This is a genomic window from Pseudomonas sp. NBRC 111140 (assembly GCF_001320885.1).
GTDB lineage: Bacteria > Pseudomonadota > Gammaproteobacteria > Pseudomonadales > Pseudomonadaceae > Aquipseudomonas > Aquipseudomonas putida_P.
In genome coordinates this window covers 1-114,580 of sequence record NZ_BCBQ01000004.1, presented here as the reverse complement: position 1 = coordinate 114,580, position 114,580 = coordinate 1, and the positions used below count along the sequence as shown (strand labels likewise).

Below are 114,580 nucleotides of genomic sequence, written 5' to 3'. Positions count from 1 at the left end.
CTCGCACACCACCGGATGCGCCTTGGCCAAATGATGGAACACACAATTGTGCGCCACGATCTGCGGCGCCCCCCCCGAGCGGAAGAACACCTGCGCTTCATAGCCGGCATTGTTCATGTGCTCGACGATGCGTGCTTCATCCACCACCTTGTGTTCAAGGTCCGCCGCCAGCTTGCGCCCCAGTTGGCGCATCAGCGCCAGCAGTGCCTCCTGGCCTAGCAACCCTGCCACCTCACCAATCAGCAGATTCGCCAGTAGCGGGTACTGCCGGGGAAACTGCTCGCGGGCAAGATCAGTCAGCTCATGCAACTGCTCCGGGCGCCGCCCGGTAGGCCGGGTGGCGCCGCGCTTGACCAGGCCATCACGCTCCAGCGCGGCCAGGTGCTGGCGTACCGCCGTGCGGGTAATGGCCAGGGCTTGCGCCAGGTCGTCGATGCTCATGCCGGCTGGCTGGTGCAGCAACGCGTGGAGCAGGTCCTGTTGGGTACGGCCCAGTCCCTCGAGCATCAGAACTTGTCCGGGAACTGTTTGACCAGCGCCGCAGCGATGGCATCGGACAGGGTCAGAATATGCTCGCGCATCATCCCCCAGGTGCGCGCTTCGCCCGTATAGTCACCGGCCGCCAACTGATCGATCTGCGTCACATGGTGGCCACCGTGGGCGCTGAGCAATGTAAGCAGGGTCGCCTCGGGCAGGTTTGGGTTGGCCTTGGCCAGGAACGCCGCGATGGCCTTGGCATTGCTGGTCAGCTCGTCGACGCCAGCTTGCTGGCCCTTCTTGTCCTTGGCCACAGTGGCATCGCTGTAGTGCTTGATCGCGCCCCAGTGGCCGGCCAACAGTTTCAGCAACTGGTCGGCAGCGGGCTGGCCGTATAACGGCGCGATGCTGTTGGCGATTCGGGTCGCGTCGCTGACCACCTCATTGGCGGCGACTTCAGCCTGCTTGGCGTTGCCGGCCTGGTTGGCCACGGCGTAGTTGCGAACCCAGAAGATGTGCTCGACCCACAGGTCGCGCAGGGCCATGCGCGTGGTCATTGCAGCGGATTCGGCGGGTTTGGTGGCGGGGGGTGTGCTGGAGTAGGCGTAGCTCTGGCTCCATGCCGGCTGGGCGCACAGGGCCAGCAGCAGTAAGGCGGCAATCTTGGTATTCATGACGGCACCCTCCTGGAGGGGATCGACTGACAAGATTAATTTAAGCATCAAAATATGTTTTTATTGGTCGGCGAACAGGTTTCCGATCAGTGGTTTCCTGCGGACAGGCCCAAACAGACAACAAAAAAGCCACGAGGTCACCCCCGTGGCTTTGGATCACGACAAGGCTGCTGATTACAGCGCCATGTCGTTCTCAGGCTTGCTCTCGACCGGCTGGCCAGCAGCGCCACCGAAGTCGACGCTGGCGTCGATCACCGGCGGTTTCTCCAGCTGCAGCACTTCAGCGGTGTAGTTCCACTCTTTCTGAGTGGCCGCTGCCGAGTCGTTCAGCTTGGTGCCGTAGCTGGGCACGATTTCCTTGATCTTGGCCTGCCACTCTGGGGTAGCGACCTTCTCCTTGAACACGGTTTCCAGCACGTTCAGCATGATCGGCGCAGCAGTCGAAGCACCTGGCGATGCACCCAGCAGGCCCGCGATGGTGCGGTCTTCGGAGGCTACCACTTCAGTGCCCAGCTTCAGTACGCCGCCCTTCTCGGCATCACGCTTGATGATTTGTACACGCTGGCCGGCCTGCCACAGGCGCCAGTCTTCCTTCTTGGCGTTCGGGAAGTAGGTGCGCAGCGCTTCGAAGCGGTCATCGTCAGACAGCATCAGCTGGCCAGCGAGGTACTCGACCAGTGGGTACTGCTCGATACCGACTTTGGTCATCGGCCACACGTTGTGGGTAGTGGTGCTGCTGAGCAGGTCCAGGTACGAGCCGTTCTTCAGGAACTTGGTCGAGAAAGTGGCGAACGGGCCAAACAGGATCACGCGCTTGCCGTCCAGCACGCGGGTGTCCAGGTGCGGTACCGACATGGGTGGCGCACCGGTCGAGGCGATGCCGTAGGCCTTGGCCATGTGCTGCATGGCCACGGTCGGGTTCTCGGTCACCAGGAACGAACCACCCACCGGGAAGCCTGCGTATTCCTTGGCTTCCGGAATGCCCGACTTCTGCAACAGCTTCAGTGCGCCACCGCCAGCACCGATGAACAGGAACTTGGCGTCGGTGGCCGACTCGGTACCGTCCTTCAGGTTCTTGTACTCGACGTGCCAGGAGCCGTCCTTGTTGCGGGTGATGTCCTGCACTTCGCTGGACAGCTTCAGGTCGAAGCCTTTCTGGGTCTGCAGATGGCCAACGAACTGGCGGGTGATCTCGCCGAAGTTGACGTCAGTGCCGATTGGCGTCCAGGTCACGGCCAGCTTCTGGTTCGGGTCGCGGCCTTCCATCATCAGCGGGACCCACTTGGCGATCTGCGCGTGGTCCTCGGAGTACTGCATCGGGCGGAACAGCGGGCTGGCCTGCAGTGCGTCGTAGCGCTTCTTGAGGAACTTGATGTTGTCATCGCCCCAGACGAAGCTCATGTGCGGGGTGGTGTTGATGAACGAGTGCGGGTTCTTCAGCACGCCCTGGCGGACCTGCCACGACCAGAACTGGCGGGAGATCTGGAAGGCTTCGTTGATTTCGATGGCCTTGGTGATGTTGACGTTGCCGTCTTTGTCTTCCGGGGTGTAGTTCAGCTCGGCCAGCGCGGAGTGGCCGGTACCGGCGTTGTTCCAGCCGTTGGAGCTTTCTTCGGCCACGCCGTCCAGGCGCTCGACCATTTCCATCGACCAGCTTGGCTCCAGCTCGTGCAGCCACACGGCCAGGGTGGAGCTCATGATGCCGCCGCCGACCAGCAGCACGTCTACTTTCTTGGTTTCTACGGCGTGCGCTTGCATGACGCTTGCAGCGACAGCCAGACCCAGCAAGGTCTTGCCAGCTTTCTTGAACATTGATCAATTCCAGTCAGGAGAACAGAGTGAGGGCCTGTGGCTGGCCCCGGTAAAGCGTGTTCTTCAGCGCAGGCTTGTTGTTGATCATTGTTCAGCAGCCAGAGAACCAAAAAACGACCCGGGCTTTTGTCGAATTGACCGACAAGGCTGAATCGTTTTTCCGATTGTATCTGAAATGCCAGCACAAACAAATTGCAGGTCCTTGCGTCAAGGCGACGGGTTGCCCCAGCGGCAGAATGCCACGCCAAAAACAAAAACCCCCGGCCATTTGCATGACCGGGGGCCTTGGATCACGCCGCAAGCGTCGCGATCAGGGTACCGCCAAGATTACTGCTGCTGAGGCAGTTTATCGATTGGGCCGCAGCCACCGATGATCTTGGAGATGGAAACCGAAGGGTGGAACAGGTAGTCGTAGGTGCAGTTTTTTGGTTGGTTGTAAACCTGGCCAGTGCAACCCGACAGCAGGGCAACACCCGAAACGACAGCAACGGCTACGGTGGCCTTGAACAGCTTTTTCATTACTCAGTCCTTTAAATGAATCATCTTCGGCCATCGTCTGATGGCGCCGGGATGATACAGAACCTGAGCATTGGATCCAAGTCGCGGGTGGCATTGATGCTTTGCGAAGACGCAACAACCGGTTGTAAAGCACGCCGTTGGCGACGATAGTCATACTCTGCCTTTGCACTGCCCTACAGGAGTTCACCATGCTTGGCGTTACCGACTACGGCGCATTCGTCATCGCCTTCATCATTCTGTTGGCCATTCCCGGCCCGGGCAATTTCGCGCTGATCACCGCCACTGGCAAAGGCGGTATCAAAGCAGGCCTGGCTGCGACCTGTGGGGTGATCGTCGGTGACCAGGTGCTATTGTGGCTGGCAGTAGCCGGCGTCGCCACGTTGCTGGCCACCTACCCGGCAGCCTTCCATGTGGTGCAGTGGGCGGGCGCTGCGTACCTGGCCTATCTCGGCCTGCGCATGCTGCTGAGCAAACCAGGTGACGCGCCACGCACCAGCCGCATGGACAACGGCCAGTACTTGCGCCAGACCATGCTGATCACCCTGCTCAACCCCAAGGCGATCATGTTCTACATGGCATTCTTCCCACTGTTCATCGACCCATTGAAACACCAGGGGCTGGTGACTTTCGGCTTCATGGCGGCGACGGTGGCGGTGATCACGTTCCTGTACGGGTTGATTGCCGTGGTACTGACTCACCGACTGGCCGAACGCATGCGCGCCAACCCAAGGATCAGCAACCTGTTCGAGCGGCTGGCGGGCATTTGTCTGGTGGGGTTTGGCATTAAATTGGCCGCCATGCGCTGAGGCCCCTCGGGCGCGCCCCATGCGGCCCCAAAATTCCAAAGCAAAAAAAAGCCCCCGGCAACTCACAGTTCCCAGGGGCTTGTTCAATCAGCGACTACCCAATCAATTGGTTTCCAGCTGATATGCCTTGCTCACGAACAACGCCGCAAACAGGCTCTTGCCTTCCTTGAACGTGTACTGCTCTTCGAACTTGCCTTCCTCGACCAGCTTCTGCCCAATGGCACATTCCGAATCGCTGTGGTTCTTGCCCTTGGCGCCGAAATCACTGCTCCACGACGACAAGCCAACTTCTTCGCAGAAAGCCGCGAACTTCGCCTTCGGTACACTCTGCTGGAAGTCGCTGTAAGCCTCTTTCAGCGGTTTGAAGCCGCTGTAGCTCACGCTGTAGTTCTCCACCTTCGCCTTGCGCGCAAAGCCACTTACCGCTTCGGCCAAAACGGCCTGGCCGGTGTACGGGCTGTATGCCCCGATCAACATGGCGCTCAAGGCACTCTTGAGCTGGGTTTCGACATCGTCCAGCTCCGGCAGCGACTGGAAGTCGGCCTTGCGTACGATCTCACCCACCTTGGAGCCATCGTTACGGTGGGTTACCACAAACGCCATCGAACCTTCACCATCACTGGAGCGCGTGAGGGTGAAATCCAAGTCGACCGTGGTGCCAAAATCACCCGTGCTGCTGACCAGGAACGCGCCAGTAACCGGCTGGCGTACCGCCATGTTGGCACCCCAATCGAAGCTCGACTCAGTGGCCCGGCCATTGGCGGCCAGCTCGGCGCGCGGCTGGATCTCGTCGCTGACATCAGCCACCAGCACCACTTCGGCGCCCTTGCTGGCAACGAAGGGGTTGGCCATCTGCATGCCCAGCAATTGGATGTGAAGGGTGCCGTCCTTGCTGTCGCCGTCATGGGCCAGTTTCAGCGCATCGGCTTTGAGGTATATGCCGGCGACATTGCGGCTGACATTGAGCTGGTACTTGGCCCAACCTGCCAAGCCCTCCTCCGGCGAACCACCGCGAGCCGATTCCATCAAGCTGGTCAGGCCGCGCATGAACTGCTGGGCGCCATTGGTCTGGGTCGCAGCGACGCGGATTTCGGGGTCGGCGACTGTCAGGTTGCCAGAGAACGCCGAATAGGAAATGTCGCCCTCAGACAGTACATCTTCAAGGAAATAGCGCTCCTTGAAGTCCTCGTAGTAGGCCAGCGCAGCCTTCTTGCCCGAGCTGGAGACCATCGCATAGCCACCACCGAGCACCAGCACCGCCGCGGCTACACCGCCAATCAGCAGCTGCTTCTTGTTCATCTGTTTGATCATGGTGTTTGCCTCACTGGACCATGGCGGAAGCGTTGTTCCAGTCGTTCACGTACTTTTGGGAGACCTCGGGGGTCCAGCTGAAATCGATACCGGCGTTGGGGAATTCCTTGGCCAGCACGGCGCCGAACGACACACGGTCGGCACAGTGGTCCTGCTGGCAGGCCTCGGGCTCACCTGCGCTGTAGGCGCGGTAGGTGGGCACGGCGCGGCCATCGTCCAGCGGGTAGTACGGCGTGGCGTTGGCGACCTGGGTCACGTACCAACCTTCGCTATACTCCTCGTCCGCCACCAAGCGGCCCTTGCTCGGGAAGTCGAGGGTGTAGAAATCGCCCTTCTTGCCGGTAACGTGCACCATCATTGGCGCAACGCGGGCCGAGGTCGCAGGGTCTTGCTGCGCCAGCGGCGAAGCGAAACGCACCTTGATGCCAGCCATTTGCGCCAGCGCCTCGGTTTCGCGCCCCTTGAAGTCGCTCATGCCGTCTTGCAGCTGCTGGTAGCGTTCCAGCACTCGGGTGTGCACGCGGGCCAGCTCCTGTTGACGCTGACGCTCTTCACGCACACGCTGCTGCTCTCGTTGAACCGCCCAGTTGGCACCCTCGCGCACATCGAAGAACAGGCCTTGGCGGGTGATGCCGATGCGGTTGCGAGTGATCTTCTGTGCGTCGTTGCCCCACATGCTGTTCGTAATTGCCGAAATATCTTTGACGATGAACAGGTTGGCCACATCGGTGGTGGTCGGCGAGGTGGCCTTGATCAGGTCGAAGATTTCCAGCGCGGCTTCCTTGTACTTGGCCGCGTCCAGGGCGAACGACTCGTCAGGCGTTACGGCAACGTAGTACGGATCGCTGCTGAACGGGCGGAGCACGCCGTAGCTGGAACGGGTGAAGGTCAGGTACACCTTCATCTGCCGGCTGGGGATCTCGCCCACCAGGAACGCGGCCTGGTCAGCATCCGCCGTGAGGTAGGAAACAGCCTTGTCCTTCACTGCAGATTCGAGGTTCTTGTTGAAGATCAGCCCGCTGGGGTGAGCGTATACGCGGGTCCAGTTGTCGCCACGGTAGGTGCCAACGGCCTTCCAACTGATTTTTTCGAAGCTGCCTTCACCAAAGCCGGAGGCCGGGCACGGCATCACCGGGGTAGTGCCGAACGACAGGGTGTCGCCGTCGCTGATGATCGAGGTGCTAAGCACCCATTTGCAGCCTGTGCCATCCGTTACCTGCATCAGGTTGCGGTTTTGCAGGACCACGGCGCGGCCGAAGTCCGAGGTTGGGGCAGCGGCTACCGCAGCAGCAGGTGCTGGAACAGGCGGTGCGACTGGGGCTGCTACCGGGGTTTCGGCAACGGGGGCTGGCGCGGGTTCTGCAGCAACCACCGGGGCCGGGGCCACCTCTGCTTTTGCAGGCGCTGGTTCAACTACAGCAGGCGCCGGCGCAGCGGCAACGGCTACCGGGGCTTCTGCTGGCGCAGGTACAGCGGGTGCAGCCGGGGCCGGGGCAGCAACGGCCGGAGCAGGTGCTGGTGCTGGTGCTGGTGCAGCTGGTGCCGCGGCAGGCGCGACGGCCAGGGTCACCAGGCCCAGGTTGGTGGCATTGCCCGAACCGCTGGCGTAAAGGTTGCCCTTGGCGTCAACCGCCTTCCAGCTCACCTTGGCGGTCGCGCAGTCCTTGGCGAACACGAACGGCAGCTTGGTCAGCAGCCCCGACAGCAGCTCCTGCTTGTCCCAGGCCGGGCGGGTGATGGTCAGCTCAACCTCGGGTTTGCACCAGGTGGCGGCGTCCCCAGGTACTTCGACCTTGATGTTTTCTTTCTTCGAGAAGGCCAGCTCGTGGGCGAACGCCTGCGGTACCAGACCACAAGCGCCGACCACAGCCAGCGCGAGCGCGTGCTTTTTCATGGAGTTCCTCAGATCAGTTCCCAGGTGCCGTTGGCTTGTTTGCAGAAGGTGTTCTGCTCTTGCTCGGTCTGGCCGCTTTGCGATTTCAGGCTGACCGTGACCGGGCGGCAGGCGGCTTCGGCGGCGACCGTTTCGGTCGGCAGCGACTGCACCGAATCCAGGTCGAAGCCTTGGGTTTCCTTGCTGGCGGCAACGTCCAGCTCGTCCAGGTTCACCGCTGGCGTCACACGCTTGGCCACGGCCTGCGCCTTGGGCTCGACGTAGTTCTTGTGCACGTAACCCACGGTCACGCCCTTGCGCCCGACCAGGATCCAGTCACCAGTGGAGCCGACGGCGGTGAACTCGGTGTGGTTTTTCAGGCTGCCAACTTTCTCGCCACTCTGGTTGGGTGCGGCACGCACGTTCAGGTTGTCGCTGACGGTCACGTAGGGCTCGTTGATCAACTTCATCGACGGCACCGCCTGGATCTTCGGCGCGCGCTTGACCTCGACCTTCTTGGTCTGGGTGTATTCCTTGCCCGGCACGATCTGCGCGGTAGCACCCGAGTGGTCGGACTTCCAGGTAACTGGCTGGGCGCTGGCGGTAGCCTGCTGCTGGCTCAACACTTCCTGGGTGCGCAGCGCCAGTGCCTGCTGGTCCTTCTCGTCCAGCATGTGACCGATGCGGTTGCCCACGTAGGCACCAATGCCACCGGCGATCAGGGCTGCGGCGATCTTGCCGTTGCCACTGCCCATGGTCGAGCCGATGGCCACACCGGCCAGGCCGCCAATCACGGTGCCCGCTTGCTCTTTGCTGATCCCGAGCTGTGCACAGGCCGTGGTAGAGGCGATGGCGACCGCCAGAAGGGACGCGACGAATTTCTTACGCAAGTGGAGCACTCCATTTTCGGTGGGGCGCACAGCCGCGTACCGCAGCCAGGATCTGGCGGCAGCATTCGACGTTGTGCGGTTTTATGAGTGAGCTGGCAGCACTGGACGCGGACGGCAATTTAGCCGTCGAACGAAGGGCGTAGAGGAAGACCAGTACGGCGCGAAGCATCCAACGAATCCATGTCAGGAAGAGGTCATCGCCCAGCGCGCGTAATCATTACGGCGTTTGGCCTGGGCGTGAGTGGCGTATTAGAGGCCCGCATTGTAGCGCAAGGTGCCGTTGACAGTTCAAGACAAAATGTTGCGAGAAACCGCTCTGTCTCAGCTTATTCGACATAGTTGCAGGAGCGGCTCTGTTTCGCGAAAGGACCAAGGCACTGCTGAATGATGCTGAATTTGGAATGATGCAAAACAAGGCACAACGAAAAAGCCCCTGAAAGCTTTCGCTTCCAGGGGCTTCATCTTGTATGGCGGAGAGATAGGGATTTGAACCCTAGGTACTGTTGCCAGTACAACGGATTTCGAATCCGTCCCGTTCGACCACTCCGGCATCTCTCCAATGCCGCGCATCATACCAGCGTTCTTTTAAAACGCAAACCTTTTTTTAAAAAAAATCGCGTGGTATCAGGCGCTTGCGTGAACGCGCCGCTTACAGCGGCACGCCCAGGCGCTTGGCAACTTCTTCGTAGGCTTCGATCACGTCGCCCAGGCCCTGACGGAAGCGGTCTTTGTCCATCTTCTTGCGGGTTTCCTTGTCCCACAGGCGGCAGCCGTCCGGGCTGAACTCGTCGCCCAGCACGATTTGGCCGTGGAATACGCCGAACTCCAGCTTGAAGTCGACCAGCAGCAGGCCGGCGTCATCGAAGAGCTTGCTCAGCACTTCGTTGACCTTCAGCGACAGCTTTTTCATTTCGACCAACTGCTCGGCGGTGCCCCAGCCGAACGCAACAACGTGGGATTCGTTAATGAAGGGGTCGCCCTTCTCGTCGTTCTTCAGGAACAGTTCGAAGGTGGACGGCTCCAGCTTGATGCCCTCCTCCACGCCCAGACGCTTGACCAGGCTGCCGGCGGCGTAGTTGCGCACCACGCACTCGACCGGGATCATGTCCAGTTTCTTCACCAGGCACTCGTTGTCGCCCAGCAGCTTGTCGAACTGGGTCGGCACGCCGGCTTCTTCCAGTTTCTGCATGATGAAGGCGTTGAACTTGTTGTTCACCATGCCTTTGCGGTCGAGTTGTTCGATACGCTTGCCGTCGAACGCCGAAGTGTCGTTACGGAACAGCAGGATCAAGCGGTCGGCGTCGTCGGTCTTGAAAACCGATTTGGCCTTGCCGCGGTAGAGTTCGTCGCGTTTTTCCATGATTGGGCTCCGCTTGCTTGAGGTGTTGGGCTAGGCGATTTCGCGCCAGTCGAGCCCGTGTTCCTGATTCGCCACTTGGAGCCAGTCCGGGTCGCACCCGAGGGTATCGACGAAGCACTGGCGGGCCAAGTGTGGCAGGTTGTTCTTGCTGCTGAGGTGGGCCAGCACCAGGTGTTGCAGGTTGCTCCAGCCCAACTCGTGCACCAGGCGCGCGGCCTGGTGGTTGTTCAAATGCCCTTGCATGCCCCCTACCCGCTGCTTCAAAAAGGCCGGGTAGTGACCGCGCGCCAGCAGGTCGCGGCAGTGGTTGGCCTCGATCAGCAGTGCATCCAGGCCCTGGTAGCGCTCCAGCAGCAATGCGTCGTACGAGCCCAGGTCGGTAAGCATGCCGAAGCGTCGCTGGCCGTCACTGACCACGTACTGCAATGGCTCGTAGGCGTCGTGCTCGACCCGCGCCGCAGTCACTTCCAGGCTGCCGATGCGCAGGCTTTCGCCACAAGCGAGAAAACCGGCCACCTCCACCGGCTTGCGCATGCCGCGCAAAGTCCCTTGGCTGAGGTAGACCGGTACATTGTAGCGCCGTGACAGCAAGCCGACCCCATGTACATGATCAGCATGTTCGTGGGTGACCAGTACTGCACTGAGCTGGGCCGCCGACACACCGAGCAGCGCCAGGCGCCGCTCGGTTTCGCGCAGGGAAAAGCCGCAATCGACCAGGATGAACGTGTCACCACTGGCGATCAGCGTGCCGTTCCCTTGGCTACCGCTTCCGAGTACCGCGAAGCGCACTTAGCCCAGGTGGTCCTGAATGGCGCTCAGCACGCGGCGGGCGACATCGGCCGGAGCCACGGTGTTGATGTTTTTCTCGACCGTGACCTGCACGCTCTCACCCACCTTGCTCAGGCGAACCTGGTAGCGCTCGGCACGGGCTTCACGCTCTTCCTTGGTCGGCTCGCTGCCGAACATGCGGCTGAAGAAGCCAGGCTGGTTCTGCTTGTCGTCAGGCTTTTCGGACAGGTTGATGTAGTACAGGCCCAGGCTCCGGTTGATGTCTTCGACACGCCACTCGCCACCCTGTTCCAGGGCACGGCCCACGCCAGACCAGGCGCGGTCCAGGTCGGAACCCAGGTACAGCACCGGGTTGCCGCTGCCGTCTTCGCTCAGGCTGACGCGGCTTGGCGCGTCGAAATCGCGCGCGGCCAGCAGCGACACCGAACCGCCTTTCTCGGCGCTGCGGTTCATGCTGGCAAGCATTTCGTCGACCAGCAAGGCATCGGCACCGGTGTTGCTGGACGAGGACGGGAACGCAGGGTCGGCCGTGCTGCCAGCCGGGCGCTCGACGCTGACCACGTACACTTCGGAGGTGTTGCGCTGCACGCCAGGCTCCATGCGCACACGTACGCGCACTTCGCTGTCACCGCTGCTGGCAGTGCTGGCCAGACGCTGGCCAAGCGATGCCGACAGTTCATCGAAACGCTGCCAGGTAGTGTTGAACTCACCCGTCTGTGGGCGTTCTTCGGCAATGCGGAAGCCGTTGTCCTCGAAGAACTGGCGCGCTACCGGCCACACTTCGGCTGGCGAATGCTGGGCCAGTACCCAACGGCTGCTGCCACTGCGTTGCAGGCTGTAGTCGGTGACCTGGGCGGCACCGCCGGTCAGCGGTTGCGGGCGCGGCACTTCGAACTCGCCAGCAACATTATCGTCGGCAACGTTACGCGGAATCGGCAGCAGCGGGTCAAGACGCTTGACGTTGCTGGCGTCCGGCGGCAGCTGCATGGGCGCGGTCGGGTGCGCCTGCAGGTAGTCGCTGCCACGGTCGCGGAAATAGCCATCCTCGCCCCACAGCCAACCACACCCACTGGTGCTGGAAATGATCAGGGCAAGGGCGGAAAGACCAGCCAGTCGCTTCATGCGGTGTACTTCCTCTTAAACCAGTACGCCGGACTGGCGCAAGGCAGTACGGACTTTTTCGTGGCAGCCTTCGCTCAGCCAGGTCAGTGGCAGGCGAATGCCTTTGTGCATCAGGCCCATTTCAACGAGCGCCCATTTCACCGGGATCGGGTTGGCTTCGCAGAACAGGTCTTTGTGCAGCGGCATGAGTTTTTCGTTGATTGCGCGGGCCTTCTCGGCATTGCCCTCAAGGGCGGCCTCGCACAGGTCGGCCATTTCGCGCGGGGCGACGTTGGCGGTGACCGAAATGTTGCCCTTGCCGCCCATCAGGATCAGCTCGACGGCCGTCGGGTCGTCGCCGGACATGACGATGAAGTCCTTGCTGACGCCATCGAGGATGGCCTTGGCGCGAACCAGGTCGCCGGTGGCTTCCTTGATGCCGATGATGTTCGGCACGGTCGACAGGCGGATCACGGTCTCGGCCTGCATGTCGCAGGAGGTGCGGCCGGGTACGTTATAGAGGATCTGCGGAATGTCGACGGCTTCGGCAATGTGCTTGAAGTGCTGGTACAGGCCTTCTTGCGTCGGCTTGTTGTAGTACGGCACGACCAGCAGGCAGGCGTCAGCGCCGGCATTCTTGGCGTTCTGGGTCAGGTGCACGGCTTCGGCGGTGGAGTTGGCACCGGTGCCGGCGATGACCGGAATCGGCTTCTTGCTGTGCTTGACGCGCTCGACCACGTGCTTGATGACCAGGATGTGTTCTTCGACATCCAGCGTGGCGGACTCACCGGTGGTGCCGACAGCGACGATCGCATGGGTGCCGTTTTCCAGGTGGAAGTCTACAAGTTTGTCGAGGCTGCCCCAATCAAGACGCCCTTGTGCATCCATGGGTGTGACCAATGCCACCATACTGCCCGCAATCATGTAACTGCTCCTGCCGGAAAAAGAGAGCGGTAATGGTACTGGGGGCATCGGCCTTGCACAAGCGAAGCAGGCGGGCGGAGCATTCCCCTCGGCGCCTTATTTCGCTACCCTTGATCCTTTGATCGGTGCAGCGCGGCCCGCCGGGCCGTCGACCTTGCTCCCCGCCAGCGTCCAAGACCTCGCATGCGAGCCCCGGGCACTGCCGACAGGAGGCTTTTGCCCGTCCTGTGCCGACCGCTCATCGCTTTAGGAATGCTGCATGTCCACCCCCACCGTCCGCGAACAATTCCTTGTCATCAGTGCCTTGGGCCCAAACCCCATGGAGCTGGCCAACGTCCTCAGCCGCGCTGCCTTCGAAAACCGCTGCGCGGTGGTCACCTCGCGCCTGAGCCGCCACGGCGAGACCAGCGCCCTGGTGCTGCAGGTGGGCGGTAGCTGGGACGCCCTGGCGCGCCTGGAATCCACCCTGCCAGGCCTGGGCAAGAAGCACGGCCTGACCCTGGACGTGGTGCGCAGCGCCGACCAGGAAGTGCGCCCACAGGCCCTGCCATACGTGGCCTACGTCAGCGCCGCCTACCGCCCGGACATCATCAATGAGCTGTGCCAGTTCTTCCTCGATCACCGCGTCGAGCTGGAAGCCATGACCTGCGACACCTACCTGGCGCCGCAAACCGGCAGCAGCATGCTCAACGCCCAGTTCACCGTGATTTTGCCGGCCGGCACGCAGATCAGCTGGCTGCGCGACCAGTTCCTGGACTTTGCCGATGCCCTGAACCTCGATGCGTTGATCGAGCCATGGCGTCCACAGAACCCAATGTAAGGAAACCGACCATGGCTGTAGCACTCGACCAACCCGTTGCCGACTTCCAGGCCCAGGCTACCAGCGGGCAAACCGTCAGCCTGGCCGAACTCAAGGGCCAGCAAGTGGTGGTGTACTTCTACCCCAAGGACAGCACCCCAGGCTGCACCACCGAGGGCCAGGGCTTTCGCGACCAGCATGACGCCTTTGCCGCAGCCAACACCGTGGTGTTCGGCGTATCGCGCGATGGCATCAAGTCGCACGAAAACTTCAAAGCCAAGCAAGGCTTCCCCTTCGAGCTGATCAGCGACAAGGACGAGGCCCTGTGCCAGCTGTTCGACGTGATCAAACTGAAGAAGCTGTACGGCAAGGAATACATGGGCGTAGATCGCAGCACCTTCCTGATCGACAAGGACGGTGTGCTGCGCCAGGAATGGCGTGGGGTGAAGGTGCCCGGGCATGTGGATGCCGTGTTGGCCGCTGCCCAAGCCTTGAACAAGGCTTGAAATTGAATGGGGCTGCATTGCAGCCCCATTCACATTCAAAGCATCGGTGACACACTCGGCTCATGTCGCGGCCAGGCATCCAGCACAGCCTTGATCAACGTCGCCAGCGGAATCGCGAAGAAGATCCCCCAGAACCCCCACAACCCGCCAAACAGCAATACCGCGCAAATGATCGCCACCGGGTGCAGGCTCACCGCCTCGGAGAACAGCAGCGGCACCAGCACGTTGCCATCCAGCGCCTGGATGATCGCGTACACCGTCATCAGGTAGATGAACTGGTCGCCCCAACCCCACTGGAACAGCGCGATCAGCGTTACCGGTACGGTCACCACCACCGCCCCCACGTAAGGCACCACCACCGACAGCCCCACCAGCAACGCCAACAGCGCGGCGTAGTTGAGCCCCAGGCTGATGAAGGCGATATAGGTGGCGATGCCGCAGATCAGGATCTCGATACCCTTGCCGCGAATGTAGTTGGCAATCTGCCGGTTCATCTCGCTGCCCACCCGGTTAAGCAGCGCGCGCTGGCTGGGCAGATAGCCGCTGACCCAGCGGCCGATCAGTTCGCGATCCTTGAGGAAGAAGAACACCAGGATCGGCACCAGCACCAGGTAGATCATGGCATTGACCAGCAGCGGCAGGCTGGACAGCGAAAAGGTCAGCGCCCATTGGCCAAACTTGCCGATTTCACCGCGTACCGATTCGATGGCATGCAGCACCTGCTCGTCCGACACCAGATGCGGGTAGCGCTCGGGCAACAGCAGCAACAGCGACTGCCACTTGCCGAGCATGCCCGGCAACTCGTTGAACAGGGTGATCAACTGGTGCCACAGCAGCGGCACCAGCACCAGCATGAATACCGCCAGCGCGCCCATGAACAGGGCGAACACCAGCATCACCGCCAGCCGCGTAGGGACTCGCACACGCTCCAGGGCGTTGACAAGCCCTTGCATCAGGAACGCCAGCACCATGCCGGCCAGCACCGGCGCGAGCATACCGCCCAGGGTCAGTACCGCAGTAAAAGCCAGGAACAACAGGACCGCCAGCACCACCGCTTCTTCATCGGAGAAGTAGCGCTGCATCCAGTCGCGAAGCACTTTGAACATTGACGATCCTTGGAAAAGACTCAGGCCTTGCGCAGCCAGTAAGTGTAGGTGCCGGCCTCGGCCGTTTCCTGCAGCAGGGTATGACCGGCCAACTGGGCGAAAGTGCGGAAGTCGCGCTGCGAGCCTGCGTCAGTGGCGATCACCTTGAGTACCGCACCGCTAGCCAGGCGGTTGAGCTCCATCTTTGCCTTCAACAGTGGCAAAGGGCAATTCAGCCCGCTGGCGTCCAGTTCGGCGTCACAGGTCAGGGTGTCACTCATCGCGGGGTCTCCAAAGGCGTTGCCAGACTGCTTGCTGACAGGGCCGGCTAGAATAGCGCCACTGGTCGCCAACGTGTGAGCCCGCTACAGTAGGTATCTTTGACCGACGCGAGCTTCATGCATGAATCTACTGCGCCCTACCCTGCTGACGCTGGCCTGCCTGATGGCCCTTCCCGGCCATGCTGACGACCTGCCATCACTGGGGGATGCCAGTTCCGCGATCGTTTCGCCGCAACAAGAGCACCAACTGGGCCGCGCCTGGCTGAGCCTGCTGCGCGGCCAGGTCAACCAGCTCAACGACCCACAGCTCAAGGACTACGTCGAAACCAGCGTGTACAAGCTGGCCGAGACCAGCCAGCTGCAGGACCGGCGCCTGGAGTTCATCCTCATCGACAGCCGCGAGCTCAACGCCTTCGCCGCGCCGGGTGGAATCGTCGGGGTCAACGGTGGACTGTTCCTCAACGCTCAGACCGAAGGGGAATACGCCTCGGTTCTGGCCCACGAACTGGCGCACTTGTCGCAACGCCACTTCGCCCGCGGCGTCGAAGCCCAGCAACGCATGCAATTGCCGATGATGGCTGCACTGCTGGCCGGCATCGTGCTGGCCGCCGGTGGCGCTGGCGATGCGGGTATCGGCATGATCGCCGGCACCCAGGCAGCGGCCATCCAGGAACAACGGCGCTTTTCGCGGCAGAACGAACAGGAAGCCGACCGCATCGGCATCCAGAACCTGGAAAAGGCCGGCTACGACCCGCGCAACATGCCGACCATGTTCGAGCGCCTGGCACGCCAGTATCGCTATGACGCCAAGCCGCCGGAGTTCTTGCTGACTCACCCGGTGACTGAATCGCGTATCGCCGACACCCGCAACCGCGCCGACCAGGCGCCCAAGGGCGGCATAGAAGACAGCATGCGCTACCAGCTGATTCGTGCTCGGGTGGCGCTGACCTACGAAGGCACCCCAGGGCTTGCCGCCAAGCGCTTTCGCGCCCAGTTGGACGAAGACCCGAAACTGGACGCCGCGCGCTACGGCCTGGCCCTGGCACAGATCAAGGGCGGCCAGCTGAACGAGGCGCGCGAGTTGCTCAAGCCGCTGCTGGCCAAGGCGCCGAACGACATCACCTACAACCTGGCACAGATCGACCTGGACATTACCAACAATCGCCTGGCCGATGCACAACAGCGGGCCGAGCGAATGCAGGGGCTGTACCCGGGCAACTACCCGCTGAAGCAAGTGCGTGCCGACCTGCTGGTAAAGCAAAACAAGCCTGCCGAGGCGGAGAAGGTGTTGAACGAGCTGGTCAAGAGCCGACCGGACGACCCGGATGTGTGGTACGACATGGCCGAAGTACGCGGTTTGTCGGGCAATACCATTGGTTTGCACCGGGCGCGGGCCGAGTACTTCACCTTGGTTGGGGACTTTGACCAGGCGATTCAGCAGCTGGACTACGCCAAGCGCCGGGCGGGCGGCAACTTCCCACTGGCCTCGCAGATCGATCAGCGCCAGCGCGAGATCATGGAGCAGCAGCGCATGGTTCGGGAAATGATGGGGCGCTGAGAATCCGGGGGCGCTTTGCGCCCCAGCATTTTCAGGCGTTACCAGACAGCTTCAGGCGTGCCGCCTGGGTAAAGTCCAGCATACGGTTCAGCGGCTTGATCGCCTTGGGCACCAGCGCAGGGTCGACGAAAATCTCATCGCCGCCCTTGCGCAGGCAGTCCAGCACCCGCTCCAGGGTGTTCATCGCCATCCACGGGCAGTGCGCGCAGCTGCGGCATGCCGCGCCGTTGCCGGCGGTAGGCGCTTCGACGAACTCTTTATCCGGGCACAGCTGCTGCATCTTGTAGAAGATGCCGCGGTCGGTGGCGACGATGAAGGTCTTGTTCGGCAGCGTCTGAGCAGCCTTGATCAGTTGGCTGGTGGACCCGACCGCGTCGGCCAGCTCGATCACCGCTTCCGGCGACTCGGGGTGCACCAGGATCGCAGCATCCGGGTACAGCGCCTTCATGTCGGCCAACTGACGCGACTTGAACTCCTCGTGAACGATGCAGGCACCGTCCCACAGCAGCATGTCGGCACCGGTCTGCTTCTGGATGTAACGGCCCAGATGCTGGTCCGGCCCCCAGATGATGGTTTCGCCGTTGTCCATCAGGCTTTCGACGATTTCCAGCGCACAGCTCGACGTCACCACCCAGTCGGCACGTGCTTTCACCGCAGCGGACGTGTTGGCGTAGACCACCACGGTGCGCTCAGGGTGCTGGTCGCAGAAAGCCGAGAATTCTTCTACCGGGCAGCCCAGGTCGAGCGAGCAGGTGGCCTCCAGGGTCGGCATCAGCACGCGCTTTTCGGGGGTGAGAATTTTCGCCGTCTCGCCCATGAAACGCACACCGGCCACGATCACGGTTTCGGCCGGGTGGTTCTTGCCAAAACGGGCCATTTCCAGCGAGTCGGACACGCAGCCGCCGGTTTCTTCGGCCAGCGCCTGGATAACCGGGTCGCAGTAATAATGGGCAACCAGCACGGCATTCTGGGCTTTGAGCTCGGCAGCGATGGCCGCACGGTATTCGGCCTCCTGCTCGGCTGTCAGCGGATTGGGCTGCTTGGCGTCGAGGTGGGCCTGAACCAACAGGCGTTCGGAAATCTGGGTCATGATCGCTGGACCTGCAGGCGCGCGTGCGCGTCAAATCGAGTGTATCACCCGGCCCTGGCAGATCGGCTAAGGGTGCCGGACGGCACACTGGCCGCCACGGCCCTCTGCGGGCGCGGATTATTATCGGAGGCCGAAGGCTACAGACAATCCAGCGATTTCTAAAGTGGTTTTTGTTTTGCCTGCACAGGCCTCTTCGCGGGCTCGCCCGCGAAGAGGCCTGTGCAGGTTCAATCGATCACTCCTGCGGCGACAACGCCGCCAGGTGTGCGGCCATGAGCATGGCGAATTCTTCCACAGTCATCTTCTTGCCGTTGAAATCGACCATGCCATCGGCATAGTGCAGGCTGCTCACCACATCGTTGCCTTCGACAGTCGCCATGCCGCTCTGCAGCGCCATCATGCCGACCATCTCCCCCGCCTGGCCCGACTGCATGGCAATCGCCTGGGCGTCGGTCTGGCCGTCCAGCAGTGCCTGCAGGGTCGCCAGGTCACCGATCATCGGCTTGGACAGCGACAGCTTGCTCTTAACCTCGGTGATCATCTGCTTGCTCAACTGGTCCGGCGGCAGGTCGAAGCTGGCCGGGGCGGTGAAGCCCATCGACAGATTGAAGCGGCTCTCGCCATTGGCCGTTTTGAACGACAGGTTTTCTACCGCGACCTTGGGCTTGGCAGCCAGGAGTTTCTGCAAGTCGCCCTGGAACCTGGCTTTTTCGGCGTCGTCCATCTGGATTTGCGGTACTGGCTGGCCGGCTGCGGAGGCGGCCTCGAATTCCGGCAAGTGTGCCTGGTACCACTTCGACAATGCCTGCAGCGCCGGGACGTTGACCGAGGAAGCGCTCACCGCCATCTGCGCCTTGCCTACCGCACGGCCATCCCAGGTGATGTCGCCGACCTTGTACTCCACGCGGCCACCCACGGTGTCCGGGCCATCGAGGCTTTGCACGGCGTTCTGCTCCAGACCCTTGATCAACAGCCCCTGCTGTTTCGGCCCCAGGGTCACCTTGGTTTCGGCCAGCGCCAGGTCGACGTTACCCACGTAGATGGCGTCGTGCTCGGTGGCGGCAAGGTTGCCACCAACCGTCAGGCCGTTGAGTTCGAATGTGGCAGGCGGCTGATCATCGCGCACAAGTTTCATCACGAAACGGTCGGCCTGCCCGTGGAATTTCGAAGCCTTGCCTTCCTTGTCGCCACTGGCTTCAAACTGCATACCCGAGAAATCGAGGCTATTGCCATCTGCTTCGTCGAGCTTGATCGGTGCCAGTCGGACCTGGCTGACCACATTGCCGTCGTATCCCAGGCTCGTCTGTGCACTGACCGGGGCCTGCTCGCCTGCGGCGGCAAACCACGGCGCGGTGGCATCGTCCTTTTGCAAGGTGCTGTTGCTAACTGCCAGTACAGGCATCAGCTTGAGCGCCTTCACCCGCGACCAGGGGAACGGGCCGTGCTCGATCTGATCGGTCACACCTACGTCGAAATTGATCACCTCGCCCTCACCCACGTTGATGTCGCGGGCCTTGAGCCGGTATTGGGCGGTACTGCTGAAGAAATGCTGCTCCAGCGACACCCGCTCGATGCTCATGCTGCCGCCGGTGCTGACCAGGGCCTTCTTGAGGTCGGCGTTGCTGCGGGCAAGGGCGTTGTCCAGCTCGGCAGGCAGCTGCTTGCCGGTGTACCAGGCGCCAGCAGTGGTTGCGACGGCAATGGCGATCGCCAGGCCGGAAAGGATGCCAACTGATTTCTTCATGAATAGAACCGATTGCTGTCCGTAAGGGCTTCGATGGCGACCAGAGGCCACGCAGAAAGCGAAGAGTACCACTGCGGTAGAAGTCGAGGGCCGGCCCGGATCGAGAAAAACCATTTCCGGAAGCATCTGAGCACTCTGCCAGAAGGGCAACATTCGTTAATTTTTACGAACATTCAAATTGATCAAAACCGCAAAAAACCGCGCAAAAACCGAACAAACACCCTTAAAAATCGATAAATATTTCAATTCAGTAACATCTTGTCATGTTTAACTTGACACCCACCTACCCATCGTTTTTTATTTTCACCACTTTGCGCGTCCCCCCGCGCCTTCCGCCGCTCCAACATAAAAGGTGAACAATATGGAGCCCACCCGCTCGCCCCTGCCGCATGCGCAATACACCGTGCCCGCCGTTTACGCCCAGCACCAGGAGCCATGCCAGCATGCAGCCTGACCACCGCGCTACCGGCAACGGCCAACTCCGCAAAACCCTGCGCCTCTGGCACGTGATCATCATCGGCCTGGCCTACCTGACCCCGATGACCGTGTTCGACACCTTCGGCATCGTCAGCGGGATTACTGCCGGCCACGTACCCAGCGCCTACATTCTGGCACTGGCCGGGATCCTGTTCACCGCCGTGAGCTACGGCACCCTGGTCAAGCGCTTCCCGCAGTCGGGCTCGGCCTACACCTACACCCAAAAGGCGATCAACCCGCACGTGGGCTTCCTGGTCGGCTGGTCGTCGTTGCTGGACTACCTGCTGTTGCCGATGGTCAACGCGCTGCTGGCCAAACTGTACCTTTCAGCGATGTTCCCGGAAGTGCCGGAGTGGATGTGGGTAGCAGGCTTCGTCACCCTGATCAGCCTGATCAACATGCGCAGCGTCAACCTGGTGGCGCACTTCAACCTGCTGTTCGTGGGCGTGCAGGTGGCGATCATTGCCGTATTCATCTACCTGTGCGTACGCGGCCTGGACCACGGTGAAGGGCTGGGTACCGCCTGGAGCCTGATGCCGTTCGCCGACAGCCAGACCCAATTCAGCGCCTTGGCCGCCGGTGCGACCATCCTGTGCTTCTCGTTCCTGGGCTTTGACGCGGTCACCTGCCTTTCCGAAGAAACCCGCGACCCGGCCAAGACCATCCCCCGTGCGATCTTCCTCACCGCACTGATCGGCGGCGTGGTGTTCATCACCGTTTCTTACTTCATCCAGGCCTACTTCCCGACCATGGCTCGCTTCCACGACCAGGAAGCGGCCCTGCCGGAAATCGCCCTGTACGTCGGCGGCAAGCTGTTCCAGTCGATTTTCATCGCCTGCACCGTGATCAACACCATCGCCTCGGGCCTGGCCTCGCAAACCAGCGTGTCGCGCCTGCTGTACGTGATGGGCCGCGACAACGTCATCCCGGCCAGCGTCTTCGCCCGCCTGCATTCACGCTACAAGACGCCAGTGCTGAACATTGCCGTGGTGGGGATCATTTCCCTGTCGGCGATCTTCTTCGACCTGGTGACCGCCACCTCGATCATCAACTTCGGCGCCCTGGTCGCGTTCAGCTTCGTCAACCTGTCGGTGATCAACCACTGCTACCTGCGCGAAGGCAACCGCAAGGGGCTGGCCAACCAGCTGAAGTACCTGGTGCTGCCCACCATCGGCTTCTGCATCATCGTCTCGCTGTGGCTGGACCTGAATGCGCACTCACTGATGTTTGGCGGCATCTGGGCCGCGCTTGGCCTGATCTACCTTGGCTGGCTGACCAAAGCCTTCCGCGCGGCACCGCCCAACTACATCGCCGAATGAACCATGCTGCTGACAACGCCCGCGCCTGATCGCGGGCGTTGTACTTGATCGAAAAGGAAAGCCCTCATGCCGCTGCGTCGCCTCTCCATCCAATGGAAGATCACCTTGCTTGCCGGCCTGTGTCTGCTGGCCATCGTCGCCTTGCTGGTGGCCACCTCGCTGACCCAGGCGCAACGCAGCGCGGCCTTGGTCAACCAGGCCAACACCGCCATGCTCGACAGCAGCGCCCGCCTGCGCCTGCAGGCCCATGCGCAAACCCAGGCCCTGCGAATACAGCGCTACTTCATGGACGCCTACCAATACGGCAATGGCTTTGCCCGCCTGGTACAGGTACTGAAGGCCCGTGGCGGCAGCGACCTGCGCGCCGAACTGACCCGCCAGGCGCGTGCCAGCCTGGCCGGCAACCCGGATGTGATCGGCCTGTACCTGGTATTCCAGCCCGATGCCCTGGACCAGCAAGACAGCCAGTACCTTGGCCAGGACGCCATGGGCAGCAATGAGCGCGGACGCTTTTCGCTTTACTGGTCGCAACCAACCCCCGGCACCCTGGAACTGGAAGCCATGCCGGAAACGATGCTTGGCGATACCAGTATCGGCAGCAACGGCGCAGCGAAAAACCGCTGGCTGACCTGCCCGCAGGACACCGGCAGAACCTGCATGCTCGAGCCGTACCTCGACGAGGTCAACGGCCGCCAAGTACTGATGACCAGCATCGCCTTGCCGCTGCTGGAGCACGGCAAGGTGGTCGGCGTGGTCGGCCTGGACATCGGCCTGGCCAACCTGCAGCAACTGAGCGTGGACGGCCGCCGCGAGCTGTTCGATGGCCAGGGCCAAGTGAGTATCGCCAGCGCCGCCGGCCTGCTGGCCGGTAACAGCCGCGACGACACGACGCTCGGCAAACCCATGGACAACGCAGTAGCCGATGGCCTGCTGCGCGTGGCCCACCCTTTCACACCAATCCCTGACGCAGCCCCATGGCAAGTGTTGCTGGAGCTGCCGGAAAGCGTGCTGCAGGCCCCTGCCGCCGCACTCAACCAGCGCCTGGACGCGCACAACCAACGCGCCAACCTCACCAGCCTGCTGATCGGCCTGGGCGCAGCCGTGGTCGGCTTGCTGCTGGTGTGGCTGACCGCACGCGGCGTTACTCGGCCAATCCTGGCCGTGGCCGCACGCCTGGAAGACATCGCCAGCGGCGAAGGCGACCTGACCCGTCGCCTGGACTACGCCCGCCAGGACGAACTGGGCCAGCTCACCGGCTGGTTCAACCGCTTCCTCGACAAGCTGCAGCCAGTCATCGCCCAAGTCAAAGGCTCACTGCAGGAGGCCCGCGGCACCGCCGACCAGTCGGCCGCCATCGCCAGCCAGACCAGCAACGGCATGCAGCAACAGCATCGCGAAATCGAACAGGTGGCCACGGCGGCCAACGAAATGAGCGCCACTGCCCTGGATGTCGCCCATAACGCCTCGCAGGCGGCCCAGGCCGCACGCGCCGCCGACCAGGCCAGCCAGGAAGGCCTGCAACTGATCGACAGCACGCGTCAAGGCATCGATCGACTGGCCGCCGGCATGAACACAGCCATGGACGAAGCGCGTGCGCTGGAAGGCCGCAGCGGGCAGATCGGCTCGGTGCTGGAGGTGATCCGTACCATTGCCGAGCAGACCAACCTGCTGGCACTGAATGCCGCCATCGAAGCGGCTCGTGCCGGCGAAGCCGGGCGTGGCTTCGCCGTGGTCGCCGACGAGGTGCGCGGCCTGGCTCAACGCACGCAGGTGTCGGTGGAGGAAATTCGCCAGGTCATCGAAGGCCTGCAGCAAGGCACGCAGGATGTCGTCGGTGCCATGCATGAAGGCCAGCGCCAGGCCCAGGACAGCGCCGCGCGCATGGAGCAGGCGCTGCCGGCACTGCAGCGAATTGGCGAGGCGGTGGCGGTCATCAGCGACATGAACTTGCAAATTGCCTCGGCGGCTGAGGAGCAGAGCGCGGTGGCCGAGGAAGTGAACCGCAACGTGGCCGGCATCCGTGATGTGACAGAATCACTGGCTGGCCAGGCTGACGAATCGGCGCGCATCAGCCAGGCGCTGAACCGGCTTGCCAATCAGCAGCAGGCGCTGATGGAGCAATTTCGCGTCTAGCCTGTAGGGTTTCTTGGCGGGTTTGCCCGCCAGCAAGCCCTTACAGGCGCCACAGCACTATCGTTTTTACTGAGCACAACTCATGCAAACCGCAACCAGATCCACCTTTTTTGACATCACCAGCGAACAGGGCCTGTTACGCACCTCGATTGCCGTTACCCTGTTCATCGCCACCATCGGCATCGCTTTCGGCCTGGCCTCCGGCTCGTTCTCCATCGTGTTCGACGGCGTGTACTCGCTGGTCGACGCCAGCATGAGTGGCCTGTCGCTGGTGGTGGTCAAGCTGATCACCTCGCACACCACCAGCGTGCAAATGTCGCGCAAGCTGCGCGAGCGCTTCACCATGGGCTTCTGGCACCTGGAACCGATGGTGCTGGCACTCAACGGCATCCTGCTCAGCGGCGTAGCCATCTACGCACTGATCAACGCCGTCAGCAGCCTGCTGCAAGGCGGCCGTCACCTGGAGTTCGGCATTGCCATGGTCTACGCGGTGTTGACGGTGATCACCTGCGTGACCATCGCCGTCGTCGAGGCGCGCGCCAACCGCAAGCTGCAATCGGACTTCGTGCGCATGGACGTCAAGGGCTGGGTGATGTCGGCCAGCATCACCGCCGCCCTGCTGATCGCCTTCTGCTTTGGCTACGCGGTGCAGGGCACCTCGCTGGAATGGGTGTCGCCGTACATCGACCCGGCGGTGCTGGCGCTGGTGTGCCTGGTGATCGTACCGCTGCCCTTGTCGGTGGTGCGCCAGGCGCTATCGGAAATTTTTCTGGTCACCCCCGGCGACCTCAAGCTGCATGTAGATGAAGTGGCCAAGGCCTTCGTCGCCCGCCACGGGCTGCAGTCTTACCGCGCCTATGTCGCCAAGGTCGGGCGCTCGCGGGAAATCGAGCTGTATTTCATCGTGCCAAAAGGCATGGCTGCGAAGACCATCGAAGAATGGGATGCGTGGCGCAACGAGATTGGCGATGCGGTAGGTGGCGAAGGGCCTGACCGTTGGATTACGGTGGTGTTTACCGGGGACCCGGAATGGGCTGAGTAAGCCAGCTGAACAAGGCCTGTGAAAACGAAAAAGCCCGCGACCATTACTGGTAGCGGGCTTTGACGTATTGCGTGTGGTGGGTCGTGTAGGATTCGAACCTACGACCAATTGGTTAAAAGCCAACTGCTCTACCAACTGAGCTAACGACCCATTTGATGGCGCGTATAATACTGATTTCTAACGAGAAATCAACACCCCATCAAAAAACCTTTGAAAAATACCGCGTTGGGTCTTCGACACCGGCGGCCTTGAAGCCGTCGGCGCGCAGGCGGCAGCTGTCGCATTTGCCACAGGCACGGCCGTCATCATCGGCCTGGTAGCAGGAAACGGTCAGGCTGTAATCCACACCGCGGGCCATACCGGCCTGCACGATCTGCGCCTTGCTCATGTTCTGCAGTGGCGCCTGGATGCGGAAACCCTGCCCCTCTACACCGGCTTTGGTCGCCAGGTTTGCCATGCGCTCGAAGGCTTCGACGAACTCGGGGCGGCAATCCGGGTAGCCGGAGTAATCCACGGCATTGACGCCAATGAAAATATCACGCGCCTCCAACACTTCGGCCCAGCCCAGGGCAAGCGAAAGGAACACGGTGTTGCGCGCTGGCACATAAGTGACCGGGATGCCCTCACTTGGGGCTTCCGGCACATCGATGTTGCTGTCGGTCAACGCCGAACCGCCAATGCCGTCAAGGTTCAGCCCGATCACCTTGTGCTCCACCACTCCCAGGTCACGGGCCACGCGGGCAGCGGCATTCAACTCGGCACGATGGCGCTGGCCGTAATCGAAGCTCATGGTGTAGCAGCTGTAGCCTTCGGCCTTGGCCATGGCAACTACGGTGGCCGAGTCCAGGCCCCCGGACAACAGGATTACTGCGCGTTTATCGGTCATGTGTAGGTGCTCCTCAATCAACGTCCGGGTTCGTCGTTCCACAGCAGCTTGTGCAGCTGCAGCTGGAAGCGTACGGGCAGGTTGTCGGCAACGATCCAGTCCGCCAGGTCGCTGGCTTTCACCTGGTGGTGGCTCGGCGAGAACAACACCTCACCCGCACGCTCGGAAAGGTTGTACTGGATCAGCTTGGAAACCGCCCAGTCGTAGTCCTCGCGGGAACAGATGACGAACTTGACCTGGTCGTTACGGGTCAGCTGCTCGATGTTCTCGTAGCGGTTACGGTGCGATTCTTCGGAACCTGGGGTTTTCAGGTCGACCACACGGCTGACGCGGGTGTCGGTACCGGTAATGTCCAACGCACCGCTGGTTTCCAGCGACACTTCGTACCCGGCATCACACAGCCGCTGCAGTAACGGCAGGGCGTTGGGCTGGGCCAATGGCTCACCACCGGTGACACAGACGTAGCGCGGTTTGAAACCGGCCACCTGCTCAAGGATCGAATCGAGGGTGCGAAGGGTACCGCCACTGAAGGCATAGGCACTGTCGCAGTACTGGCAGCGCAGGGGGCAACCGGTGAGGCGCACGAATACGGTGGGCAACCCAGCCGTTCGCGTTTCACCCTGCAAAGAGTAAAAGACTTCGGTGATGCGTAATGTGTCTTGCATGCTCGCCACGGGCGTGACAGCTAAACAGGCTGCCCGCCTCCTCAGGCACTGTTGCGGACTCGACATAGCGTTATCCGCAGCAGCGTGTTTACGAAAAAAGGGCAGTGATTCTAACGAAAAAACCCGCGACTGGCGCGGGTTTCTTTCGAGCGGTGCAACTACGACACTCAGAGCTTCTGCAGGTCACGCTGAGCCAGTTGCGCGGCCGAGGTGCCGGGGTACTGGGTAATAACCTGCTGCAGGATACCCTTGACCTTGTCGGTATGCCCCATACGGCGCTCGACATCGGCCAGTTTGTACAGTGAATCGGGCACCTTGCTGTGCTTCGGATACTTCTGACTTACTTGAGCGAAGGCCTGGCTTGCGCCTGGCAGGTCACCCTTGGCCAGGTTCACTTCACCCAACCAGTACTGCGCGTTGCCGGCGTACTGGCTGTTTGGGTACTTGCGCAGGAACGCGTTGAACGCCTGGCTGGCCTTGTCGAAGTCTTTCTGTTTGATCAGGTCGAAAGCAGCATCGTAGTAAAGCTTTTCTTTCGCCGGATCACCGGGCTCGCTACTGGCGGCCGGTTGTTGCGCAGCAGCACCTGCTGCTGCATCCGGGGCGGCATTGGACGCACCACCACCGGTGGAATTGTCAGGGGTTGCGGCAGGCGCAGCGCCACTGTTGATGCGACGGTCCAGGTCCTGGTAACGCTCCAGGTTTTCCTGCTTCATGCGCGACACATCGTTTTGCAGCTCTTCGATGATGCCTTGCTGGCGGGAAAGCTGATCCTGCATCTGTTGCAGCTGCATGAACAGCTGGCCCTGTGCAGAGGCAGGGGCCGAAGCCCCTGACCCGGCATAGGCGCCGCTCGTGCCATAACCCGCAGGCGGATAGCTGCCTGCGTTGTCATCTACTACAGGGACCTCAGCCCAGGCCGCGAGCGGCAGGCTGAGTGCGAGGACGGTTACTACACGGCGGCACATACGCATAAGAACTTACTTACGCAGTTCTACGCGACGGTTCTGAGCCCAGGACTGCTCGTCGTTGCCGGTGGCAACTGGACGCTCTTCGCCGTAGGAAACCAGTTCCAGCTGAGCAGGGGAAACGCCCTGCAGAACCAGGTAGCGCTGAACGGCTTTCGCACGACGCTCACCCAGAGCCATGTTGTACTCGCGGGTGCCGCGCTCGTCGGTGTTGCCTTCCAGAACAACGCGGTTGCCGTTGGACTTCAGGTCCTTGGCATGAACGTCCAGAGCGCGCATGGCTTCTGGCTTCAGGTCCGAGCTGTCGTATTCGAAGTAGAAGGTGGTGATTGCGCGCAGGGCGGCTTCTTCGCTCAGGGAACCGTCAACAGCGCCAGTGTTGGCACCGTAGCCAGCGTTAGGATCTACAGCAGCGCCTTCGCCTGCGTTATCACCGCCCTTCGAGGAGCAACCTACAGCTACAGCCATGGCCAGAGCCAGCGCAGCAAATTTACCAAACTTCAGCATTTCCATCGTGAAACTCCTAATGAAACCCCAGTGTGTTAAGCAAAACGTATTACGCCGCAATCAGTTCAGGTAAGGGGACCAGGACGGTTCTCTGACTTCGCCTTGAGCGGTAGGAAGTGGGAGCCTCACGCGGCCATTAAGCGACACGAGCATCAAGACTCCCCGGCCCTGCTGGCGGGTGGCGTAGATTAGCATGGTGCCGTTTGGCGCGACAGTGGGAGACTCATCAAGACTTGTTTCAGACAGAATCTTTACACTTCCGCGCTGCAAGTCCTGTGCCGCCACTTTGAAGTTGGTAAAGCCCTGTTGGCGATGGATCATCACCAGGGTCTTTTCGTCTGCCGAAAGTTTCGGGTTGGCGTTGTAGTTACCCACGAACGTTACACGCTCGGCACCGCCACCACTGACCGACTGTTTATAGATCTGCGGTTTGCCGCCACGGTCGGAAGTGAAGTAAAGGGTGTTGCCATCCTTACCCCAGAACGGCTCGGTATTGATACCTGGGCCGGCAGTCACACGGCTGATCTGGCGCGAAGCCACATTCATCACGTAGATGTCCGGGTTGCCGTCCTTGGACAGCACGAACGCCAGGCGCGAACCGTCCGGCGACCAGGCTGGCGCGCCGTTCAGGCCTTCGAAGTTGGTCACCTGCTCGCGGCGACCGGTATCGATGTTCTGAATGAAGATACGCGGGCGCTTCTGCTCGAACGAAACGTAGGCGATACGCTTGCCATCCGGCGCAAAGCGCGGCGACAGGATCGGTTCGCGCGACTGCAGCAGGGTTACCGCACGCGCACCGTCGTAGTCCGAACGCTGCAGGGTGTAACGGGTGTTGTTGGTGGAGAAGCGTTCGGCCGTCACGTACAGCATGCGGGTAGAGAACGCCCCCTTGATGCCGGTGAGCTTCTCGAACGACTGGTCGGCAATGTAGTGCGCCATGTCGCGCAGCTGGTCGGTGCTGCCCGCCACGCTACCGGTCAGCACCTGCTGCTCGGTGGCGACGTTGAACAGCGCGTACTGCACCTGCAGGCGACCGCCCGACGGCACGATGCTGCCGACCATCACGTACTGGGCACCCAGCGCTTTCCAGTCACGGAAGATCACTTCGCTGGCCTGCGACGGCTGGCTGATCATGTTCTGCCGTGGAATCGGCGAGTAGTAACCAGAGTTGCGCAGGTCGTTGCCGATGATGTCGGCGATGTCTTCGGGCAGCACGCTGCCGCCCTGCAGGCCGAACGGCACTACCGCGATGGGTGTAGCCCGGTCACTGCCACTGGTGACCAGGATGTTCTTTTCCTCTGCCACCGCCATGCCTGCCACGCAGCACAGCATGACCAGCAGTCCTCTCAGACGTTTAATCACAACGCTAGATCCTCAGGTGTAAATGTCATCTTGAACGAACGATATTGGTTGAAATCGCTCGGCTTCATACCCTGCATCTCGGTCAAACGACCAATGTTCTTCACCGCAGCCACCGCCGAACTGTCATACGGGCCGTCACCACTGGAACGGGCCACGCTGACACTGGTGATGGTACCGTCCGGCAACATGTTGATCTGCAGGACCACCGTCATGCCCTTGCGCGCGGAAGGCGGACGCGCCCAGCCCTCGGCCGCGCGCATGCGGATCAGGTCGTCGAAGTCGCCGGCCACCTGGTCACCCTGCTCGTCGGCCAGCGCCTGCTGCCGCTCGGTGGTGTCGGACAACAGCTCGGCCAGGGCCTGGGCTTTCTTGTCTTCTGCCGCCTTGCGGGCCGCTTCCTGTGCCTTCTTCTTCTGGGCGTCTGCAGCGGCCTTTTTCTTGGCCTCTTCAGCTGCCTTCTTCTTAGCGTCCTCGGCCGCCGCCTTCTTCTTGGCGTCCTCGGCTGCTTTCTTCTTGGCCTCCTCGGCTGCCTTTTTCTTGGCGTCCTCGGCGGCTTGTTTCTTCGCCTCTTCAGCGGCCTCTTTCTTGGCCTCTTCTTCGGCTTTTTTCTTGGCTTCGTCCTCGGCCTTCTTCTTGGCGATGTCGGCCTGCTGCTTCTCGGCAGCCTTCTTCGCCTCGTCGGCCTTCTTGGCTTCGGCAGCTTTCTTGGCTTCGGCAGCCTTGGCGGCTTCTGCGGCCTTGGCAGCGTCTTCGGCTTTTTTCGCCTCGGCGGCTTCGCGGGCCTCCTCGGCCTTTTGAGCAGCGTCGGCTTTCTTTTGTTCCGCAGCCTTCACTGCTTCCTGCTCGACCTTCTTCTGCTCCAACTGCTCGACTTCGGTCTGGCGCGAAGCGGTTTTCTTCGCTTCCCCGGCAATCTTCTGATTGGTCTGGGTGGTCGCCTGGCTCTTGGACTTGAGCTGGTACAGGGTAGCCTGAACGATCGGCTTGGAAGGCGGCAGCTCAGGCGTCATGGCAAAACTGACGAACAGCAGGGCGAACACCAGCACATGCAGGCCGATGGCCCAGACACTGGGCCAGAAGTAGCTTTCCGAGGCGGATGGCTCTCGCTGTTGCATCAGGGCGCCTCGGTAATCAGGCCAACGTTACCGACACCGGCCTTCTGCAACCCGCCCATGGCACCCATGACCGCGCCATAGTCGACAGCCTTGTCGCCACGAATGAACACCTGGGTTTGCTTGCCCTGGTCACGGCCGGCAGCAATGATCTTGGTCACTGCATTGGTCATGTCAGGCAAGGTCATGGCCTTGTCCATCTGCTTGTCGGTATCGACTTCGCTGCCAAGGTTCCAGTAGTAGGTTTTATCGGCCTTGATGGAGATGGTGAGGATCTGGACGTTGTTGTCCTGCGGCAAGGCTTCGCTGGAAACCTTGGGCAGGTCGACCTTCACGCCCTGGTTGAGCATGGGCGCCGTCACCATGAAGATGACCAGCAGCACCAGCATCACGTCGATGTAGGGCACCACGTTCATCTCGGCGACGGGCTTGCGTTTGTGGCGAACTCGGGCCATGGGCTTCTACCTGATTACTCTTCGCTGGTGTGCACTTTGCGGTGCAGGATCGCCTGGAACTCGTCGGCGAAGGTGTAGTAACGACCGATCAGCACTTCACTGCGCGCGGCGAAACGGTTGTAGGCGATGACCGCCGGGATCGCTGCGAACAGGCCGATGGCGGTGGCGATCAGCGCTTCGGCGATACCTGGGGCGACAGTGGCCAGGGTGGCTTGCTGGGCGCTGGCCAGGCCGCGGAAGGAGTTCATGATGCCCCACACGGTACCGAACAGGCCGATGTACGGGCTGGTGGAACCAACGGTGGCCAGGAACGGCAGGCTCTGTTCGAGTTTTTCTTCCTCGCGAGAAATGGCCACGCGCATGGCACGGCCAACGCCTTCCATCACCGCGTCCGGGTCAACGCCCGGTTGCTGGCGCAGGCGCGAGAACTCCTTGAAGCCGGCACGGAACACCTGCTCCACGCCAGAGTCCGGGTCTGGGTTGCTGCCTGCCTGGCGGTACAGCTTGGACAGGTCGATGCCCGACCAGAAGCGCTCCTCGAAGGCATCCAGCGCACGACGACCGGCGCGCAGCATGGTGCTGCGCTGGAAGATCATGATCCATGAGGTGACCGAGGCGGCCACCAGGGTCAGCATTACCAGCTGTACCACCACGCTGGCATTGCTGACCAGACTCCACATGGAGGTATGGTCGACGACGTTAGCTTCCACGCTTATTCTCCTGCATTCGATTGATTACCCGAGCCGTCCGCCATAAAGGCTTCGCGCAGCTGGGGGGGTATGGCTCGGGGTTTGAAAGTGTCGGCGCGCACGGCGGCCACCAGGAACTGCCCTTCGCAAAGCAGCGTGTCATCCTTTTCCCGCCAGACCTGCTGCACGAAGCGCAAGCTGGCGCGATTGAGTTCAAGTACTTGCGCGGTCACCCGCAGTTCGTCATCAAGCCGCGCCGGCGCGTGATACCGCGCTTCGCTGGAATGAACCACGAACAGCAGGTTGTCTTCGGCCAGTTGCGACTGGGAAAAGCCCAGGTGCCGCAGGCGTTCGGTGCGCGCGCGCTCCATGAATTTCAGGTAGTTGACGTAATACACCACGCCGCCCGCATCGGTATCTTCGTAATAGACGCGACAACGGTGTGCGAACGGTTCGAGCTGATTTTGCGCGCGCATACTCTAGTGCTTACTCCTCAGCTTGCCAATCCGCTGTGGCAACTGTTTTTTCTTCATTGATGTCTTATTGCCAGCGCACTTTGGGCATGCCAGCGGTAGGACCACGAAAAGTCGCTTTCGATCTGTCATTCATCGCCTGGCTCGGAAAAATCACCACCCTCCCCCAAGCGCCCGGGAATATTCAGGCCAAAGTGCAGGTAGGCATGCCGGGTGACCACGCGGCCGCGCGGCGTACGCATGATGTAGCCCTGCTGGATCAGGTACGGCTCAAGCACATCCTCGATGGTATGACGCTCTTCGCTGATGGCCGCGGCCAGGTTGTCCACGCCCACCGGGCCGCCATCGAATTTTTCGATCATGGTCAACAGCAGGCGGCGGTCGGAATGATCGAAACCACGCTCGTCCACGTCCAGCAGGTTCAGCGCCATGTCGGCCACGGCCTTGGTGATCTGGCCCTTGCCGCGTACTTCGGCGTAGTCGCGTACCCGGCGCAGCAGGCGGTTGGCGATACGCGGCGTACCCCGAGCGCGGCGAGCGATCTCGTAGGCGCCGAGGTCTTCGATGGCCAGGCCAAGGATGTTGGCCGAACGGCTGACGATGGTGGCCAGGTCCTTGTCGCTGTAGAACTCCAGGCGCTGGACGATACCGAAGCGGTCACGCAACGGGTTGGTGAGCATGCCGGCACGGGTGGTAGCGCCCACCAGGGTGAACGGTGGCAGGTCCAGCTTGATCGAACGCGCCGCCGGGCCTTCGCCAATCATGATGTCGAGCTGGAAATCCTCCATGGCCGGGTACAACACCTCTTCGACGACCGGCGACAGCCGATGGATTTCGTCGATGAACAGCACATCGTGCGGCTCGAGGTTGGTCAGCATGGCTGCCAGGTCGCCAGGGCGTTCCAGAATAGGCCCCGAGGTGCTCTTCACCGACACGCCCATTTCATGGGCGATGATGTTGGCCAGGGTGGTCTTGCCCAGGCCTGGCGGGCCAAAGATCAGCGTGTGATCGAGCGACTCGCTGCGGCCACGCGCCGCCTGGATGAACAGCGCCATCTGCTCGCGCACCACCGGCTGGCCGATATAATCGTCCAGGCTCAGCGGGCGAATCGCACGGTCCTGGACCTCTTCGCGGTCGCGGCCACTGGCGGCGATCAGGCGGTCGGCTTCGATCACTTGGTTATCATCCCTTTCAGGCTGCGGCGGATCAGTTCTTCACTGCTCAAGCCGGCCTTGTCCTTGATCGCAGCGATTGCCTTGCTGGCTTCCTGCGGCTTGTAGCCGAGCGAGACCAGGGCACTGACCGCATCGGCCTCGGCGCTGGACTCGCTGGCGACCGGCAACGGCCCGTCGGACACCAGGGTGAACATGGCCGGTGACGTCTCCCAGGCTTTGAAGCGGTCCTTGAGCTCGACCAGCAAGCGTTCGGCGGTTTTTTTGCCAACACCGGGCACGCGCACCAGGGCCGAGGTGTCCTGGGCTTGCACGCAGCGCACCAGTTCGTCCACTTCCAGCCCGGACATCAGCGCCAGGGCCAGCTTCGGCCCCACGCCGTTCAGGCGGATCAGCTCGCGGAACAACTCGCGCTCGCGCTTTTCGGCAAAGCCATAGAGCAGGTGGGCGTCTTCGCGCACGACCAGGTGGGTATGCACGGTGACGGCTTCGCCCACCTTGGGCAGACGGTACAGCGTGGTCATGGGAACTTCCAGTTCGTATCCCACGCCGTTGACGTCGATAATCAGGTGCGGCGGCTGTTTTTCCGCCAGGGTGCCGCGCAAACGTCCAATCACGTTCCGATCCTTCCTCTCGGGGAGCCGGTCAAAGACCGCTCAACCCTATCAGCAAATGCAGCGGGTGAACGCATCACCCGAACAAAATATGTATCAGCGCATGAAGCGCCTACAGACGCAAGCGCCCGCCGCGTCGCCGTGCCGTGGCCAGGCCATGTGGTACCAAGCTGGAACGGGTGTGAGCGTGGCACAGGGCGATGGCCAGGGCATCGGAGGCATCGATCTGTGGCTTTTGCGTCAATTTCAGCAGGTGCATGACCATCATCATCACCTGCTCCTTGTTGGCCCCACCCGTGCCGGCCACGGCCTGCTTGACCTGGGTGGCGCTGTATTCGGCGATTTCCAGGCCGGCCTCGGCGGCGGCGACGATGGCCGCGCCACGGGCCTGGCCGAGCTTTAGCGCCGAATCGGCGTTGCGGGCCATGAACACCCGCTCGATACCCATGGTCACCGGGCCGTGCTGGGCGATGATTTCACTGACACCCCGAAAAACAATCTGCAGCCGCTCGTGCAGCTCGCCGCTGCCGGTGCGGATACAACCCGATGCCACGTACTCGCAACCACGGGCGGTCTGACGGACCACACCGTAACCGGTGATGCGCGAACCGGGGTCGATACCAAGAATCAGAGTCATAACACCTGCGGAGTTTTACCAATTTCACCGGTCTATTCGCGGGCAAGCCCGCCCCTACAAAGACCTCGCAGTCCCTGTAGGAGCGGGCTTGCCCGCGAATAAACCCTCAAGGCGAACGAAACAACCTTAGCCGAGGTTTTCCATGATCTCATCGGAAATCTGGGCGTTGGAGTAGACGTTCTGCACGTCGTCCAGGTCTTCGAGCATGTCGATCAGCTTGAGCACCTTTTCCGCACCGTCCTGGTCAAGTTCGGCGCTGGTGGTCGGCTGCATGACGATTTCCGCGTCAGCGGCCTTGAAGCCAGCCTCTTCCAGCGCGTTACGCACGGCATAGAAGCTATTGAACGAAGTGAACACCTCGAACGAGCCGTCATCGTTGGCCACCACGTCGTCGGCATCGGCCTCCATTGCCGCTTCCATCAACGCGTCTTCTTCAACGCCCGGGGCAAAGCTGATCTGCCCCTTGCGCTCGAACAGGTAGGCCACCGAACCGTCGGTGCCCAGGTTGCCACCGCACTTGGTAAAGGCATGGCGCACGGCGGCGGCAGTACGGTTGCGGTTGTCGGTCATGGCTTCGACCATGATCGCCACGCCACCGGGGCCGTAACCTTCGTAGCTGAGCTCTTCGACGTTGTCGCTTTCATTGGTGCCAGCGCCACGGGCCACGGCGCGGTCGATGATGTCGCGACTCATGTTGGCGCCCAGCGCCTTGTCCAGCGCCAGGCGCAAGCGCGGGTTGGATGCCGGGTCAGGGCCGCCTTGCTTGGCAGCTACCGTCAGCTCACGGATCCACTTGGTGAAGACCTTGCCTCTCTTGGCATCCTGGCGCTCTTTGCGGTGCTTGATGTTCGCCCACTTGGAATGACCAGCCATAACGACTCCGAATCCTTTGAATCACAAACAGCCCCGCCCCATGACGGGGCGGGACGAGAGAATACTTGCGCCGAAACGCAAAGGCGCATCCATATGGATGCGCCCGGGGACTGCTTACTCGACCTTGGTCTGTTCGCGCAGTCGGATGTGCAGCTCGCGCAGGGCCTTGGCGTCGACCAGGCCAGGGGCCTGGGTCATGACGCATGCAGCGCTCTGGGTTTTCGGGAACGCGATCACTTCACGGATCGACTGGGCGCCGGTCATCAGCATGACCAGGCGGTCCAGGCCGAAGGCCAGGCCGCCGTGGGGCGGTGCGCCGAATTTCAGGGCGTCGAGCAGGAAGCCGAACTTCTCTTCCTGTTCTTCTGCCTCGATACCCAGCAGACGGAATACCGCCTGTTGCATCTCTTTACGGTGAATACGGATCGAGCCGCCACCCAGCTCGGTGCCGTTCAGGACCATGTCGTAGGCACGGGACAGGGCCGTGGCCGGGTTGGCCTCCAGCTCTTCCGGGGTGCACTTGGGCGCGGTGAACGGGTGGTGCAGCGCGGTGAAGCTGCCGTCTTCGTTCTCTTCGAACATCGGGAAGTCGACGACCCACATCGGTGCCCACTCGCAGGTCAGCAGCTCGAAGTCGTGACCCAGGCGGATACGCAGCGCGCCCAGGGCTTCGCTGACCACCTTGAACTTGTCGGCGCCGAAGAACACGATGTCGCCATCTACAGCACCCACGCGGTCGAGGATGTTGTTGAGGTTGGCTTCAGGGATGTTCTTGACGATCGGCGACTGCAGGCCTTCGACGCCCTTGGCACGCTCGTTGACCTTGATGTAGGCCAGGCCCTTTGCACCGTAAATGCCGACGAACTTGGTGTACTCGTCGATCTTGCTGCGCGGCATGCTCGCACCACCTGGCAGACGCAGGGCAGTAACGCGGCACTTCGGATCGTTGGCCGGGCCGGCGAATACTTTGAAGTCGACATCCTTCAACTGGTCGGCAACGTCGACCAGTTCCAGCGGGTTACGCAGGTCTGGCTTGTCGGAGCCATAGCGGCGCATGGCCTCTTCGAAGGTCATGTGCGGGAATTCGCCGAACTCCAGGTCCAGCACTTCCTTGAACAGCTTGCGGATCATGCTTTCGGTCAAGCCCATGATCTCGCTTTCATCGAGGAAGCTGGTCTCGATGTCGATCTGGGTGAATTCCGGCTGGCGGTCGGCCCGCAGGTCCTCGTCACGGAAGCACTTGGCGATCTGGTAGTAGCGGTCGAAACCGGCGACCATCAGCAGCTGCTTGAACAGCTGTGGCGACTGCGGCAGAGCGAAGAAGCTACCGGCGTGGGTACGGCTTGGCACCAGGTAGTCACGCGCACCTTCCGGGGTAGCACGGGTGAGGATCGGGGTTTCGACGTCGAGGAAACCATTTTCGTCGAGGAAGCGACGAATGCTGCTGGTGATGCGCGAGCGCAGGCGCAGCTTGTCGGCCATTTCCGGGCGACGCAGATCGATGAAGCGGTAACGCAGGCGGGTTTCCTCGCCGACGTCGGAGTATTCGTTCAGCGGGAACGGCGGGGTTTCTGCTTCGTTGAGCACGTTCAGCTGGTAGCCGAGGATCTCGATTGCACCAGACGCCATGTTGGCATTCACCGCACCGTCAGGGCGCTTGCGGACCTTGCCGGTGATCTGCACGACGTATTCGCTGCGCACACGGTCGGCAGCGGCGAAGGTTTCGGCGCGATCAGGGTCGAACACGACCTGGGCCATGCCTTCGCGGTCACGGATGTCGAGGAAGATCACCCCGCCGTGGTCGCGGCGACGATGGACCCAGCCGCAAAGGGTGACTTCCTGGCCGTCCAGGCTCTCGTTCAGTTGGCCGCAATAATGGCTGCGCATCATGATGGTGGTTTCGCTTCTCGTGATTCGTGTATTCGGTGGAGGCCTTGGCCGCCCGGAGGGCTAATACTGCAAGACCCGGTCACAGCATTCAACTCAGTCGGCCTTGTCGCCGCCTGCCAGATTCTTTTTCGCCCCGGTCTTGAAGTCGGTTTCGTACCAACCATTACCGCTCAGGCGGAAGCCTGGCACCGACAGCAGCTTTTTCAGTGCCGGCGCCTGGCAGGCCGGGCAATCGACCAGCGGCGCGGCGCTGATCTTCTGCAGCACTTCCATGCGGTGCTCGCAGGACGCACATTGATAGTCATAAAGGGGCATGGGTGTCTCTCGTCAACCACAACGCTGGCTGCCGGGGCAGCAAAAAGCGGGATTATATATGGTTAGCAAGCACTGCGCAGCCCGCCAGGCGATCAGCGCGCACTTGGCGGGTTCAGAAGCCACGCCACGCAGATGACCCGGATCAGCCCGCTGAAGTTGCGCACCCCACCCTGGCGCAGGTGCACTTCGCGGTCCACGTAGGACAACACGGCACTGACCGAGCAGCGGTTGGCAGCGGCGATGCGCTCCAGGATACCCCAGTAGACGGCCTCCAGGCGCAGACACGTGGAAAAGCCGTTGAGCCGCACCGAGCGCGACACCGGCTGGGCCTGCAACATGTCGAAATCCGCCTTGAACGGATCGATGCATTGTTTTGCGGGCCAACTCCCCTGGCCAATACTACGTTTGCTCGCTTGCATCATGCGCCACACTTCCTCGTCACAGGTACCAGGCGACCTATGAAGCGCTGATGCGCGAGCTTAAAGCAGCGGCAAAATCTTCCTGCACAACCTCTAGACCCCGGCCGGGCATGCCGACCAGGGCTTTTGCACGATGGCCGTTACTTGCCGTCGAGCAGCACCCGCAGCATCCAGGCGGTTTTCTCGTGCACTTGCATGCGCTGGGTCAGCAAGTCGGCGGTCGGCTCGTCACTGACTTTGTCCACCACCGGGAAAATACTGCGCGCAGTACGCACCACGGCCTCCTGACCCTGCACCAGCTGACGGATCATTTCGTCCGCAGGGGGCACGCCTTCCTCCTCCTTGATCGACGAGTGCCGCGCGTAGAATGCATACGACCCCGGCGCCGGGAAGCCCAGGGCACGGATGCGCTCGGCGATCGAATCGACTGCCAGCGCCAGTTCGTTGTACTGCTCTTCGAACATCAAATGCAGGGTGCGGAACGACGGACCGGTGACGTTCCAGTGAAAGTTATGGGTTTTCAGATACAGCACATAGGTATCCGACAACAGACGGGACAGCCCATCGACGATGGACTTGCGATCTTCTTCACTGATACCGATATCGATTGCCATGAAGTTCCCCTTTCCATAAGGCTTGAGACTCAAGCGGGCGCCGACCACTGTAGCAACACTTGGCGCATGCCGCATGTGACATGGCGCAACACATCGCCCGCCGGGCGGCCTGCGGTTTGAGTAGGCTGCGGCTTTACTGTTAAATAGGCACGGTGCCACCCGTGCGGACTGTCATTGCCGGGTGCATAGGCTGGCCTGTCACGTGTTCGCGCTCTACACCTCATGCGCACCGTGCTACCAGCTCTTCCTGTGATCGGCCTTATCAACTGTGAGCCAACCCCATGTTCAAGATCGTCCATCTGGTGACGGGCGTGGCAGCTTTGCTGCTATCGCTCATACCCAGCCTGAAAACCGATGCGACACCCTTCCTGCAGCAACCCGACGCGGTCTACCTGGCGCTGCTCGGCCTGCTCAACCTGGTACTGGCCCCGGTCGTGCCACTGTACTACCGCGGCGCGCGACAACAGCTGCAGCATCTAGCCTGCGCCCTGCTGGTGGTAGCCGTGGTACTGCAGACCCTGACGTTGCTGGCTCGCCCGGAAATGGGCAACCTGGCTGCCCTGGTCTGTGCGGTGCTGGCCGTAGCCCTGCACCTGGCCGTGGGCTTTGCCCGCACCCCGCGTAAAGCGCGCAGCAGCCAACACGCGGCACAAGATGTCGGCAGCCGTGATACCGGCACCGTCAAGTGGTTCAACACGTCGAAAGGCTTCGGTTTCATCTCCCGCGATTCGGGTGATGACATCTTCGTGCACTTTCGCGCCATTCGCGGTGAGGGCCACCGCATCCTGGTCGAAGGCCAGCGTGTGGAGTTTTCGGTGATGCACCGCGACAAGGGCCTGCAGGCCGAAGACGTGGTTGCAGTAACCCGACGCTGACGCCGCCTTCTCCGTGAGCGCGGGCTTGCCCGCTCTCACGGAGAGCATGCCCAAGCAGTAGTCAGTAATGCGGCGGCGGCGCCTCTTCCCCTTCGCTGCCGTACTGGCCAACCATCTCTTCATGACGCTTGATCAGCTCGGCCATCTGCAATTGCAGCCGGTCAATCACCCGCCCTTGCTCGACGACCACGTCATTCAGTGCCTGAATAGTGTCATCCTGAAACGCCTGACGGGTTTCCAGTTCCACCATACGCATTTCCAGTGTCATTTCAGGCCTCCTGGTAACCAGCCAATTGCAGCCCGCGCAGGCGCTGGCGAACGGCTTGCAGCTGATCATCGGTGTACGCCACCGACGGGCACTTGCCCCAAACCGGGGCCGGCCAGGCAGCATCGTCGCGCCGGCGCACGATCACATGCATATGCAGCTGGCTGACCACATTGCCCAACGTTGCCACGTTCATCTTGTCAGCGCCGTAGCTGGTCTTCAGCGCTTCGGCCAACACGGTGGTTTCCTGCCACAACTGTTGCTGCTCTGCCGCATCCAGCTCGAACAGTTCGCTGATGCCGGCGCGCTTGGGCACCAGGATGAACCATGGGTAATTGGCATCCTTGCTCAGCAGCAACTGGCACAGCGCAAACTCCCCCAGCACCAGGGAATCCTGCTGCAAACGTGAATCGAGGACGAACACGGCATATCTCCTTCAGGCAAAACCATCCCGCATCGAGCGGAAAACAGGCCTGCAAGGATACCTTGCACATTCCCGGTAACACAGCGCTACTTTTCGCACCAAAATGAGGCCGCCTGTCCGCCCTTCCCACACTTGCCACCCCACAAACGACTCTGGATGAACAAGTTGCGGTAACACATTGACTTTCATGACAGCTTTTTAAATTTTAATGATTCTCGACTCCAATATCTCATCAACCCGCCTTCGGCCCGTATTTACGGCACTTTCCGACCCTCGGTAGCAGGTTTTGTGAAAATTTCATGAAGTGTTGTGAATTTTGAGCACGCTTGTTGCATTCACTTCACGCCAAGTCGGCACGACATCTGCAACGGCAGGTGTACGCGACAAATAACAACAGCGGCATTGGTTACCAGGGAGTTTCCTCAACCAGAATCGGTAGTTACCGATTTGTTACGGTGACAGGAACAGCGCTGGCGTTGTACGGCCCTTAAACCGGGGCGTGATTTGCGACATGGAAATATCTAAAAGCGACATGGCGAAAAAGTTCCGCAAAGAGTGCTTATAGCCATATCGCCAACAACAGTCAGCGTGCTATACATTTTCGCCGACATAAAAAGAAAGAGCTGCCCCATATAACTAAAACACATGGACGCAGCGGTACTCTTCCTAAAAACCAAAGGAGCAAATCACGATGCGCGTGATGAAGTGGAGCATGATCGCCCTGGCCGTTGCGGCAGGGACCTCGCAGTTGGCAATGGCCTCGGCACAAGACGAGTCCAAAGGTTTCATTGAAGACAGCAAGCTGAACGTCAAAACCCGCATGCTGTACTTCAGCCGAGACTTCCGCAACGTCCCGTCTGGCTCCCAGAGCCGCGTTGAAGAAACCGGCCTCGGCTTCCTCGGCACCTTCGAGTCGGGCTTCACCCAAGGTACCGTCGGCTTCGGCGTCGACGCCATCGGCATGCTCGGCATCAAGCTGGACAGCGGCAAAGGCCGTGCCGGCACCGGCCTGTTCCCGGAAGGCTCCGACGGTCGCTCGCAGGATGACTACTCCGAAGGCGGCGGCGCAGTGAAAATGCGCATTTCCAACACCGTGCTGAAGTTCGGCGACCAGTTCACCGCACTGCCAGTACTGGCTACCGACGACAGCCGACTGCTGCCGGAAGTTGCCGAAGGCGGCCTGATCACCAGCAACGAAATCGATGGCCTGACCCTGCATGCCGGTCACTTCACCGCGCTGAACGCACAGGCTCAGACTTACCACGACAGCCTGAACCTGACCGAGGCCAACGTCTTTGGTGGCACCTACGCCATCACCGAAAACCTCAGCACCAGCGTTTACTACTCGCGTGTCGAAGACCACTTCCGCAAGTGGTACGGTAACATCAACTGGGCGCTGCCGATCAGCGACAAGCAAGGCCTGGTGTTCGACTTCAACATTTACGACACCAAGTCGATCGGCGACAACCTGACCGGCGCATTCGTCAGCAAGTCCGACGGCAGCAACGAACTGGACAACATTGCAGCCAGCCTCTCGGCCGCCTACAACATTGGCGCACACACCTTCACCCTGGCCTACCAGAAAGTCAGCGGCGACGGTGACTATGCCTACGGCGTGGACGGTGGCGGCACGATCTTCCTGGCCAACTCGGTTGCCCGTTCCGACTTCAACGCCGAAGACGAAAAATCCTGGCAAGCGCGCTATGACCTGAACTTCGCCGAGTTCGGCGTACCAGGCCTGACCTTCATGACCCGTTACGTGCGCGGTACCGGTGCCTCCACCCGCACCACCGACGACGGTAAGGAATGGGAACGCGACATCGACGTCAAGTACGTGATGCAAAGCGGCCCGGCCAAGGACCTGAGCTTCCGCGTACGTCAGGCCACCTACCGTTCGGGCGATGGCGTGTACTACGGCTCCCCATCGATCGACGAACTGCGTCTGATCGTGGAGTACCCGCTGAGCATCCTGTAAGCCTGGCTTGCAGTGCCCCGCACTTGAAAAAGCCCGGCGATCACGCCGGGCTTTTTCTTGGCTGACAAGTGCCACGCCCTGGGGCATCCTGTACGCCTTCGTTTCACCCCCGTACAATGCGGGGCTATTTCAACGTCTTAGGCAATCGACACGGCTAACCATGCGCACCAGTCAATATTTGCTCGCCACCCAGAAAGAAACCCCTGCCGACGCAGTGGTCATCAGCCATCAGCTCATGCTGCGTGCCGGCATGATCCGCAAACTGGCCTCCGGCCTGTACACCTGGCTGCCGATGGGCCTGCGGGTAATGCGCAAGGTCGAGGCCGTGGTGCGTGAGGAAATGAACGCCGCCGGCGCCCTGGAAGTGCTGATGCCGAGCATCCAGCCCGCCGAACTGTGGCAGGAATCCGGTCGCTGGGAGCAGTATGGCCCTGAGCTGCTGCGCCTGAAGGATCGCCACCAGCGCGACTTCTGCGTCGGCCCTACCCACGAAGAAGTGATCACCGACCTGGCCCGTAACGAGCTGTCCAGCTATAAACAGCTGCCGCTCAACATGTACCAGATCCAGACCAAGTTCCGTGACGAGATCCGCCCACGCTTCGGCTTGATGCGTGGCCGTGAATTCATCATGAAGGACGCCTACTCGTTCCATGCCGACCAGGCTTCCCTGCAGGAAACCTACGACCGCATGCACCAGGCGTACAGCAACGTGTTCACCCGCCTGGGCTTGGACTTCCGGCCTGTACAGGCCGACACCGGCTCGATCGGCGGCAGCTACTCGCACGAGTTCCACGTGCTGGCCGAGTCTGGCGAAGACGACGTGATCTTCAGCGACAGCTCCGATTACGCCGCCAACATCGAAAAGGCCGAGGCCATCCCACGTGAAACCGTGCGCCCAGCCCCTACCGAGGAACTGCGCCTGGTCGACACTCCAGACGCCAAGACCATCGCCCAACTGGTGGAAAACCACGGCCTGGCGATCGAGAAAACCGTCAAGACCTTGATCGTACGCGGCGCCGAGGAAGGCAAGCTGGTGGCCCTGGTGGTACGTGGCGACCACGAGCTGAACGAAATCAAGGCCGCCAAGCTGGAGCAGGTTGCCGACCCGCTGGTCATGGCCACCGACGCCGAACTGCGCGACGCCATCGGTGCCGGCGCCGGCTCGCTCGGCCCGCTGAACCTGCCGCTGGAAGTGGTGATCGACCGTTCGGTTGCACTGATGAGCGACTTCGGCATTGGTGCCAACATCGACGACAAACACTACTTCGGCGTGAACTGGGAGCGTGACCTGCCGGTTCCACAGGTCGCCGACCTGCGTAACGTGGTTGAAGGCGACCCGAGCCCGGACGGCCAGGGTACCCTGGTGATCAAGCGCGGTATCGAAGTGGGCCACATCTTCCAGCTCGGCACCAAGTACAGCGAAGCACTGAAGTGCCAGGTACTGGGCGAGAACGGCAAACCGGTCGTTCTGTCGATGGGTTGCTACGGCATCGGTGTGTCCCGTGTGGTCGCAGCTGCCATCGAGCAGAGCTATGACGACAAGGGCATCATCTGGAACGACGCCCTGGCGCCATTCCAGATTGCCCTGGTACCCCTGCGTTATGAAACCGACGTGGTCCGCGAGGCAACCGACAAGCTTTACGCCGAACTGACCGCCGCAGGCTTCGAAGTGCTGCTGGACGACCGCGACAAGAAGACCAGCCCAGGCATCAAGTTTGCCGACATGGAGCTGATCGGCATCCCGCACCGCATCGTCGTCAGCGATCGCGGCCTGGCCGACGGCAACCTGGAGTACAAGCACCGCACCGAGCAGGACGCCCAGGCGCTGCCGCTCAACGAAGTGCTGACCTTCCTGCAGGCCCGCGTTCGCCGCTGATAACCAATGCACGAGTGATCATGTTCAAGCGAAGTACCTTTACCCTGGGGGGCGCCGCACTGTGCGGCGCCCTGCTCGTCAGCGGTTGCGCCAATCAGATGTCCCAGCGCAGCGACCATGAGGAGCGCGTCGAGCGCAAACTGCTCGAGCACACCCTGCAGATCGATGTCGGCGAGCCGAAGGTGATGGAGCTCCCGCAGCGACGTGTGCGCGTGCATGAGCAGAAGCGCTTCGAGGTCACCGAGTTCGAAGTCACCCGTCGCTATGACCGCTATACGCCTTACCAGCCCTGGCGGGAGATCTATGAGATCCCGCTGGGTGCAGTGGCCGTGGTGGCAGGTGTCGGCGCCAACGTGATCAATGTCTTCACCTTGGGCAATCTGCCGCAAAGCATCACCCACGACTGGCTCAGCTACGGCGTGGATGGGCTCAACCCGTTCATGAACGTGCCTTCCAACGGCCGTGCGCAGCAGAACCTGGCGGGGATCAGCGAAGTGCAGAAAGGCCAGCGCGAGGAATCTACCAGCGTGCCCTGGAGCGAACGCCTGGTCGAGGTCAAGGCCGGCAAGATGACCCACGAGCTGACCACCGACAGAAATGGCGTTCTGCGCCTGAACCTGCTCGACAGCCCGTTCTCCGAGCAGAACCTCAACCACGTCGGCACCCTGCACCTTCAGGTACTCGACGAAGACAATGCTGTGCGAGGTGATGCCAGCCTGCTGGTCAGTGCCACCCTGCGCAACAAGCTGCTCGAGGCTCATGAGCTGATCTTCGATGACCTCGAAGATGACGATGTCGGTCAGTGGGTACATCGGGTCAAGCGCCTGTCCGAGCTGGGCCTTGAAGAGGAGGCCAGCGAAATGGAGCAGAGCCTGATCGAGCTGACCCGCAACGATCCAGAGCTGCAGCAGGAGTTTCTGCAGTCGCTGACCAAGGCCACCGGCCGGTTGGTGGCTGATCCAGGCGTGCAATAACAAATGGGGCTGCGTTGCAGCCCCATTCATTTAGGTGGGAACAGCTCCAGCTGTTCATGCGCCCCGCGCAAGTCGCGCAACCTCACCCCTACCCCTAGCAAGCGCACCGGCTTGCTACCCCGGGCGAACGCCTGCCCCAGCAACTGCCGATAACTCTCCAGGTCCCGGCCCGCCCCCGCCTGTTCCATGGTGGTCTGGCTGAAGTCATGAAACTTGACCTTAACGAACGGTTTGTCCGGCCGGTAACTGTTGTCCATGCGGGCAATACGTTCGTTCAGGCTATCCAGCAGCTCTGGCAGCCGCGCCAGACAACTGGCCAGATCTGGAAGGTCGGTGTCGTAGGTGTTTTCCACGCTGACCGACTGGCGTCGGCTGTCGTTGTGTACCGCACGCTCATCGATACCCCGCGCCAGCCCCCACAATCGCTCACCAAAACTGCCAAACTCGCGCACCAGCGCCAGCCGTGACCACTCACGCAACTCCAGACAGGTTTCGATACCCAGTCGCGTCAGCTTGTCGGCCGTCACCTTGCCCACCCCATGCAACCTGGCCACCGGCAAGGCTGCAACGAACGCCTCCACTTCAGCCGGGGTAATCACGAACAGCCCATTGGGCTTACGCCAGTCACTGGCGATCTTGGCCAGAAACTTGTTCGGCGCCACCCCCGCCGACACGGTGATATGCAGGGTGCGGGCAACACGCCGGCGAATATCCTCGGCGATGCGCGTGGCACTGCCCGAATACCACTGGCTGTCGCTCACATCCAGGTAGGCTTCGTCCAGCGACAAAGGCTCGATCAGCTCTGTGTAGTCGCGGAAAATGCCGTGAATTTCCCGCGAGGCCTCACGGTAGGCTTCAAAGCGCGGCTTTACGATCAACAGATCGGGGCACAGCTTCAGCGCATGCCGCGACGACATGGCCGAGCGTACCCCATAGGCACGCGCTTCATAATTGCAGGTGGCAATTACCCCACGATGATCGGGCGAGCCCCCCACCGCCATGGGCCGCCCGGCCAGGCGCGGGTCGTCACGCATTTCGATCGCGGCGTAGAAGCAATCGCAGTCGACGTGGATGATCTTGCGCAAGGACATGGACGACCGTCAGCACTGTAAATTCATACAGATAGTATCGCATGCACCCTGCACTGAAACAGCTCACCCGCATCGCCACACGATAATCGGCCTGAAAGCCCCGCCGCGCCTGTGCCGAATACTGTTCTCAAGCGCTAAGGGTTTGAACAAAAAAGCTTTTTCCAAAACAATTGCTTGACACCAGGAAGTAAATCCGTAGAATTCGATCTCACAGGCGCGGGATGGAGCAGCCTGGTAGCTCGTCGGGCTCATAACCCGAAGGTCGTCGGTTCAAATCCGGCTCCCGCAACCAGATTCGAGAAAAGGCCACTGTTAACGCAGTGGCCTTTTTCTTTGCCCGCTGAAAAGCGTTTTCGAAAAAATCTCGAGAAATCAAAGCTTAGCGCTTGACATACCCCCCACAAGCTGTAGAATCCGCCCCACTGACGCGGGATGGAGCAGCCTGGTAGCTCGTCGGGCTCATAACCCGAAGGTCGTCGGTTCAAATCCGGCTCCCGCAACCAGATTCAAGAAAAGGCCACTGTTTACACAGTGGCCTTTTTCTTTGTCCGCGAAAAAGTGTTTGCGAAAAACTTCGTAAAATCAACGCTTGGCGCTTGACACCCAACCAGCAAGCTGTAGAATGCGCACCTCTGACGCGGGATGGAGCAGCCTGGTAGCTCGTCGGGCTCATAACCCGAAGGTCGTCGGTTCAAATCCGGCTCCCGCAACCATATTCGTCAGAACAAACCCCGCCTGTGTAACAGCAGCGCGGGGTTTGTTGCTTTATGCCTCCCTGTTATTCGTCGCCTCGTTTCCCCCTCCCTTCAAGCCAACCCGCAGGCTTGATGCGTTGTGCCCAGGATGAACTATCTTTAACCCTGCCAGGCCGCTGAAAGCGCATGAGGCCGGAGTAACATTGGATACGTTTTCCTAAGGGACTTCCACTTGGCCGCACCTTTCCTTTACCTCGCGCAACTCGCCCGGGGTTGTTCATGACTTCGCACAATCCCGAACCTCCGGTGCCGCTCGCCTCGGCGCTGCCCGGTGCCGTGCAGCGTCTGCCTTTGCTTGAGCGCCTGAGTCGCTACCGCCAGCCCATTGGCCTGGTCGTGACCCTGTTGCTGTTCACCATGGCCTTGATCGCCTGCCGCCACTTGCTCAGCGAGCTGGACATCTATGCCTTGCACGATGCCATGCTCAGCGTGCCAACCCAGTCTTTGCTGGGTGCCTTGCTGGCAACGGTTGTCGGCTTCGTGATTCTGCTGGGCTACGAGTGGTCGGCCAGCCGCTATGCCGGCGTGAAGCTGCCAGCACGCAGCCTGGTACTGGGCGGTTTCAGCGCCTTTGCCATCGGTAACGCCATCGGCCTGTCGATGTTATCCGGCGGCTCGGTTCGCTACCGCCTGTATGCACGCCAGGGGCTTGGTGCTGGCGAAGTCGCCCGCATGACCGTGTTTGCCAGCCTGTCACTGGGCTGCGCGCTGCCGCCCTTGGCCGCTTTGGCGACCTTGAGCAACCTGCCGGCGGCTTCGACTGCACTGGGGTTGGCGCCCGGGCTGCTGGCAGGTATCGCCAGCGCGGTGCTGATAGCGTCCGTCTTACTGGTCATTGGCTTATACCGTCGACGGCTGGCCGAGCAACCGCTGGCCAACAACCTGCTCGTTCAACTGGGCCGGCGTACACTTCGCCTGCCTGATGCTCGCCTGGCCGCCCTGCAACTGCTGATCACCGCGCTGGATGTGGCGGCGGCCGCCACCGTGCTGTACCTGCTGCTGCCCGAAGCGCCCCCTTTCGGAGCATTCGTGCTGGTGTACCTGCTGGCCCTGGCTGCGGGTGTGCTCAGCCACGTACCGGGCGGCGTCGGGGTGTTCGAAGCGATTTTGTTGGCGGCCTTTGCCGACCAGCTCGGTGCCGCACCGCTGGCGGCTGCCCTGCTGCTGTACCGGCTGATCTATGTGGTCCTGCCACTGCTGCTGGCCTGTGTGCTGCTGTTGGCCAATGAAGCCCGACGCCTGCTGTTCGCGCAACAGGCCATCAAGGCCGCCTCGGGGCTGGCCGCACCGATCCTGTCGATCCTGGTGTTCCTGTCTGGCGTGGTGCTGCTGTTTTCGGGTGCCACACCCGAGATCGACACGCGCCTGGAGCACATGGGCTTTTTGGTCCCGCACCGGCTGATCGATGCCTCGCATTTCGGCGCCAGCCTGATCGGCGTGCTGTGCCTGCTGCTGGCACAGGGCTTGCGCAGGCGCCTGTCCGCCGCCTGGCTGCTGACCACCGTGCTGTTGCTGGTCGGCGCCCTGCTGTCACTGCTGAAGGGCTTTGATTGGGAAGAGGCCAGCCTGCTGACCTTCACCGCCACCCTGCTCGCCCTGTTCCGTCGCTCGTTCTACCGCCCCAGCCGTCTGCTGGAACTCCCCTTCTCGCCGGTGTTCCTGGTGGCCAGCGCCTGTGCGGTAGGTGCATCGGTGTGGCTGCTGCTGTTCGCCTACCAGGATGTGCCCTACAGCCATCAGCTGTGGTGGCAGTTCACCCTCGATGCCGACGCCCCGCGGGGCCTGCGCGCCGCCATGGGCAGTGCATTGCTGCTGGCTGCCGTGGCGCTGACTTGGCTGCTGCGCACCGCGCCGCCAGTGATCCACCTGCCCGATGAAGAAGAGCTGCAACGCGCCAACCGTATCCTGCTGGCCTCCGATCAGCCCGACGGCGGCCTGGCACTGACCGGCGACAAGGCATTGCTGTTCCACCCGCGTGACAATGCATTCCTCATGTACGCCCGGCGCGGCCGCAGCCTGGTGGCGCTGTACGACCCGATCGGCCCGGCTCAGGAACGCGCCGAGATGATCTGGCAGTTCCGCGACCTGTGCGACCTGCACCACGCCCGGCCGGTGTTCTACCAGGTACGTGCGGAAAACCTGCCGTTCTACATGGACATCGGCCTGACCGCCCTGAAGTTGGGCGAGGAAGCCCGGGTCGACTTGCGCCGCTTCGACCTTGAAGCCAAGGGCAAGGAGATGAAAGACCTGCGCTACACCTGGAACCGCGGCGGGCGCGATGGCTTGACCCTGGAAATCCATGAACCCGGCCACGCCCCGCTGGCTGAGTTGAAGGAAATTTCGGATGCCTGGCTCGGCGGCAAGAACGTGCGCGAGAAAGGCTTCTCGCTGGGGCGCTTCAGCCCGGACTACCTGCAGCATTTCCGCATAGCACTGATCCGCTTCCAAGGGCGCCCGGTGGCTTTCGCCAACCTGCTGGAAACCCATGGCAACGAACTGGCCAGCCTCGACCTGATGCGTGCGCACCCCGAGGCGCCAAAGCTGACCATGGAATTCATGATGATTGGCTTGATCCTGCATTACAAAAGCCATGACTACGGGCGTTTCAGCCTGGGCATGGTACCGCTGTCCGGCCTGCAACCACGGCGTGGCGCGCCTTTGACCCAGCGTTTGGGCTCGATGGTGTTCCGCCGTGGCGAGCAGCTTTACAACTTCCAGGGGCTTCGCCGCTTCAAGGACAAATTCCAACCGGATTGGGAACCCCGCTACATGGCCGTGCCGGCCGGGCTCGACCCGCTGGTGGCACTGGCCGACACCGCCGCCCTGATCGCAGGCGGCCTGACTGGATTGGTGAAACGTTGATGACCCGACGCTTTTGGCTGTACCTGCTGGTTCCCTTGCTGCTGGCCGCCCTGGGTGGTGCGCTGGCGTTCTGGCTGTGGACGCGCCCGGCCCCCGAGGCGCGCCTTGAGCAATTGAGCATCAATGACACCAGCATCACCCGGGCTACCCCAGGCGTGCACCCCAAGGCCCGGGTGGCCATCGGCGTGCCACAGGATCAGGCACTGACAGACAAGCAACTGCTGGACCTGAGCCAAGCCGGCGAAGCCCAGCTGGTGCAGGTGATCTTGCCGCCTAACGACTGCAGCAAGCAGCAACAGGTCATGGATCAGGCCCTTGCCGCGCTACCAGAAAAACCGACGCTGGTAGCCGGTATCGGCCCTGGCGCCGCCCAGGCCTGGCGCTGGCTGGCCAGCCAGAACGATGACAAGGCCCGGGCAATTTCCGTGGACTTCACCGTCGAACAACCCGGCTGCCAGGCACCGCTGCCTAAATCGGCTGCCCATGGCCACTGGAGTGTCGCCTGGAACGACAACCCGGATGACGCCAGCGCCGCCTTCGTGCGCGACCAGGCCAATGCCGAAACCAGCATCAGCGACTACGACATCCACCTGCCACAAGTGCTCAAGGCGCAACTGACCCAAGCCCTGGTCGGCCACGACGGCAATGCCCTGGCCATCCCGGTGGTCGAGGTACCGGCTGGGCAGACCACCGACACGGTCACCCTGTTCCTCTCCGGTGATGGTGGCTGGCGCGACCTCGACCGCGACGTGGCCGGGGAAATGGCCAAGCTGGGCTACCCGGTGGTGGGCATCGACACGCTGCGCTACTACTGGCAGCACAAGACTCCGGAGCAAAGCGCCGCCGACCTGTCCGAACTGATGCAGCACTACCGGCAGAAATGGGGTACCAAGCGCTTCGTGCTGACGGGTTATTCATTCGGTGCTGACGTGTTGCCAGCCATCTACAACCGCCTGCCACCAGAAGACCAACAGCGCATCGATGCCGTGATGTTGCTGGCGTTTGCCCGCAGTGGCAGCTTCGAGATCGAGGTCGAGGGCTGGCTGGGCAAGGAAGGTCAGGAAGCGCCAACCGGGCCGGAAATGGCCAAGCTGCCAGCATCCAAGGTGGTGTGTGTGTATGGCGTCGAGGAAACCGACGAGAGTGGCTGCACGGAGAAGACCGCAGTAGGTGAACGCCTGAAACTGCCAGGGGGGCACCACTTCGACGAAAATTACCCGGCGCTGGCCAAACGCCTGATTGGCGAGATCGAGACCCGCCAGGGCAAATCGAGCGTGGCTGAGCAGAACTGACAATGATTGGGGCCGCTTTGCGGCCCCTTGGCATTCAGATCTCGACCTGAGTTCCCAGCTCGATCACTCGGTTGAGTGGCAGGTTGAAGAAGCGCAGGTTGCCGTTGGCATTCTTCAACAGGAACGCAAACAGGTTGCCTCGCCAGCGCGACATCCCTTCCAGCCGCGACGCGATCACCGTCTCGCGGCTGAGGAAGTAGGTGGTGCGCATCGGCGTGAAGTCCAGGTCATCCAGATGACACAGCTTCAACGCCGCCGGCACGTCCGGCTCATCCATGAAACCGAAGTGCAGCAACACACGGAAGAATCCGTCGCCGTAGGCCTCTACCTCGAAACGCTCATGCTCTGGTACCCGTGGCTGGTCTTCGCTGACCACGGTCAACAGCACCACCTGGCTGTGCAGCACCTGGTTGTGCAGCATGTTGTGCAACAGTGCATGCGGCACGGCATCGGAACGTGCGGTCAGGAATACCGCCGTGCCTTCAACCCGGTGCGGCGGCTGAATGCGGATACTGCTGATGAACAGCGGCAACGGCAGTGCGCCTTCGTCGATGCGCTCCACCAGAATCTGCTTGCCACGCTTCCAGGTGCTCATCAGCAGGAACAGTACACCGCCAGCCAACACCGGGAAGGCGCCGCCCTGGACGATTTTCGGCACGTTGGCGGCGAAGAACAGCCCGTCGACGAACAGGAAGCCCACCAGCAGCGGCACGGCGAGCACCGGCGGCCACTTCCACAGCAGCAGCATCACCGCCGACACCAGGATGGTGGTCATCAGCATGGTACCGGTCACCGCCACCCCGTAGGCCGCAGCCAGAGCGCCTGACGACTCGAAGCCGATCACCAGCAACACAACACCCACCATCAGCGTCCAGTTCACCGCGCCGATGTAAATTTGCCCCTGTTCGTCGCTGGAGGTGTGCTGGATCTGCATGCGCGGGATGTAACCCAGCTGAATGGCCTGGCGAGTCAGGGAAAACGCCCCGGAAATGACCGCCTGCGAGGCAATCACCGTGGCCATCGTGGCCAACCCGACCAACGGCAACAGCGCCCAGCTCGGTGCCAGCAGGTAGAAGGGGTTACGTGCTGCCTCCGGGTTTTGCAGCAGCAGTGCACCCTGGCCGAAATAGTTGAGCACCAGCGCGGGTAGCACCAGGATGAACCAGGCCCGGGCGATCGGCTTGCGGCCAAAATGCCCCATGTCGGCGTACAGCGCCTCGGCACCGGTCAGCGCCAGCACCACCGCGCCGAGAATGGCCACGCCCATGCCGGGGTGCACCACGAAGAAGTTCACCGCCCAGCCTGGGTTGAAGGCCTTGAGCACTTCCGGGCTCTGCGAGATGCCATGCACACCGAGCGCGCCCAGCACCACGAACCAGGTGACCATGATCGGGCCGAACAGTTTGCCGATCGTCTCGGTACCGTGCTTCTGCACCAGGAACAGTGCCACCAGTACCACCAGCGAAATCGGCACTACCCAATGGTCGATACCGTCAAACGCCAGGCCCATGCCCTCCACTGCCGACAGCACCGATACTGCCGGGGTGATCATGCTGTCGCCATAAAACAACGAAGCGCCGATCAACCCGCAAATCACCATCAGCGTGCGCAGCCGCGGATAGGCCGCCGTGGCCCGTCGCGCCAGCGCGGTCAGGGCCATGGTGCCGCCCTCGCCCTGGTTGTCGGCGCGCAGGATGAACATCACGTACTTGAACGAAACCACCCACAGCAGCGACCACAGGATCAGCGACAGGATCCCCAACACACCATCATGGTTGACCGGCACCCCATAACCGCCGGTAAAAACTTCCTTGAGGGTATACAACGGGCTGGTGCCGATATCGCCATAAACCACCCCGACCGCCGCCACGAGCAGGCCCAGCGACCGGGCTGCCCCCTGCTTGCCCTCGTGCCCGCCCTCAGCGTGACTGCTTGCCTGAACCATCGACCACTCCCGCACACGGCCATCACGGCCCTTGGTAATCACTCTGCTACCAGGCCCATGAAGGTACGCTGGCGCAACGGCGCGAAGCATAGCGCAGCGTTCGTCGTATTTCTGCTGGTCAAGCGCTCTTGCGCTCGCTAGAATTGCGCACTTTTTGATCAGAGGCGCCCAAAGCGCCCGTCAAGATCGCCCGCGATTCCGGCCGGGCGACCTGCATTCAATACCGAGGTTAGTCATGTCCACCACGCCCGCCACCCCCAAGGTAGGTTTCGTAAGCCTGGGTTGCCCAAAAGCCCTGGTCGATTCCGAGCGCATCCTGACCCAGCTGCGCATGGAAGGCTATGAAGTCGTGCCCACCTACGAGGACGCCGACGTTGTGGTGGTCAACACCTGCGGCTTCATCGACAGCGCCAAGGCCGAGTCGCTGGAAGTGATCGGCGAAGCGATCAAGGAAAACGGCAAGGTCATCGTTACCGGCTGCATGGGCGTAGAAGAAGGCAGCATCCGCGACGTGCACCCGAGCGTGCTGTCGGTCACCGGCCCGCAGCAGTACGAGCAGGTAGTCAACGCCGTGCACGAAGTGGTGCCGCCGCGTCAGGACCACAACCCACTGATCGACCTGGTGCCGCCACAGGGTGTCAAGCTGACCCCGCGCCACTATGCGTACCTGAAAATTTCCGAAGGCTGCAACCACAGCTGCAGTTTCTGCATCATCCCGTCGATGCGCGGCAAGCTGGTCAGCCGCCCGGTGGGCGAAGTGCTGAGCGAGGCCGAGCGCCTGGTGAAGGCTGGCGTGAAGGAGATCCTGGTGATTTCCCAGGACACCAGCGCCTACGGCGTCGACGTCAAGTACAAGACCGACTTCTGGAATGGCCGCCCGGTCAAGACCCGCATGCTCGAGCTGTGCGAAGCGCTGAGCAGCCTGGGCGCCTGGGTCCGTCTGCACTACGTGTACCCATACCCGAACGTGGACGACGTGATCCCGCTGATGGCCGCCGGCAAGATCCTGCCGTATCTGGACATCCCGTTCCAGCACGCCAGCCCGAAAGTGCTCAAGTCGATGAAGCGCCCGGCCTTCGAAGACCGCACCCTGGCGCGCATCAAGAACTGGCGCGAGCAGTGCCCTGAGCTGGTGATCCGCTCTACCTTCATCGTCGGCTTCCCGGGCGAGACCGAGGAAGACTTCCAGTACCTGCTGGACTGGCTGACCGAGGCCCAGCTCGACCGCGTTGGCTGCTTCCAGTACTCACCGGTGGAAGGCGCCCCGGCCAACGACCTGGGCCTGGAAGAAGTGCCGGACGACATCAAGCAAGAGCGCTGGGACCGCTTCATGGCCCACCAACAAGCCATCAGCACCGCCCGCCTGCAACTGCGCATCGGCAAGGAAATCGAGGTGCTGATCGACGAAGTCGAGGAGCAGGGTTCGGTTGGCCGCAGCTTCTTCGATGCCCCGGAAATCGACGGCAGCGTGTTCATCGACGGTGACCATGGCTTCAAGCCAGGCGACAAAGTGCGTTGCCGTGTCGTGGATGCCGACGAATACGACATGTGGGCAGAGCCTATCTAAAACGGCTGAAACATGAAAAGCCCCTGCCCCGGCACTCCCCACCAGGAACTACCGGCGCAGGGGCTTTTTTGTCAGAACGTGTGAAATAGCATCAGGCCGCCCTCGGCATCCGGGCTTGCATCCGAGAAGCCTTTGACCACGTAGAGTTGTACTTTCCACTGCTGGTTGAGCTTGTGGGTGAGGAACAGCGTCAGTTCCTGGATCTGCGATCCGGTCGAGACCACTTTTTGCCGCCAATCATAGGAAGCACCTGCCGAAGTGCCCGCAGCCACGGGTAGCGCAAAGCCGAGGCTGGCAAATACCGGGTCGTCGAAGTTGCTGTCGGGTGGGTCACCGAACTTCTTCCAGCCCAGCGTGGCGAACCCAGTGACCAGGCCAAAGCCCTTGGTGATGTCGACCTGGGCGGTGTAGTCGTACTCACCGGTGCCCAGGCACTGGTCTTCATCGGCGGTGGGGAATTTGACCTTGCCGATCAGGTCCAGCATCAGGCCACCGTCACTGCCATCGAGCAGCGCATAGCCGGCGCTGGCAACCGTGTCGCCCAGCCCGCTTTCCACGTCCCGGCAACCGCCAGGCAAGGGGTCACCACTGGGGCCGACTTCGGGGTTGGTGATGCGCAACCAGGGCACAGTTACCTTGTAGGTCATAGGGCCGGTCTCGTACTTGCCGACCACCGGCATGTACCAGATTTCCGACGTGGTGCCGGTGCCATAGTCGCCACTTGAATAGTCCATGCCGATGGCGGCGCTGAAGGTATCGGCCAAGGCCGAGGCACTGGTGCATGACAGCAAGCAAGCGAAAAGAGGGAGCGCTGGTCTCATCTGCACCTCAGTACCCTTTTGGGAAGTGTGGTCGGACTTACCCAGCCTAGTTGGCTAACGCCCGGATCGCTCTGGATGCTCGACTTTTTCGGCAGTCTCGACCTTTTCCGGCTTTTCGACTTTCTCGATTTTTTCTACTTTCTCCGGCAGCTCAACTTTCTCTACCTTTTCGACTCTTTCTACTTTCTCAACCTTCTCAACTTTTTCAGGCTTTTCGACTTTCTCTACCTTTTCTACTTTCTCTACTTTCTCTACTTTCTCTACTTTCTCTACTTTCTCTACTTTCTCTACTTTCTCTACTTTCTCTACTTTCTCTACTTTCTCTACCTTCTCTACTTTCTCTACCTTCTCTACTTTCTCTACCTTCTCTACTTTCTCTACCTTCTCTACCTTCTCTACCTTCTCAGGCTTTTCGACCTTTTCGCCCTTATCGACCTTCTCGACCTTTTCGACTTCGACCTTTTCCACCCGATCAGAACTTCCGCTGTTACTCCGCTCGGCCTGCTCCACAGCGTCGAGGTGTTCCGACTTTCCAGATTTTTCCACGCCACCCCCGCTGCCATGGCCACTGGAGTCGTCAACGGCACTGCGCCCACGGTGATCATCACTGGCTTCATTGCGCACGCTGGTCGCATCGCTTGCGCCATGATCACTGTTGCTGGAGCCGCCGGAGCTGCTCCTTTCCTGCTCGCCATCGTGCCCCGAATGGCTTCTGTCCGGATTGTCGATACGGTCTCCCTGGAACTCCACACGGGTTGCCCGCAACTCGTGAGTACCACTGAGTACCCCGCTTACCCGCACACGTTGATCAAGCGCCAACGTCGCAGGCTGCCTGCCAACAATTACAGTGCCTTGCCCCAACGTCACATTGATGCCTGCAACCACCAGTTGCCGTGCCTGAGTGCGCTGCACCAACCCTTCGACCACTGCCTGCTGGACTCGGCCAGCAAAAGGCAGGCTCGGGTCGGGGCGGGTTTGCGCCACTTCCAGCTGGCGCCCGGTCCACTGGCCGCGCACCAGCACTTCCCGTGCAGGGGCCACACGGGTACCCAGCTTCAACCCCTGAAGGTTGCCAGCACGATCTACCGCACCGATGGCGCTGGCCTCCCTCAACCCCGGCGCCCGTTCGATACGTGTCGCCACCACTTCGCCCCGGGCATCACGCAGGCCGCTGACCCTCACGGGCTCGCCCGGGCGCAACCCTTCAGCCACTCGCGCGCCAGCGGCAAGCCGCACAGGTTGGCCCATGACTCGCAGGGGGGCCGAGGCATTGGGCAGCGCCGTTAGCGGCCCTTCGAAGACGTTGAGGATCGAAATGCGCCCTGCTTGCAGACCACGCTGGGTGGCGAACGCCTCCACCGCCACCACTTGCCCGATCGCCAGGTGACCACTGCTGGCAGGCGCCCCGTTTTCACTCACCGGTACGTCCTTGCCATAGTGCACCTCCATGCCATTGACGCAGATCGAGGCGAACCCGGTGATAGTGCCGACAATACCTGTGCCGCCCGTACCGCCCGGGCGCTGGATCGGCGCACCGGTACCGCCTACCCCACCGTGGCTGTGATCGAAGTAGGTACCATCCACACCTTCCGCCACCGCCCCAGTACCACCCGTGCCACCGGGGCGTTGCTGGAGTGGCGCGCCGGTACCACCGACACCACCCGCCCTGGCCCCGGTACCGCCCACGCCGCCGGGAAACTGCATACCTGCAGCACCGGCCATACCCACCTCGTCCCGGCTGACACACACCGGCGCCGCAACCACCTCGGCAGGCGCTATCAGGTTCAACCCGAAAACCAGGGCGAACGTGACAGCACTGAGGCAGCGCGCAAGAAGAGTCATGGGCCGGGTGTCTTCGACGAATCGGGATCGGTAGCTTCAGTGTAGAAATAAAGCCCGACAGTGATGCGCTGGCGTTGCTCGGCACTGGGCTCATCGACGCTTTCCAGCTCGGCTGCAAGGTGGCTGAAGGCAAGCAGCGTCTGCATGCCATCCTTGGCGACCACCTCACGCACATGCTCGACACTTGCCAGGCTCAGGGCGTCGTAGTGCACGCTACGTTCAAAAAATGGTTGGCCGTCGTCACTGAGGTTGTGCACTGCTGCGCAGGCATGGTCATGCAGGTTGTGGCCGAAGTAGGCGGCTTTTTCATCAAAGCCCTTTTGCGGCACGAATGCCTGAGCTTGCAGGTGAACGCAATCCTGCTCGTCGAGCCGCACCACACCCAGGCGCAACCATTCATCCAGCACCACCCGGCCGCGGATATCGGTGCTGACCTTGGCCACCAGGGCATCAAATGAGCAATCCCCCCCCACGCTGGCCAGCCTCGGCAGCGCCAGTGCCTGACCAGGTACGGAACAGAATGGCGCAGTGGTAGTCCAGACGCTGACCAGCTGTGCGCCTAGCGTGATATTCGCGGGCAGGGCCGCAAGCACCGTATCGCCCTCGCTGCGCAGCCGTCGAACATCCTTACGATGTACGCCTGTAAGCAGGCTGATGCGGCTGTCACTTGGTGCGGTGTCGTTCAGACGAAACTCGCGATGCGCAACCTCGACGAACACTTCCTTGAGCAGGTCGGCGAACATCGTGTAGGTCACCCCCTTGCGTAGCATCAAACGCACCAAAGGGCGCATGACACGCCGCAGCGCGCTTAACATCGAGGGGGGTAAGGCGGGCGATTGCATTGAGCGCATTCCTTGACATATGAATCCTGCTCATACAAAACCCGTCCGCTGGGTTTTGTACGGGCCGCTTCGAATCAGCGCCAATCAGCTTCTGCTGTTGTCATCACCCGGTTCGCCACCCACATGGTTGCCGTGATCATCGCCAGGTTCACCACCAACATGATTGCCGTGATCATCGCCAGGCTCGCCGCCGACATGATTGCCATGATCATCCCCGGGCTCACCGCCAACATGGTTGCCATGATCGTCACCGGGCTCACCGCCAACGTGATTGCCGTGATCATCACCGGGCTCACCACCCACGTGATTGCCATGATCGTCACCTGCTTCAGCATGACCGCTGCTGCGCCCAGAGTTCGAGTTGCCGTCGTGGCCCTGGCCATCATGGCCGCTGCCACTGTTGCCGTTGCCGGCATGGCCGCCGCCGTCGCCTCCACTGCCGTGGCCGCCGCCACTGCCACTTCCACCGCCACCACCGTGGCCACCGCCGCCGCTTCCGCCGCCACCTCCATGGCCACCGCCACCGCCGCTTCCGCCGCCACCTCCATGACCACCGCCGCCACTACCACCGCCACCACCGTGACCACCGCCACCGCCGTGGCCTCCACCGCCACCACCGCCGTCTTTGGCGTAGGCACTGGAGCCATGAGTAATCGAGTCAGGGATCAAGACAATGGATGTCGACAGCACGCCCGCTACGGCAGCCGCGAGTAAAGCCTTCTTGAACAGCAGGTGGATTTGCATAGTCCGTCTCCAGGTCTTCGCCACGAGAACGCCAAATCAGTCAGGAATTCTGCTTTCGGTTTTTTCTTTTCTTTGCGTGGGATTTTTTCCCACGTTTAATTAATAGACCTCCATACCCCGAGCTTCAAGCGCTGCGCGAACCAGCCGACCGGTGGTTGGCCTGCTATGTTTTCCCTACCGTCACGGAGGAATACCGGCATGCCTGCGCTACTGACGCTGCAAACCCCGCGCTTGTGCGACTACAGCGAATTGGTACAGGTATGGGAGGATTCGGTACGCGCCACCCACGACTTCCTGCCAGAGGGCTACATCCTGCTGCTGCGCGAACACGTGCTGCGCCGCTACCTCGACGCAGTGATGCTGATTTGCTGCAAGGACCGCCAACGGATCTGCGGTTTCGCCGGGGTCGCCAACGGGCGGGTGGACATGCTGTTCGTCGCACCTACCCACCGTGGCCAGGGTGTTGGCAAGCGCCTGCTGCGCTATGCCATCAACGAACTGAATGCCGAGTACCTGGACGTCAACGAACAAAACCCGCAAGCGTTGGGCTTCTACCTGCATGAAGGATTTGAAGTCATCGGCCGTTCGCAAACCGACGGTTTGGGCCAGCCCTACCCTCTGCTGCACATGAGGCTGGTGCGAAGCGTACCTTGAGGTGGCGCCTGAATGTGCCGCGCCAAGTGTCCAAAATGGCGCATCTGACACAGATTCCCATCATCAATCGCGCACGGGCAGGTACAATGGAGGTCTTTCCCTGCCTTGCGAATTGCCCCATGTCCGAACCCGTCCGCCTGTCCAAACGCCTCATCGAGCAGCTCGGCTGCTCCCGCCGCGAGGCCGAGCAGTACATTGAAGGAGGCTGGGTTACTGTCGATGGCGTGGTGGTCGAGCAGCCGCAGTTCAAAGTCGAACAGCAGCGCGTCGAACTGCTGCCGGGCGCCCGTGCCGAAACCCTGGAGCCAGTGACCCTGCTGCTGAATCAGCCGGCCGGCGTGGACAGCGAAACCGCTCGTGCCAGCATGAACATGGCTAGCCTCAGCGAAGCCCACCGCGAAGGCGTGCGCGCCCTGCACGGGCATTTTGCCCGGCAGGACTGCGTGGCACCGCTGGAGCGTGGGGCCAGCGGCCTGCAGGTGTTCACCCAGGACTGGCGGGTAACCCGCAAAGTCGAGGCGGACCTGCGTCGCCTGGAGCAGGAATTCATCGTTGAAGTGCGCGGCGAGACCACGCCTCAGGCGCTGGAGCGCCTGGCGCGCGGGGCCACGCGCAATGACCGCGAGCTGCCCAAGGCCAAGGCCAGTTGGCAGAACGAGACCCACCTGCGCATGGTGTTGAAAAACCCACAACCAGGGCAGATTTCCGAGCTTTGCGCCTACCTGCGCCTGGAGCTCATAAGCATGCGCCGCATTCGCCTGGGTGGCGTGTCCATGGGCAAGCTGCCTTTGGGCCAATGGCGCTACCTGGCCACTACCGAACGTTTCTAAGCAATGCGCCGCGCTGGAACGCGCGGCACCTGAACAGGATTCTGCAGCAATGAACCACAACGACGTCCTGCGCAGCCTGCGCTACATGCTCAAGGTGAACGACGCCAAGATGGCCGAGATCATCGGCCTCTCTGGCCTCGAAGTGAACCCGCTGGTGCTGGCCACCTACCTGAAAAAAGAAGAAGAGGAAGGCTTCGTGCGCTGCCCTGAACGGGTGATGGCGCACTTTCTCGACGGCCTGGTAATACACCGCCGTGGCAAGGACGACAGCCGCCCGCAGCAGCCGGTCGAGCTGCCGGTGACCAATAACCAGATCCTCAAAAAACTGCGGGTGGCCTTCGAGCTCAAGGAAGAGGACCTGCACGCGATCCTCAAGTCGGTCAACTTCCCGGTCAGCAAGCCTGAGCTCAGCGCACTGTTCCGCAAGGCTGGCCACGATAACTACCGCCCTTGCGGCGACCAGTTGCTGCGCAACTTCCTGAAGGGCCTGACCCTGCGCGTGCGCGGCTGAGTGGCCATGCAGCATACGGTTGCCCCGGTCGGCATCGTCCGCTCCTGTTTCAAGGAGAAGTTCGCCATCCCGCGCCAACCCCAGCTGGCGCCTGCCGCGCGTGGTGTACTCGAACTGCTGCCACCGTTCGACCAGGGTGATGCGGTCGAGGGCCTGGAGCAGGTCAGCCATGTCTGGTTGCTATTTCTGTTCCACCAGGCCCTGGAGGACAAGCCGCGCCTGAAGGTGCGGCCACCGCGCCTGGGCGGCAACAAAAGCATGGGGGTGTTCGCTACCCGCGCCACCCACCGGCCCAATGGTATCGGCCAGTCGGTGGTGCGCCTGGAGGGCGTGGAGCCCGGGCGCCTGCTGCTGTCAGGCATCGACTTGCTCGACGGCACGCCGGTGCTGGACATCAAACCCTATGTGCCCTACGCCGACAGCATCGCTGGCGCCAGCAACCAGATGGCCAATGCAGCGCCTGTGGCAATTGCCGTGCAGTGGGCCGACAACGCCCTGCCCCAGGCCCGCGAGCATGCCTTGCGCCTGGGCGAGCCGCTGGTGGAGCTGATCGAGCAATGCCTGGCGCAGGACCCACGGCCGGCTTATCAGGTACCTCCGGCCGAGCGGGTTTACGGGGTGAGGTTCTGGGACGTGCAGGTGAGGTGGCATTACCCGCAGCCGGACTCGATCCGGGTGCTGGAGGTTGTGCTGGCCTGACGCGAAGACCGCGCATGAAAAAGGCGACCCTGGGGTCGCCTTTTTCGTTTTACCGCAGCGCGATCAGCGAGCCGGGCCTTCGGCCACACCCAGGTCGTCGGTCGGACGCGCATCGACCAGCGGCGCACCACCGGAAGCCAGTTCCGAAGCCAGCTTGTCGTTGTCCATTTCCTTGACCCACTTGGCCACTACCACGGTGGCAACGGCGTTGCCCACCAGGTTGGTCAGGGCGCGGGCTTCGGACATGAAGCGGTCGATGCCGAGGATCAGCGCCAGGCCGGCAACCGGCAGGTGGCCAACGGCCGACAGGGTTGCGGCCAGGACGATGAAGCCCGAACCGGTAACGCCGGCAGCACCTTTGGAAGCTACCAACAGCACCAGCAGCAGGGTGATCTGGTGAGTGATGTCCATGGTGGTGTCGGTCGCCTGAGCGATGAACACCGCAGCCATGGTCAGGTAGATCGAGGTACCGTCCAGGTTGAACGAGTAACCGGTCGGGATGACCAGGCCCACCACCGACTTCTTCGCGCCCAGGCGCTCCATCTTGGCCAGCATGCGTGGCAGGGCCGACTCCGAGGACGAAGTACCCAGTACGATCAGCAGTTCTTCACGGATGTAGCGGATCAGCTTGAGTACGCTGAAACCGTGGGCACGGCAGATACCGCCCAGCACCACCAGCACGAACAGCAGGCAGGTGATGTAGAAGCAGGCCATCAGGTAGCCCAGCTGCACCAGCGAGCCAACGCCGTACTGGCCGATGGTGAAGGCCATGGCACCGAAGGCGCCGATCGGGGCAAGCTTCATGATCATGTTGATGATGTTGAACATGACATGGGCGAAGCGGTCGATCATGTCCAGCAACGGCTTGCCGTAGCTGCCCAGGCGGTGCAGGGCGAAGCCGAACAGCACCGAGAACATCAGCACTTGCAGGATGTCGCCGTTGGCGAAGGCGCCGACCACGGTGTTGGGGATGACGTTGAGCAGGAAGCCGACGGTGGTCTGCTGCGCGCCGGCGGCGGCATAGGCAGCCACGCTGCTGGCATTCAGGGTGCTGACGTCGATGTGCATGCCAGCGCCGGGCTTGACCACGTTGACGACGACGAGGCCGATGATCAGGGCGATGGTGGAGACGATTTCGAAATACAGCAGCGCGTAGCCGCCAGTCTTGCCGACCGACTTCATACTCTGCATGCCGGCGATGCCGCTGACCACGGTACAGAAGATGATCGGGGCGATGACCATCTTGATCAACTTGACGAAGCCGTCACCCAGGGGTTTGAGGGCGACGCCCGTTTCCGGGTAGTAGTGGCCGAGCAGGATGCCGATGGTGATGGCAATGATCACCTGGACATACAGGGATTTGTACAGCGGCTGACGTGTCGTCATGGCTCATTTTCCTCAAGTGTGCCGGTTCACCCTTCCCAGGGTGGTGGGGCACCTGAATCGCTAACCCTCCTGCACTTGGAGGGATTTGTCGTTGTGTTCGAGCTGCCTGGGCAGGCCTCTGCGAAGTTCAATAGCAAGGGTGGTGCCAAAATGCCCACGAAGGGTGCAAGGGCCGTATTTGCTAGGGATAAATGCCCAACGACAGGGCGATTTGGCGGAGGAAGGCTGGCGGATTTCCGCCCGATGGCGGGATTTGTACAGGGGGGGCTGGCGGAAATCCGCCCTTGCTGGGCCGCCCTTGGTGGGAGGCCAGCGAAATCAATCGAGATTGAAGGTGATCCTGAACGCCGCGCCGCCCAAAGGCGAATCCCCCAGGCTCAGCTCGGCGTCATAGCTGTCGACGATATCCTTGACCACCGCCAACCCGATGCCCTGCCCCGGGTGCTGGCTGTCCAGCCGCTCCCCGCGCTCGAGAATACGCTCACGCTGGTCGGCGGGCACCCCCGGCCCATCGTCCTCGATGCACAAGGTCAACTGCCCTGGCGTCTGCTCCAGGCTCACCCGCACCTGGCCCAGACTCAGCCGGTAGGCGTTTTCCAGCAGGTTGCCGAGCATTTCCAGCAACGCACCCTGCTCCATCGGCACCTGCGCCGCATCGGGCAACGCCAGCACCACGCTCACCCGTTTATCCCGGTAAACCTTGGCCAAGGTGCTGCACAGGCTGTCGAGCAGCGGCCGCAACCTCACGCTGTGGCGTACCAGGCCACTCTTGCGCAGGCTGGCACGTTGCAGTTGGTAGTCGATCTGCTGGCTCATGCGCTCGATCTGGCTTTGCAGCACCCGCGCCTGCTCGCGCTCGCCGCTGCGTTGCTGCAGGCTTTCACCCACGCCCTGCAGCACTGCCAGCGGCGTCTTCAGGCTGTGCGCCAGGTCATCCAGCGAGTCACGGTAGCGCGTGCGTTGCTCACGCTCACTGCGCAACAGGCGGTTGAGCGAGCGGGTCAGGCGCAGCAGCTCGCGAGGGTGCTCGCCGCTCAGGCCCTCGCGCACGCCCGATTCCACCTCGTCCAGCTCATGGCTTAGCCGGCGCAACGAGCGCAGGCCCCAGGTCAGGCCAGCCCACAGCAGCACCATGAGCGCCAGCAATGCAGCGCCGAACCCCAGGTAGAGCTTTTCGCGCAGGCCATTGAGGGTAGCCTTGTACTCACTAAGCGGTTGCAGGGCGACAATGCTGTAAGCGGCGCTCTGACCACCCAGCAGCTTGATCTCGACGTCGTACACGAAGAACTCTTCGCCGTCGGACTGGTGAATGCGGGCGAACTCGTTGCCGCGCCCGTCATAGCGCGGGCGGTAGTTGATGTGCCGGTCAGCGGTGGCACGCGACTGCCAGACCAGGTTGCCATCACGGTCGAAAATATAGCCAAGCAGCCCGGTGTACGGCAGGTTATAGCGCTCGTCCGGGAGCAACGCAGGCATCTGCAACTGCCCATGTTCGATACGCGCAGCGGAAATCAACGTGGTCACATCCGAAGCCAGGCGCTGCTCGATCGATTCCTGCAGGGCCAGGCTGAAGGCCTTTTGCAAGGCCGGCAGCAGTGCCAGCATGAACAGCAGTGCCAACACTGCGGCAGCCAGCATCAGGCGCACCCGCAGCGAGCGGATCATCGGCAGCGCTCGGTGAACAGATAGCCCAGGCCACGCACCGTGTCGATGGGTTTGAAGCCGTGCGCGCCTTCAAGCTTGCGGCGCAGGCGGCCAACCAGCACTTCTATGACATTGGGGTCGCGCTCCTCATCCCCAGGGTACAGCTGCTCCATCAGTCGGTCCTTGGCCACTACCTGCTGATGATGGCGCATGAGGTATTCGAGAATGCGGTATTCGTAGGCGGTCAGTGCCAAAGGCTGTTCGTCGAGGGTGGCCTGCTTGCGGTTGAGGTCGAGCACCAAGGGGCCTGCGGCAATGGTTGACTGGGTAAAGCCACTGGAGCGGCGCAACAGGGCATTGAGCCGCGCTTCGAGCTCTTCGAACTGAAACGGCTTGACCAGGTAGTCGTCGGCACCGGCGGCCAGGCCTTCGACCTTGTCCTGCCAGTTGCCTCGAGCGGTAAGGATAAGAATGGGGAAGGTCTTGTCCTGGCTGCGCAGGCGCGTGATCAGCTCCAGTCCACTGATACCAGGCAGGCCCAGGTCGACGATGGCCAGGTCGAAGTGGTATTGCCCAGCCTGGTACAGCGCCTCCTCGGCGTCGGCAACGGCTTCGACCACATGGCCACTTTCGCCCAGGCGGGTGTAGAGGTGATGGCGAAGCAGGGCTTCGTCCTCGACCACCAGCAGTTTCATGTGCAGCTCCTTGTGTGTATTGCCTATACCGGCCTCTTCGCAGCACAAGGCTGCTCCTGCAGAAACATCACCCCTGCAGGAGCAGCCTTGTGCTGCGAACGGGCCGGTACAGGATAACGCGGCTCGCCGATCAGAACTTGTAGCTTGCTGCCAGATAGGTCTGCGCGCTGCTGGTCAGGCGCAGAGTGCCGTCCTTCGGCCCGCCATGCGCACCCACTTCGGTTGCAGCATTGGTGCGCAGGTAACGGTAGCCCAGTTCGACCGAGGCCTTGTCGGTGATGTCCTGAATCACGCCGGCCTGCAGGCCGTAGGCATAACCGTAGTCGGTATCGCGGCTGGCGCCTGGCGACTCCTGGCTGAGCTTGGTCATGCCCAGGCTGCCACCGCCGAACAGTTTGGTGGTATCGCCCACCGGCAGGAACAGGTCATAGCTGCCCAGCAGGTTTTCCTGGCGCAATTTCAGGCCGCTGTGGTCGCCCGAGACATTGTCATAGGTCATGTAGTAGCGGCCTTGGTCGTTGATCTTGCCCACACGCACACCCCAGGTGTTGTCCTTGCCAATGATACCGTCGGCGTTGAGGTGGTCGGTGTTGCGCTGCAGCAGGCCGGATTTGCGAACTTTGTCGCTGGTCTGGCCGTAGGTCAGGCTGGCGAAGTTATCGTCTGCGGCCTGGGCGGAGGTGATGCCAGCGGCGCAGACGGCCATGGCGGCAAGCAGGGTATTGAAGGTTTTCATGGCTGGATACTCCAGTTGGGTGCGCTGTTTCGGTCTGGAAGCTAGAGTAAGCAGGGCACCCTGAACCGCGACTGAACCCTGGCTGAACCCCGGCTGAACGAACCGATTGCAGAACAAGGAGTAGTGACCCATGCGTGCCCTGCTGGCCTTGACCCTGATGTGCAGCGCCGTCCTCGCCCAAGCGGCGGTACAAACCCGCGAAATCCCCTACCAGGATGCCGACGGCAACCGCCTGGTCGGCTATTACGCCTACGATGATGCCGTCGAGGGCAAGCGCCCCGGCATCGTCGTGGTGCATGAATGGTGGGGGCTGAACGACTACGCCAAGCGCCGTGCCCGCGACCTGGCAGCACTGGGCTACAACGCGCTGGCCATCGATATGTATGGCGACGGCAAGCACACCGAGCACCCGCAGGACGCCCAGGCGTTCATGGCCGAAGCGATGAAAGACCCGGCAGCGGCAGCCAGGCGCTTCGACGCCGGCCTCGAGCTTTTGAAGCTGCAACCGAACACCAACAAGCATGAGCTGGGTGCTGTCGGCTATTGCTTCGGTGGCAAGGTGGTCCTCGATGCCGCGCGGCGCGGCGAAAAACTGGACGGTGTGGTGAGCTTTCATGGCGCCCTGGCCACCCAGACCCCGGCAAAACCTGGCGTGGTGCGGGCCGATATCCTGGTCGAGCATGGTGCGGCGGACAGCATGGTCACGCCGCAGCAGGTTGAGGCGTTCAAGGCCGAGATGGATGCTGCGAAGGCCAACTACCAGTTCGTCAGCATTGAAGGCGCCAAGCACGGGTTTACCAACCCCGATGCTGACCGGCTGAGCCATGGCGACCATGGTGGGCCCGACATTGGCTATAACAAGGCGGCGGACGAAAGCTCCTGGGCGGATATGCAGGCGTTCTTCAAGAAGGTATTCAAATAAAGATTGTCGCGGGCCGCTTGCGGCCCCAGCAATCCCACCTCCCACACCGCCGCTGCGGCTGGCACAATAGCGCCATGAACACTCTCCCAGCCTGCTGCGCCCCACTCCAGCACCACTGGCCCTTGCCCCGCCCGCTGCCCGGCGCGGTGCTGGTCAGTTGCACGTTCGACCCTACCCGCCTGGCACCCGACGATTTCCAGCGCGCCGGCATCGTGCCAAGTGCCAGCCTGCAACGCTCGGTGGCCAAGCGCCAGGCCGAGTACCTGGCCGGTCGCGTATGTGCCCGCGCCGCGCTGCAGCGCCTGGACGGCCGCGACTACGTACCGGCTACCCATGAGGACCGCTCGCCCATCTGGCCAGCCGGCATTCACGGTTCGATCACCCATGGCCAGGGCTGGGCCGCCGCAGTGGTCGCCGCCGAAGGCAGTTGCCAAGGCCTTGGGCTGGATCAGGAAGCCCTGCTCGATGACGAGCGTGCCGAGCGGCTGATGGGCCAAATTCTCACCGCGGCCGAGCTGGAGCGCCTGGACAGCCACCAGCTCGGCCTGACGGTAACCCTGACCTTCTCGTTGAAGGAAAGCCTGTTCAAGACCCTCTACCCGCTGACCCACCAGCGCTTCTACTTCGAGCACGCCGAAGTACTCGACTGGTCCGCCGAAGGCCTGGCGCGCCTGCGCCTGCTCACCGACCTGTCGCCGCAATGGCGGCACGGCGCTGAGCTTCAGGGCCAGTTCTGCCTGCAGGACGGCCACTTGCTGAGCCTGGTCAGCGTCTGACCTTCACAACGGTGCCTGCTGCCGGGGCCAGTTGAGGCTGAAGCAGGCGCCACCCAACGCGGCACTGCGCCCAACCGAAGCCCTGCCCGCGTGCCAGTAGATGATCCGCCGTACGATCGACAAGCCCAGGCCATGCCCGCCCGAGGCACGGGTACGGCTGTCATCAAGGCGGGTAAATGGCGTGAAGATGCGGTCCCAGACACCCTCGGGGATCCCAGGGCCGTCATCTTCCACGTCGATACGGCAGCGTTGCTGCCCCAACTGGTAGCTCAGACGCACTTCAGACTCGGCATGGCGCATGGCATTGCCGACCAGGTTCTGCAGGGCCCGGTGCAGGTAACGCGGCTCGGCTTCGACCCAGGCGCCCTCGGCATCCGCGCCCTGGCAGTCACCGCGCACCACCCGCACCTCGGCACGCAACGGCGCCAGCTCTCCGATCACCCGATCGAGCAAGGCATCCAGGTCGACCCGCTGGAACTTCAAGGCTGGCGCGCCCTGCTCCAGACGGGCGTAGGTCAGCATCTCGTCCACCAGCTTGTCGAGGTCCTGAATATCGCCGTCCATGCCGGCCAGGTGTTTGGCCCGGGCCTGCTCAGTCGTGGCGCTTTCGATCATTTCCAGGCCAAAGCGCAGGCGTGCCACTGGCGTGCGCAGCTCATGGGACACCGCCCGTACCAACTCGCGCTGCATGGTCAGCGAGCGCTGCAGGTGTTCGGCCATGCCATTGAAGGCAGCGGCCAGGCGCCCTACCGAGTCGGCATCGCCAGCCGGTACGCGGGTATCCAGGCTGCCTTGGGCAATGCGCGTGGCCGCAATCTCCAGCCCTGACACCCGGCGCTCCAGCTGACGCACCAGCAGGTATACCACCAGGCCGATCAAGCACAGGCCTAGGAAGGCAATCAGGATCAGCAACTGCGGCGGGTACGGGTTGAGCTGATACAACGGGCCGATTTCCAGCACCCAGGGAGAGCCCGTCAGCCCGGCGAATACACGGATCGAGTCGCCATCCTTGCCCAGCGCCATCACCGTGTCGCCCTCCTCGACCCGGCGCCGCTGGTCATCGTCCAGGCTGACCCGCTCGATACGCTGCAGGGCGACACCAAAGCCAAAGCCCTTTTCCAGCTTGATCTGGGCCAGGCGCTGCTGCTGTTCGGTTACCGGGTAGCGCACCAGTTCGTCAGCCAATAGATAGAGTGTGGCGCGCGCCAGCTGCTCGCTGATCTGTTTGATCTGCGCGACCAGCATCAGGTCTTCCTGGCCGACCTTGCGCAGTACTTGCGCCGCATGTGGCCCCGTCTTCTCGACTACCACCAGGCCACGGTACAGGCGCGCCCGCTGGCCACCGTCAAGGCTGCGCGCGGTCATTGGCTGCAACGTCAGCGGCACACCAAGCAGGCGCTCCCAGATCAGCAGCGAGCGCTTGCGTTCGGTTTCATTCTGCGTCGCCAGGTTGTCAGCCATCAGGCTGAAGGTTCCCTGGGCCAAGCCCTCGCGGTGCTGTGCGGCGCGTACTTCATTGACCAGGTGCAGGCTGAGCACGCCAAGCAAGGCCACCAGCACCAACACGGCCAGCATGCCGCCGTAGACGCGCAGGAAGATCGAATTGTTCATGGCGCCTCGCCGACAAACAGATAGCCCTTGCTGCGCAGGGTCTTGATCAACCGTGGCTGCAGTGGGTCATCGCCGATCTTGGGGCGGATTTTAGAAATGCGTATATCGATGGAGCGGTCCTGGCCGTCGTAGCCCACGCCCCGCAGTGCGGTGAAAATCTGCTCGCGCGTCAGCACCCGGCCGGCATTGCTGGCCAGCAGCCAGAGCAGGTCGAACTCGGCGCCGGTCAGCTCGATCAATTGTTCGCCCAGGCGCGCCTCGCGCAAGCGGTTGTCGATGTGCAGCGCACCGAAAGCCAGGTCTTGACGTTTGCTGTCCACGGTCTCGCTACGGCGCAGCAGGGCCTGAATGCGCGCCAGCAGCAGGCGTGGGCGCACCGGTTTGCAGACATAGTCATCAGCCCCCAGGTCCAGGCCCTGGACCTGGTCCAGTTCGTCGCTGCGGGCGGTGAGCATCAGGATCGGGCCAAGGTACTGGCTACGCACACGGCGGCAGATGCTCAGACCGTCCTCGCCGGGGAGCATGAGGTCGAGAATGACCAGGTCGGGCTGGCTGTCGACGATGCGCCGCGCGGCGCGGGCTCCATCACCCTCGACACTGACCTCGTAGCCGTTGGCCTGCAGGTACTCGGCAGTGAGGTCGGCCAGACGCTGGTCGTCTTCAACAATGAGGATGCGTGGGGTGGGGTGGTCCATGGCCTCTGCCTTTAATTGTTGTTTTTCTGTTGCCAGTGCGGGCCGTTTCGCAGCTAAAGCCGCTCCCACAGGGACCGCGCCGCTTTCGAAACCTGCGCACTGCCCCTTTAACCTAAAAGCAATATCACAGCCGGATACTACGTCCCGCCCCCGGCACTGCCAACCCACCCACAGCCCCTCGACTGAACCGTTTTTTGTGATAGGGTTCGCGCCCGAAAAAAACTGCCCCGGGGCATCAAGGCGCAGAAAAATACTGCAAACCACTTGGCACAAGGCCTACAGCGAATACCCACCATTCACTCACAAAGTACACACACGTTATCCACAGGCGCTCGCCTTGCAAAGCCCCCAATACCGCATTATCTTGTATCCCGATCGCAGCGAACCACTAGATATAGGGGTTCGTGCAAAATCACACACAAAAGTCAACCCGCAAGATCAAGCGATTTTCCGGGTGGAACTTCAGGTGATTTCAGCAGCCGAACCGCTCCTGCGGAGGCGACCGAGGCAAGCCCTTCCAGGGCCTTGTTCGGGTATGGGTGTTGCAGGCCAGGCCTGGCATCCATCAGCAACAGTTTTTGGGCCCTGCCCAGAACCTTTGACTTCGGCCAGGGAGCGGCAAGCCATTGCCCCTTATTCCTGAGTCTGTCCCGAAGTCGGTACGCCCGCGCGGGCGGATGCGCATGCATTGCGCATCCCCGCCAGGCCATCGAGCAAGTGGACGGAACGGTGGGCGCCCAAAAGGCGCCTGAACAATATAGAAACTGTGGAGACACCCACCCATGCAAACCGACACAACTCGCGAGAACCCGCAGGCCAAGGTGCCGCAGGCCGCCGATTCCAACCAGGATCTGGCCGCCACCGCCCCCGGCCAACTGCGCGTGATCAAGCGTAACGGCACTGTCGTCCCTTACACCGACGACAAGATCACCGTGGCCATCACCAAGGCGTTCCTCGCAGTTGAAGGCGGCACCGCCGCCGCTTCGTCGCGCATCCACGACACCGTCGCGCGTCTGACCGAGCAGGTTACCGCCACGTTCAAGCGTCGCATGCCATCGGGTGGCACCATCCACATCGAAGAAATCCAGGACCAGGTCGAACTGGCCCTGATGCGCGCCGGCGAGCAGAAAGTTGCCCGCGACTACGTGATCTACCGCGACCAGCGTGCCAAGGAGCGTGCCACCCGCGCCAACACCGACGCCGTGGTCGAGCCGCACCCAAGCATCCGCATCACCCTGGCCGACGGCAGCCTGGCTCCGCTCGATATGGCCCGCCTGAACACCATCATCAGCGAAGCCTGCGAAGGCCTGGCCGAAGTCGATGGCGACCTGATCCAGCGCGAAACCCTGAAGAACCTGTACGACGGCGTGGCCATCAAGGACGTCAACACCGCCCTGGTGATGACCGCCCGTACCCTGGTAGAGCGCGAGCCCAACTACTCGTTCGTTACCGCACGCCTGCTGATGGACACCCTGCGCGCCGAAGGCCTGGGCTTCCTCAACGTAGCCGACAGCGCTACCCACCACGAAATGGCCGACCTGTACGCCAAGGCCCTGCCAGCCTACGTCGCCAAAGGTATCGAGTTCGAACTGCTGAACCCGGCGCTGGCCGACTTCGACCTGGAAAAACTGGGCAAGGCGATCAACCACGAGCGCGACCAGCAGTTCACCTACCTGGGCCTGCAGACCCTGTACGACCGCTACTTCATCCACAAGGATGGCGTGCGCTTCGAGCTGCCGCAGGTGTTCTTCATGCGTGTGGCCATGGGCCTGGCGCTGGAGGAGAAAGACAAGGAAGCCCGTGCGATCGAGTTCTACAACCTGTTGTCGTCGTTCGACTACATGGCCTCGACCCCGACCCTGTTCAACGCCGGCACCCTGCGCCCGCAGCTGTCCAGCTGCTACCTGACCACCGTGCCGGACGATCTGTCGGGCATCTACCACGCGATTCACGACAACGCCATGCTGTCGAAATTCGCCGGTGGCCTGGGCAACGACTGGACCCCTGTGCGCGCACTGGGCTCCTACATCAAGGGTACCAACGGTAAATCCCAGGGCGTCGTACCGTTCCTGAAAGTGGTCAACGACACCGCCGTTGCCGTCAACCAGGGTGGCAAGCGCAAGGGCGCCGTGTGTGCCTACCTGGAAACCTGGCACCTGGACATCGAAGAGTTCATCGAGCTGCGCAAGAACACCGGTGATGACCGTCGTCGTACCCACGACATGAACACCGCCAACTGGATCCCCGACCTGTTCATGAAGCGTGTCTTCGATGACGGCAAGTGGACCCTGTTCTCGCCTTCGGAAGTGCCAGACCTGCACGACCTGACCGGCAAGGCCTTCGAAGAGCGCTACGAGTACTACGAAGCCCTGACCGAGTACAACAAGATCAAGGTGTTCAAGACCATCCAGGCCAAAGACCTGTGGCGCAAGATGCTGTCGATGCTGTTCGAGACCGGCCACCCATGGCTGACCTTCAAGGACCCGTGCAACCTGCGTTCGCCGCAGCAGCATGTGGGCGTGGTCCACAGCTCCAACCTGTGCACCGAGATCACCTTGAACACCAACAAGGATGAGATCGCGGTCTGCAACCTGGGCTCGATCAACCTGCCGAACCACATCGTCGATGGCAAGCTGGACACCGCCAAGCTGCAACGCACCGTCAACACCGCTGTGCGCATGCTCGACAACGTGATCGACATCAACTACTACTCGGTGCCGCAGGCGCGTAACTCGAACCTCAAGCACCGCCCGGTCGGCCTGGGCATCATGGGCTTCCAGGACGCACTGTACCTGCAGCACATCGCCTACGGCTCCGACGCTGCCGTCGAGTTCGCCGACAAGTCGATGGAAGCGGTCAGCTACTACGCGATCCAGGCGTCCTGCGACCTGGCCGACGAGCGTGGCGCCTACGAGACCTTCCAGGGTTCGCTGTGGTCCAAGGGCATCCTGCCGCTGGATTCGCAACAGATCCTGATCGAAGCCCGTGGCCAGAAGTACATCGACGTCGACCTGAACGAAACCCTGGACTGGGCGCCGGTACGTGCCCGCGTACAGAAAGGTATTCGTAACTCGAACATCATGGCCATCGCGCCAACCGCGACCATCGCCAACATCACCGGCGTGTCGCAGTCGATCGAGCCGACCTACCAGAACCTGTACGTGAAATCGAACCTGTCGGGCGAGTTCACCGTGATCAACCCGTACCTGGTCCGCGACCTGAAGGCCCGCGGCCTGTGGGACTCGGTCATGATCAACGACCTGAAGTACTACGACGGCTCGGTGCAGCAGATCGAACGTATCCCGCAAGAGCTGAAAGACCTGTACGCCACCGCGTTCGAAGTCGAGACCAAGTGGATTGTCGACGCAGCTTCCCGTCGCCAGAAGTGGATCGACCAGGCTCAGTCGCTGAACCTGTACATCGCCGGCGCCTCGGGCAAGAAGCTGGACGTGACCTACCGCATGGCCTGGTACCGTGGTCTGAAAACCACCTACTACCTCCGTGCCCTGGCCGCGACCAGCACCGAGAAGTCGACCATCAACACCGGCAAGCTCAACGCCGTTTCCAGCGGTGGCGACAGCGCCCCGGTTCAGGCAGCCGGCCCTGCGCCAGTGCCAAAGGCCTGCGCGATCGACGAGCCTGACTGCGAAGCCTGCCAGTAAGGCCTGAATGCCGCGCGGGGTGCCTACGGGTGCCCCGCGCGGCATTTTTGTATCCGCGCATCAGAGAAATCTTGCCCTTTGCCCACCGCTCGCGCGGCTCGGTAAAAGAACAAGACCTCTCGAACAGGACATTAGCCCATGGCGCGGAAAAAAAAGACAACTCGCAAGATTGGTCGCAATGCTGAAACCGGGCGTTTCACCACGGTCGCAGAAGCACGCAACAACCCCAAGACACACATTGTCGAAACGCTGCACACCCGTGGCAGCGGCCTCGTGTCGCATGGGGGTGTGAAGCGCCCCCAGGATTGCAGCAGCGCCGCATGATCGCCGGGGCCGCTTTGCGGCCCTATCGCGACACAAAGCCGAGCTTACAAAGATCGCGCCAACACCACATAATGTGTGAAAAAAATAAAATGGCACAATATGTAGTGCCATTCGCATTTTGCCGCTACACTCCCTCCCCGTAGCAAACGACACGAACCAGGTGAACGGACGCACGCAATTCCGGTCGAAATAGTTACGCTCGCCCGCAAGAGACGCGCCCCGATCGAAGGCGAAATCCTATATACTTCGCCCCCTCTGAAAAGAGCACCTTTCAATTGTCCTGGCCCCTCCCAGAGGCCTGGCCAGGTACAAGCCAGAACACATTCAGATGTAAACGAGAGTCAGCCTCTCGAGCTGTCCATTCGCCGTTACGGCCTTGCGTCAGGCATCACATTCTTAAAATCCAACCGGTTGCCCCAGGGCGACCCTCAAGCAGGAGCCAAACCATGCTGAGCTGGGACGAATTCGACAAAGAAGACGGCGAAGTAGCCGCCAAAGGCAATACCCCTGCGCAGGCCGCTGCCGCCGCCACTCTCGACAAGCTCGACAGCGCCGGTGGTGCCGCCGCCCTGGAAGCCCGTGCGGCCACCGCTTCTGACTCCGAAGCCGTCAAACGTGCCAAGGCTGCCCTGGATGCCCTCGACGTTGCCGAAGGCCTGGCCGAGCTGGAGGGTTCCTCGGCCCGTGTTGCAGTTGACGAAAAACGCATGATCAACTGCCGCGCCGACCTCAACCAGCTGGTACCGTTCAAGTACGACTGGGCCTGGCAGAAGTACCTGGACGGCTGCGCCAACCACTGGATGCCGCAAGAGGTCAACATGACCGCCGACATCGCCCTGTGGAAGAGCCAGGACGGCCTGACCGAAGACGAGCGCCGCATCGTCATGCGCAACCTGGGCTTCTTCTCCACCGCCGACTCGCTGGTTGCCAACAACCTGGCCCTGGCGGTGTACCGCCTGATCACCAACCCCGAGTGCCGCCAGTACATCCTGCGCCAGGCCTTCGAAGAGGCGATCCACACCCACGCCTACCAGTACTGCATCGAATCGCTGGGCATGGATGAAGGCGAGATCTTCAACATGTACCACGAGATCCCGTCGGTCGCGAAAAAAGCCGCCTGGGGCCTGAAGTACACCCGCGCCATCTCCGACCCGGAATTCAACACCGGCACCGTCGAAACCGACAAAGAGCTGCTGCGCAACCTGATCGCCTACTACTGCGTGCTGGAAGGCATCTTCTTCTACTGCGGCTTCACCCAGATCCTGTCCATGGGCCGCCGCAACAAGATGACCGGCGTGGCCGAGCAGTTCCAGTACATCCTGCGTGACGAGTCGATGCACCTGAACTTCGGTATCGACGTGATCAACCAGATCAAGATCGAAAACCCGCACCTGTGGGACGCGGCGATGAAGGAAGAAGCGACCCAGATGATCCTGCAAGGGACCCAGCTGGAAATCGAATACGCCCGTGACACCATGCCACGCGGCGTGCTGGGCATGAACGCGGCGATGATGGAGGATTACCTCAAGTTCATCGCCAACCGCCGTCTGACTCAGATTGGTCTGAAAGAAGAGTACCCAGGGACTACCAACCCGTTCCCTTGGATGAGCGAAATCATGGACTTGAAGAAGGAGAAGAACTTCTTTGAGACGCGCGTGATCGAGTATCAGACTGGTGGTGCACTGAGCTGGGACTGATCGTCCGGGCCTTATTTTTCAGCGAGAACCGAACGAATTTCAGATTTTCCGAATTCTCGCACCAAATAAGCGCATGAAATGAAAAAAGCCACCTGAGCCGCAAGGGCCAAGGTGGCTTTTTCGTATAAGCCGAAGAACGGCTAAACCCCTACCCGCTTCAGCGCTCTGATTTCATCCCGGATTTTTGCCAGAAGCTCGTCCACATCGCCCTCCTGACCGACCTGCATCAAGACAATCAGGGTCGCAGGATTCACTCCTAGTCGCTCCGCAAATTCTTCCATTTTTTCGATCGTTGGACTGCGAATGCCACGCTCAATTGTGGAAACGAAGGATTGGCTCGCCCCCAGCTGCTCTTGTGCGATCTCCTTTCGTACCCGCACCTCCTTAAGCGCGGAGCCAAAAGCCAACTTGCGTTCCATCTTGTTACCCACAAAAGGAACGATAAAGCCCTGATGTGGACTCAAACGCTATGCTGTATACAGCATATATGAGAAAATTCGTTGTACTCCTAAATAATCAGTACGACCCACTCCGTCTCCGTTTCGATTGAGGTTTCAAGCCGTGTTTGTTTCAGATCCCCAGGAAGAGGTCATCACTCTTATAGGCAAGGTCGACCCCAGCCACAAGAGTTGGCCTAGAGTTGATACTAGCGAAACATTCTTCCAGGTTCATACTAAGCAACAAGGGGACCCCAAGCTCACCTTCGGCGTAATATTGTTGGCGACCCCGCGGGCGCTCCTGGATTTTCTGAAATGCTGTCAGCGGGATGAGCAAATACGAATTGTACAAATTATTATATCAACCCCTCCTCATGCTAACCGGTCCAGGAAATGGCGCACCGAGGCACTCGCCAAACTTGAGGTAGGCTTCGATGACACCGAAGTACCAAACTCGATCATCTACCACACGATTGACGAAACCTATTATGAGGATCGTGTGTACGGAAAGCGTAGAAACCAAGGCCAACCAGCATTAAAAACAGTATACAAAGCGCGCGCAAGACGCTCGCCAACGCAAGAAAAAATTAACAAGCTGCAGCCACTAGCTAGCAAAAGCGGTGTCCAATGCTGAAACGTACAACGCTCGAAATCATTTTCAGACCTCGCGCTAATTTTGCTCGCGCACGGGACACGCTCTCCCCGCTAGGCCGTTGAGTTTTTTCAACATGAGATCACTTAAACAGCATTAAGCAGATCAAGCAGGCAATCCAGGTGCGACATAATTAAGTCGCACCCCCTAAAATCAGTTACAAGTTACGATTTGAAAACACTATATTTTGCTTCAAAAGCAAAATTAGATGAAACGATTCATCAAAGTTTATCTTCTTTGACTTCCTATTGGATCCATGATCAAATCTGGTCTATAGAATATCCACACCAGCTCTTCGGCCTGTGCGGTGAGGGTCAAACATTCAGCAAATCGATGTCAAAAAATCGCCGTCAATTCGGCAGCGAAAAACGGTGCAAGCTCTAGTCTTGGGCAAATTTCACCGCGCACTTCTGTGAGCACCCTTAGGGATTTCATCCTACGACCGCGCTCATTATTTATCAGCTAAAAATTTACAACCTGCAACCCTACCATCTTCATTGCCGGTACATCTAAAGAGATTGGTTCTGGCAGCGCCGGAGCAGCAGGAAGCATATGCGTTATACACGCGAAAGAATGGAGCTATTAAACCATTCCTACGCCTTATGACCTTGGGCCACACTTCTGACGAGACTCGACCATGATTACACAAGATGAATCAACCAGGCGCAGTAGCTGGGAACGCCTACTTCTGCGCGCTGCGAGCAGCATCTCTTTGACTGCCAGCCAATACAAGGTGATTGAGGATCGCTACTCACAGCTGCAGAGTATCCTCTCGGCCTCCAAAGACCCTTTGCTTGAGGGTGCGCATATCTTCCCTCAGGGTTCAATGCGCCTCAAGACTACGATCAATCCAGTCAAAGATGCCCCCAAAGATCTCGGCACGATCGATGCTGATGCCATCGTCTGGCTACCCAATGCCGGTGATGCAGATGCCGACACGGTTCTAGCAGCTATAGAACAGCGCTTCCGTGAAGGCAGCCGAGTGCAATCGGATATTGTCCAGCTGCGCCGAGGAATCCGTATCGAGTACGCAGACGAAAACCCTGGATTCCACATTGACATCACACCTGCGCGTGCGGTGCAGGGGAATAACGAGAGTAACGGTCAAGGAAAACTTGAAGTACCTGACCGTGTCACAGGCTGGAAGGCCAGTAGCCCAATCCCGTATGCCGACTGGCTACATAGCGCTTCGGAGCAAAAAATCTCGCTGGAGCTCCTCAAGAGCTTTGTGGCCAATGAGAGTCGAGCCATGGACTCTGCCACACAAGAGCCCCTTCCCTCGTATCAGGAGTACGACAAGCTCGATCCTTTGCGAGCCACCATCAAACTGCTTAAACGGCACCGCGATGAATGGGCAATTGAAACGCGAAATGAGGATTACCGCCCTATTTCTGCCGTGATCACCACCTTGGCAACTCATGCCTACCTCAAGGTGGTAAAAGAGTCACATCACACTCCACTGACCCCGATCGATGCGATCCTCAAGATTGTGGAAAAAATACCTGAGGAGATCAAAGTCTTTGCTGGGAAGTACTATGTGGTGAACCCTCGAGATCCCGGTGAAAACTTTGCGGAGAAATGGAATAGGCCTGAGGAAGGACACAAATACTGCCAAGCCTTTGACAATTGGCATGCGAGTGCATTGGTTGCCTTTATGCTTGGCCTGCAGCCCCACGACAGCGCTGACTCATTCGCCAACGTCATGAAGCGAAGCTTCGGGATCGGCCAGAGTGTGATTACAGAGGTCAACAACGAAATTCCGGGGCACTGGACGATGGCTGGTCGAAAAGTTGGGACTACCAAAAACATCTTAGCCGCTACTGCAATCTTTGGCAGCTCGAGCCACGCCACTCCACAAACGAATGTGAAGCCAGTTGAACGCCTCGGTTAAGCCCAACCTATCCACGGCCGTGGAGCGTGGCATCGCCGCGCTTCGCGCATTTATAGGCGAGGAAGTTGCGACTACGATCCTTAGAACCACAGATCGAAAACAAGGCGAAGCCGCCAGCTTTCTGTTGCCTCTCCCACCCGACTACACCGGCATTGAAAGGCAGCTGCGCATAGCGTTTCCAAACCAGTTTCCATTGGTCTCGCTGAGGATCCAAGTCGAGCCGTCCCCCTGGCTCGCATGGCCGCATGCCACTAGATCCGGGCTCTGTCTGCACGGTTTCCGCGAAAGGCCAATTACGGGAGATCCGGAAACAGTGGTACAGGACTGCCTCGTACGGCTTGGGGCAATTCTTGAGTTTGTTCGAACAGATGCCGATCCTGCATTGCGTGACACTGAATTCGAAAAAGAATTTACCTCGTATTGGAACATGCAGCTTGATATTTCTCCTCAAGATGTCTTGCTGCTGGAGAGGCCTAAGGCGGCATCAGAACTGTTTGCAACCAGCGACCCTCGCCCTGGCCGACGCACCCGTACCGCCTGGCTTGCACCGGATGTGCAATTACTCAGAACGCATATCAACCGTACGCTTGGGTTAAGCGCGAAAATCAAAGCACCAGCAGTCGCAGGCTTCTATCTGAAGTTGCTGACCTACCCCGATATCCAATGTCCAACTCCTGATCGCTTGCTGGAATGGCTGACACCGCACCTCAGCCCAGACGATAGCAAGCAATTCCTGGCCTGGTTCTCCGGAAAGGGCTCACTGGCCAATCGGTGGCTTGTACTTGAGTTACCCGGCCCCACAGGAGCGCCTCTGTATTGCCTAGATGTCCGTTCTTACAGTAAACAACCAGACCATGGCCGCTGGTATGGCTTTCGCTCAGCTCGGCGATGGTCAGGCAAGAATCAGCCATCCCACTCGCCTGTTCTGGTGAGGGGCGCCATCCTCAATGTGTTAGATCGGGATGACATTCTTTCCCGCGACCTCAGCGGTACCGCCAAGAGTCTGGAAAAGTCCAAAGTAGTAATGGTCGGCGTCGGCTCGCTGGGGAGCACTGTTGCCTTACAATTGGCCCGCTCGGGCGTGGGAGAGCTCGTCCTCATCGACCCTGACATCCTAGAGTCTGCGAATCTGGGACGTCATGTACTAGGGGCCGACGATCTCGCTCAGTCAAAAGCGACTGCTCTTGCCGAAAAGATTACGCATGATCTGCCTACCGTTAAGGTCACAGCCTTCATGGATTTCGCTGAGCTCATGCTGCTCAAGATGCCGGAAATTTTCGACAATGCAGACATGGTGCTTGTCACCACTGCAGACTGGTCATCGGAAGTAGCCCTGTGGTTCCGCAAAGCGCAAGCCGCAGGCTGGAATCTCCTGCAAGCGTGGAGTGAGCCTCACTCGTTTGTTGGGCATGCGCTCTTAGCGCCACAGGGGCAGCATGATGGACGCCCCTTGTTCGATGACACTGGTAATTTCAACTTCAAGTACACCGAGTGGCCGAACGGTGGCGGGGTGGTTTCACTGCCGGCGTGTGGCCAAACCTTCATCCCTGGAGGCGCCTCAGGCATGGTCAACGTGGCGTCGATGGTTACCCAAGTAGCATTGCGGGGTCTTACCGGGCAGATCACCAAACCTGTGTGGACCACAAGTATCTATCGACCTCAGGACATTCCTACTCATGAGGGCACTTACAGCGGGCCACCCTTAGCAGATGGCGTCCAACACATCGTGCTTGAACGTGATTGGCCAGATGCGGAGAGTGGTAAGCAGTGAGTGCTATAGCGTGGGCATGGCAATGGCCTGGCATCGATGTTCGCTTGTCGGTTTCCCAAGCTGTTGCCGAAGTGCTCGATCAGTACAGGCAACGAACGTGGAGAACTGAAAGAGGTGGTCAACTGTTTGTCGACCTGGCGAACCCCGCTGGATTGATCATGAGCCTCGCCACACCGCCACATGCAAGAGACCGCGCTGGATGGTCCTGGCTGGAACTCGACGCTGACCGCTGCCGCAGGGAAATTGAATCGGCCAATGCACAAGGGCTTCGGCTTGTGGGGTATTGGCATACACATCCGCAAACCGTTCCGGCGATTTCACCCACAGATATAGCAAGCTTTTCTCGATTCGCAGCACGCTACGCGCAGGAACTACCTCACCCGATCGCAGTGATTGTAGGCCTATCCCCAGAACCCGACGGCATCAAGGCGTGGTTGTTCCGTGACGGGAAATGCGTGGAAGCCGCCTTGGCCAACTGATCAGGGCAGCGCTGCCCTACGCTGCAGCATCAACTGGAAAAGCTCTGCCTGATAGCGCGCGTCATCCAGCGCATTATGCGTGGGAGATGACTGCGGTAGTAGATTTGCACTCATGTGCGATGATTTGGTCTGCTTCCAATCGAGATTGAAAGCCCCCATGTAATAGGCCTTGATATCAAGTGCCGCAAACCCGAAGGGGTTCTCCCCCACATACTTATGAAAGTAATAATTGACAAACGACCAATCAAAAGGAGCGTTAAGACCGACAAATACAGCTCTTTGACCGGGCAGACTGACATTGGCCAACCATTCCGCAAGCCTCTGCATCGCTTGTACGGGAACAATTCCTGTAACTGTCAACTCCTGCAGATCGAATCCCGTTACAGCCACCGCTTCAGGATCGTGCTTGGGGCTGTCTGGCTTTAGTTCCAGGTAGATAGCCTGATCTGGGCACCCGACAACACACGCCCCAAGGGAGAGCATGCTGTACTCTCCAGGGATCGGGCCCGAAGCCTCAATATCTATAGAAATATAAAGTTCTTCAGTGCTCATTCCCTTACCTCCTGGATAGACACCTGACGATCTGCAGGGTCGAATTCTCTATGCTACTAGAACACAGGCTAGCAGCCGAGCATATTGGAATATGGCAATAAGTATTTAAACGCCAAATAGCTCGTCCACGCAATCCGGAATTTTTGGCGTCTTTGAGAGCACCAAACAGCGTGTAGTACCGACAAACTCTTCAATCAGATAGAGCGAATCCCCAACGTCAGCGCCAAGCTCTTGCAAGGCTTGGTCGGGTATGCGGATGGCTCCGTCTCCATCCCAGTCTTCAATGGTTATTCTGAATCGAGTACTCATCGTCGCTCCAAAATCCGCCACGCATAGAAAATCCCACAAGACCCAAATCCTGCTCAGCACCTGACTCGCTCAAGGCAGCACTCATTTGCCTGCCTTGAAGGGTACGGTGGCCGCCAATCTGGGCCACCTTGTTGGGAAACAGGATCAGTGAGGGACTCAAGAAAGCCAGGACTCTACGGTACCGGCACCGTACTGAGCTTTCCATTCTTTCAGGGTACGATGATTCCCACCCTTGGTTTCAACCACCTCTCCCGTGTGGGGGTTTTTGAAGACCTTCATTTGACGAGGTTTTCGAGCATTTTTGGCCGGCAGGACTGCTACTACTGCACGAGCGCTGGGGTCCAAAATCTGAATTACGTCGCGCAAGCTGTAACCATATTCTCCCAACAAAGAACGCAGCTTTCCTTCAAATTCGATTTCTTGCTTCAGCGCGCTGTCATTTTTCAAGCTTTCCAGCTCGGCCAGCTGCGCCGCAAGCTTTTGCTCAAGGGCACGAAATTCAGCGAGTTTAGACATGAAAATAACCTTCAGTGAGTAAGTCTAAACATTCAATCATTAGCTTGCTTAGCATGTCAACCTGATGCAATCATCTATGCCCGACGAAAAAACGAATCCAAAGTGCGCAAGAAATTTTACCTATCCGGACAGTTTGATATCATTCTCACCAACGCTTATAGTTTTTCCGACCTGTTGAATTGCTAAATCTATTAATTTCACCCTAGCCCGCCCGATCAACTAACCACCTGCAGTCAGTTTTAAGATTGCGGCAGCCAACCAGACCTAGGATGTACTTATGCTTAAGGAAGAATTGCTGAATTGGGGAAGAAAGCTAGTCGACTGGTTTGTGCGCCCCAAAAACCTGGGCGTAACGCTGATCCGCAGCGGCGCTTTAGTCATAGGCCTTTCGCTTGCCGGCGGGATCGTCGGGCAAATTGTGTATAAAAGCGATTCGACCCAGCTACAGGCCAGCGTAGACACCTCAGGCGGACCTGCCACCTGGATCAGCCTGACTGCATTCGGCGTTGGCGTACTGATGATTGTGCTTGGGGTTTGCATCAACCTGCACGACCGTCAGCAACTGGCCCGTCAACGGGTACTGATCCTCGAGCAAAAAGGACTTTTCAAAATCGATAGCCCTTTGGACACCACGGTCAAGAACACTATTGGAGGTAACGTCGACACCATCCTCGTCGATATTCGCGAAGGCATTACCGAGGGCCGCATCACAAGCCCAGAGGCGGCCCTGAAAAAGGTGGTGGACGGAAGGGGTGATCTGGTCCGACGCCTTGATGGGCAGAACAAAGATGATATTGAGATCGTCTACGGCGGACTCATGGCAGTGCCATTCACGTTTTTGACTGGGTGCCTCATTGATGACGCGGGAGGCAAAATTAAGGTCTTTGATTGGGACCGCCTAGGGGCCGGACAATGGCGCTTGATTCAGAGCGGCGTTGACGACAATCAGCGGCTTCAAGCTGCGTCTTCTATCGCCGGAGAGGTAGAAGAAGTCGTCCTGGCGCTTTCGATTTCTTATCCGGTAGACGAGGCCGGCATCGCAACCACTTTCCCAGAATTGCCTGTTTTGCACATGAAAATGGACGATCTCTCGTCCAACGCCCACTGGTCCCTTGAAAAACAAAGCGCCTTAGCAGAACAATTCCTGCAAGTTGTGAAGGGCTTGTTAGCTAAAGGGGCCAAGACAATTCACCTGATCATCGCCGCGCCAAACAGCGTGGTATTCAATCTGGGGCGTATCTATGATCGGAGACTGCTACCTTCGGCCATTGTCTATCAATACGAACGGTCATCCAGTCCGGCGTTCCCCTGGGGGGTTGCCCTTCCCTCTCACGCGCAGGATGAGCCATCAATTTTTCGATACGAGGTGAAAAGAGCAGCAGAACCACTGTCTTAAACTACGCAGTAAGAAACCGACGAGTTTGTTGGCCGGCTGGCGTGCTGATCCACACCTACGCAGTTGGCCATCCGTGATGAGGACATCACCCGCGACCGCAAGAGGCTGACCGCCGCACTAGTGAGCATCCTCAAACCATATCTCTTTGTAGGCTCGTTTTATATCCAAGCGGGAAAGCGTGCGCCGAGCGGCATGAGCACGAGCATGAAGGCCGCAAGCCGCGAAGCGGCGTCCGCAACCGCAGATACAAGAAAGCTTGTTCGCTCGCCGCCGCTTAAGTGCGAGCATTTTCATAAGCAATCGCAGACTGGCAGAATCAGGCACGCCAAAAATCTTGAGGTAGTCGTCAATCAGGCCCTGCTCCCCATGCTCGAGTTCACCAAAAGGGAACAGTGCCAAGCCTTGCTCACGCAAGCTATGAGCATAAAGAAACGGAATGACGCACTTTTCGACGAAGTCAGTCAAGGTTGGCTTGGCACCGAGGACAAGGCGCTGACTGAGCAGAGAGCCCAGACAGAGTGAGCCATCAGGGTTCACATGATTCACCCTCTCCCTGGCAATTCGACCACCCGTCTCGAAAACCTGAGGCAGCGACTGATCCAAGGGCTTGGCTATGTCGATCTGGACGCGATACTCATCCCCTAACTCCGGAAGCCCTTCCGAAAACGCAGAGAACACTAAACGGCCAGCCAACCTGACAGCACCGGCCACTGTTGGCCGATGCCGCATCATTGGATAGGCGTCTAAAAATGCCTCTATCTCTGGATCGAATGCCCTCAACCGCGACCACTCCATGGCCTCGGCGCCTTGGTAACGACGATCGTGGACGCCGGCGTCGATGCTGCTGAAGCCATGACAGGTGCGCCGACCTGGTTCAATGAAACGTTAACGCCAAGCACGTCTTTCAAGTGGTCGATAAGAGACTGCCCATCGAGTGAGCGGATTTTCTCGAAGTCACGTAGTGCTTGGCGTACCCAGAGTTGGAAGTTTTCCTTCAACCGAAGCTTTTTCCCTTCAAGGGTTGCCCAGCGGTCGGCAAAGTTTTCTTTTGGGTTGACTGGGTTCGGCACCACATTGGCATTTGACTCGACGAAGTGGCTGAGAGCACCTAAGCAGCAGGTGAGGGCCTCTCCAAGCGTCGCGGCGGGCAGATAACTGCTTGCAGCCAGGGTAGTGATGATGACCGAGATGGGCTTGGGATCCGGATCGTCCTTGTACATGACATCCCGATGCCGCTTGAGGAGCTGAACTGCCTGCTGCAGATTAGTTTTTCTTGAGTGGAATGGCACCTCATCAACCTGTGCTTCCATCGTCACTACCGCCCCGGCCGGCCCGACCGGCTCTGGGTCTGACTTCGACTCAAACCATTTGCAGTAACCATCAGGATTGCTTAGAAGCCAGTCATCACTGATTGCCTCGTAGTTAGGGCGTTGATCATCAGTGATGTAAACGGCCAACTCCGCAACATCGTTCGCAAGCACTTGCCTGAAGCCGAAACTCTCCATGGCGATAGAAAGCGCTTGTTTTCTGGCCTCATCCACAGGAACTCCGGGCACTACGTCCATGTGAAAATTCATATCATCCTGGTAGTAGAGACGCCAGCACCGATGCTTCTCTTCCAGATCCTCGCGGATTTGCTTGGCATCACGGTAGCCTTCGAGCTCGAGGCGCACCATTTCCTTGAGTTGTGCCTGGCTGTGAGTATGGCGGAACACTTCCTCCCGCAGCTTGCAGGAGAGGTCTAGATCATAGCTTTCACCCTCCAGCAGCGGCTTGATCGCCGTGCCGAGGGCAAATGACCCCTGCACGAAGATATGGGGATCGTTATCCGCCAGCGTTGACTCCTTGCGGCTGAACCACTCCCCCAACGATTCATACCGGCGCTTAGCTCTCTCATACGCACCAGGTGGCAACTCAAGCGCTTCCACTGCGGTGGTCAGGCTACGTTCTTCATGGTCCACGTTGAAATTCCTTGATTGGGTTGAAGCCGATATTGTCCAGCCAGCGCTCAGAAGGCTTCGAGCTGCAGCTCGTTATGGGGTGGTTCATGTGGAGCAATGATGGTGTGCCGGCCGAGACTGAAGGCCCTGAATGGCGGCTTCTGCGGAGCCATCTGGTACATGTGGATTAGTGGATGCAACCTTGCCTGCAGCTTCATCCCAAAAGCAAAGACTGCAGCTGCCGGGGCGATGGCGCATATACATACTTCCGATGCTTTGAGGACATCAGTGACGTAAGCCCAGGCCTCATGACAAGCCACCCGGTAAGCCTCCATTGCCTTCGGGAGCACAACCACATCAACACCATGGACGCTGGGCTCAATACGGATGCGGGGCATCGACAGAAGCTCTTCATTCAGCGCCGAGTCAGTGATTTCCGCAGTCAATTCCAGAGTGATCAGCACCCTACCCGCGGGCGAAGGGGGCTGGTCTGGCTTAGTCCAAGTGAAGGTCACAGGTGCTGGATTCGTCTCAGGGCGTACCCATGTGCCGTGATTGCGTCTGAAGCTAAATAATTCAACCCGGCGAGCCTCGCCGATCAACCATCCGCCCAGCAACATTGCCGGCATGTTGCCCAACGGAAAGATTGCCAACTGCTCTGCTTGGGTACCAAATGCGCCGTGTCCACGAACCGCTTCGTGGATGTGCAAGATCTGAGACCGGAATGCTCTCAAGAACGACGACCAATAACCCGGGTCATTCACGTCATTGCCGCCCTGGGAGTCGCGTAGCAGGAACTCAGCAACCCTTTCGCTGGTCGGGGTCAACTGAGCTTGCAGCAAAGCCCTACGGGCATCGTGCTGAGAGAACGAGGTGGTTCTACCTGCGATGTCGCCAATGAATGCCAGGGCATGAACCACCGGATACGCCAGTGTCCTGACCTGATGAGTACGCCATTTCACCCGAGACGCAACCATGGCCTCTAGTCGCTCACGCGGATAGCTGTCGGGGTCGACTTTGTCTATTAACCGGTGATGGATGTCGCAGCAGAGCATGATGTTGTTCGGCGACTGCGCCAAGACAGCGGAGAGCTTTTCATCGCCCCGAGGTCCCTTGGCCTTAGCCGCTACGATATGCGCGAGATACCCATAATAGCCGTAGTGGTCACGATCATCCTTGAACAAGACGGCATCACAGCCCTCAAACTCACAAATGCCGGCAGACCTAGAATAGACCCAGTTAACGACCTGGTCTGGCAGGCTAGGCCGTTTGAGGTCGCTAAGCAGAGCCTCACGGCATTTTATGAAGCATGTCAGAGCCCCTTTTGTAGCCTTTGCTTCAGGAAGCGCAGCCAAGCCTTCTGCGAACTGAGTAACGTCGGTAGCAACCACAGGTATATCTGATACAGCATGAAGCTCGAGCTTGATACTGAATGCAGGCCTCGCTGCTGCCCAGGCGATCAAGAACGCCTTGGTGTCCTCCCCCAAATCGCCAGTGACAGCATGATCAAGCGCGCCTGATAACGTGTCGATTCGAACGATTGCAAACCTCCAACCACCCTCCTCGAAGGCCATGATGACCCGACAGTTCGGGGTCTGCTGCCAATACTCCAGAGTGGCCTTCAGGTCCTGATCGTAGAGTGCATCCAACGGTACCGCCATTAGTCCCTCCTGGGAGTAACCACCTTTACGTTTGGCATGGGGATACTGCATCGCTGGCGACACCCAGCGCTTTGAGAGTACGAAATGGCTTCCGCCAAATCAAGATATAGTGTCATTTTTTAGCTAAGGCACAACATGATGTGCTTTATATTCCATAATGATCTATATTTAATTTATTTAATACGCAATATCGAATAACACCTATAACCTACCGGCACCTACCGCCCTTCACAGCGGCGACTGTGGGCATCAATCAGGCCGCGTCGACCACCGGTGAGGCCGTTATTGACCCGTCGCCGGCCAAGGCGCTCTGGAGATCGGCATCGAGCCTTACAGCTTGTAAAGCGATCCTGCAGACCATAAAAAGCCCGCCAAGAGCGGGCTTTTGCCACTGTCCACCAAGATCAACTATCGACGTGATCAGGCAACGTTTTTACCCGCTGAGGCGCCTCACTCTTAAATGGGTGAGTGGTCAGGCTGCCTGTGTTTCCCGTAAGGATCGCGCCATTGCGGTGAGGGGCATACGGCCAGTTGAAGTCGACAAGTGGGCGAGTCGGAATTTTTAGGTTGTATACCTTTGATTCGTCCGAAACATATGCGGTGAGATCCATTACTCCATGCAGCCGGTAGCTGGGGTTCTGGATCACACTGCTGAAGGCAAAGGCGAGAGGGTAAGTCTTGAAGGCCGATATCTGCATCGGCTCATAGCCCGCACCAAATACCGTATGGAATAGGTCTTTCAACATGCCCTGACGGGATGAAGGGTAGAGCCATATGTGGAATTGCAGGCTGGAATGAAGCTCTGCTCGGCCAAGCACGAATCGCCTCAGGTGCCGGATCATAGGTGAGCGTGGCTCGGCTTTGTCACTCAGCGCAATTATATGACCAGCCACAGCGCGGGCAACTTTGTTGAGCTGCACGCCATGCAGGTAGAGCTGTCCCATAACAGGGTATTTCGCCGATTCCAGTGGCTTCGAGGCCGCTTTGTAGGCGTCGATCAATGCAGGATCGAGCTCTGCACCCAGTACCCGATTATTGCAGTCTGAACACAACGTCGATTTCGTTACGCCGTTTTGCGCCAAGAATGTGCCCTGACGTCCCCGGAAGTTCGGATCCACATGCTGCGCGATCCTCGTCACGCGACGCTGCCCGGGAGCTACGAGACTCTTCGGGAATAGATGGTCCTTGGTCATCTTGCCGCGCCTCAGGCACAGATTGCATCGCCGAGGCAGCACAAGACTTTGAGTAGGGGGCGCTACGGTCATGTCAGCCTCGGGCGCGATCGGAAGGCAATCCTTGCGATACTCGCGTTCAACGTTCTCTGTCTTCAATCAGGGTGAAATTACCGCCTAGGTTGGGCGTTCGCTCGGCGGCGCCCTCAAGCCTACGGCCATCGGGCAGCCTCACGACGGCGCGGATCAGTCCGTCGAGTGGAGCCTGATTGGTCGGGTCGTGGAAAATCACCGTCCACCGCCAGTTCGGCTCTCTGAATAGCTGCACGGTAATGCCACTGCAGGTAGCGGACTTTTCGCCGCCGAGCGATCTGTATTTGAGAGTCAGATCGGCTAGACCGTGGTATTCCATAGTGCGCGTCCTTTTTTAGTGCCAGGATTGCCATTATTCATCATGGTCGCCTGCCTTTACGGCCTCGTGTTTCAGGGCCGAGGCTCGGGCATAGCGAAATTTTCCATCTCGCGCTTAACCGTCGAGCAGCTTCACGTACTGGAGCGCTGGCTGTCCCGATTCTTTGTCCGTCGTTTGCTTAGGTTGCCCACTGAGAGTGCGTGTCGCGACGATCTGCGAAGCTAGGTTATCAGCACCAATGATCGCTTCGACATAGAAGCCCGGTGAACGAAGTCTCGGCGCCATATTTTTTTGCAATTCGGCCATACTTGCCTGGACAACCTCTGTCGCAAGACCTTGCCCCCGATACTCGCTATCCGTCGCGTAACCTAACCCGAAGCAAGGCTTTCCATTCAGGGGCTCTGCCAAAACGTAAACGGCGTAGGTTGTCGCCATTGCCCCCGTTACAAGCGCATAAGTCAGACGTTGCACACCAGGTTTTGGGGTGTCATGAAACATATAGAGATTTGCGTGACTGTCGCATTTTGCAAGTTGAATTCTCCCCGCCCTCACCGCTTCCTGGAAGCTTAGAAAACCAATGTGAGGATCGACTATAACTGACATTTAGTGACTTTCCCTGTTTCACTTTGAATTATATGGCGTTCCGCCGTGGTCGGCGTCCAACTTGGCCTAGACGGTTTTGTGACTGTGTCTACGCTTTTCGATTCAACTAGAGAACGCCCGGATTTACCCTGGCTCATAAGGCCCAGGCCTGGGTGCATCCGAGAGATCATCCCTACGTTGCCCAGCCTTGGCCTCGAACTCCGGAATTCCAGAATCCGAGGCGGCGTCCGCATTGCAGGCCTGCCGACAAATAGACCAGGCCGCAGTATGTGCAGCGCTTAGCACCGCCGTTGGCAGCAATCACGTCACGAACCCCATCTGGGAGCATGTTTAACAACCCCTCCTGTATGGTCATTTGACGATCCGACTGACCACCAGAGCATTTATCAGGGCAGTATCCTGGAGGGTAAGTCCGTGGCATTTTTCCTCTATCCCGGCTCGACCGGGTGTGGTTCGGGTTGGAACTGAGCAACTAAACCAAGCGCGGTTTCCACCCGAAGGTCAATAGCGCTGCCCACGTACGCAATGGGCGAGATCCATGGGATAGCCACCATCGCTCAGCAGGAAGGGTTGAAAGGTCCGGTTCGTTCTGCTCAGCTCGTACATCCGACGTAAGGTTTGATCCTGGTAGATACGGAAGAACACTGCGCCAGGCTCTGGGTCAGGGCATGGGGTTGGGGTTGGGGTTGGGGGTTGCTCCATAGTTCCTACTCAGCGAAAGGAGTGGCATCACGATACTTGACCTGTCCAGCATGGATAGCAGACCGGGCCTTGCCAAGGGCAGCACTCTCGGCTTGCGCTGCCGTAGAGCCCTCACCAATGAACCGAGAGTTCGTCATTGAGCCATTGGTTAGTCCAATGATTGCTTCGCACCGGTAATGCCTAGGTGCGATTTTATCGGGTGGTCGCATGGTCACGTCGTGCTTGTCATCAATCCTCTGCGTCCCCATTAGCTTCTCCTCGCTTCCGTCCTAGTCACGACTGATTGATTTTCCATTGGATTGCGCTGGGTTCGCGCTAGAACTTTCGACCAGCCTCCTCCCAACCTTTGTCGGCTGCCTTCGAGATCTTCCGCTGCCCCCGACGCGACCACTTGATCCATCCCCATACAACCGCAACAAACAGTGCGAACGCACCCAGTAGCCAAAAAAAGTTGCTCATACTGCCTACGCACCTCAAGCACGAAAAACGTGCCTTACTTACGGTCTCGGCCCAGCGTGTTCGGAGCTAGGCGGTTTCGCGAACGCCAGCAGGCGTCCTTCCCCCGGTATACAGGGTTCGGCTACCACTGTGCAACGATCCGCCATTGAACCTCCTAGTCGATCCAGCGACTGATAAGCACTTATGACCTGCAGCACCCGGCCCCCCCATGCGCCCCTGATGGTGCTGTACCCATTGAAGCCATAGGGTGAGGAAGCCCTGCCGGGAAATGGGCGACCTGCGACCCAAAGGGCTGCACTATCCCAGTGATACGCATCGACACAGTTCACTCGCCATCGAGACCATGAATACGCGCTTCGAACAGGAGCAGCCAAAACTGGCTCCGTCCATCGAAAGACATCTTGCATGCTAGCATTCCAGTGATGCATGATGTGTTCATAAATACAAACAAGCGGTGCCCATCATGGTCAGCATTGCGTGCAAAGCCCCCTCTACCTTCACGTTATTTCTCCACGTGAAGCGATCCTCCAAAGGCCGCCATCATCGCAGGTCTTACCCGAATCGTTTTCCCAAGCAGTTAAGTCCTTTCGCTTTCTTGAGCTAGAGGTGTCTGCCTATTTAGTGCCCACGGCCTCTGGCCCAATGAAAATAAGGAAAATAGAAATGAGCATGATGAAAGCTGCCCGCCTTCATAAGGTTGGTCCGACCTTCCAACTCGACTCGATCGAGGTCCCTAGACCCCGTGCACATGACGTGGTGGTAGAGGTGAAGGCTTGCAACTTGGTACCTAACCTTCGCAATGTCATCGAGAGCTACTCCACTTGGTTCCCCTACCTCCCGCTTCCGAAGCTGCCGGCGGTTTACGGTTTGGATGCTGCCGGCATCGTCAAAGAAGTGGGAGAAGGCGTGCACGGCATCAAAGTCGGAGACCGCGTGTACGTGAATCCCGGCCGTAGCTGCGGCTCCTGTCATGCCTGTCTGCGCGGTCAGCACATCAACTGCACCGCATTCACCTTCCAGGGCTACTTCGGGTTTGGCCCAGGCTCGCAAGAAATCTTCGAAGACTACCCCTACGGCGGATTGTGCCAATACATGACCGCGCCAGCGTCGGGCTTGGTCAAGCTCCCTGAAGCGATATCCTTCGAGCAAGGATGTCGCTTTGGCTATCTCGGCACAGCCTATTCGGCCCTTCGAAAAGCAGGCGTGTGTTCAGGTCAGTCTGTGCTGATCAGTGGCGCCACCGGAACGCTAGGACTTGGGGCCGTCCTGCTTGCCCTGGCCATGGGTGCTACAAAAATCTTCGCGATGGCCCGAAACCGCCAGTTGCTGGAGCGCGTACGCGCTCTCGCCCCAGATCGCATTTTCACGATTTCCGTCGGCGATGAGCCACTGGGTGATTGGGTTCGGAAGCACACCGATGAGCTCGGTGCTGACGTCTTCATCGATGCGGTTGGCCCGGGCGCTCCTCATGAACTTACCGTTGAGGCGATTGGTGCGCTTCGCCGCGGCGGCCGCATGGTGGATATCGGCGGTATGTCTGAAGATCTACCGGTCCCCATGTTCAAACTCATGTGCTTCCAGATCAGCGTGATCGGCTCCCTCTGGTTCACTGTGGCAGAAGGTCAGGACATGGCCGAAATGGCTGCCGCCGGCACTTTGGATCTTTCGGTATTCGACCAAGAGGTCTTCGCCATCGAACAGGTCAACGAGGCAATGGATGCAATAGCAGACCGCAAAGGCGGTTTCACCAACGTTGTAATCAATCCCAGCCTGGCCTGAACAGCAGTGCCGCTCGATCGAGCGGTGCTCAATCGGAGACCGAACATGAAAGTGAGACGAGTGGTTGCAGGTACGCAGAATGGTAAAGCTGTGTTCCTATCCGACGGTTTAGCGCCTCAGACCTATGAATACAAAAAGGTTCCGGGATTCGCTACCTCTTTAATTTGGCACACGGTGGCGTCTCCGACCGTTCCTGAAGCATTTGACGACCCAGTTCAAGCCACCTCTTCCCTGCTGCCTCAGCCTGGAGAAACAAAGTGTCTGGCGGTGAGTTTCCCGCCTGACTCAATCTTCCAGTCCTCGGATTTCAATCCCGAGGAGGCTCATGCTGAGCAGCAAGGCCACCTACTCGGACTGTATGAATGCTTCGATCCTGAGCGACCAGGTATGCACGCTTCTCCGACAATCGACTACGGCATTGTGGTCAAAGGCCCTCTCGTTCTCGAACTGGACGACGGCCAGATAAGGGAGCTTGCGAGCGGAGACGTCGTGGTGCAGCAAGGCAATATCCATGCTTGGAGAAACCCTGGCACCGAACCTGCGCTGGTTACGTTCGTTCTTATTGGGGCCCATACCAAGCTGTAAAAATACATAGGATAATAACAATGAAAAGTTATGTAACACGCGCTGGCATTGCCAGCGCGCTTGGATCCTCTTTGCTCGTTTCTTCGCTCTGTTACGGAACTGAAAATGGGGATACTGTTTGGCCGCTAGGAGTACAGACCGTTCTTCCGGCGATCTTGCCTCCCCCAGGTGAAACCTCTTTGTACAGCTATACCGCCTACTACAAGGCGGACAGCTTTAAAGACAACAGCGGCAAATCTACTGCACCCGGATTCAGCTTGGAAAACTTTGTTCAAGCCATTCGAGTAGTGCATACATGGGACGTGAAATTCGATAGCGGCGTTACACTCAGCAGTGGAATTATCGGTTCAGCGAACAAGATCAAGGTAGAGGCATTCGGAAATAGTGATACAGACTCCGGCTTCAGGCAGCTGTACCTTACCCCTCTGTATGTCGGCTACTCGCCTTCCGAAAACTTGCACTTGCTAACGGGATTCAGTGCCTTTGTCCCGTTGGGAAACTATGACGGTAATAAGTTAGCGAATAGCCCGCCAGGCTATGCGAGCTATACCCAGGAATTTGACCTAACCTGGTTCCCCCACCCTAACTGGGAGGTCTCGATTGCACCGACCTTCACCATCAATGCGAAGAACGACGAGACCGACTATCGATCGGGCAACGTGTTCAACGTCGACTACCTGCTTGGCTACAGGCTGCAGTCGAATCCCAAGGTTCAGCTGGGTTTGGTGGGGTACTACACAAAGCAGGTCACCGACGATCGCTACGACCACGGTGACCTCGATGACGGGAACCGGCTGAGTAAATTTGCCGTTGGCCCCCAAATCTTCTATGCGTTTGATCAGAAGTCAGGGGTCGTGCTCAAGTGGATGCGTGAGACCGCGGCCAAGAACGGCCCCAAAGGCGACTCTGTATGGCTTGAGTTCGCGTTCCCGCTATGAGGCTAGCTTCTCAGCCTCAGGCATTTTAGATACGACATCCTTCGCCACACTGTGAATATGGCTCGCAGCCGCATTGGCTGCAGCCTTTTTGTTCCTGGTTTTCAGCGCTGCAAGAATCTCATCATGCTCATCAGTAGCAGCTCCCAAGTGCACTTGGAAGCCGCAGGTTTGTACGATGAAAAAGTCGGATAGCTCAAAATTTGCTACTTGGCGTGACGAGAGTATTGGTGATTTCGCCATTGAGTGCAGCACGCGATGGAATTCAACGTTCAAATTGCGATAACTGTCGGCAGCATCGCTGTGAGCTGGATTGATGCTTCTAATTTTGTCGTTGATCTCGGACATCCGCAGCACATCATCAGGGGAGCCACGCTCAGCAGCAAGCCCGGCGATAAGCGCTTCGTTGTTCGCAAACATTTGATAGAAGTCATCAACTTCCAAACGTGTAGGGTGCACAACCTCACATCCCACCTGGGCCGTGATCACGACAAAGCCCCTTTCCTGCAGGCTGTTCAGTGCGGTCATGATTGGCTGACGACTGACACCGGTCTCTTCGCCAATTTCTTTTACGAGGATCTTTTGGCCGAACGCATACCTACGATTCAGCAGCCGCTCCAAAATGTGCTGGTAAATAGCGGTCTTCTTGTTTGCCACTTGCATCAATCTGGTTTTCCTAGGGCTGAGTGCGCGGTTCAACATTTCGCTAACTGGCTTGCATACTAGCATTTCGGATAGTAAACCAGATTTTTGCAACCATCGCTTCGTCATCCGTCGCAACCCAGCTCCCATGGTGAGGATCCATTCGACGATGAGCGGGCATCGTCAAGCTTGCATGCTAGCATTCTAGCGTGCATGATGATCAGGCAGACAAAAACAAATCTACCTGCATGGCGCTGCCCCTCTGCCGTAAGGCATTGAGGAAAGCGCTCATGCCGTCCCAGTGCGAGGCGGCCGGCACTGGGGCACGACGTAAAGGTTTCGTATCGATGAACGCTTACCTGCATTGCCTATCGCACACACCCCTCATTGGGCATTTCGATCCGCCCAAGAACGTGCTCGATGAAGTGGATGAGGTGGTCCGCGCTGCCCGTGCACGCATCGCCGCTTTCGATCCTGAGCTCGTGGTGCTTTTCGCTCCAGACCATTACAACGGTTTCTTCTACGATGTCATGCCCCCTTTCTGCCTGGGCATGGCCGCTGAAGCCATCGGCGATTTCGGCTCGCTCGCCGGCACTCTTTCTGTCCCCAAATCCATCGCGGAAGCTTGCGCTGAATCTCTGCTGAGCAATGGCATCGACATGCCAGTTTCGTATCGCATGCAGGTCGACCACGGCTTCGCTCAACCGCTCGAATTCCTTCTTGGCGGTTTAGACAAATATCCGGTCTTGCCGATCTTCGTGAACTGCGTGGCCCCGCCTCTGCCTACCTTCGAGCGAGTCAGATTGATGGGTGATGCGGTCGGTCGATTCACCCGCACCCTGAACAAGCGGGTGCTATTCCTGGGATCGGGAGGCCTTTCACACCAACCACCAGTTCCAGAGTTAGCCAAAGTTGATGCCCGGATGGCTGATCGGCTCATGGGCAGTGGACGCAATCTGCCAGAAGACGAGCGCAACGCCCGCACTCAACGAGTGGTCATCGCAGCTGAGCGGTTTGTCGAAGACCAGAACACCCTGCATCCGCTGAATCCCGAGTGGGATCAGTACTTCTTGGACGTTGTTGAACAGGACCTTTTGAGCGACCTGGATCACCTTCCCAACGCACACCTTTCCGAATTGGCCGGTAAATCCACGCATGAGGTCAAGGCCTGGGTCGCAGCCTTCTCAGCGCTCGCTGCCCACGGCGCATACACCGCGACAGATCGCTATTACCGAGAGATCCCAGAGTGGATCGCAGGCTTCGGCTCAATCAGTGCGCACTCTCAGCGCTAACACACCTTCACGGAGATTCGATCGTGACTGCAATTACTGAAAAAACCACCAGCAAATTCGTTCGCGTCCAAGACGGCGAACTGGATCTGAATATTCATTACAACGACTGTGGTGAAGGCAAAGAAACCGTTGTCATGCTGCACGGCTCGGGCCCTGGTGCTAGTGGCTGGGCCAACTTCAATCGGAACATTGAGCCACTGGTAGAGGCTGGCTTCCGTGTAATCCTCATGGACTGCCCAGGCTGGAGCAAAAGTGATTCGATCGTCAGCACCGGCTCTCGCTCCGATCTCAACGCCCGTGTTCTGAAAGGGTTGGTCGATAAGCTGGACCTGGACAAGGTGCACCTGCTCGGCAACTCCATGGGCGGCCATACCGCTGTAGCTTTCACCCTGACCTGGCCTGAGCGCGTAGGCAAACTCGTGCTGATGGGCGGTGGCACCGGTGGGGTCAGCCCCTTCGTACCGATGCCCTCTGAAGGCATCAAGTTGCTCAACGGCCTGTACCGCGAGCCAACAATCGAAAACCTCAAGAAGATGATGAACATCTTTGTTTACGACACCAGTGACCTGACCGAGGAGCTGTTCCAAGCGCGCCTGGACAACATGCTGGCTCGTAAAGACCACCTCGAAAACTTCACCGCGAGTCTCGCTGCGAACCTCAAGCAGTTCCCTGACTTCGGGCATCGCCTTGGCGAGATCCAGGCCGAGACCCTAGTAGTTTGGGGCCGCAATGACCGCTTTGTGCCGATGGACACCGGTCTGCGCCTGGTTGCCGGCATTCCCAACTCACAACTGCATGTCTTCAACAAATGCGGCCACTGGGCCCAATGGGAACACGCGGACACGTTCAACCGCATGGTTCTCGACTTCCTCACCCACTGATCGAGGTCACGATGAACATCACACAAGAGACCCTTGAGCGCTTGGCGGCAGATCTGCGCAGAGCTGAAGGAAAGGGCGAGCCAGTTGGACCACTGCGTGACGTCATCGGCGCCACAAACGTAGAAGGTGCCTATGCGATTCAACGCTTGAACCAAGCCTACGCCATCGCCAATGGACAACGCCTGGTTGGCCGCAAGATCGGTTTGACCAATCCCAAAGTCCAGGCCCAGTTGGGCGTAGACCAGCCGGATTTTGGATGCCTGTTCGCTGACATGGCTTACGGCGACAACGAAGTGGTTCCGTTCGAACGTGTTCTGCAGCCCAAAATCGAGGCAGAAATTGCGCTGGTGCTGGAACGCGATCTCCCTAGCGCTTCCACAACCTTCGCAGATGTCATCGCCGCTACCGGCTGGGTACTCCCGGCGCTTGAAATTGTCGGCAGCCGCATTGAGGGCTGGAACATCAAGTTCGCCGACACCGTAGCAGACAACGCATCAAGCGGATGCTTTGTGCTCGGTGGTCCTGCACAGCGCATCGACGGGCTTGACCTGCGGGGTGCAACGATGCGCCTCTCGAAAAACGGTGAACTTGTCAGCTCCGGGAGTGGCGCTGAATGCCTGGGTAACCCGCTGAACGCGGCCGTTTGGCTCGCCCGCACAATGGCTGAGTTTGGTGAGCCACTGAAAGCAGGTGACATCATCCTCACCGGTGCATTAGGGCCGATGGTTGGCGTAAGCCCAGGTGATCATTTTGAAGCCGAGATCGATGGCCTTGGCCGCGTCGGCGTGTCGTTCAGTGTCGAGTGATGGAGATCTAAAATGACAACAAAACGCAAAGTCGCCATCGTCGGCTCCGGAAACATCGGCACCGACTTAATGATCAAGATCCTGCGCAATTCCAAGCACCTGGAAATGGCAGTTATGGTTGGTATCGACCCGGCCTCGGACGGTCTTGCCCGCGCTGGGCGGATGGGCGTGGCGACCACTCACGAAGGTGTAGCTGGGCTGGTAAAGATGCCAGAGTTTGCTGGCATCGATTTCGTATTCGATGCAACCAGTGCCGGTGCTCACGTCAAAAACGACGCCTTGCTGCGCGAGTGCAAGCCGGGCATCCGTGTGATCGACCTAACTCCAGCAGCTATCGGCCCTTACTGCGTGCCGGTCGTGAACCTCGAAGAGCATGTCAACGCGCAGAACCTCAACATGGTCACGTGCGGTGGACAAGCAACTATTCCCGTGGTCGCTGCAGTATCGCGTGTTGCCAAGGTGCAATACGCAGAGATCGTCGCATCAATTGCCTCCAAATCGGCAGGCCCTGGCACCCGTGCGAACATCGACGAGTTCACTGAAACCACCTCGAAAGCCATCGAAGTAATTGGCGGCGCAGCCAAAGGTAAAGCCATCATCATCATGAACCCGGCTGAGCCTCCTCTGATGATGCGCGACACCGTCTACGTGTTGTCTGAAGCAGCGGACCAGGATCAGGTTGAGGCCTCCATTGAAGAAATGGTTGCCGCAGTGAATGCGTATGTCCCCGGCTACCGCCTCAAGCAGAAAGTGCAGTTTGAAGTCATCCCTGAATCTGCCCCACTGAACATTCCCGGCCAAGGAAAATTCAGTGGCCTGAAGACCTCTGTGTTCCTTGAGGTCGAGGGTGCTGCCCATTACTTGCCATCGTACGCAGGCAATCTCGACATCATGACTTCTGCTGCGTTGGCTACCGCCGAGCGCATGGCGCAGTCGATGAGCCAAGCCTGAGGAGCGCAGATATGAACGGTAAAAAGCTCTACATTTCGGACGTGACCCTGCGTGATGGTATGCACGCTATTCGTCATCAGTACTCGCTGGATCAGGTCCAAGCAATCGCTCGAGCACTGGATGCCGCCAAGGTCGATTCGATCGAGGTCGCTCACGGTGACGGCCTTCAAGGCTCCAGCTTCAACTACGGCTTTGGCGCACACACCGATATCGAGTGGATCGAAGCTGCCGCCGACGCGGTGAAGCACGCCAAGATTGCAACGTTGCTGCTCCCAGGCATCGGTACTTTGCACGACCTCAAAGCTGCCTATAGCGCGGGCGCTCGCGTTGTCCGTGTCGCCACCCATTGCACCGAGGCCGATGTCTCCAAGCAACACATCGAGTACGCCCGTGAGCTTGGTATGGACACGGTAGGCTTCCTGATGATGAGCCACATGCAGACCCCCGAAGGGCTCGCGCAGCAGGCAAAACTGATGGAAAGCTACGGTGCCACCTGCATTTACGTCGTCGACTCCGGCGGCGCGATGAATATGGATGACATCCGTGCGCGCTTCCGCGCAGTGAAAGCGGTGCTCGATCCGGCCACTCACACCGGTATCCACGCGCACCACAACCTGAGCCTAGGCGTAGCCAACTCGATCGTCGCCGTCGAGGAAGGCTGTGACCGCATCGACGCGAGTCTTTCGGGGATGGGCGCCGGTGCTGGTAATGCACCACTGGAAGTTTTCATTGCAGCCGCAGACAAGCTGGGCTGGAACCACGGCACTGACCTGTACGCCCTGATGGATGCAGCAGATGACCTGGTTCGCCCACTCCAGGACCGCCCGGTACGTGTTGACCGAGAGACTCTCGCGCTCGGTTACGCCGGTGTGTATTCGAGCTTCCTTCGCCATGCAGAAGTTGCAGCTGCTCGCTACGGCATCAAAGCAGTAGACATCTTGGTCGAGCTGGGCAAACGCCGCATGGTTGGCGGCCAGGAAGACATGATCGTCGACGTCGCATTGGATTTGCTGAAGCGCTGAGGTTCGCAGACAGCTCCACGCAAGCTGTCTGCAGCAATCCCCTCCCGTAAGGGAGGGGGTCTATGACACAACAATAAGAGAGATCACCAGATGAATGCCTCGCAGACTCCCGACTCGCAGCACCTCCGAACACGCAGTGATCAGCCCACCTACTCACTCTTTCTTGAGTGATTACTGAGCTGATGTAGTTCCACATCACTGGCGTTACTAAAACCACAATCATGTGATTTCTGAAGACCTTTCAAAGGGCTTCGGAGGGGGTCGTTATGACTGATAAAACCGATAAGACCAAACTTTTCATCACCATCGCGCTTTGCTTCCTCGTTGCACTAATGGAAGGCCTGGATCTCCAAGCACCAGGAATTGCGGCCCACGGCATGTCTGCCGAGTACAGCTTGGATAAGCTGGAAATGGGCTGGGTTTTCAGTGTTGGCGTCCTGGGTATGCTTCCAGGCGCTTTCGTTGGCGGCCGTCTGGCTGATCGCTATGGCCGGAAAAAAGTGCTCATCGCCTCTGTTGCACTGTTCGGCATCTTCTCTCTCGTCACAACGGTAGCCTGGAGCTTCGGCGCGTTGCTATTCGCCCGGTTCCTGACAGGTGTGGGCCTGGGTGCATCGTTGCCCAACCTCATTGCACTCGCATCTGAGGCTGCTGGTGAGCGCATGCGAGGCACAGCAGTCAGCTTGATGTATTGCGGTGTACCGCTGGGGGCCGCGTTGGCAGCCGCCATTGGGCTGCTGGATTTCGGGGCTGGCTGGAAGCTCGTCTTCTACGTCGGCGGCGTGGTCCCTTTGGTCATCGTTCCCTTGCTGGTTTTCTTCCTGCCCGACGTGTACAAGCAATCGATTGCTGCCACCACCACGATCGAAGTTCCCTCCACCAAAGCCATCTTGGTTGAAGGCGGTGCACTGAAGAAAACCCTGCTCCTGTGGGTTAGCTTCTTCTTCACACTGATGGTCACCTACATCCTGATCAACTGGCTGCCAAGCATCCTGATTGGACAGGGATTCAAGCCGAGCGAGGCAAGCGTCGTAGTATTGGCCATGCAGCTTGGCGCGGCCGTGGGTACCTTGATGCTCGGCGTTGCAATGGATCGCCTGCCTATCTGGGCCATGTCGGCGCTGGTATATGGGGGCATCCTGATTTCTTTGGCCTGCCTCACAGTGGCGGCCTCACTCCCTACCATGATCGGCGCAGGATTCTTGGCAGGCATTTTCACAACGGGTGGCCAGTGCGTCCTCTACGCCCTCGCTCCTCAGTTCTATCCCGCCAATGGTCGGGCTACCGGGACCGGTGCAGCACTCGCAGTCGGTCGTATCGGTGCAATGACAGGTCCACTTGTCGTAGGAAAAATGATGGTCCTTGGAGCCGGTGCAGGCGGTGTCATGTTGGCCTCGGCGCCCGGCATCGTTCTGGCGGCTATCTCGCTGCTTTATCTCTCGTCGCTGAAGAAACGCCCTGAGCTGAGCCCTTCGGTGGTTTGAGCGGCATTGCGTCATCACAAAAACAAGAAAGAAGACACGACATGAGCAAATCAAAAAAAATTGCATTCGCAGGGCTGCTGGCTGCAAATGCAGCTTCGCTACAAGCAGCCGGCTTCGTGGAAGATTCGAAAGCCAAGGTAACACTGCGCAACTACTACTTCGATCGCAACTACATCAACCAGACACCGCAAGCTGCAGCGCGAGAGTGGGCTCAGGGTTTCATCGTGAACTTCAATTCGGGGTTCACCGAGGGTGTAGTCGGCTTTGGACTGGATGCTCAAGCCATGATGGGGTTGCGCCTTGACTCCTCACCAGATCGTGTCGGCACCGGCCTATTGCCGTTCTCCGCCTCCACCAGGGAGCCGGCGAAGGACTACTCCGAGCTAGGGCTGACAGCGAAGGTCAAGGTTTCCAAAACTGAGCTTCAGTACGGAACCGTGAGCACGTTCTTGCCAATCGCGTTCGCAAGTCCGACACGGCTGCTGCCACAAACCTTCCGCGGCACCTACCTGCGCTCACAAGACATCCCAGATCTTTCTCTGCACGCGGGTTGGCTGGACCGAATCAACCTACGGGACTCTACTGACTATCAAAAGATGCGAGTTTCAGCGCCAAACGGACGCTTCAACGGAGCAGCGGAGTCTGATGCCTTTTACTTCCTTGGCGGCGATTACGCCTGGTCGAAGAACCTTACGCTCAAGTACTACTACGCAGAGCTCGAAGACATCTACGAAAAGAACTATCTCGGTTTCGTGGACAACCGTGAGCTGGGTCCAGGGCGGCTCACCTCCGACTTCCGCTTTTATGATTCCAAAGACAACGGATCCGCAAAAGCTGGGAAGGTAGACAACCGCAATACCGCCTTAATGCTGACCTACCAGCTCGGCGTGCATCGTCTCGGCGCTGGCTACATGCAGCTGACTGGGGACACTGCAATGCCCTATCTCTTTGGTACCGAACCACTAGTGATTACGGAAGGCACCTTGAGCTCGGAGTTCCTAAACCCTAAGGAGAGAAGCTGGCAGGTCAAGTACGACTACGACTTTGTAGGCGTTGGCATCCCCGGCCTAAAGGGGATGCTGCGCTACGTCAGCGGAGACAACATTGACCTTCCGAACCTCGGCGGCAACAAACTTAAAGAATCGGAAAAAGACGTTGAGCTTTCATATGTAATCCAAAGCGGCACGTTCAAGGACGTGGCATTCCGGGTTAGACACGCTTGGTATCGAAATGATTTCGGTCCTGGAGCGACTCACCGTGACGACAATGAGCTTCGTGTGAACATCGATTATACGTTTGCTTTGTGGTGAGAAAAACGGGCAATCGCCGTACGATTTTTCAGGCAAAAGAAGTGACGATATGAGGAGTTCAGCATGACAGGTCGCAGCTCACTAGGAATCTGGTTTATCTTTCTGTTTGGTGCGATCTGCGCGCTGGGCCCGATGTCGATTGACATGTCCTTGCCTGGAATTCCTAACTTGGAAAATGAGCTCGACGCGCAAGCGGGAAAAGGCTCACTGACCTTGGCGATATTCCTTGCTGGCTTCTGCTCTACTCCTCTTGTCAGCGGACTGGTCGCTGACCGATTCGGTCGTCGCATTACGCTGCAAGTAGGCCTACTGTGCTACAGCCTCGCAGCCTTGGCCTGCTCACTATCCAATGACTTCATCGAGCTCCTAGTGGCCAGAGCGTTCCAGGGCGCAGCTGCTGGCGCATGTGTCGCAGTGCCGTTCTCCATTGTCAGAGAAAGCCTCCCAGAACGTGCCGCACGCACCCATATTGCCAGCTTGACCGCGGTTGTGGGGCTCGGACCGTTGATCGCGCCTTTGCTTGGTGGGGTGATCATAGATTTCTGGACTTGGCGCATGGTACACATCGTACAAGCGCTCGTGGGAGCCGCCATTTGGATTGGCGTTTGTTTAACCTACAAAGAAACGCTGTTGCCACACCTACGGAAGCAGGTTTCATTCAGTTCGGCATTCATTCGATGCCAGGCCTTCCTGAAGAATAGTGTTTTTTCCTGCTCGTCAATTATCTACGCCGCTTGCTTCACCATAATGTTCGTATTCATCACTGCATCTCCAAAAATTTTTTACGGCGATTACCCGGTAACGAGCCTTCACTTTTCATTGCTTATTTGTCTGATCTCAGGTGCCGCGTTCTTTGGGTCCCTGACCACCGCAGCCTTTAGTCGTCGAGGTTGGACCGACAGAAGAGTCATGGTGATAGGCTGTACAGGCCTATTAGTTAGCATCTCAGCACTCGTCTTACAGAAAACGCTTGGCGGCATAACGTTGGTCATGCTGGTTATCTGTTCCAGCCTAACGATCTATTTTTTTGGGTTGGTATCTCCGGCAGCTACCCATAGCGCCCTATCGACGGCTACAGAGGACAGAGGCACTGCCTCCGGACTAGTACGAACTGTTCAAATGCTGTTCTCCGCTGGCATCAGCATGACTCTTCCTTTGTTTTTCAAGGTTATGTCGGCGTTGAGTGCGGCATTACTGCTGATGAGCTTTTGTCTAGCTTTGGCGCTCATTGCCCTGATAGCACTGATCGCCACAACCCGCTTCGCGCCCAAAGTAGACGGAATTGGGACGGTCAGCGAGCCCTAGCGCAGATGTGCATCTTACTCAGAGAAAATGCGAGCGAACAGGTAAGAGCGGCTGACGAAATGCAGGATCGATATCGTTGTCTACGCAATACTTGCATGCTAGCATGCAAGCATGGATTGGTAGCAGGCTGTCCCTCGCGCTTAACCTGGACCTGACTGCCCTTGAGCCTGAAAACAAAAATATTTGGAGGTCCCATGCAGCATCCCCTCATCCCACACGTATGCGCCATGTCGCTGCGTTCTGACGTACGTCCATAAAAACTGGCATTCCCTGACGCCTTGTTCGTCGGCGTATCGGTTACCAGTACCCAAACTGATCCGAGCCTCCTTGCGAGCTCGAAAAGACTTTTGTAATGCCTGGAGAATAAGAAAATGACTACCTCCGATAGCTTTGACACCGACGTTTTGGTGATCGGCACGGGCCCTGCCGGTGCGACCACTGCTTTAGCGCTGGCCACCTACGGTGTCCGGGTAAAAATGGTCACCATGTTCAATTGGCTGGCGAACTCGCCGCGGGCTCATATCACGAACCAGCGTGCCATGGAGGTCGTGCGTGATCTTGGGTTGGAAGAGGAGGTTGTGAGAGCGGCCACACCTTGGGATCAGATGGGCGATACGCTGTTCACCACCAGTCTGGCAGGTGAGGAAATCGCACGTATGCGCACCTGGGGCACAGGCGACAAACGCAAGGGCGACTATGTCCAAGGCAGCCCATGTACCATGCTGGATCTCATCCAGCCCGAGATGGAATCAATCCTTCTCAAGCATGCCGCGATCCGCGGTGCTCAATTGAGCTTCAACACCGAGTATCTGAGCCATGTGCAAGATGCCGAAGGTGTGACTGCTCGCATGAAAGACGTTTTGACCGGTGTCGAGTACGAAGTCCGAGCGAAGTATCTGGTGGGCGCCGATGGAGCTAACTCCAAAGTAGCAAAAGAGATCGATCTGCCGATCGTTGGCGAGATGGCCAGGGCCGGAACCGCTTATGTTATCTTCAACGCTGACCTGAGTAAGTACGTAGAGCACCGCCCGAGCATCCTGCAATGGATCGCTACTCCCGAAGCGGGCTTCGGTGAAATCGGGATGGGCTTGCTCCGCGCCATTCGCCCGTGGGACCAGTGGATTGCGGGCTGGGGCTTCGACATGGCCAAAGGCGCCCCTGACCTGTCCCCAGAAGCAGTTTTGGAGAAAATCCGACTCTTGGTCGGCGATCCTAAGTTGGAAGTCCAGGTTGAGCGGATGTCGACCTGGTATGTAAACCAGGCGCATGCCACCGAATACTCCCGTGGTCGCGTGTTCTGTGCCGGCGATGCTGTGCACCGTCACCCGCCATCCAGCGGCCTGGGCTCCAACACCTGCATGCAGGACGGTTTCAACCTCGCCTGGAAACTGGCTTACGTCCTCAAAGGATTCGCCGATCCGAATCTACTGGAAAGCTACACCGCGGAGCGCGCTCCCGTGGGCAAACAGATCGTGGCGCGTGCCAATCAGTCCCGTAAGGACTATGCCCTGCTGAAAGAGTGCTTCAACTTCGGCAACGGCGTGGACACCATCGCCAAACTGCTTGATCGCATGCGCGATCCGAGCCCGGCAGGTGTAGAAGTGCGCATGAACCTGCAGAAAGCGCTGGAAATCAAGAGTCGCGAGTTTAACGCTCAAGGCGTCGAGCTGAACCAGCGTTACGTATCCTCTGCCGTTAAGCCTGACCCAAGGGACGGTGTTGAGCTCTGGGCCCGGGACAAAGAGCTGTATCTCCAGGCTACCACTCGCGCAGGTGCCAAACTTCCCCACGCCTGGCTGGTGAACGAGAACGGACACCGGATTTCGACGCTCGACGTCGTGGGTAAAGGGCAAATGACCCTTATCACTGGCCTTGCCGGTCAGGCCTGGGTGGCTGCTGCAGAGAGATTGAACCTGCCATTCTTGAAAACTGTTGTCACAGGCGCAAAAGGTACGGCGGACCTTTACTGCGATTGGCAATCGGTTCGAGAAATTCACGAGGCAGGCGCGCTCTTAGTTCGACCTGACGGCTATATCGCATGGCGGCACAGCAATGCTGTTTGGTCTGCCGACGAAGCTGCCTCAGAACTGCAGCAGGCGCTCCAAAGCGTCCTCGGTTAAGCATTACCTCAAAGGCCCGGCGCGATGCTGGGCCTTCTTTTTATTTGGTCCCACCAGCGCAATGGGCCACTAGGCCCCTACGCTGCGAACGCTAGAAATCAAAATCAACCGATAAGAGCCCGTGCGTTGAGTGGCGCAGCTGCCGCTATGCCACACTTCGTGGGCCCCAACTGCCTCGAGTGCGATGAGGGTGAATATGGCTAAGGCCGCTGATGTCGTTGTGCAATGCCTGGAAAACGAAGGTGTCGAGTATGTATTCGGCATTCCTGGTGAGGAAAACCTCGACCTGCTCGAATCCCTGCGCAAGTCGAAGATCAAGCTGGTACTGACCCGTCACGAGCAGTCTGCAGGCTTTATGGCCGCCACCTATGGCCGTCTGACCGGCAAGACCGGCGTCAGCCTGTCGACCCTCGGCCCTGGCGCCACCAACCTGGTCACCGCCAGCGCCTATGCCTACCTGGGCGGCATGCCGATGATGATGATCACCGGGCAGAAGCCGATCAAGAAGTCCAAGCAGGGCCGCTTCCAGATCATTGACGTGTGCGGCATGATGGACCCCATCACCAAGTACACCCACCAGTTCGCCTCGGCCGACAACATCCCGTCGCGCATGCGAGAAGCCTTCCGCCTGGCCGAAGAAGAAAAGCCGGGTGCGGTACACCTGGAGCTGCCGGAAGACATCGCCGCCGAGCAGACCGATGTACTGCCGATCCCGCGCAGCCTGCACCGCCGCCCGCTGGCCGAGCATGTGGCCATCGAAGCCGCCGTGCAGAAACTGCATAACGCCCGTAACCCGATCCTGGTGATCGGTGCCGGCGCCAACCGCAAGATGACCGCCAAGGTCCTCAAGCAACTGATCGACAAGACCGGCATCCCGTTCATCACCACTCAACTGGGTAAAGGTGTGGTCGACGAGCGCCACCCGCGCTTCCTGGGCAACGCCGCCCTGTCGTCCGGTGACTTCGTGCACCGCGCCGTCGAAGCGGCCGACCTGATCATCAACATCGGCCACGACGTGATCGAGAAGCCGCCGTTCTTCATGGTCCGTGGCGGCACCGAAGTCATCCACATCAACTTCCGCTCCGCCGAAGTCGATGCCGTGTACTTCCCGCAGGTTGAAGTGATCGGCGACATCGCCAACGCCGTGTGGCAAATCAGCGAAGCGCTGAACGACACGTCGCACTGGGACTTCACCCGCCTGATGGCCATCCGTGAAGCCAACGAAGCACAGATCGCCGAAGGCGCCGACGACGACCGCTTCCCGGTCTACCCGCAGCGCCTGGTTGCCGACATCCGTCGCGTGTTGCCGTCCGAAGGCATCGTGGCCCTGGACAACGGCATCTACAAGATCTGGTTTGCCCGTAACTACAAGGCGCACAAGCCGAACACCGTGCTGCTGGACAACGCCCTGGCGACCATGGGCGCCGGCCTGCCATCGGCGATGGCGGCGCACCTGGTGCACCCGGATCGCCCGGTGATCTCGGTGTGCGGCGATGGCGGCTTCATGATGAACAGCCAGGAGCTGGAAACGGCAGTGCGCCTGGGCATGCACATCACCGTGGTAATCCTGCGTGACGACGGTTACGGCATGATCCGCTGGAAGCAGGCGAACATGGGCTTCACCGATTTCGGTCTGGACTACGGTAATCCGGACTTCGTCAAATACGCCGAAGCCTATGGTGCCCATGGACACAGGGTGGAAAGCGCGGATGCTTTGCTGCCACTGTTGGATCATTGTATTGCCAACCCCGGCGTTCACGTCATTGACTGCCCGGTCGACTACAGCGAGAACGACCGCATCCTGAACAGTGAACTGCGCGAGCGAGCGCTGGCGGTGTAATCAGTGGCAGAAACGGCGCTACTGCTGACAGTACTCTGTTGAGGCTTGCGGAACTTGAACCTCCTCGCACAGTAAGTGGCGAGGAGGCTCCTTGAGCAACGCCAAGAATGATCTCAGCGCGGCTTTGATGACTTGAGACGGTTGATGCTGGCTGCGTAGGCCCTCATAAAGCAACCCGGTGACCAACCCTTTGAAGACGGCTATCGAAGTGTGAAGGTCCAGAGTCTGCGGCAATTCACCTTGAATAATCGCATGCCTAAGCACCTGATGAATGTACTGCAGGAATCGATTACTCGCTTGCTCCATGCGGCTATGGATCAGACCCGATTCGTCCACCCCCTGATAAATCAAGATTTCCGAGAACTGCTTTGACTGGGGGCTGTTAACAGCATCAAGCATGGCGGTCACCACTGCTTCCCAGGAGAGTTCGATCCCGTCGTCGGCGGAGAACTCCAATTCAAGTGGATGCTGCCGCGATGTCAGCACCGCCTGAAGTACTTCTTGCTTCCCATTGAAATGCCAATAAACGGCGCCACGAGTGACGCCTGCCTTTCGGGCTATTTGGTCCAGCGTAGCGTCTGGAACTCCTTGGGCAGCGAACACCTCGACAGCCGCGTCGATGATGCGCTGTCGTGTCTCCTCAGCCTCGGCTACCGTCTTCCTGGCCATTTTAACTAGGGCGCTTTCTTTGACGCGCGACCGATGGCGCGCTCTATATTCTGCTTGCTCAATAGCAGAGCTTTTTTGATCGTGTCGGACTGCTTACTCGCTCTGGAACTCGGCATTACGACTGCGAGGGAGTAATAGCCAAGGTAGGTATCCAAAAGCGTTGCGAATGAGCAAACGCCATCGATATGTTCATCCAGATCGCTTGCTACGCCGCTCGCCCTGACTTCACTCAGCTGTTTGATCAGCGCCTGTCGTCCGAGCGTGTTTGGGGTGAACACTGGAAGTTGATCACTGAGTGCTGCAGGGAGTGACTCCTCAGGTAGCGCTGCCAAAAGGACCTTACCTGCGGCGGTCGCAGCGGCGGGCACATTAATGCCAATCGGGAACACTACACGCAGCTCTCGTTCTGACACGATGCGATCCAGCACATAAATTTTATCGCCGGCTAGAGAAGCCAGGCAGACCGACTCTTCAAGCTCCTCCGCCAATGAGCGTAAGTACGGCTTTACCAACGAAAGAATGTCTGATTGTGCTTGGTTGATGAGCTGGCCAAGTGCCGGCCCAAGGCGGAAGCCTCCACTAGGGCCCAACGCCTCAACCAAAAACTCTTCTTCCAGGGCGTTGATGATTCTCTGGACGGTCGAGCGCGGCAGCCCGACCAACTGCGCGATAGCCGCCAAACTCAAGCCATTCGGATGACTGCCAAGGGCTCGCATGATCGAGGCAGCTCTGGCGATGACTTGAATACCCCCCGCCTTGCCACCGACTTCGTCTGATTGGTTCATATCTCTCCTCAGCGTGCACCGCTGCAGCATCTGTTATGGCCGCCACTTTAGAGCTCCGTGCCTCGCCTAGCCAGTCACACGTTCCGAACATCTATCTCACCAACGTTCGACCGATGGTTATTACTGCTTGCTTGCGCTCATAGTATCGCATAGTGGTACACTTGACCACATGGTGATTCAGCAATTACAAGTCCCCGGCCTAGGGGCGCAGAGATGGAGCAAATCGGTGAGACAGATACGATCCTCGCGTGCATTACATGCAATTCCCCTAACGGCGCTGATGCTGGTGACCGGCTGTGGTGAAAAAGACCACATCGCCTCAGCTCCGCCTCCCCCTGACGTGGGCGTATACACCGTCCGCTCACAGTCTCTGACCCTGACAACCGACCTGCCCGGCCGGACCTCGGCCTACCGGGTAGCGGAAGTGCGCCCACAAGTATCGGGGATCCTTCAAAAGCGGTTCTTTGTTGAGGGGACTGAGGTCAAGCTGGGTCAGCAGCTCTATCAAATTGACCCGCGTACCTATGAGGCGCAATTGCGTCGGGCCGAAGCTAATCGAACCACTGCGCAGAACCTGGCGCGACGATATGAAACGTTGTTGAAAACCAAGGCTGTGAGCAAGCAGCAGTACGACGATGCCCTTGCCGCATGGAAACAGGCGGAGGCTGACTATCAGGTCGCTCGTATCGACGTTCAGTACACCCGTGTGCTTTCGCCGATCTCAGGCCGCATCGGACGGTCGACAGTTACCGAGGGTGCACTCGTTACTAACGGTCAAGCACAGTCGCTCGCCACTGTTACTCAGCTGGACCCGATCTATGTTGACGTCACTCAGCCGATCACGAAGCTGCTGGGCCTACAACAGGCATTGGAGTCAGGGCGGCTTCAGAAGACAGGTGAGAACCAGGCCGAAGTCAGCCTGACCCTGGATGACGGTAGTGCTTACCCAATCCCGGGCACCCTTAAGTTTTCTGAGGTCAGCGTTGATCCGACCACAGGTTCAGTAACCCTTCGCGCCGAATTCCCGAATCCTAATCGCAAGTTGCTTCCAGGCATGTTTGTTCACGCCCTCCTGAAGGAAGGTGTGCAGCAGGCGGCGATCCTGGTTCCACAACAAGCCATCAGCCGCGATACGCGTGGCGTGCCAAGTGTCTGGGTGGTGAAGGCCGACAACACTGTTGAGGCCCGCGAGGTCCAGACCCTACGAACTGTGGGCAACGCCTGGCTGATCAGCAAAGGCGTATCCGAGGGAGAGCGAATCGTGACCGAAGGTATTCAACGTGTTCGCAGCGGCATCGCCGTCAATGCGGTAGAAGCCAAAAATGTGGATTTGGTAGCTGACTTCGCCGCTACCACTGAAGCCTCGGCTAACTGAGAGGGCGCAGTAAATGTCTCGCTTCTTTATCGACCGGCCGATCTTCGCTTGGGTTCTCGCTATCGTAGCCATGCTCGCCGGCGCACTCTCGCTGGCCAAGATGCCGATTAGCCAATATCCAAACATCGCGGCCCCTGCCGTTTCGATCCAGGTCAGCTACCCAGGTGCTTCTGCACAAACCGTCCAGGACACGGTGGTCCAGGTCATTGAGCAACAGCTCAGTGGTCTTGATGGGTTCCGATATATGTCGGCTGAGAGCGCCTCTGACGGCAGCATGACCATCATCGTGACCTTTGAACAGGGGACCGATCCGGATATCGCTCAAGTTCAGGTGCAGAACAAGCTGCAACTGGCGACACCTCGTTTGCCGGAGGAAGTTCAGCGTCAGGGTCTTCGCGTAGTGAAGTACCAGATGAATTTCTTCTTGGTCATGAGCTTGGTGGATCGCTCGGGGAAGCTCGATAACTTCGACCTGGGCAACCTGATCGCTTCACAGCTTCAGGATCCCATTTCGCGCATTCCAGGCGTCGGTGATTTCCAGCTGTTTGGCTCGCCTTACGCAATGCGTATCTGGCTAGATCCAGGCAAGCTCAACAGCTATCAGCTGACACCTACTGATGTCGCCAATGCTATCCGGGAACAGAACGTCCAAGTGTCCTCTGGCCAGTTGGGTGGATTACCAACTCGCTCAGGCGTCCAGCTGAATGCCACCGTTCTCGGCAAGACGCGCATGACAACGCCTAGCCAGTTCGATGAGATCTTGATCAAGGTGAACGCGGACGGCTCACAGGTACGAGTGAAGGATGTCGGACGTGCCGAACTGGGGGCTGACAGCTTCGCCATTTCCGCGAAATACAAGGACTCCCCAACCGCGAGTCTGGCGCTGCGTTTGTCCACCGGTGGCAACCTGCTGGAGACCGTAGAAGCTGTCAAGAAGCTGATGGAGGAGCAGAAGGCCTATCTGCCAGATGGCGTGGAGGTCGTTTATCCCTACGATACAACACCTGTCGTTGATGCCTCGATTGAGTCGGTAGTACACACTATTTTTGAGGCGGTGGTACTGGTCTTCCTGGTTATGTATCTGTTCCTACAGAGCTTCAGGGCCACACTGATCCCCACCCTGGCAGTTCCCGTGGTGCTGCTCGCCACATTCGCACTTCTGCCCTATTTCGGCCTCAGTATCAACGTACTCACCATGTACGCCATGGTGCTCGCCATCGGCTTGCTGGTCGATGATGCGATCGTCGTGGTCGAGAACGTTGAGCGGCTCATGCACGACGAAGGGTTGACGCCACTTGAGGCTACCCGTAAGTCAATGGACCAGATTTCCGGGGCCTTGGTGGGTATCGGCATGGTGCTGTCGGCTGTGTTCGTACCGATGGCTTTCTTTGGTGGATCCGCTGGCATCATCTATCAACAGTTCGCGATCACCATCGTGGTCTGCATGGGACTGTCGATCTTTGTCGCGCTTGTGTTCACTCCAGCACTTTGCGTGACCATTCTCAAAGCTCCGGAAGGCGTTTCCCACCACGAGAAAAAGGGCTTCTTCGGCTGGTTCAACCGCATCTTCGACCGCGGCACTCTGCGATTCGAGCGAGGCGTCGGTGCAATGCTGAAGGGGCGCGGTAGATACTTGCTTGCGTTCTTGCTGATCACTGGAGGAACCGGCTATCTGTTCACCCAGATCCCGAAGGCATTCCTGCCCAACGAAGATCAGGGCTTGATGATGATCGAAGTGCGTACGCCGGCAAATGCTTCAGCGGAGCGCACCGAGGGTGTGCTTCAAGAGGTGCGAGACTACTTGAGCAATGATGAAGGTGCGTTGGTTGAGCACTTCCTGACGGTGAATGGTTTCAACTTTGCTGGTCGTGGTCAGAACTCGGGGCTGGTACTGATTACCCTTAAGGATTGGAAGGAGCGTCACGGCGCTGGGAAAGACGTATTCAGCATCGCGCAACGGGCTAATCAGCATTTTGCCAAGATCAAAGATGCCAGCGTCATGGCGTTCGTGCCCCCTGCCATTCTGGAAATGGGGAACGCGATGGGCTTCAACTTGTACCTACAGGACAACCTAGGTCTTGGTCATGAAGCATTGATGGCAGCTCGAAACCAGTTCCTGCAACTGGCAAGCGAAAACCCCAAACTCCAAGCAGTGCGTCCAAACGGTAAGGACGACGAGCCGCAATTCCAGGTGAACATTGATGACGAAAAGGCCCGTGCGCTGCAGGTAAGCATCGCGTCTATCAACGAAACGATGTCGGCAGCCTGGGGCTCGATGTATGTCAACGACTTCATCGACCGCGGTCGGGTCAAACGGGTGTACGTACAGGGCGAAGACATCTCGCGAATCTCTCCAGAAGACTTCGATAAATGGTACGTGCGCAATAGCCTTGGCCAGATGGTTCCGTTCTCGGCGTTTGCAACCGGTGAGTGGGTGAACGGCTCACCGAAGCTGGAGCGCTACGGTGGCATTTCTTCCCTGAACATCCTCGGCGAGCCAGCCCCTGGATACAGCACTGGTGACGCGATGATTGCCATCGCTGAAATCATGCAAAAGCTGCCTGCTGGCATCGGCCTGAGCTACACCGGTCTCTCTTATGAAGAAATACAGACTGGCGACCAGGCACCGTTGCTCTACGCATTGACTGTGCTGATCGTATTCCTGTGCCTGGCCGCACTGTATGAAAGCTGGTCGGTACCGGTCTCGGTGATCATGGTTGTTCCTCTGGGTATTTTGGGCGCCGTGCTGGCAACGCTTTGGCGCGACCTGACGGCGGATGTGTACTTCCAGGTGGGCTTGATGACGACAGTTGGCCTGTCCGCCAAGAACGCCATCCTAATCGTGGAGTTCGCAAAAGAGCTGTATGAAAAGGAAGGTTATCCGATCGTCAAAGCTGCGATAGAGGCCGCCAAGCTGCGTTTGCGTCCGATTTTGATGACCTCGCTGGCATTCACATTCGGTGTGCTGCCGATGGCCATTGCATCGGGCGCAGGCGCTGGGAGCCAGCACTCCATTGCTACGGGCGTGGTCGGAGGAATGATCACCGCCACCGTACTGGCCGTCTTCTTTGTTCCACTGTTCTATGTGGTGGTAGTCAAGTTGTTCGAAGGGTTCATGAAACGAAAGCCAAAAACGAAGGAGGTGACTCATGAAGTTTAAGTCGCTCCCCGTGTTTGCGTTGCTGATGCTCGGCGGATGCAGCTTGATCCCCGACTATCAGCAGCCAGCCTCACCTGTACAGGCGCAATGGCCTGCGGGTCAGGCTTACGAAGGGCAAGAAGTCCAGCGGGGGGCCGCAGCCGCTCTTCCCCAGACAAAGGAGTTCTTCAAAGATCCAGCGCTGGTGCGCCTTCTAGGTGCGGCGCTTGATAACAACAGAGATCTTCGGATCGCTGCCAAAAATGTTGAATCTTACAGGGCGCTCTACCGCATCCAGCGAGCGGAGCGGTTTCCCACGCTTGATGGCGATGCATCCGGAAATCGAACCCGTTTACCGGACGACTTGTCCTCTACTGGCGACTCTCGTATCGACAGCCAGTACCAAGTTGGCTTGGTAACCGCCTATGAGTTGGACTTGTTTGGTCGTATCCAAAGCTTATCGAGCCAAGCGCTTGAGAAATATCTGGCGACAGAGGAAGCGCAGCGCAGCGTGCAGATCGCCCTCATAAGCGATGTGGCGACCACTTATTTTCTGTGGCGAACTGACCAAGCGCTTTTGGAGCTGACGGACGCCACGCTGACCAGCTACGTTGAAAGCTTGGCAATGATCGAGTCCAGTGCAGCAGCAGGCACTTCGTCTGAGCTAGATGTTCGACAGGCCAGGACTTTGGTTAACCAAGCCCAGGCTCAGCAGGCCTTGTACACCCGACGCATCGCGCAGGATGTGAACGCATTGCAATTGTTGCTGGGCAGCAAGATTCCATCTGATTTGCCGCACAGCTCGCCATTGGCCATGAGCGCTCTAAGTAAGGTTCCAGCGGGGCTACCAGCGGACCTGCTGCTCAACAGACCAGACATTCGTGCCGCTGAACATCAACTTCTGGCCGCAAATGCCAATATCGGCGCGGCTCGTGCGGCCTTCTTTCCCCGCATTAGCCTGACAGCTTCAGTGGGTTCAGCAAGCAGCGATCTGGACGGCTTGTTCAACGGCGGATCCGACAGCTGGAGCTTCGCTCCACAAATTAGTGTGCCGATCTTCAATGCAGGAAAGTTACGGGCCAATCTCGATTACGCAGAAATTCAGAAAGATATGAATGTTGCGACCTACGAAAAGAGTATCCAAACAGCTTTTCGAGAGGTGGCCGATGGACTCGCTGCGAGAGGAACATTTGGCAAGCAACTTAGCGCCCAACGCGAGCTTGTGGATAACTATAAATCATACTTTGACCTAGCTCAGCAGCGATATGACCAAGGTGTTGATAGCTATTTGACGGTATTGGATGCTCAGCGCGAGCTATTCGCCTCACAGCAGAAGCTGTTAAACGACCAGCTTGATCAAATCAACAGTGAAGTGCAACTTTATAAAGCACTTGGTGGCGGCTGGAATATGAGCCAAAACTGAAATCATGGGCAGCGGCCTGCTATAGCGCTGCCCGTCTTTCAAGAAAATAATTGAATATTTTTTCGACCCAAA

102 protein-coding genes, 5 tRNA genes and 1 pseudogene (1 of these 108 cut by a window edge) are annotated in these 114,580 nt (G+C 59.5%); 47 read left to right on the top strand and 61 right to left on the bottom strand.

From position 1 onward, the window contains the following. The 4 genes from APH42_RS02630 to APH42_RS02615 form a co-directional block, all read right to left on the bottom strand. Positions 1 to 507 carry the 5' portion of a metalloregulator ArsR/SmtB family transcription factor gene (locus tag APH42_RS02630; RefSeq protein ID WP_012273711.1) on the bottom strand. 117 nt of this gene lie to the left of the window's left edge, so the window shows 507 of its 624 coding nt (coding positions 1-507); the start codon lies at positions 505 to 507; the stop codon falls past the left edge of the window. Then, the gene (locus tag APH42_RS02625; RefSeq protein ID WP_012273712.1) at positions 507 to 1,151 is read right to left on the bottom strand and encodes a hypothetical protein; all 645 of its coding nucleotides are present in this window, start codon (positions 1,149 to 1,151) and stop codon (positions 507 to 509) included. The genes APH42_RS02630 and APH42_RS02625 overlap by 1 nt, the downstream gene beginning before the upstream one ends. 174 nt (positions 1,152 to 1,325) lie before the next feature. Further along, positions 1,326 to 2,963 (bottom strand): malate dehydrogenase (quinone), encoded by a 1,638-nt coding sequence (gene mqo / locus APH42_RS02620; RefSeq protein WP_012273713.1) that lies wholly within the window; start codon positions 2,961 to 2,963, stop codon positions 1,326 to 1,328. A gap of 327 nt (positions 2,964 to 3,290) precedes the next feature. Beyond that, positions 3,291 to 3,482, bottom strand: coding sequence for a YhfL family protein (locus tag APH42_RS02615; RefSeq protein WP_003254720.1), 192 nt, complete (start codon positions 3,480 to 3,482; stop codon positions 3,291 to 3,293). Positions 3,483 to 3,670: 188 nt separating this feature from the next. Here APH42_RS02615 and APH42_RS02610 point away from each other — a divergent pair, with 188 nt between their 5' ends. Beyond that, a complete protein-coding gene (locus APH42_RS02610) occupies positions 3,671 to 4,288 on the top strand; it encodes a LysE family transporter (protein WP_060492660.1) in 618 nt (205 codons plus the stop codon). A 102-nt stretch (positions 4,289 to 4,390) separates the two neighbouring features. Here APH42_RS02610 and APH42_RS02605 read toward each other — a convergent pair whose 3' ends face one another. The 8 genes from APH42_RS02605 to dapA form a co-directional block, all read right to left on the bottom strand. Further along, positions 4,391 to 5,599, bottom strand: a complete 1,209-nt coding sequence (locus APH42_RS02605; RefSeq protein ID WP_060492659.1) for a hypothetical protein — start codon at positions 5,597 to 5,599, stop codon at positions 4,391 to 4,393. Between the two features lie 10 nt (positions 5,600 to 5,609). After that, the gene (locus APH42_RS02600) at positions 5,610 to 7,493 is read right to left on the bottom strand and encodes a hypothetical protein (protein ID WP_060492658.1); all 1,884 of its coding nucleotides are present in this window, start codon (positions 7,491 to 7,493) and stop codon (positions 5,610 to 5,612) included. An 8-nt stretch (positions 7,494 to 7,501) separates the two neighbouring features. Continuing rightward, positions 7,502 to 8,362 carry an SH3 domain-containing protein gene (locus tag APH42_RS02595; protein WP_012273717.1) on the bottom strand — a complete coding sequence of 287 codons (861 nt, stop codon included), beginning with the start codon at positions 8,360 to 8,362 and terminating at the stop codon, positions 7,502 to 7,504. 468 nt (positions 8,363 to 8,830) lie between these two features. Continuing rightward, a tRNA-Ser gene (locus APH42_RS02590) sits at positions 8,831 to 8,920 on the bottom strand. Positions 8,921 to 9,011: 91 nt separating this feature from the next. Next, positions 9,012 to 9,722: a phosphoribosylaminoimidazolesuccinocarboxamide synthase gene (purC, locus tag APH42_RS02585; RefSeq protein ID WP_012273747.1), complete on the bottom strand. Its 711-nt coding sequence runs from the start codon at positions 9,720 to 9,722 to the stop codon at positions 9,012 to 9,014. Between the two features lie 30 nt (positions 9,723 to 9,752). After that, positions 9,753 to 10,511 (bottom strand): MBL fold metallo-hydrolase, encoded by a 759-nt coding sequence (locus tag APH42_RS02580; RefSeq protein ID WP_012273748.1) that lies wholly within the window; start codon positions 10,509 to 10,511, stop codon positions 9,753 to 9,755. Then, entirely contained in the window at positions 10,512 to 11,633 is a 1,122-nt protein-coding gene (bamC, locus tag APH42_RS02575) for an outer membrane protein assembly factor BamC (RefSeq protein ID WP_012273749.1), read from the bottom strand. Between the two features lie 15 nt (positions 11,634 to 11,648). Further along, positions 11,649 to 12,536, bottom strand: coding sequence for a 4-hydroxy-tetrahydrodipicolinate synthase (gene dapA, locus APH42_RS02570; protein WP_012273750.1), 888 nt, complete (start codon positions 12,534 to 12,536; stop codon positions 11,649 to 11,651). 259 nt (positions 12,537 to 12,795) lie between these two features. Here dapA and APH42_RS02565 point away from each other — a divergent pair, with 259 nt between their 5' ends. Beyond that, positions 12,796 to 13,356, top strand: a complete 561-nt coding sequence (locus APH42_RS02565) for a glycine cleavage system protein R (RefSeq protein WP_003254741.1) — start codon at positions 12,796 to 12,798, stop codon at positions 13,354 to 13,356. 11 nt (positions 13,357 to 13,367) lie between these two features. Beyond that, a complete protein-coding gene (locus APH42_RS02560; protein WP_003254742.1) occupies positions 13,368 to 13,841 on the top strand; it encodes a peroxiredoxin in 474 nt (157 codons plus the stop codon). Positions 13,842 to 13,876: 35 nt separating this feature from the next. Here APH42_RS02560 and APH42_RS02555 read toward each other — a convergent pair whose 3' ends face one another. Both APH42_RS02555 and APH42_RS02550 read right to left on the bottom strand, forming a co-directional pair. After that, a complete protein-coding gene (locus tag APH42_RS02555; protein WP_012273751.1) occupies positions 13,877 to 14,947 on the bottom strand; it encodes an AI-2E family transporter in 1,071 nt (356 codons plus the stop codon). Between the two features lie 20 nt (positions 14,948 to 14,967). Next, positions 14,968 to 15,207, bottom strand: a complete 240-nt coding sequence (locus APH42_RS02550) for a sulfurtransferase TusA family protein (protein ID WP_012273752.1) — start codon at positions 15,205 to 15,207, stop codon at positions 14,968 to 14,970. A gap of 121 nt (positions 15,208 to 15,328) precedes the next feature. On the opposite strand from APH42_RS02550, the gene APH42_RS02545 reads away from it, so the two are divergent. Next, positions 15,329 to 16,765: a M48 family metalloprotease gene (locus APH42_RS02545; protein ID WP_012273753.1), complete on the top strand. Its 1,437-nt coding sequence runs from the start codon at positions 15,329 to 15,331 to the stop codon at positions 16,763 to 16,765. Between the two features lie 31 nt (positions 16,766 to 16,796). Here APH42_RS02545 and nadA read toward each other — a convergent pair whose 3' ends face one another. Together nadA and APH42_RS02535 are read right to left on the bottom strand one after the other, a co-directional pair. Then, positions 16,797 to 17,855, bottom strand: a complete 1,059-nt coding sequence (gene nadA / locus APH42_RS02540) for a quinolinate synthase NadA (RefSeq protein ID WP_012273754.1) — start codon at positions 17,853 to 17,855, stop codon at positions 16,797 to 16,799. Between the two features lie 235 nt (positions 17,856 to 18,090). Beyond that, a complete protein-coding gene (locus tag APH42_RS02535; RefSeq protein WP_060492657.1) occupies positions 18,091 to 19,599 on the bottom strand; it encodes a YdgA family protein in 1,509 nt (502 codons plus the stop codon). A 443-nt stretch (positions 19,600 to 20,042) separates the two neighbouring features. Here APH42_RS02535 and APH42_RS02530 point away from each other — a divergent pair, with 443 nt between their 5' ends. The 4 genes and pseudogenes from APH42_RS02530 (at position 20,043) to APH42_RS02520 (ending at position 24,570) form a co-directional block, all read left to right on the top strand. Then, positions 20,043 to 21,395 (top strand): APC family permease, encoded by a 1,353-nt coding sequence (locus APH42_RS02530; protein ID WP_012273756.1) that lies wholly within the window; start codon positions 20,043 to 20,045, stop codon positions 21,393 to 21,395. A 66-nt stretch (positions 21,396 to 21,461) separates the two neighbouring features. Continuing rightward, a pseudogene (locus APH42_RS30770) lies at positions 21,462 to 22,670 on the top strand (HAMP domain-containing protein); the annotation flags it as partial. A 102-nt stretch (positions 22,671 to 22,772) separates the two neighbouring features. Further along, the gene (locus APH42_RS30765) at positions 22,773 to 23,528 is read left to right on the top strand and encodes a methyl-accepting chemotaxis protein (RefSeq protein WP_370739335.1); all 756 of its coding nucleotides are present in this window, start codon (positions 22,773 to 22,775) and stop codon (positions 23,526 to 23,528) included. 82 nt (positions 23,529 to 23,610) lie between these two features. Next, positions 23,611 to 24,570 carry a cation diffusion facilitator family transporter gene (locus APH42_RS02520; protein WP_012273758.1) on the top strand — a complete coding sequence of 320 codons (960 nt, stop codon included), beginning with the start codon at positions 23,611 to 23,613 and terminating at the stop codon, positions 24,568 to 24,570. A 74-nt stretch (positions 24,571 to 24,644) separates the two neighbouring features. Here APH42_RS02520 and APH42_RS02515 read toward each other — a convergent pair. From APH42_RS02515 to APH42_RS02430, 18 genes are all read right to left on the bottom strand, one after another. Continuing rightward, positions 24,645 to 24,720: transfer RNA gene (locus tag APH42_RS02515), tRNA-Lys, on the bottom strand. Between the two features lie 49 nt (positions 24,721 to 24,769). After that, positions 24,770 to 25,474 (bottom strand): 7-cyano-7-deazaguanine synthase QueC, encoded by a 705-nt coding sequence (gene queC / locus APH42_RS02510; RefSeq protein WP_071984792.1) that lies wholly within the window; start codon positions 25,472 to 25,474, stop codon positions 24,770 to 24,772. Continuing rightward, positions 25,474 to 26,121, bottom strand: a complete 648-nt coding sequence (queE, locus tag APH42_RS02505; protein ID WP_012273760.1) for a 7-carboxy-7-deazaguanine synthase QueE — start codon at positions 26,119 to 26,121, stop codon at positions 25,474 to 25,476. Before queE ends, queC begins: the two co-directional genes overlap by 1 nt. Positions 26,122 to 26,288: 167 nt before the next feature. Beyond that, positions 26,289 to 27,095 (bottom strand): tol-pal system protein YbgF, encoded by an 807-nt coding sequence (gene ybgF, locus APH42_RS02500; protein WP_012273761.1) that lies wholly within the window; start codon positions 27,093 to 27,095, stop codon positions 26,289 to 26,291. A 6-nt stretch (positions 27,096 to 27,101) separates the two neighbouring features. Further along, positions 27,102 to 27,602, bottom strand: coding sequence for a peptidoglycan-associated lipoprotein Pal (pal, locus tag APH42_RS02495; protein WP_012273762.1), 501 nt, complete (start codon positions 27,600 to 27,602; stop codon positions 27,102 to 27,104). Positions 27,603 to 27,656: 54 nt separating this feature from the next. Beyond that, the gene (gene tolB, locus APH42_RS02490; protein ID WP_012273763.1) at positions 27,657 to 28,928 is read right to left on the bottom strand and encodes a Tol-Pal system beta propeller repeat protein TolB; all 1,272 of its coding nucleotides are present in this window, start codon (positions 28,926 to 28,928) and stop codon (positions 27,657 to 27,659) included. Positions 28,929 to 28,954: 26 nt separating this feature from the next. Then, positions 28,955 to 30,073 carry a cell envelope integrity protein TolA gene (tolA, locus tag APH42_RS02485; protein WP_012273764.1) on the bottom strand — a complete coding sequence of 373 codons (1,119 nt, stop codon included), beginning with the start codon at positions 30,071 to 30,073 and terminating at the stop codon, positions 28,955 to 28,957. Further along, complete coding sequence (gene tolR / locus APH42_RS02480; protein ID WP_012273765.1) at positions 30,073 to 30,525, bottom strand: protein TolR; 453 nt, start codon at positions 30,523 to 30,525, stop codon at positions 30,073 to 30,075. The genes tolA and tolR overlap by 1 nt, the downstream gene beginning before the upstream one ends. Positions 30,526 to 30,539: 14 nt before the next feature. Next, entirely contained in the window at positions 30,540 to 31,235 is a 696-nt protein-coding gene (gene tolQ / locus APH42_RS02475) for a protein TolQ (RefSeq protein ID WP_010952367.1), read from the bottom strand. A 2-nt stretch (positions 31,236 to 31,237) separates the two neighbouring features. Then, positions 31,238 to 31,690, bottom strand: a complete 453-nt coding sequence (gene ybgC / locus APH42_RS02470) for a tol-pal system-associated acyl-CoA thioesterase (protein WP_012273766.1) — start codon at positions 31,688 to 31,690, stop codon at positions 31,238 to 31,240. A 125-nt stretch (positions 31,691 to 31,815) separates the two neighbouring features. Continuing rightward, on the bottom strand, positions 31,816 to 32,862 hold the full coding sequence (ruvB, locus tag APH42_RS02465) for a Holliday junction branch migration DNA helicase RuvB (RefSeq protein WP_012273767.1): 1,047 nt from the start codon (positions 32,860 to 32,862) through the stop codon (positions 31,816 to 31,818). Next, positions 32,859 to 33,476, bottom strand: coding sequence for a Holliday junction branch migration protein RuvA (gene ruvA / locus APH42_RS02460; RefSeq protein ID WP_012273768.1), 618 nt, complete (start codon positions 33,474 to 33,476; stop codon positions 32,859 to 32,861). Before ruvA ends, ruvB begins: the two co-directional genes overlap by 4 nt. 109 nt (positions 33,477 to 33,585) lie before the next feature. Then, positions 33,586 to 34,110, bottom strand: coding sequence for a crossover junction endodeoxyribonuclease RuvC (ruvC, locus tag APH42_RS02455; protein WP_012273769.1), 525 nt, complete (start codon positions 34,108 to 34,110; stop codon positions 33,586 to 33,588). Positions 34,111 to 34,236: 126 nt separating this feature from the next. Then, the gene (locus APH42_RS02450; protein WP_012273770.1) at positions 34,237 to 34,983 is read right to left on the bottom strand and encodes a YebC/PmpR family DNA-binding transcriptional regulator; all 747 of its coding nucleotides are present in this window, start codon (positions 34,981 to 34,983) and stop codon (positions 34,237 to 34,239) included. 114 nt (positions 34,984 to 35,097) lie between these two features. After that, positions 35,098 to 36,873, bottom strand: a complete 1,776-nt coding sequence (gene aspS / locus APH42_RS02445; RefSeq protein WP_012273771.1) for an aspartate--tRNA ligase — start codon at positions 36,871 to 36,873, stop codon at positions 35,098 to 35,100. A gap of 93 nt (positions 36,874 to 36,966) precedes the next feature. Continuing rightward, positions 36,967 to 37,188 (bottom strand): FmdB family zinc ribbon protein, encoded by a 222-nt coding sequence (locus APH42_RS02440; RefSeq protein WP_012273772.1) that lies wholly within the window; start codon positions 37,186 to 37,188, stop codon positions 36,967 to 36,969. A gap of 92 nt (positions 37,189 to 37,280) precedes the next feature. Continuing rightward, a complete protein-coding gene (locus APH42_RS02435) occupies positions 37,281 to 37,610 on the bottom strand; it encodes a ribbon-helix-helix domain-containing protein (RefSeq protein WP_060492656.1) in 330 nt (109 codons plus the stop codon). A 137-nt stretch (positions 37,611 to 37,747) separates the two neighbouring features. Next, entirely contained in the window at positions 37,748 to 38,221 is a 474-nt protein-coding gene (locus tag APH42_RS02430) for a Dps family protein (RefSeq protein WP_003254783.1), read from the bottom strand. Positions 38,222 to 38,502: 281 nt separating this feature from the next. On the opposite strand from APH42_RS02430, the gene APH42_RS30665 reads away from it, so the two are divergent. Beyond that, positions 38,503 to 39,096 (top strand): cold-shock protein, encoded by a 594-nt coding sequence (locus tag APH42_RS30665; protein WP_012273774.1) that lies wholly within the window; start codon positions 38,503 to 38,505, stop codon positions 39,094 to 39,096. Between the two features lie 61 nt (positions 39,097 to 39,157). Here the strand turns inward: APH42_RS30665 and APH42_RS02420 are convergent, their stop codons facing one another. Beyond that, positions 39,158 to 39,364, bottom strand: a complete 207-nt coding sequence (locus tag APH42_RS02420; protein WP_012273775.1) for a SlyX family protein — start codon at positions 39,362 to 39,364, stop codon at positions 39,158 to 39,160. 1 nt (position 39,365) lies between these two features. After that, entirely contained in the window at positions 39,366 to 39,785 is a 420-nt protein-coding gene (locus tag APH42_RS02415; RefSeq protein ID WP_060492655.1) for an HIT domain-containing protein, read from the bottom strand. Positions 39,786 to 40,476: 691 nt separating this feature from the next. Here APH42_RS02415 and APH42_RS02410 point away from each other — a divergent pair. The 3 genes from APH42_RS02410 (at position 40,477) to APH42_RS02400 (ending at position 44,610) form a co-directional block, all read left to right on the top strand. Continuing rightward, entirely contained in the window at positions 40,477 to 41,760 is a 1,284-nt protein-coding gene (locus APH42_RS02410) for an OprD family porin (protein WP_012273777.1), read from the top strand. Between the two features lie 160 nt (positions 41,761 to 41,920). Continuing rightward, a complete protein-coding gene (locus APH42_RS02405; RefSeq protein ID WP_060492654.1) occupies positions 41,921 to 43,636 on the top strand; it encodes a proline--tRNA ligase in 1,716 nt (571 codons plus the stop codon). 20 nt (positions 43,637 to 43,656) lie between these two features. Next, positions 43,657 to 44,610, top strand: coding sequence for a hypothetical protein (locus APH42_RS02400; protein WP_060492653.1), 954 nt, complete (start codon positions 43,657 to 43,659; stop codon positions 44,608 to 44,610). A gap of 26 nt (positions 44,611 to 44,636) precedes the next feature. Here the strand turns inward: APH42_RS02400 and dinB are convergent, their stop codons facing one another. Continuing rightward, positions 44,637 to 45,695 carry a DNA polymerase IV gene (gene dinB, locus APH42_RS02395; protein WP_171577274.1) on the bottom strand — a complete coding sequence of 353 codons (1,059 nt, stop codon included), beginning with the start codon at positions 45,693 to 45,695 and terminating at the stop codon, positions 44,637 to 44,639. A gap of 221 nt (positions 45,696 to 45,916) precedes the next feature. On the opposite strand from dinB, the gene APH42_RS02390 reads away from it, so the two are divergent. The 5 genes from APH42_RS02390 (at position 45,917) to APH42_RS02370 (ending at position 50,610) form a co-directional block, all read left to right on the top strand. Beyond that, a tRNA-Met gene (locus APH42_RS02390) sits at positions 45,917 to 45,993 on the top strand. Positions 45,994 to 46,127: 134 nt separating this feature from the next. Then, positions 46,128 to 46,204 (top strand) — tRNA-Met (locus tag APH42_RS02385). Between the two features lie 133 nt (positions 46,205 to 46,337). Beyond that, positions 46,338 to 46,414, top strand: a tRNA-Met gene (locus APH42_RS02380). Positions 46,415 to 46,675: 261 nt separating this feature from the next. Further along, on the top strand, positions 46,676 to 49,318 hold the full coding sequence (gene mprF / locus APH42_RS02375; RefSeq protein ID WP_012273781.1) for a bifunctional lysylphosphatidylglycerol flippase/synthetase MprF: 2,643 nt from the start codon (positions 46,676 to 46,678) through the stop codon (positions 49,316 to 49,318). After that, positions 49,318 to 50,610, top strand: coding sequence for a virulence factor family protein (locus tag APH42_RS02370; protein ID WP_060492652.1), 1,293 nt, complete (start codon positions 49,318 to 49,320; stop codon positions 50,608 to 50,610). The genes mprF and APH42_RS02370 overlap by 1 nt, the downstream gene beginning before the upstream one ends. A 34-nt stretch (positions 50,611 to 50,644) precedes the next feature. Here the strand turns inward: APH42_RS02370 and APH42_RS02365 are convergent, their stop codons facing one another. Beyond that, entirely contained in the window at positions 50,645 to 52,555 is a 1,911-nt protein-coding gene (locus APH42_RS02365; protein ID WP_060492651.1) for a potassium transporter Kup, read from the bottom strand. Positions 52,556 to 52,790: 235 nt separating this feature from the next. Between APH42_RS02365 and rimO the strand changes: the two genes are divergently transcribed. After that, positions 52,791 to 54,122 (top strand): 30S ribosomal protein S12 methylthiotransferase RimO, encoded by a 1,332-nt coding sequence (gene rimO / locus APH42_RS02360; protein WP_060492650.1) that lies wholly within the window; start codon positions 52,791 to 52,793, stop codon positions 54,120 to 54,122. A 71-nt stretch (positions 54,123 to 54,193) separates the two neighbouring features. Here rimO and APH42_RS02355 read toward each other — a convergent pair whose 3' ends face one another. From APH42_RS02355 to APH42_RS30375, 4 genes are all read right to left on the bottom strand, one after another. After that, positions 54,194 to 54,943, bottom strand: coding sequence for a hypothetical protein (locus tag APH42_RS02355; RefSeq protein WP_060492649.1), 750 nt, complete (start codon positions 54,941 to 54,943; stop codon positions 54,194 to 54,196). Positions 54,944 to 54,997: 54 nt separating this feature from the next. Continuing rightward, positions 54,998 to 56,785, bottom strand: coding sequence for a DUF5666 domain-containing protein (locus tag APH42_RS28985; RefSeq protein WP_082421371.1), 1,788 nt, complete (start codon positions 56,783 to 56,785; stop codon positions 54,998 to 55,000). Further along, positions 56,782 to 57,627, bottom strand: a complete 846-nt coding sequence (locus tag APH42_RS02340; protein ID WP_012273787.1) for a DUF6502 family protein — start codon at positions 57,625 to 57,627, stop codon at positions 56,782 to 56,784. Before APH42_RS02340 ends, APH42_RS28985 begins: the two co-directional genes overlap by 4 nt. Positions 57,628 to 57,711: 84 nt before the next feature. Beyond that, positions 57,712 to 58,371, bottom strand: coding sequence for a hypothetical protein (locus tag APH42_RS30375; protein ID WP_082421370.1), 660 nt, complete (start codon positions 58,369 to 58,371; stop codon positions 57,712 to 57,714). Between the two features lie 198 nt (positions 58,372 to 58,569). Between APH42_RS30375 and APH42_RS02330 the strand changes: the two genes are divergently transcribed. From APH42_RS02330 to tsaA, 4 genes are all read left to right on the top strand, one after another. Next, complete coding sequence (locus APH42_RS02330; RefSeq protein WP_060492646.1) at positions 58,570 to 59,025, top strand: GNAT family N-acetyltransferase; 456 nt, start codon at positions 58,570 to 58,572, stop codon at positions 59,023 to 59,025. Positions 59,026 to 59,144: 119 nt separating this feature from the next. Next, positions 59,145 to 59,855 (top strand): rRNA pseudouridine synthase, encoded by a 711-nt coding sequence (locus APH42_RS02325; protein ID WP_012273790.1) that lies wholly within the window; start codon positions 59,145 to 59,147, stop codon positions 59,853 to 59,855. Between the two features lie 49 nt (positions 59,856 to 59,904). Continuing rightward, positions 59,905 to 60,366: a DUF1456 family protein gene (locus APH42_RS02320; RefSeq protein ID WP_012273791.1), complete on the top strand. Its 462-nt coding sequence runs from the start codon at positions 59,905 to 59,907 to the stop codon at positions 60,364 to 60,366. Positions 60,367 to 60,372: 6 nt separating this feature from the next. Further along, positions 60,373 to 61,065: a tRNA (N6-threonylcarbamoyladenosine(37)-N6)-methyltransferase TrmO gene (tsaA, locus tag APH42_RS02315; RefSeq protein ID WP_012273792.1), complete on the top strand. Its 693-nt coding sequence runs from the start codon at positions 60,373 to 60,375 to the stop codon at positions 61,063 to 61,065. 63 nt (positions 61,066 to 61,128) lie between these two features. Here the strand turns inward: tsaA and APH42_RS02310 are convergent, their stop codons facing one another. The 4 genes from APH42_RS02310 to APH42_RS02295 all read right to left on the bottom strand — a co-directional run bounded on the left by APH42_RS02310 (position 61,129) and on the right by APH42_RS02295 (position 65,526). Beyond that, positions 61,129 to 62,451 (bottom strand): dicarboxylate/amino acid:cation symporter, encoded by a 1,323-nt coding sequence (locus APH42_RS02310; RefSeq protein WP_012273793.1) that lies wholly within the window; start codon positions 62,449 to 62,451, stop codon positions 61,129 to 61,131. Between the two features lie 318 nt (positions 62,452 to 62,769). Next, entirely contained in the window at positions 62,770 to 64,116 is a 1,347-nt protein-coding gene (locus APH42_RS02305; protein WP_012273794.1) for an ATP-binding protein, read from the bottom strand. After that, the gene (locus APH42_RS02300; protein ID WP_060492645.1) at positions 64,113 to 64,790 is read right to left on the bottom strand and encodes a response regulator; all 678 of its coding nucleotides are present in this window, start codon (positions 64,788 to 64,790) and stop codon (positions 64,113 to 64,115) included. Before APH42_RS02300 ends, APH42_RS02305 begins: the two co-directional genes overlap by 4 nt. 130 nt (positions 64,791 to 64,920) lie before the next feature. Then, the gene (locus APH42_RS02295; protein WP_012273796.1) at positions 64,921 to 65,526 is read right to left on the bottom strand and encodes an outer membrane protein; all 606 of its coding nucleotides are present in this window, start codon (positions 65,524 to 65,526) and stop codon (positions 64,921 to 64,923) included. Positions 65,527 to 65,656: 130 nt separating this feature from the next. Between APH42_RS02295 and APH42_RS02290 the strand changes: the two genes are divergently transcribed. Continuing rightward, positions 65,657 to 66,448 carry a dienelactone hydrolase family protein gene (locus APH42_RS02290; RefSeq protein ID WP_060492644.1) on the top strand — a complete coding sequence of 264 codons (792 nt, stop codon included), beginning with the start codon at positions 65,657 to 65,659 and terminating at the stop codon, positions 66,446 to 66,448. A gap of 74 nt (positions 66,449 to 66,522) precedes the next feature. Further along, the gene (locus tag APH42_RS02285) at positions 66,523 to 67,224 is read left to right on the top strand and encodes a 4'-phosphopantetheinyl transferase (protein ID WP_060492643.1); all 702 of its coding nucleotides are present in this window, start codon (positions 66,523 to 66,525) and stop codon (positions 67,222 to 67,224) included. A 3-nt stretch (positions 67,225 to 67,227) separates the two neighbouring features. Here the strand turns inward: APH42_RS02285 and APH42_RS02280 are convergent, their stop codons facing one another. Both APH42_RS02280 and APH42_RS02275 read right to left on the bottom strand, forming a co-directional pair. After that, entirely contained in the window at positions 67,228 to 68,835 is a 1,608-nt protein-coding gene (locus tag APH42_RS02280) for an ATP-binding protein (RefSeq protein ID WP_012273799.1), read from the bottom strand. Continuing rightward, positions 68,832 to 69,530, bottom strand: coding sequence for a response regulator transcription factor (locus tag APH42_RS02275; RefSeq protein ID WP_012273800.1), 699 nt, complete (start codon positions 69,528 to 69,530; stop codon positions 68,832 to 68,834). Before APH42_RS02275 ends, APH42_RS02280 begins: the two co-directional genes overlap by 4 nt. Before the next feature lie 782 nt (positions 69,531 to 70,312). Here APH42_RS02275 and APH42_RS02270 point away from each other — a divergent pair. The 3 genes from APH42_RS02270 (at position 70,313) to APH42_RS02260 (ending at position 75,213) form a co-directional block, all read left to right on the top strand. Continuing rightward, positions 70,313 to 73,192 carry a ribonucleoside-diphosphate reductase subunit alpha gene (locus tag APH42_RS02270; RefSeq protein ID WP_012273801.1) on the top strand — a complete coding sequence of 960 codons (2,880 nt, stop codon included), beginning with the start codon at positions 70,313 to 70,315 and terminating at the stop codon, positions 73,190 to 73,192. A 138-nt stretch (positions 73,193 to 73,330) separates the two neighbouring features. Next, entirely contained in the window at positions 73,331 to 73,516 is a 186-nt protein-coding gene (locus tag APH42_RS02265; RefSeq protein ID WP_012273802.1) for a hypothetical protein, read from the top strand. Between the two features lie 446 nt (positions 73,517 to 73,962). Continuing rightward, complete coding sequence (locus tag APH42_RS02260) at positions 73,963 to 75,213, top strand: ribonucleotide-diphosphate reductase subunit beta (protein ID WP_003254823.1); 1,251 nt, start codon at positions 73,963 to 73,965, stop codon at positions 75,211 to 75,213. Positions 75,214 to 75,353: 140 nt separating this feature from the next. Here the strand turns inward: APH42_RS02260 and APH42_RS02255 are convergent, their stop codons facing one another. Further along, a complete protein-coding gene (locus APH42_RS02255; RefSeq protein WP_082421369.1) occupies positions 75,354 to 75,632 on the bottom strand; it encodes a helix-turn-helix domain-containing protein in 279 nt (92 codons plus the stop codon). A gap of 1,307 nt (positions 75,633 to 76,939) precedes the next feature. Between APH42_RS02255 and APH42_RS02245 the strand changes: the two genes are divergently transcribed. From APH42_RS02245 to APH42_RS28970, 3 genes are all read left to right on the top strand, one after another. Next, entirely contained in the window at positions 76,940 to 78,193 is a 1,254-nt protein-coding gene (locus tag APH42_RS02245) for a nucleotidyltransferase (RefSeq protein WP_060492640.1), read from the top strand. Then, positions 78,177 to 79,964: a ThiF family adenylyltransferase gene (locus APH42_RS02240; protein ID WP_060492639.1), complete on the top strand. Its 1,788-nt coding sequence runs from the start codon at positions 78,177 to 78,179 to the stop codon at positions 79,962 to 79,964. The genes APH42_RS02245 and APH42_RS02240 overlap by 17 nt, the downstream gene beginning before the upstream one ends. 158 nt (positions 79,965 to 80,122) lie before the next feature. Next, positions 80,123 to 80,443 carry a Mov34/MPN/PAD-1 family protein gene (locus tag APH42_RS28970; RefSeq protein WP_349496966.1) on the top strand — a complete coding sequence of 107 codons (321 nt, stop codon included), beginning with the start codon at positions 80,123 to 80,125 and terminating at the stop codon, positions 80,441 to 80,443. Here APH42_RS28970 and APH42_RS02235 read toward each other — a convergent pair whose 3' ends face one another. The 3 genes from APH42_RS02235 to APH42_RS28965 form a co-directional block, all read right to left on the bottom strand. Beyond that, positions 80,444 to 80,995, bottom strand: coding sequence for a 3'-5' exonuclease (locus APH42_RS02235; protein ID WP_060492638.1), 552 nt, complete (start codon positions 80,993 to 80,995; stop codon positions 80,444 to 80,446). It abuts the gene before it with no gap. A 105-nt stretch (positions 80,996 to 81,100) separates the two neighbouring features. Continuing rightward, complete coding sequence (locus APH42_RS02230) at positions 81,101 to 81,304, bottom strand: hypothetical protein (RefSeq protein WP_060492666.1); 204 nt, start codon at positions 81,302 to 81,304, stop codon at positions 81,101 to 81,103. 156 nt (positions 81,305 to 81,460) lie between these two features. Continuing rightward, positions 81,461 to 81,820 (bottom strand): histone-like nucleoid-structuring protein, MvaT/MvaU family, encoded by a 360-nt coding sequence (locus APH42_RS28965; RefSeq protein WP_082421367.1) that lies wholly within the window; start codon positions 81,818 to 81,820, stop codon positions 81,461 to 81,463. Positions 81,821 to 82,097: 277 nt separating this feature from the next. Between APH42_RS28965 and APH42_RS02220 the strand changes: the two genes are divergently transcribed. Then, entirely contained in the window at positions 82,098 to 83,216 is a 1,119-nt protein-coding gene (locus tag APH42_RS02220) for an SAVED domain-containing protein (protein ID WP_060492636.1), read from the top strand. Positions 83,217 to 83,333: 117 nt separating this feature from the next. Here APH42_RS02220 and APH42_RS29810 read toward each other — a convergent pair whose 3' ends face one another. The 6 genes from APH42_RS29810 to APH42_RS02190 all read right to left on the bottom strand — a co-directional run bounded on the left by APH42_RS29810 (position 83,334) and on the right by APH42_RS02190 (position 89,004). Further along, complete coding sequence (locus APH42_RS29810) at positions 83,334 to 83,996, bottom strand: hypothetical protein (protein ID WP_156352713.1); 663 nt, start codon at positions 83,994 to 83,996, stop codon at positions 83,334 to 83,336. Beyond that, complete coding sequence (locus APH42_RS02210) at positions 83,993 to 85,177, bottom strand: nucleotidyltransferase (protein WP_060492634.1); 1,185 nt, start codon at positions 85,175 to 85,177, stop codon at positions 83,993 to 83,995. Before APH42_RS02210 ends, APH42_RS29810 begins: the two co-directional genes overlap by 4 nt. Before the next feature lie 47 nt (positions 85,178 to 85,224). Further along, positions 85,225 to 86,817 (bottom strand): SAVED domain-containing protein, encoded by a 1,593-nt coding sequence (locus tag APH42_RS02205; RefSeq protein WP_060492633.1) that lies wholly within the window; start codon positions 86,815 to 86,817, stop codon positions 85,225 to 85,227. Between the two features lie 404 nt (positions 86,818 to 87,221). After that, positions 87,222 to 88,010 carry a hypothetical protein gene (locus APH42_RS02200; protein WP_060492632.1) on the bottom strand — a complete coding sequence of 263 codons (789 nt, stop codon included), beginning with the start codon at positions 88,008 to 88,010 and terminating at the stop codon, positions 87,222 to 87,224. Positions 88,011 to 88,128: 118 nt separating this feature from the next. Then, the gene (locus APH42_RS02195) at positions 88,129 to 88,401 is read right to left on the bottom strand and encodes a hypothetical protein (protein ID WP_060492631.1); all 273 of its coding nucleotides are present in this window, start codon (positions 88,399 to 88,401) and stop codon (positions 88,129 to 88,131) included. Between the two features lie 114 nt (positions 88,402 to 88,515). Continuing rightward, on the bottom strand, positions 88,516 to 89,004 hold the full coding sequence (locus APH42_RS02190; RefSeq protein WP_060492630.1) for a GNAT family N-acetyltransferase: 489 nt from the start codon (positions 89,002 to 89,004) through the stop codon (positions 88,516 to 88,518). Positions 89,005 to 90,828: 1,824 nt separating this feature from the next. Between APH42_RS02190 and APH42_RS02180 the strand changes: the two genes are divergently transcribed. From APH42_RS02180 to APH42_RS02170, 3 genes are read left to right on the top strand one after another with little or no spacing between them, the layout of a single operon-like run. After that, a complete protein-coding gene (locus tag APH42_RS02180; protein WP_023383528.1) occupies positions 90,829 to 91,944 on the top strand; it encodes an alcohol dehydrogenase catalytic domain-containing protein in 1,116 nt (371 codons plus the stop codon). Positions 91,945 to 91,989: 45 nt separating this feature from the next. Beyond that, entirely contained in the window at positions 91,990 to 92,529 is a 540-nt protein-coding gene (locus APH42_RS29805; protein WP_060492628.1) for a cupin domain-containing protein, read from the top strand. A 20-nt stretch (positions 92,530 to 92,549) separates the two neighbouring features. Beyond that, complete coding sequence (locus APH42_RS02170) at positions 92,550 to 93,467, top strand: transporter (protein ID WP_256217754.1); 918 nt, start codon at positions 92,550 to 92,552, stop codon at positions 93,465 to 93,467. Here APH42_RS02170 and APH42_RS02165 read toward each other — a convergent pair. Continuing rightward, complete coding sequence (locus APH42_RS02165; protein WP_060492626.1) at positions 93,462 to 94,127, bottom strand: GntR family transcriptional regulator; 666 nt, start codon at positions 94,125 to 94,127, stop codon at positions 93,462 to 93,464. The two genes, APH42_RS02170 and APH42_RS02165, sit on opposite strands and share 6 nt — an antisense overlap. Before the next feature lie 326 nt (positions 94,128 to 94,453). Between APH42_RS02165 and mhpB the strand changes: the two genes are divergently transcribed. The 10 genes from mhpB to APH42_RS02115 all read left to right on the top strand — a co-directional run bounded on the left by mhpB (position 94,454) and on the right by APH42_RS02115 (position 107,117). Then, positions 94,454 to 95,398 carry a 3-carboxyethylcatechol 2,3-dioxygenase gene (mhpB, locus tag APH42_RS02160; protein ID WP_060492665.1) on the top strand — a complete coding sequence of 315 codons (945 nt, stop codon included), beginning with the start codon at positions 94,454 to 94,456 and terminating at the stop codon, positions 95,396 to 95,398. A 23-nt stretch (positions 95,399 to 95,421) separates the two neighbouring features. Next, positions 95,422 to 96,279, top strand: coding sequence for an alpha/beta fold hydrolase (locus APH42_RS02155; protein WP_177336838.1), 858 nt, complete (start codon positions 95,422 to 95,424; stop codon positions 96,277 to 96,279). Positions 96,280 to 96,290: 11 nt separating this feature from the next. Beyond that, positions 96,291 to 97,085: a 2-keto-4-pentenoate hydratase gene (gene mhpD, locus APH42_RS02150; RefSeq protein ID WP_060492625.1), complete on the top strand. Its 795-nt coding sequence runs from the start codon at positions 96,291 to 96,293 to the stop codon at positions 97,083 to 97,085. A 12-nt stretch (positions 97,086 to 97,097) separates the two neighbouring features. Continuing rightward, positions 97,098 to 98,036 (top strand): acetaldehyde dehydrogenase (acetylating), encoded by a 939-nt coding sequence (locus tag APH42_RS02145; protein WP_060492624.1) that lies wholly within the window; start codon positions 97,098 to 97,100, stop codon positions 98,034 to 98,036. Positions 98,037 to 98,047: 11 nt separating this feature from the next. Beyond that, entirely contained in the window at positions 98,048 to 99,058 is a 1,011-nt protein-coding gene (gene mhpE, locus APH42_RS02140) for a 4-hydroxy-2-oxovalerate aldolase (protein WP_060492623.1), read from the top strand. 266 nt (positions 99,059 to 99,324) lie between these two features. Beyond that, on the top strand, positions 99,325 to 100,542 hold the full coding sequence (gene mhpT / locus APH42_RS02135; protein ID WP_060492622.1) for a 3-(3-hydroxy-phenyl)propionate transporter MhpT: 1,218 nt from the start codon (positions 99,325 to 99,327) through the stop codon (positions 100,540 to 100,542). A 41-nt stretch (positions 100,543 to 100,583) separates the two neighbouring features. Then, positions 100,584 to 101,852: an OprD family porin gene (locus APH42_RS02130; protein WP_060492621.1), complete on the top strand. Its 1,269-nt coding sequence runs from the start codon at positions 100,584 to 100,586 to the stop codon at positions 101,850 to 101,852. Between the two features lie 63 nt (positions 101,853 to 101,915). Beyond that, positions 101,916 to 103,157, top strand: a complete 1,242-nt coding sequence (locus APH42_RS02125) for an MFS transporter (RefSeq protein WP_060492620.1) — start codon at positions 101,916 to 101,918, stop codon at positions 103,155 to 103,157. A gap of 371 nt (positions 103,158 to 103,528) precedes the next feature. Beyond that, complete coding sequence (locus tag APH42_RS02120; RefSeq protein WP_023383540.1) at positions 103,529 to 105,277, top strand: FAD-dependent monooxygenase; 1,749 nt, start codon at positions 103,529 to 103,531, stop codon at positions 105,275 to 105,277. A 196-nt stretch (positions 105,278 to 105,473) separates the two neighbouring features. Beyond that, on the top strand, positions 105,474 to 107,117 hold the full coding sequence (locus APH42_RS02115) for an acetolactate synthase large subunit (protein WP_060492619.1): 1,644 nt from the start codon (positions 105,474 to 105,476) through the stop codon (positions 107,115 to 107,117). 18 nt (positions 107,118 to 107,135) lie between these two features. Here the strand turns inward: APH42_RS02115 and APH42_RS02110 are convergent, their stop codons facing one another. Then, a complete protein-coding gene (locus APH42_RS02110; RefSeq protein WP_060492618.1) occupies positions 107,136 to 107,786 on the bottom strand; it encodes a TetR family transcriptional regulator in 651 nt (216 codons plus the stop codon). A gap of 5 nt (positions 107,787 to 107,791) precedes the next feature. Further along, the gene (gene srpS / locus APH42_RS02105) at positions 107,792 to 108,571 is read right to left on the bottom strand and encodes a solvent efflux transporter transcriptional repressor SrpS (protein ID WP_060492617.1); all 780 of its coding nucleotides are present in this window, start codon (positions 108,569 to 108,571) and stop codon (positions 107,792 to 107,794) included. Positions 108,572 to 108,797: 226 nt separating this feature from the next. Between srpS and srpA the strand changes: the two genes are divergently transcribed. The 3 genes from srpA to srpC are packed head-to-tail and all read left to right on the top strand — an operon-like array spanning position 108,798 to position 114,508. Continuing rightward, positions 108,798 to 109,946 (top strand): solvent efflux RND transporter periplasmic adaptor subunit SrpA, encoded by a 1,149-nt coding sequence (gene srpA / locus APH42_RS02100; protein WP_156352722.1) that lies wholly within the window; start codon positions 108,798 to 108,800, stop codon positions 109,944 to 109,946. A 13-nt stretch (positions 109,947 to 109,959) separates the two neighbouring features. After that, positions 109,960 to 113,106, top strand: a complete 3,147-nt coding sequence (srpB, locus tag APH42_RS02095) for a solvent efflux RND transporter permease subunit SrpB (RefSeq protein ID WP_060492616.1) — start codon at positions 109,960 to 109,962, stop codon at positions 113,104 to 113,106. After that, positions 113,096 to 114,508, top strand: coding sequence for a solvent efflux RND transporter outer membrane subunit SrpC (srpC, locus tag APH42_RS02090; protein WP_060492615.1), 1,413 nt, complete (start codon positions 113,096 to 113,098; stop codon positions 114,506 to 114,508). The genes srpB and srpC overlap by 11 nt, the downstream gene beginning before the upstream one ends. Positions 114,509 to 114,580 lie beyond the last annotated feature (72 nt).

What these genes read in the sequence shown, in the direction of transcription:
- ruvC (WP_012273769.1), bottom strand. Translation starts at nt 34,110, where the DNA reads ATGACTCTGATTCTTGGTATCGACCCCGGTTCGCGCATCACCGGTTAC.
- APH42_RS02410 (WP_012273777.1), top strand. Translation starts at nt 40,477, where the DNA reads ATGCGCGTGATGAAGTGGAGCATGATCGCCCTGGCCGTTGCGGCAGGG.
- APH42_RS02180 (WP_023383528.1), top strand. Translation starts at nt 90,829, where the DNA reads ATGAGCATGATGAAAGCTGCCCGCCTTCATAAGGTTGGTCCGACCTTC.
- APH42_RS02305 (WP_012273794.1), bottom strand. Translation starts at nt 64,116, where the DNA reads ATGATCCGCTCGCTGCGGGTGCGCCTGATGCTGGCTGCCGCAGTGTTG.
- ybgC (WP_012273766.1), bottom strand. Translation starts at nt 31,690, where the DNA reads ATGCGCGCGCAAAATCAGCTCGAACCGTTCGCACACCGTTGTCGCGTC.
- srpC (WP_060492615.1), top strand. Translation starts at nt 113,096, where the DNA reads ATGAAGTTTAAGTCGCTCCCCGTGTTTGCGTTGCTGATGCTCGGCGGA.
- APH42_RS02265 (WP_012273802.1), top strand. Translation starts at nt 73,331, where the DNA reads ATGGCGCGGAAAAAAAAGACAACTCGCAAGATTGGTCGCAATGCTGAA.
- APH42_RS29805 (WP_060492628.1), top strand. Translation starts at nt 91,990, where the DNA reads ATGAAAGTGAGACGAGTGGTTGCAGGTACGCAGAATGGTAAAGCTGTG.
- APH42_RS02535 (WP_060492657.1), bottom strand. Translation starts at nt 19,599, where the DNA reads ATGAAGAAATCAGTTGGCATCCTTTCCGGCCTGGCGATCGCCATTGCC.
- mhpB (WP_060492665.1), top strand. Translation starts at nt 94,454, where the DNA reads ATGAACGCTTACCTGCATTGCCTATCGCACACACCCCTCATTGGGCAT.
- APH42_RS02230 (WP_060492666.1), bottom strand. Translation starts at nt 81,304, where the DNA reads ATGAGTACTCGATTCAGAATAACCATTGAAGACTGGGATGGAGACGGA.
- APH42_RS02300 (WP_060492645.1), bottom strand. Translation starts at nt 64,790, where the DNA reads ATGAAACTGCTGGTGGTCGAGGACGAAGCCCTGCTTCGCCATCACCTC.
- dapA (WP_012273750.1), bottom strand. Translation starts at nt 12,536, where the DNA reads ATGATTGCGGGCAGTATGGTGGCATTGGTCACACCCATGGATGCACAA.
- APH42_RS02600 (WP_060492658.1), bottom strand. Translation starts at nt 7,493, where the DNA reads ATGAAAAAGCACGCGCTCGCGCTGGCTGTGGTCGGCGCTTGTGGTCTG.
- mhpD (WP_060492625.1), top strand. Translation starts at nt 96,291, where the DNA reads ATGAACATCACACAAGAGACCCTTGAGCGCTTGGCGGCAGATCTGCGC.
- APH42_RS02235 (WP_060492638.1), bottom strand. Translation starts at nt 80,995, where the DNA reads ATGAGCACTGAAGAACTTTATATTTCTATAGATATTGAGGCTTCGGGC.
- APH42_RS02365 (WP_060492651.1), bottom strand. Translation starts at nt 52,555, where the DNA reads ATGGTTCAGGCAAGCAGTCACGCTGAGGGCGGGCACGAGGGCAAGCAG.
- APH42_RS30665 (WP_012273774.1), top strand. Translation starts at nt 38,503, where the DNA reads ATGTTCAAGATCGTCCATCTGGTGACGGGCGTGGCAGCTTTGCTGCTA.
- bamC (WP_012273749.1), bottom strand. Translation starts at nt 11,633, where the DNA reads ATGAAGCGACTGGCTGGTCTTTCCGCCCTTGCCCTGATCATTTCCAGC.
- APH42_RS02405 (WP_060492654.1), top strand. Translation starts at nt 41,921, where the DNA reads ATGCGCACCAGTCAATATTTGCTCGCCACCCAGAAAGAAACCCCTGCC.
- APH42_RS02355 (WP_060492649.1), bottom strand. Translation starts at nt 54,943, where the DNA reads ATGAGACCAGCGCTCCCTCTTTTCGCTTGCTTGCTGTCATGCACCAGT.
- APH42_RS02530 (WP_012273756.1), top strand. Translation starts at nt 20,043, where the DNA reads ATGCAGCCTGACCACCGCGCTACCGGCAACGGCCAACTCCGCAAAACC.
- APH42_RS02145 (WP_060492624.1), top strand. Translation starts at nt 97,098, where the DNA reads ATGACAACAAAACGCAAAGTCGCCATCGTCGGCTCCGGAAACATCGGC.
- rimO (WP_060492650.1), top strand. Translation starts at nt 52,791, where the DNA reads ATGTCCACCACGCCCGCCACCCCCAAGGTAGGTTTCGTAAGCCTGGGT.
- APH42_RS02520 (WP_012273758.1), top strand. Translation starts at nt 23,611, where the DNA reads ATGCAAACCGCAACCAGATCCACCTTTTTTGACATCACCAGCGAACAG.
- APH42_RS02115 (WP_060492619.1), top strand. Translation starts at nt 105,474, where the DNA reads ATGGCTAAGGCCGCTGATGTCGTTGTGCAATGCCTGGAAAACGAAGGT.
- APH42_RS28970 (WP_349496966.1), top strand. Translation starts at nt 80,123, where the DNA reads ATGAGCCTCGCCACACCGCCACATGCAAGAGACCGCGCTGGATGGTCC.
- APH42_RS02290 (WP_060492644.1), top strand. Translation starts at nt 65,657, where the DNA reads ATGCGTGCCCTGCTGGCCTTGACCCTGATGTGCAGCGCCGTCCTCGCC.
- APH42_RS02430 (WP_003254783.1), bottom strand. Translation starts at nt 38,221, where the DNA reads ATGGCAATCGATATCGGTATCAGTGAAGAAGATCGCAAGTCCATCGTC.
- APH42_RS02450 (WP_012273770.1), bottom strand. Translation starts at nt 34,983, where the DNA reads ATGGCTGGTCATTCCAAGTGGGCGAACATCAAGCACCGCAAAGAGCGC.
- APH42_RS02200 (WP_060492632.1), bottom strand. Translation starts at nt 88,010, where the DNA reads ATGACCAAGGACCATCTATTCCCGAAGAGTCTCGTAGCTCCCGGGCAG.
- APH42_RS02605 (WP_060492659.1), bottom strand. Translation starts at nt 5,599, where the DNA reads ATGATCAAACAGATGAACAAGAAGCAGCTGCTGATTGGCGGTGTAGCC.
- APH42_RS02320 (WP_012273791.1), top strand. Translation starts at nt 59,905, where the DNA reads ATGAACCACAACGACGTCCTGCGCAGCCTGCGCTACATGCTCAAGGTG.
- mqo (WP_012273713.1), bottom strand. Translation starts at nt 2,963, where the DNA reads ATGTTCAAGAAAGCTGGCAAGACCTTGCTGGGTCTGGCTGTCGCTGCA.
- tolA (WP_012273764.1), bottom strand. Translation starts at nt 30,073, where the DNA reads ATGCAACAGCGAGAGCCATCCGCCTCGGAAAGCTACTTCTGGCCCAGT.
- APH42_RS02120 (WP_023383540.1), top strand. Translation starts at nt 103,529, where the DNA reads ATGACTACCTCCGATAGCTTTGACACCGACGTTTTGGTGATCGGCACG.
- APH42_RS02610 (WP_060492660.1), top strand. Translation starts at nt 3,671, where the DNA reads ATGCTTGGCGTTACCGACTACGGCGCATTCGTCATCGCCTTCATCATT.
- APH42_RS02130 (WP_060492621.1), top strand. Translation starts at nt 100,584, where the DNA reads ATGAGCAAATCAAAAAAAATTGCATTCGCAGGGCTGCTGGCTGCAAAT.
- APH42_RS02625 (WP_012273712.1), bottom strand. Translation starts at nt 1,151, where the DNA reads ATGAATACCAAGATTGCCGCCTTACTGCTGCTGGCCCTGTGCGCCCAG.
- APH42_RS02270 (WP_012273801.1), top strand. Translation starts at nt 70,313, where the DNA reads ATGCAAACCGACACAACTCGCGAGAACCCGCAGGCCAAGGTGCCGCAG.
- APH42_RS02560 (WP_003254742.1), top strand. Translation starts at nt 13,368, where the DNA reads ATGGCTGTAGCACTCGACCAACCCGTTGCCGACTTCCAGGCCCAGGCT.
- APH42_RS02440 (WP_012273772.1), bottom strand. Translation starts at nt 37,188, where the DNA reads ATGCCCCTTTATGACTATCAATGTGCGTCCTGCGAGCACCGCATGGAA.
- ybgF (WP_012273761.1), bottom strand. Translation starts at nt 27,095, where the DNA reads ATGCGTATGTGCCGCCGTGTAGTAACCGTCCTCGCACTCAGCCTGCCG.
- tolR (WP_012273765.1), bottom strand. Translation starts at nt 30,525, where the DNA reads ATGGCCCGAGTTCGCCACAAACGCAAGCCCGTCGCCGAGATGAACGTG.
- APH42_RS02420 (WP_012273775.1), bottom strand. Translation starts at nt 39,364, where the DNA reads ATGACACTGGAAATGCGTATGGTGGAACTGGAAACCCGTCAGGCGTTT.
- APH42_RS02195 (WP_060492631.1), bottom strand. Translation starts at nt 88,401, where the DNA reads ATGGAATACCACGGTCTAGCCGATCTGACTCTCAAATACAGATCGCTC.
- pal (WP_012273762.1), bottom strand. Translation starts at nt 27,602, where the DNA reads ATGGAAATGCTGAAGTTTGGTAAATTTGCTGCGCTGGCTCTGGCCATG.
- mhpE (WP_060492623.1), top strand. Translation starts at nt 98,048, where the DNA reads ATGAACGGTAAAAAGCTCTACATTTCGGACGTGACCCTGCGTGATGGT.
- APH42_RS02400 (WP_060492653.1), top strand. Translation starts at nt 43,657, where the DNA reads ATGTTCAAGCGAAGTACCTTTACCCTGGGGGGCGCCGCACTGTGCGGC.
- srpB (WP_060492616.1), top strand. Translation starts at nt 109,960, where the DNA reads ATGTCTCGCTTCTTTATCGACCGGCCGATCTTCGCTTGGGTTCTCGCT.
- mhpT (WP_060492622.1), top strand. Translation starts at nt 99,325, where the DNA reads ATGACTGATAAAACCGATAAGACCAAACTTTTCATCACCATCGCGCTT.
- APH42_RS02170 (WP_256217754.1), top strand. Translation starts at nt 92,550, where the DNA reads ATGAAAAGTTATGTAACACGCGCTGGCATTGCCAGCGCGCTTGGATCC.
- APH42_RS02255 (WP_082421369.1), bottom strand. Translation starts at nt 75,632, where the DNA reads ATGGAACGCAAGTTGGCTTTTGGCTCCGCGCTTAAGGAGGTGCGGGTA.
- queE (WP_012273760.1), bottom strand. Translation starts at nt 26,121, where the DNA reads ATGCAAGACACATTACGCATCACCGAAGTCTTTTACTCTTTGCAGGGT.
- APH42_RS02325 (WP_012273790.1), top strand. Translation starts at nt 59,145, where the DNA reads ATGTCCGAACCCGTCCGCCTGTCCAAACGCCTCATCGAGCAGCTCGGC.
- aspS (WP_012273771.1), bottom strand. Translation starts at nt 36,873, where the DNA reads ATGATGCGCAGCCATTATTGCGGCCAACTGAACGAGAGCCTGGACGGC.
- APH42_RS02565 (WP_003254741.1), top strand. Translation starts at nt 12,796, where the DNA reads ATGTCCACCCCCACCGTCCGCGAACAATTCCTTGTCATCAGTGCCTTG.
- APH42_RS28965 (WP_082421367.1), bottom strand. Translation starts at nt 81,820, where the DNA reads ATGTCTAAACTCGCTGAATTTCGTGCCCTTGAGCAAAAGCTTGCGGCG.
- tsaA (WP_012273792.1), top strand. Translation starts at nt 60,373, where the DNA reads ATGCAGCATACGGTTGCCCCGGTCGGCATCGTCCGCTCCTGTTTCAAG.
- APH42_RS02205 (WP_060492633.1), bottom strand. Translation starts at nt 86,817, where the DNA reads ATGGCGGTACCGTTGGATGCACTCTACGATCAGGACCTGAAGGCCACT.
- APH42_RS02340 (WP_012273787.1), bottom strand. Translation starts at nt 57,627, where the DNA reads ATGCAATCGCCCGCCTTACCCCCCTCGATGTTAAGCGCGCTGCGGCGT.
- APH42_RS02370 (WP_060492652.1), top strand. Translation starts at nt 49,318, where the DNA reads ATGACCCGACGCTTTTGGCTGTACCTGCTGGTTCCCTTGCTGCTGGCC.
- APH42_RS02295 (WP_012273796.1), bottom strand. Translation starts at nt 65,526, where the DNA reads ATGAAAACCTTCAATACCCTGCTTGCCGCCATGGCCGTCTGCGCCGCT.
- srpS (WP_060492617.1), bottom strand. Translation starts at nt 108,571, where the DNA reads ATGAACCAATCAGACGAAGTCGGTGGCAAGGCGGGGGGTATTCAAGTC.
- APH42_RS02330 (WP_060492646.1), top strand. Translation starts at nt 58,570, where the DNA reads ATGCCTGCGCTACTGACGCTGCAAACCCCGCGCTTGTGCGACTACAGC.
- APH42_RS02615 (WP_003254720.1), bottom strand. Translation starts at nt 3,482, where the DNA reads ATGAAAAAGCTGTTCAAGGCCACCGTAGCCGTTGCTGTCGTTTCGGGT.
- APH42_RS02165 (WP_060492626.1), bottom strand. Translation starts at nt 94,127, where the DNA reads ATGCAAGTGGCAAACAAGAAGACCGCTATTTACCAGCACATTTTGGAG.
- APH42_RS02550 (WP_012273752.1), bottom strand. Translation starts at nt 15,207, where the DNA reads ATGAGTGACACCCTGACCTGTGACGCCGAACTGGACGCCAGCGGGCTG.
- APH42_RS02260 (WP_003254823.1), top strand. Translation starts at nt 73,963, where the DNA reads ATGCTGAGCTGGGACGAATTCGACAAAGAAGACGGCGAAGTAGCCGCC.
- APH42_RS02220 (WP_060492636.1), top strand. Translation starts at nt 82,098, where the DNA reads ATGCTTAAGGAAGAATTGCTGAATTGGGGAAGAAAGCTAGTCGACTGG.
- APH42_RS02285 (WP_060492643.1), top strand. Translation starts at nt 66,523, where the DNA reads ATGAACACTCTCCCAGCCTGCTGCGCCCCACTCCAGCACCACTGGCCC.
- APH42_RS02110 (WP_060492618.1), bottom strand. Translation starts at nt 107,786, where the DNA reads ATGGCCAGGAAGACGGTAGCCGAGGCTGAGGAGACACGACAGCGCATC.
- APH42_RS02435 (WP_060492656.1), bottom strand. Translation starts at nt 37,610, where the DNA reads ATGATGCAAGCGAGCAAACGTAGTATTGGCCAGGGGAGTTGGCCCGCA.
- nadA (WP_012273754.1), bottom strand. Translation starts at nt 17,855, where the DNA reads ATGACCCAGATTTCCGAACGCCTGTTGGTTCAGGCCCACCTCGACGCC.
- purC (WP_012273747.1), bottom strand. Translation starts at nt 9,722, where the DNA reads ATGGAAAAACGCGACGAACTCTACCGCGGCAAGGCCAAATCGGTTTTC.
- APH42_RS02125 (WP_060492620.1), top strand. Translation starts at nt 101,916, where the DNA reads ATGACAGGTCGCAGCTCACTAGGAATCTGGTTTATCTTTCTGTTTGGT.
- tolB (WP_012273763.1), bottom strand. Translation starts at nt 28,928, where the DNA reads ATGCTGTGCTGCGTGGCAGGCATGGCGGTGGCAGAGGAAAAGAACATC.
- APH42_RS02275 (WP_012273800.1), bottom strand. Translation starts at nt 69,530, where the DNA reads ATGGACCACCCCACCCCACGCATCCTCATTGTTGAAGACGACCAGCGT.
- mprF (WP_012273781.1), top strand. Translation starts at nt 46,676, where the DNA reads ATGACTTCGCACAATCCCGAACCTCCGGTGCCGCTCGCCTCGGCGCTG.
- APH42_RS30375 (WP_082421370.1), bottom strand. Translation starts at nt 58,371, where the DNA reads ATGCAAATCCACCTGCTGTTCAAGAAGGCTTTACTCGCGGCTGCCGTA.
- APH42_RS02280 (WP_012273799.1), bottom strand. Translation starts at nt 68,835, where the DNA reads ATGAACAATTCGATCTTCCTGCGCGTCTACGGCGGCATGCTGGCCGTG.
- APH42_RS02190 (WP_060492630.1), bottom strand. Translation starts at nt 89,004, where the DNA reads ATGTCAGTTATAGTCGATCCTCACATTGGTTTTCTAAGCTTCCAGGAA.
- APH42_RS02310 (WP_012273793.1), bottom strand. Translation starts at nt 62,451, where the DNA reads ATGACGACACGTCAGCCGCTGTACAAATCCCTGTATGTCCAGGTGATC.
- APH42_RS02555 (WP_012273751.1), bottom strand. Translation starts at nt 14,947, where the DNA reads ATGTTCAAAGTGCTTCGCGACTGGATGCAGCGCTACTTCTCCGATGAA.
- APH42_RS02245 (WP_060492640.1), top strand. Translation starts at nt 76,940, where the DNA reads ATGATTACACAAGATGAATCAACCAGGCGCAGTAGCTGGGAACGCCTA.
- APH42_RS30765 (WP_370739335.1), top strand. Translation starts at nt 22,773, where the DNA reads ATGCAGCAACAGCATCGCGAAATCGAACAGGTGGCCACGGCGGCCAAC.
- APH42_RS28985 (WP_082421371.1), bottom strand. Translation starts at nt 56,785, where the DNA reads ATGACTCTTCTTGCGCGCTGCCTCAGTGCTGTCACGTTCGCCCTGGTT.
- APH42_RS02545 (WP_012273753.1), top strand. Translation starts at nt 15,329, where the DNA reads ATGAATCTACTGCGCCCTACCCTGCTGACGCTGGCCTGCCTGATGGCC.